At 70.5% G+C, this 113454-nt stretch carries 101 protein-coding genes, 1 other RNA gene and 3 pseudogenes (2 of these 105 cut by a window edge); 54 read left to right on the top strand and 51 right to left on the bottom strand.

What is annotated here, in order from left to right:
* The 3 genes in view from ACWD1Z_RS20145 to ACWD1Z_RS20135 are tightly spaced (each overlapping or abutting the next) and all read right to left on the bottom strand, a layout consistent with a single transcriptional unit that may run on beyond the window.
* Window positions 1-1459, bottom strand: partial view of a TIGR02680 family protein gene (locus ACWD1Z_RS20145; protein WP_451120369.1) — the beginning only. It extends 2720 nt beyond the left edge of the window; the window shows 1459 of its 4179 coding nt (coding positions 1-1459); its start codon is at window positions 1457-1459; the stop codon falls past the left edge of the window.
* Window positions 1456-2865, bottom strand: coding sequence for a TIGR02678 family protein (locus tag ACWD1Z_RS20140; RefSeq protein WP_451120367.1), 1410 nt, complete (start codon window positions 2863-2865; stop codon window positions 1456-1458). The genes ACWD1Z_RS20145 and ACWD1Z_RS20140 overlap by 4 nt, the downstream gene beginning before the upstream one ends.
* Window positions 2865-4535 carry a TIGR02677 family protein gene (locus ACWD1Z_RS20135; protein ID WP_451120365.1) on the bottom strand — a complete coding sequence of 557 codons (1671 nt, stop codon included), beginning with the start codon at window positions 4533-4535 and terminating at the stop codon, window positions 2865-2867. Before ACWD1Z_RS20135 ends, ACWD1Z_RS20140 begins: the two co-directional genes overlap by 1 nt.
* A gap of 538 nt (window positions 4536-5073) precedes the next feature.
* On the opposite strand from ACWD1Z_RS20135, the gene ACWD1Z_RS20130 reads away from it, so the two are divergent.
* The gene (locus ACWD1Z_RS20130) at window positions 5074-5973 is read left to right on the top strand and encodes a replication-relaxation family protein (protein WP_451120363.1); all 900 of its coding nucleotides are present in this window, start codon (window positions 5074-5076) and stop codon (window positions 5971-5973) included.
* Between the two features lie 393 nt (window positions 5974-6366).
* Window positions 6367-6693 carry a hypothetical protein gene (locus ACWD1Z_RS20125; RefSeq protein ID WP_451120361.1) on the top strand — a complete coding sequence of 109 codons (327 nt, stop codon included), beginning with the start codon at window positions 6367-6369 and terminating at the stop codon, window positions 6691-6693.
* Here ACWD1Z_RS20125 and ACWD1Z_RS20120 read toward each other — a convergent pair.
* A pseudogene (locus ACWD1Z_RS20120) lies at window positions 6685-7451 on the bottom strand (winged helix-turn-helix domain-containing protein); the annotation flags it as partial. The gene ACWD1Z_RS20125 and the pseudogene ACWD1Z_RS20120 sit on opposite strands and share 9 nt — an antisense overlap.
* 126 nt (window positions 7452-7577) lie before the next feature.
* Between ACWD1Z_RS20120 and ACWD1Z_RS20115 the strand changes: the two are divergent.
* Window positions 7578-8636 carry a hypothetical protein gene (locus tag ACWD1Z_RS20115; RefSeq protein WP_451120359.1) on the top strand — a complete coding sequence of 353 codons (1059 nt, stop codon included), beginning with the start codon at window positions 7578-7580 and terminating at the stop codon, window positions 8634-8636.
* Window positions 8637-8668: 32 nt separating this feature from the next.
* Here the strand turns inward: ACWD1Z_RS20115 and ACWD1Z_RS20110 are convergent, their stop codons facing one another.
* The 5 genes from ACWD1Z_RS20110 to ACWD1Z_RS20090 all read right to left on the bottom strand — a co-directional run bounded on the left by ACWD1Z_RS20110 (window position 8669) and on the right by ACWD1Z_RS20090 (window position 27531).
* Window positions 8669-10981, bottom strand: coding sequence for a UvrD-helicase domain-containing protein (locus tag ACWD1Z_RS20110; RefSeq protein ID WP_451120357.1), 2313 nt, complete (start codon window positions 10979-10981; stop codon window positions 8669-8671).
* Window positions 10978-17721 (bottom strand): DEAD/DEAH box helicase, encoded by a 6744-nt coding sequence (locus ACWD1Z_RS20105; RefSeq protein ID WP_451120355.1) that lies wholly within the window; start codon window positions 17719-17721, stop codon window positions 10978-10980. Before ACWD1Z_RS20105 ends, ACWD1Z_RS20110 begins: the two co-directional genes overlap by 4 nt.
* Window positions 17718-23204, bottom strand: coding sequence for a hypothetical protein (locus ACWD1Z_RS20100; RefSeq protein ID WP_451120353.1), 5487 nt, complete (start codon window positions 23202-23204; stop codon window positions 17718-17720). Before ACWD1Z_RS20100 ends, ACWD1Z_RS20105 begins: the two co-directional genes overlap by 4 nt.
* Window positions 23201-26194: an SNF2-related protein gene (locus ACWD1Z_RS20095; RefSeq protein ID WP_451120351.1), complete on the bottom strand. Its 2994-nt coding sequence runs from the start codon at window positions 26192-26194 to the stop codon at window positions 23201-23203. The genes ACWD1Z_RS20100 and ACWD1Z_RS20095 overlap by 4 nt, the downstream gene beginning before the upstream one ends.
* A gap of 170 nt (window positions 26195-26364) precedes the next feature.
* Window positions 26365-27531, bottom strand: coding sequence for a protein kinase domain-containing protein (locus ACWD1Z_RS20090; protein ID WP_451120349.1), 1167 nt, complete (start codon window positions 27529-27531; stop codon window positions 26365-26367).
* Between the two features lie 300 nt (window positions 27532-27831).
* Here ACWD1Z_RS20090 and ACWD1Z_RS20085 point away from each other — a divergent pair, with 300 nt between their 5' ends.
* Window positions 27832-28704 carry a pyridoxamine 5'-phosphate oxidase family protein gene (locus tag ACWD1Z_RS20085; protein WP_451120348.1) on the top strand — a complete coding sequence of 291 codons (873 nt, stop codon included), beginning with the start codon at window positions 27832-27834 and terminating at the stop codon, window positions 28702-28704.
* Between the two features lie 68 nt (window positions 28705-28772).
* On the opposite strand, the gene ACWD1Z_RS20080 is transcribed toward ACWD1Z_RS20085, so the two are convergent.
* Window positions 28773-29261 (bottom strand): ATP-binding protein, encoded by a 489-nt coding sequence (locus tag ACWD1Z_RS20080; RefSeq protein ID WP_451120346.1) that lies wholly within the window; start codon window positions 29259-29261, stop codon window positions 28773-28775.
* 323 nt (window positions 29262-29584) lie between these two features.
* On the opposite strand from ACWD1Z_RS20080, the gene ACWD1Z_RS20075 reads away from it, so the two are divergent.
* Window positions 29585-30208 (top strand): nucleotidyltransferase domain-containing protein, encoded by a 624-nt coding sequence (locus ACWD1Z_RS20075; RefSeq protein WP_451120344.1) that lies wholly within the window; start codon window positions 29585-29587, stop codon window positions 30206-30208.
* On the opposite strand, the gene ACWD1Z_RS20070 is transcribed toward ACWD1Z_RS20075, so the two are convergent.
* The 3 genes from ACWD1Z_RS20070 to ACWD1Z_RS20060 are packed head-to-tail and all read right to left on the bottom strand — an operon-like array spanning window position 30195 to window position 33154.
* Window positions 30195-30653 (bottom strand): PPC domain-containing DNA-binding protein, encoded by a 459-nt coding sequence (locus tag ACWD1Z_RS20070; protein WP_030745675.1) that lies wholly within the window; start codon window positions 30651-30653, stop codon window positions 30195-30197. The two genes, ACWD1Z_RS20075 and ACWD1Z_RS20070, sit on opposite strands and share 14 nt — an antisense overlap.
* A gap of 27 nt (window positions 30654-30680) precedes the next feature.
* Window positions 30681-31682 carry an asparaginase gene (locus ACWD1Z_RS20065; RefSeq protein WP_451120341.1) on the bottom strand — a complete coding sequence of 334 codons (1002 nt, stop codon included), beginning with the start codon at window positions 31680-31682 and terminating at the stop codon, window positions 30681-30683.
* A gap of 59 nt (window positions 31683-31741) precedes the next feature.
* Window positions 31742-33154 (bottom strand): helix-turn-helix domain-containing protein, encoded by a 1413-nt coding sequence (locus ACWD1Z_RS20060; protein WP_451120340.1) that lies wholly within the window; start codon window positions 33152-33154, stop codon window positions 31742-31744.
* A gap of 307 nt (window positions 33155-33461) precedes the next feature.
* Here ACWD1Z_RS20060 and ACWD1Z_RS20055 point away from each other — a divergent pair, with 307 nt between their 5' ends.
* The 12 genes and pseudogenes from ACWD1Z_RS20055 to ACWD1Z_RS20000 all read left to right on the top strand — a co-directional run.
* A complete protein-coding gene (locus tag ACWD1Z_RS20055) occupies window positions 33462-34223 on the top strand; it encodes a hypothetical protein (protein ID WP_451120338.1) in 762 nt (253 codons plus the stop codon).
* The gene (locus ACWD1Z_RS20050; RefSeq protein ID WP_451120337.1) at window positions 34220-34906 is read left to right on the top strand and encodes a dTMP kinase; all 687 of its coding nucleotides are present in this window, start codon (window positions 34220-34222) and stop codon (window positions 34904-34906) included. The genes ACWD1Z_RS20055 and ACWD1Z_RS20050 overlap by 4 nt, the downstream gene beginning before the upstream one ends.
* Window positions 34899-35768 carry an isocitrate lyase/phosphoenolpyruvate mutase family protein gene (locus tag ACWD1Z_RS20045; RefSeq protein ID WP_451120336.1) on the top strand — a complete coding sequence of 290 codons (870 nt, stop codon included), beginning with the start codon at window positions 34899-34901 and terminating at the stop codon, window positions 35766-35768. Before ACWD1Z_RS20050 ends, ACWD1Z_RS20045 begins: the two co-directional genes overlap by 8 nt.
* The gene (locus tag ACWD1Z_RS20040) at window positions 35759-36229 is read left to right on the top strand and encodes an NUDIX domain-containing protein (protein ID WP_451120334.1); all 471 of its coding nucleotides are present in this window, start codon (window positions 35759-35761) and stop codon (window positions 36227-36229) included. Before ACWD1Z_RS20045 ends, ACWD1Z_RS20040 begins: the two co-directional genes overlap by 10 nt.
* Window positions 36230-36234: 5 nt before the next feature.
* The gene (locus tag ACWD1Z_RS20035; protein ID WP_451120332.1) at window positions 36235-36900 is read left to right on the top strand and encodes a TylF/MycF/NovP-related O-methyltransferase; all 666 of its coding nucleotides are present in this window, start codon (window positions 36235-36237) and stop codon (window positions 36898-36900) included.
* A complete protein-coding gene (locus ACWD1Z_RS20030) occupies window positions 36897-37820 on the top strand; it encodes an NAD(P)-dependent oxidoreductase (RefSeq protein WP_451120330.1) in 924 nt (307 codons plus the stop codon). The genes ACWD1Z_RS20035 and ACWD1Z_RS20030 overlap by 4 nt, the downstream gene beginning before the upstream one ends.
* Complete coding sequence (locus tag ACWD1Z_RS20025) at window positions 37817-38683, top strand: hypothetical protein (RefSeq protein ID WP_451120328.1); 867 nt, start codon at window positions 37817-37819, stop codon at window positions 38681-38683. The genes ACWD1Z_RS20030 and ACWD1Z_RS20025 overlap by 4 nt, the downstream gene beginning before the upstream one ends.
* A 30-nt stretch (window positions 38684-38713) precedes the next feature.
* Window positions 38714-40573, top strand: a complete 1860-nt coding sequence (locus tag ACWD1Z_RS20020) for a radical SAM protein (RefSeq protein WP_451120326.1) — start codon at window positions 38714-38716, stop codon at window positions 40571-40573.
* Complete coding sequence (locus tag ACWD1Z_RS20015; protein WP_451120325.1) at window positions 40570-41289, top strand: 2OG-Fe(II) oxygenase; 720 nt, start codon at window positions 40570-40572, stop codon at window positions 41287-41289. Before ACWD1Z_RS20020 ends, ACWD1Z_RS20015 begins: the two co-directional genes overlap by 4 nt.
* 89 nt (window positions 41290-41378) lie before the next feature.
* Window positions 41379-41540, top strand: a complete 162-nt coding sequence (locus ACWD1Z_RS20010; RefSeq protein ID WP_451120323.1) for a hypothetical protein — start codon at window positions 41379-41381, stop codon at window positions 41538-41540.
* 57 nt (window positions 41541-41597) lie between these two features.
* Window positions 41598-42488 carry an aKG-HExxH-type peptide beta-hydroxylase gene (locus tag ACWD1Z_RS20005; protein ID WP_451120321.1) on the top strand — a complete coding sequence of 297 codons (891 nt, stop codon included), beginning with the start codon at window positions 41598-41600 and terminating at the stop codon, window positions 42486-42488.
* A gap of 136 nt (window positions 42489-42624) precedes the next feature.
* Window positions 42625-42911, top strand: a pseudogene (locus ACWD1Z_RS20000) (hypothetical protein); the annotation flags it as partial.
* A gap of 323 nt (window positions 42912-43234) precedes the next feature.
* Here the strand turns inward: ACWD1Z_RS20000 and rnpB are convergent.
* An RNA gene (gene rnpB, locus ACWD1Z_RS19995) (RNase P RNA component class A) lies at window positions 43235-43640 on the bottom strand.
* Between the two features lie 76 nt (window positions 43641-43716).
* Window positions 43717-44202: pseudogene (locus tag ACWD1Z_RS19990) on the bottom strand (Uma2 family endonuclease); the annotation flags it as partial.
* Window positions 44203-44354: 152 nt separating this feature from the next.
* Between ACWD1Z_RS19990 and ACWD1Z_RS19985 the strand changes: the two are divergent.
* Window positions 44355-45131, top strand: a complete 777-nt coding sequence (locus ACWD1Z_RS19985; RefSeq protein ID WP_451120319.1) for a MerR family transcriptional regulator — start codon at window positions 44355-44357, stop codon at window positions 45129-45131.
* Here ACWD1Z_RS19985 and ACWD1Z_RS19980 read toward each other — a convergent pair.
* Window positions 45082-46521, bottom strand: coding sequence for an RNB domain-containing ribonuclease (locus ACWD1Z_RS19980; RefSeq protein ID WP_451120317.1), 1440 nt, complete (start codon window positions 46519-46521; stop codon window positions 45082-45084). The genes ACWD1Z_RS19985 and ACWD1Z_RS19980 overlap by 50 nt on opposite strands.
* 75 nt (window positions 46522-46596) lie before the next feature.
* Between ACWD1Z_RS19980 and yaaA the strand changes: the two genes are divergently transcribed.
* Together yaaA and ACWD1Z_RS19970 are read left to right on the top strand one after the other, a co-directional pair.
* Window positions 46597-47379, top strand: a complete 783-nt coding sequence (gene yaaA, locus ACWD1Z_RS19975; protein WP_451120315.1) for a peroxide stress protein YaaA — start codon at window positions 46597-46599, stop codon at window positions 47377-47379.
* A gap of 65 nt (window positions 47380-47444) precedes the next feature.
* The gene (locus ACWD1Z_RS19970) at window positions 47445-48077 is read left to right on the top strand and encodes a bifunctional 4-hydroxy-2-oxoglutarate aldolase/2-dehydro-3-deoxy-phosphogluconate aldolase (RefSeq protein WP_451120313.1); all 633 of its coding nucleotides are present in this window, start codon (window positions 47445-47447) and stop codon (window positions 48075-48077) included.
* Here ACWD1Z_RS19970 and ACWD1Z_RS19965 read toward each other — a convergent pair.
* From ACWD1Z_RS19965 to ACWD1Z_RS19955, 3 genes are read right to left on the bottom strand one after another with little or no spacing between them, the layout of a single operon-like run.
* Window positions 48052-49269 (bottom strand): bifunctional RNase H/acid phosphatase, encoded by a 1218-nt coding sequence (locus tag ACWD1Z_RS19965; RefSeq protein ID WP_451120311.1) that lies wholly within the window; start codon window positions 49267-49269, stop codon window positions 48052-48054. The two genes, ACWD1Z_RS19970 and ACWD1Z_RS19965, sit on opposite strands and share 26 nt — an antisense overlap.
* Window positions 49270-49299: 30 nt before the next feature.
* Window positions 49300-50043, bottom strand: coding sequence for a zinc ribbon domain-containing protein (locus tag ACWD1Z_RS19960; protein WP_451120385.1), 744 nt, complete (start codon window positions 50041-50043; stop codon window positions 49300-49302).
* The gene (locus ACWD1Z_RS19955) at window positions 50040-50879 is read right to left on the bottom strand and encodes a Nif3-like dinuclear metal center hexameric protein (protein ID WP_451120309.1); all 840 of its coding nucleotides are present in this window, start codon (window positions 50877-50879) and stop codon (window positions 50040-50042) included. Before ACWD1Z_RS19955 ends, ACWD1Z_RS19960 begins: the two co-directional genes overlap by 4 nt.
* A gap of 278 nt (window positions 50880-51157) precedes the next feature.
* Between ACWD1Z_RS19955 and ACWD1Z_RS19950 the strand changes: the two genes are divergently transcribed.
* Together ACWD1Z_RS19950 and ACWD1Z_RS19945 are read left to right on the top strand one after the other, a co-directional pair.
* Entirely contained in the window at window positions 51158-52336 is a 1179-nt protein-coding gene (locus tag ACWD1Z_RS19950) for a hypothetical protein (RefSeq protein WP_451120307.1), read from the top strand.
* Between the two features lie 95 nt (window positions 52337-52431).
* Window positions 52432-52584: a hypothetical protein gene (locus tag ACWD1Z_RS19945; protein WP_389416331.1), complete on the top strand. Its 153-nt coding sequence runs from the start codon at window positions 52432-52434 to the stop codon at window positions 52582-52584.
* 103 nt (window positions 52585-52687) lie between these two features.
* Here the strand turns inward: ACWD1Z_RS19945 and ACWD1Z_RS19940 are convergent, their stop codons facing one another.
* The 3 genes from ACWD1Z_RS19940 to ACWD1Z_RS19930 all read right to left on the bottom strand — a co-directional run bounded on the left by ACWD1Z_RS19940 (window position 52688) and on the right by ACWD1Z_RS19930 (window position 55655).
* Window positions 52688-53659, bottom strand: a complete 972-nt coding sequence (locus tag ACWD1Z_RS19940; RefSeq protein WP_451120305.1) for a 3-oxoacyl-ACP reductase — start codon at window positions 53657-53659, stop codon at window positions 52688-52690.
* Entirely contained in the window at window positions 53659-54735 is a 1077-nt protein-coding gene (locus ACWD1Z_RS19935) for a Zn-dependent alcohol dehydrogenase (RefSeq protein ID WP_451120303.1), read from the bottom strand. Before ACWD1Z_RS19935 ends, ACWD1Z_RS19940 begins: the two co-directional genes overlap by 1 nt.
* A 62-nt stretch (window positions 54736-54797) precedes the next feature.
* Complete coding sequence (locus tag ACWD1Z_RS19930) at window positions 54798-55655, bottom strand: MaoC/PaaZ C-terminal domain-containing protein (RefSeq protein WP_451120301.1); 858 nt, start codon at window positions 55653-55655, stop codon at window positions 54798-54800.
* 304 nt (window positions 55656-55959) lie between these two features.
* Between ACWD1Z_RS19930 and ACWD1Z_RS19925 the strand changes: the two genes are divergently transcribed.
* Window positions 55960-56592: a response regulator gene (locus ACWD1Z_RS19925; protein ID WP_451120383.1), complete on the top strand. Its 633-nt coding sequence runs from the start codon at window positions 55960-55962 to the stop codon at window positions 56590-56592.
* 58 nt (window positions 56593-56650) lie between these two features.
* On the opposite strand, the gene ACWD1Z_RS19920 is transcribed toward ACWD1Z_RS19925, so the two are convergent.
* The gene (locus ACWD1Z_RS19920; RefSeq protein ID WP_451120299.1) at window positions 56651-58141 is read right to left on the bottom strand and encodes an MFS transporter; all 1491 of its coding nucleotides are present in this window, start codon (window positions 58139-58141) and stop codon (window positions 56651-56653) included.
* 147 nt (window positions 58142-58288) lie between these two features.
* Here ACWD1Z_RS19920 and ACWD1Z_RS19915 point away from each other — a divergent pair, with 147 nt between their 5' ends.
* The 6 genes from ACWD1Z_RS19915 to ACWD1Z_RS19890 all read left to right on the top strand — a co-directional run bounded on the left by ACWD1Z_RS19915 (window position 58289) and on the right by ACWD1Z_RS19890 (window position 64484).
* Window positions 58289-60007, top strand: a complete 1719-nt coding sequence (locus tag ACWD1Z_RS19915; protein WP_451120297.1) for an MFS transporter — start codon at window positions 58289-58291, stop codon at window positions 60005-60007.
* Window positions 60008-60438: 431 nt separating this feature from the next.
* Entirely contained in the window at window positions 60439-61125 is a 687-nt protein-coding gene (locus ACWD1Z_RS19910; protein WP_451120295.1) for a class I SAM-dependent methyltransferase, read from the top strand.
* Window positions 61126-61147: 22 nt separating this feature from the next.
* A complete protein-coding gene (locus ACWD1Z_RS19905; RefSeq protein ID WP_451120293.1) occupies window positions 61148-62071 on the top strand; it encodes an N-acetylmuramoyl-L-alanine amidase in 924 nt (307 codons plus the stop codon).
* A gap of 121 nt (window positions 62072-62192) precedes the next feature.
* On the top strand, window positions 62193-63050 hold the full coding sequence (locus ACWD1Z_RS19900; protein ID WP_451120291.1) for a hypothetical protein: 858 nt from the start codon (window positions 62193-62195) through the stop codon (window positions 63048-63050).
* Between the two features lie 93 nt (window positions 63051-63143).
* Window positions 63144-64151 carry an LLM class F420-dependent oxidoreductase gene (locus ACWD1Z_RS19895; protein ID WP_451120289.1) on the top strand — a complete coding sequence of 336 codons (1008 nt, stop codon included), beginning with the start codon at window positions 63144-63146 and terminating at the stop codon, window positions 64149-64151.
* 42 nt (window positions 64152-64193) lie between these two features.
* Window positions 64194-64484 (top strand): hypothetical protein, encoded by a 291-nt coding sequence (locus ACWD1Z_RS19890; protein ID WP_389416321.1) that lies wholly within the window; start codon window positions 64194-64196, stop codon window positions 64482-64484.
* 1 nt (window position 64485) lies between these two features.
* On the opposite strand, the gene ACWD1Z_RS19885 is transcribed toward ACWD1Z_RS19890, so the two are convergent.
* Genes ACWD1Z_RS19885 through ACWD1Z_RS19875 form a run of 3 tightly spaced genes read right to left on the bottom strand, consistent with a single transcriptional unit; the run spans window position 64486 to window position 67708 of the window.
* Window positions 64486-65556 carry a prenyltransferase gene (locus ACWD1Z_RS19885; protein ID WP_451120287.1) on the bottom strand — a complete coding sequence of 357 codons (1071 nt, stop codon included), beginning with the start codon at window positions 65554-65556 and terminating at the stop codon, window positions 64486-64488.
* Window positions 65553-66287 carry a class I SAM-dependent methyltransferase gene (locus tag ACWD1Z_RS19880; protein WP_250070156.1) on the bottom strand — a complete coding sequence of 245 codons (735 nt, stop codon included), beginning with the start codon at window positions 66285-66287 and terminating at the stop codon, window positions 65553-65555. Before ACWD1Z_RS19880 ends, ACWD1Z_RS19885 begins: the two co-directional genes overlap by 4 nt.
* On the bottom strand, window positions 66281-67708 hold the full coding sequence (locus ACWD1Z_RS19875) for a glycosyltransferase family 4 protein (protein ID WP_451120285.1): 1428 nt from the start codon (window positions 67706-67708) through the stop codon (window positions 66281-66283). Before ACWD1Z_RS19875 ends, ACWD1Z_RS19880 begins: the two co-directional genes overlap by 7 nt.
* 172 nt (window positions 67709-67880) lie before the next feature.
* Here ACWD1Z_RS19875 and ACWD1Z_RS19870 point away from each other — a divergent pair, with 172 nt between their 5' ends.
* A complete protein-coding gene (locus ACWD1Z_RS19870) occupies window positions 67881-68501 on the top strand; it encodes a TetR family transcriptional regulator (RefSeq protein ID WP_451120283.1) in 621 nt (206 codons plus the stop codon).
* A 22-nt stretch (window positions 68502-68523) separates the two neighbouring features.
* Here the strand turns inward: ACWD1Z_RS19870 and ACWD1Z_RS19865 are convergent, their stop codons facing one another.
* The 14 genes from ACWD1Z_RS19865 to ACWD1Z_RS19800 all read right to left on the bottom strand — a co-directional run bounded on the left by ACWD1Z_RS19865 (window position 68524) and on the right by ACWD1Z_RS19800 (window position 77156).
* Entirely contained in the window at window positions 68524-68805 is a 282-nt protein-coding gene (locus ACWD1Z_RS19865; protein WP_451120281.1) for a ferredoxin, read from the bottom strand.
* A 2-nt stretch (window positions 68806-68807) separates the two neighbouring features.
* Window positions 68808-70265, bottom strand: a complete 1458-nt coding sequence (locus tag ACWD1Z_RS19860; protein WP_451120279.1) for an aldehyde dehydrogenase — start codon at window positions 70263-70265, stop codon at window positions 68808-68810.
* Between the two features lie 167 nt (window positions 70266-70432).
* On the bottom strand, window positions 70433-71680 hold the full coding sequence (locus ACWD1Z_RS19855; protein WP_451120277.1) for a tyrosine-type recombinase/integrase: 1248 nt from the start codon (window positions 71678-71680) through the stop codon (window positions 70433-70435).
* On the bottom strand, window positions 71680-71877 hold the full coding sequence (locus ACWD1Z_RS19850; protein ID WP_451120275.1) for a helix-turn-helix transcriptional regulator: 198 nt from the start codon (window positions 71875-71877) through the stop codon (window positions 71680-71682). The genes ACWD1Z_RS19855 and ACWD1Z_RS19850 overlap by 1 nt, the downstream gene beginning before the upstream one ends.
* A complete protein-coding gene (gene repSA / locus ACWD1Z_RS19845) occupies window positions 71874-73271 on the bottom strand; it encodes a replication initiator protein RepSA (RefSeq protein WP_451120273.1) in 1398 nt (465 codons plus the stop codon). The genes ACWD1Z_RS19850 and repSA overlap by 4 nt, the downstream gene beginning before the upstream one ends.
* 4 nt (window positions 73272-73275) lie before the next feature.
* Complete coding sequence (locus tag ACWD1Z_RS19840; protein ID WP_451120271.1) at window positions 73276-73470, bottom strand: hypothetical protein; 195 nt, start codon at window positions 73468-73470, stop codon at window positions 73276-73278.
* A gap of 5 nt (window positions 73471-73475) precedes the next feature.
* The gene (locus tag ACWD1Z_RS19835; protein WP_451120269.1) at window positions 73476-73655 is read right to left on the bottom strand and encodes a hypothetical protein; all 180 of its coding nucleotides are present in this window, start codon (window positions 73653-73655) and stop codon (window positions 73476-73478) included.
* Between the two features lie 92 nt (window positions 73656-73747).
* Window positions 73748-74053: a hypothetical protein gene (locus ACWD1Z_RS19830; RefSeq protein ID WP_451120267.1), complete on the bottom strand. Its 306-nt coding sequence runs from the start codon at window positions 74051-74053 to the stop codon at window positions 73748-73750.
* An 18-nt stretch (window positions 74054-74071) separates the two neighbouring features.
* Window positions 74072-74257, bottom strand: a complete 186-nt coding sequence (locus ACWD1Z_RS19825; RefSeq protein WP_451120266.1) for a mobile element transfer protein — start codon at window positions 74255-74257, stop codon at window positions 74072-74074.
* 19 nt (window positions 74258-74276) lie between these two features.
* Window positions 74277-74906 carry a DUF2637 domain-containing protein gene (locus ACWD1Z_RS19820; RefSeq protein WP_451120264.1) on the bottom strand — a complete coding sequence of 210 codons (630 nt, stop codon included), beginning with the start codon at window positions 74904-74906 and terminating at the stop codon, window positions 74277-74279.
* 81 nt (window positions 74907-74987) lie between these two features.
* Window positions 74988-75173: a hypothetical protein gene (locus ACWD1Z_RS19815; RefSeq protein ID WP_451120262.1), complete on the bottom strand. Its 186-nt coding sequence runs from the start codon at window positions 75171-75173 to the stop codon at window positions 74988-74990.
* 5 nt (window positions 75174-75178) lie between these two features.
* Window positions 75179-75397: a hypothetical protein gene (locus tag ACWD1Z_RS19810; protein WP_451120260.1), complete on the bottom strand. Its 219-nt coding sequence runs from the start codon at window positions 75395-75397 to the stop codon at window positions 75179-75181.
* A gap of 80 nt (window positions 75398-75477) precedes the next feature.
* Complete coding sequence (locus ACWD1Z_RS19805) at window positions 75478-76821, bottom strand: FtsK/SpoIIIE domain-containing protein (protein WP_451120258.1); 1344 nt, start codon at window positions 76819-76821, stop codon at window positions 75478-75480.
* 2 nt (window positions 76822-76823) lie between these two features.
* Window positions 76824-77156: an SCO3933 family regulatory protein gene (locus ACWD1Z_RS19800; RefSeq protein ID WP_451120256.1), complete on the bottom strand. Its 333-nt coding sequence runs from the start codon at window positions 77154-77156 to the stop codon at window positions 76824-76826.
* Window positions 77157-77316: 160 nt separating this feature from the next.
* Between ACWD1Z_RS19800 and ACWD1Z_RS19795 the strand changes: the two genes are divergently transcribed.
* The 9 genes from ACWD1Z_RS19795 to ACWD1Z_RS19755 all read left to right on the top strand — a co-directional run bounded on the left by ACWD1Z_RS19795 (window position 77317) and on the right by ACWD1Z_RS19755 (window position 86980).
* Entirely contained in the window at window positions 77317-77637 is a 321-nt protein-coding gene (locus ACWD1Z_RS19795) for a putative quinol monooxygenase (protein WP_451120254.1), read from the top strand.
* Window positions 77634-78872, top strand: coding sequence for a helix-turn-helix domain-containing protein (locus tag ACWD1Z_RS19790; RefSeq protein ID WP_451120253.1), 1239 nt, complete (start codon window positions 77634-77636; stop codon window positions 78870-78872). Before ACWD1Z_RS19795 ends, ACWD1Z_RS19790 begins: the two co-directional genes overlap by 4 nt.
* A gap of 536 nt (window positions 78873-79408) precedes the next feature.
* The gene (locus ACWD1Z_RS19785; protein WP_451120251.1) at window positions 79409-80434 is read left to right on the top strand and encodes an MBL fold metallo-hydrolase; all 1026 of its coding nucleotides are present in this window, start codon (window positions 79409-79411) and stop codon (window positions 80432-80434) included.
* A gap of 299 nt (window positions 80435-80733) precedes the next feature.
* The gene (locus ACWD1Z_RS19780; protein WP_451120250.1) at window positions 80734-81939 is read left to right on the top strand and encodes a prenyltransferase/squalene oxidase repeat-containing protein; all 1206 of its coding nucleotides are present in this window, start codon (window positions 80734-80736) and stop codon (window positions 81937-81939) included.
* A complete protein-coding gene (locus ACWD1Z_RS19775; RefSeq protein ID WP_451120248.1) occupies window positions 81936-82556 on the top strand; it encodes an SCO2322 family protein in 621 nt (206 codons plus the stop codon). The genes ACWD1Z_RS19780 and ACWD1Z_RS19775 overlap by 4 nt, the downstream gene beginning before the upstream one ends.
* The gene (locus ACWD1Z_RS19770) at window positions 82549-83697 is read left to right on the top strand and encodes a CbiQ family ECF transporter T component (protein WP_451120246.1); all 1149 of its coding nucleotides are present in this window, start codon (window positions 82549-82551) and stop codon (window positions 83695-83697) included. Before ACWD1Z_RS19775 ends, ACWD1Z_RS19770 begins: the two co-directional genes overlap by 8 nt.
* Window positions 83694-85394 carry an ABC transporter ATP-binding protein gene (locus ACWD1Z_RS19765; RefSeq protein ID WP_451120245.1) on the top strand — a complete coding sequence of 567 codons (1701 nt, stop codon included), beginning with the start codon at window positions 83694-83696 and terminating at the stop codon, window positions 85392-85394. The genes ACWD1Z_RS19770 and ACWD1Z_RS19765 overlap by 4 nt, the downstream gene beginning before the upstream one ends.
* The gene (locus tag ACWD1Z_RS19760; protein WP_451120243.1) at window positions 85391-86233 is read left to right on the top strand and encodes an ECF transporter S component; all 843 of its coding nucleotides are present in this window, start codon (window positions 85391-85393) and stop codon (window positions 86231-86233) included. Before ACWD1Z_RS19765 ends, ACWD1Z_RS19760 begins: the two co-directional genes overlap by 4 nt.
* 333 nt (window positions 86234-86566) lie before the next feature.
* A complete protein-coding gene (locus ACWD1Z_RS19755) occupies window positions 86567-86980 on the top strand; it encodes an aggregation-promoting factor C-terminal-like domain-containing protein (RefSeq protein WP_451120241.1) in 414 nt (137 codons plus the stop codon).
* A gap of 99 nt (window positions 86981-87079) precedes the next feature.
* Here the strand turns inward: ACWD1Z_RS19755 and ACWD1Z_RS19750 are convergent, their stop codons facing one another.
* A complete protein-coding gene (locus tag ACWD1Z_RS19750; RefSeq protein ID WP_389416306.1) occupies window positions 87080-87466 on the bottom strand; it encodes an ATP-binding protein in 387 nt (128 codons plus the stop codon).
* Window positions 87467-87540: 74 nt separating this feature from the next.
* Between ACWD1Z_RS19750 and ACWD1Z_RS19745 the strand changes: the two genes are divergently transcribed.
* Together ACWD1Z_RS19745 and ACWD1Z_RS19740 are read left to right on the top strand one after the other, a co-directional pair.
* Window positions 87541-88368, top strand: a complete 828-nt coding sequence (locus ACWD1Z_RS19745) for a helix-turn-helix domain-containing protein (protein ID WP_451120240.1) — start codon at window positions 87541-87543, stop codon at window positions 88366-88368.
* Window positions 88349-88606: a DUF397 domain-containing protein gene (locus tag ACWD1Z_RS19740; protein WP_451120238.1), complete on the top strand. Its 258-nt coding sequence runs from the start codon at window positions 88349-88351 to the stop codon at window positions 88604-88606. The genes ACWD1Z_RS19745 and ACWD1Z_RS19740 overlap by 20 nt, the downstream gene beginning before the upstream one ends.
* Here ACWD1Z_RS19740 and ACWD1Z_RS19735 read toward each other — a convergent pair.
* Window positions 88590-89759, bottom strand: a complete 1170-nt coding sequence (locus ACWD1Z_RS19735) for a steroid 3-ketoacyl-CoA thiolase (RefSeq protein WP_451120237.1) — start codon at window positions 89757-89759, stop codon at window positions 88590-88592. The two genes, ACWD1Z_RS19740 and ACWD1Z_RS19735, sit on opposite strands and share 17 nt — an antisense overlap.
* A gap of 195 nt (window positions 89760-89954) precedes the next feature.
* On the opposite strand from ACWD1Z_RS19735, the gene ACWD1Z_RS19730 reads away from it, so the two are divergent.
* Window positions 89955-91187 carry a cytochrome P450 gene (locus tag ACWD1Z_RS19730; RefSeq protein WP_451120235.1) on the top strand — a complete coding sequence of 411 codons (1233 nt, stop codon included), beginning with the start codon at window positions 89955-89957 and terminating at the stop codon, window positions 91185-91187.
* A gap of 181 nt (window positions 91188-91368) precedes the next feature.
* The gene (locus tag ACWD1Z_RS19725) at window positions 91369-92970 is read left to right on the top strand and encodes a hypothetical protein (RefSeq protein WP_451120381.1); all 1602 of its coding nucleotides are present in this window, start codon (window positions 91369-91371) and stop codon (window positions 92968-92970) included.
* Here ACWD1Z_RS19725 and ACWD1Z_RS19720 read toward each other — a convergent pair.
* Complete coding sequence (locus ACWD1Z_RS19720) at window positions 92933-94972, bottom strand: phosphatase PAP2 family protein (protein WP_451120234.1); 2040 nt, start codon at window positions 94970-94972, stop codon at window positions 92933-92935. The two genes, ACWD1Z_RS19725 and ACWD1Z_RS19720, sit on opposite strands and share 38 nt — an antisense overlap.
* Before the next feature lie 253 nt (window positions 94973-95225).
* Between ACWD1Z_RS19720 and ACWD1Z_RS19715 the strand changes: the two genes are divergently transcribed.
* Window positions 95226-95897 carry an O-methyltransferase gene (locus tag ACWD1Z_RS19715; RefSeq protein ID WP_451120233.1) on the top strand — a complete coding sequence of 224 codons (672 nt, stop codon included), beginning with the start codon at window positions 95226-95228 and terminating at the stop codon, window positions 95895-95897.
* Window positions 95898-95916: 19 nt separating this feature from the next.
* On the opposite strand, the gene ACWD1Z_RS19710 is transcribed toward ACWD1Z_RS19715, so the two are convergent.
* Window positions 95917-96309, bottom strand: coding sequence for a hypothetical protein (locus ACWD1Z_RS19710; protein ID WP_451120231.1), 393 nt, complete (start codon window positions 96307-96309; stop codon window positions 95917-95919).
* Between the two features lie 79 nt (window positions 96310-96388).
* Here ACWD1Z_RS19710 and ACWD1Z_RS19705 point away from each other — a divergent pair, with 79 nt between their 5' ends.
* Window positions 96389-96808, top strand: a complete 420-nt coding sequence (locus ACWD1Z_RS19705) for a DnaJ family domain-containing protein (RefSeq protein ID WP_451120230.1) — start codon at window positions 96389-96391, stop codon at window positions 96806-96808.
* Between the two features lie 30 nt (window positions 96809-96838).
* On the opposite strand, the gene ACWD1Z_RS19700 is transcribed toward ACWD1Z_RS19705, so the two are convergent.
* On the bottom strand, window positions 96839-97324 hold the full coding sequence (locus ACWD1Z_RS19700) for a hypothetical protein (RefSeq protein WP_451120229.1): 486 nt from the start codon (window positions 97322-97324) through the stop codon (window positions 96839-96841).
* Window positions 97325-97329: 5 nt separating this feature from the next.
* Window positions 97330-98013, bottom strand: a complete 684-nt coding sequence (locus ACWD1Z_RS19695; RefSeq protein WP_451120228.1) for a hypothetical protein — start codon at window positions 98011-98013, stop codon at window positions 97330-97332.
* Between the two features lie 109 nt (window positions 98014-98122).
* Between ACWD1Z_RS19695 and ACWD1Z_RS19690 the strand changes: the two genes are divergently transcribed.
* On the top strand, window positions 98123-98614 hold the full coding sequence (locus ACWD1Z_RS19690; RefSeq protein ID WP_451120226.1) for a GNAT family N-acetyltransferase: 492 nt from the start codon (window positions 98123-98125) through the stop codon (window positions 98612-98614).
* Here the strand turns inward: ACWD1Z_RS19690 and ACWD1Z_RS19685 are convergent.
* A complete protein-coding gene (locus tag ACWD1Z_RS19685) occupies window positions 98598-100643 on the bottom strand; it encodes a DHA2 family efflux MFS transporter permease subunit (protein WP_451120224.1) in 2046 nt (681 codons plus the stop codon). The two genes, ACWD1Z_RS19690 and ACWD1Z_RS19685, sit on opposite strands and share 17 nt — an antisense overlap.
* 181 nt (window positions 100644-100824) lie before the next feature.
* On the opposite strand from ACWD1Z_RS19685, the gene ACWD1Z_RS19680 reads away from it, so the two are divergent.
* Window positions 100825-101742 carry a peptidoglycan-binding protein gene (locus tag ACWD1Z_RS19680; RefSeq protein WP_451120222.1) on the top strand — a complete coding sequence of 306 codons (918 nt, stop codon included), beginning with the start codon at window positions 100825-100827 and terminating at the stop codon, window positions 101740-101742.
* 161 nt (window positions 101743-101903) lie between these two features.
* Here the strand turns inward: ACWD1Z_RS19680 and ACWD1Z_RS19675 are convergent, their stop codons facing one another.
* Both ACWD1Z_RS19675 and ACWD1Z_RS19670 read right to left on the bottom strand, forming a co-directional pair.
* A complete protein-coding gene (locus ACWD1Z_RS19675; protein ID WP_451120220.1) occupies window positions 101904-102569 on the bottom strand; it encodes an HAD family hydrolase in 666 nt (221 codons plus the stop codon).
* A 207-nt stretch (window positions 102570-102776) separates the two neighbouring features.
* Window positions 102777-103358: a TMEM165/GDT1 family protein gene (locus ACWD1Z_RS19670; RefSeq protein ID WP_451120218.1), complete on the bottom strand. Its 582-nt coding sequence runs from the start codon at window positions 103356-103358 to the stop codon at window positions 102777-102779.
* A gap of 358 nt (window positions 103359-103716) precedes the next feature.
* Between ACWD1Z_RS19670 and ACWD1Z_RS19665 the strand changes: the two genes are divergently transcribed.
* The 3 genes from ACWD1Z_RS19665 (at window position 103717) to ACWD1Z_RS19655 (ending at window position 108155) form a co-directional block, all read left to right on the top strand.
* Window positions 103717-104361: an HNH endonuclease family protein gene (locus ACWD1Z_RS19665; protein ID WP_451120216.1), complete on the top strand. Its 645-nt coding sequence runs from the start codon at window positions 103717-103719 to the stop codon at window positions 104359-104361.
* A gap of 75 nt (window positions 104362-104436) precedes the next feature.
* Window positions 104437-106077 (top strand): alkaline phosphatase D family protein, encoded by a 1641-nt coding sequence (locus ACWD1Z_RS19660; protein WP_451120214.1) that lies wholly within the window; start codon window positions 104437-104439, stop codon window positions 106075-106077.
* Between the two features lie 188 nt (window positions 106078-106265).
* The gene (locus ACWD1Z_RS19655) at window positions 106266-108155 is read left to right on the top strand and encodes an FAD/NAD(P)-binding protein (RefSeq protein ID WP_451120210.1); all 1890 of its coding nucleotides are present in this window, start codon (window positions 106266-106268) and stop codon (window positions 108153-108155) included.
* Between the two features lie 404 nt (window positions 108156-108559).
* Here the strand turns inward: ACWD1Z_RS19655 and ACWD1Z_RS19650 are convergent, their stop codons facing one another.
* A complete protein-coding gene (locus ACWD1Z_RS19650; protein WP_451120208.1) occupies window positions 108560-109093 on the bottom strand; it encodes a superoxide dismutase family protein in 534 nt (177 codons plus the stop codon).
* 183 nt (window positions 109094-109276) lie between these two features.
* Here ACWD1Z_RS19650 and ACWD1Z_RS19645 point away from each other — a divergent pair, with 183 nt between their 5' ends.
* Entirely contained in the window at window positions 109277-109876 is a 600-nt protein-coding gene (locus ACWD1Z_RS19645) for a DedA family protein (protein WP_451120206.1), read from the top strand.
* A gap of 151 nt (window positions 109877-110027) precedes the next feature.
* Window positions 110028-112196 (top strand): RNA polymerase recycling motor ATPase HelR, encoded by a 2169-nt coding sequence (gene helR, locus ACWD1Z_RS19640; RefSeq protein ID WP_451120204.1) that lies wholly within the window; start codon window positions 110028-110030, stop codon window positions 112194-112196.
* 63 nt (window positions 112197-112259) lie between these two features.
* On the opposite strand, the gene ACWD1Z_RS19635 is transcribed toward helR, so the two are convergent.
* The gene (locus ACWD1Z_RS19635) at window positions 112260-112589 is read right to left on the bottom strand and encodes a hypothetical protein (protein WP_389416284.1); all 330 of its coding nucleotides are present in this window, start codon (window positions 112587-112589) and stop codon (window positions 112260-112262) included.
* Between the two features lie 140 nt (window positions 112590-112729).
* Here ACWD1Z_RS19635 and ACWD1Z_RS19630 point away from each other — a divergent pair, with 140 nt between their 5' ends.
* Both ACWD1Z_RS19630 and ACWD1Z_RS19625 read left to right on the top strand, forming a co-directional pair.
* Complete coding sequence (locus tag ACWD1Z_RS19630) at window positions 112730-113236, top strand: GNAT family N-acetyltransferase (RefSeq protein ID WP_451120202.1); 507 nt, start codon at window positions 112730-112732, stop codon at window positions 113234-113236.
* Window positions 113237-113421: 185 nt separating this feature from the next.
* Window positions 113422-113454, top strand: the 5' portion of a protein-coding gene (locus tag ACWD1Z_RS19625; protein ID WP_451120200.1) for a hypothetical protein. Its footprint extends 639 nt past the window's final position; only the first 33 of its 672 coding nucleotides appear in the window; the start codon lies at window positions 113422-113424; its stop codon lies beyond the right edge, outside the window.

Here is a 113454-nt window from a genome sequence, read left to right as displayed (position 1 = left end):
CCTGGTGTGCCTGGTCGATGAGAGCGGTCACTTCGGTCACGGCTCGGGCACGGTTCCTGACCACTGGGCCGGCGGCGTCCAGTTGCGTGTCCCAAGCTTCCAGGGCTCCGGCGCAGGACTCCGTGTCGACGGCAAGCACCTCGCTGTGCCGTACGAGATGGAAGTCGGCGGCCGGGGAGGTCAGTTCGGTTGCCGCCGCTGCCGCGACCGAGGTCACCCTGACCGCCCCGGGTTCGCCCAGGTGCACGGCGTCGAGCCCGGACCGCTCCGCCTCGCGCAGCAGCTCGCCGTGTGTCGTGCCGAGGTCGGCCAGTTCTCCGCCGAGCCTCCCGGCTTCTTCGGTGAGCCGCCGTCCGGTCTCTTCCTGAGTGCTGTGAGCCTGGCGCAGCGCCTTGAAGGCGGCCTCCGCCGCGCTGTGCAGGGCGGTTACCGTGGCGCGCTTCTCCCCCAGCTCCTGCAAGCTGCGGTAGGCGGCGCTGGCGTGCAGGGCGACGAGGTCGGTCTCGGCCGCGTCCGTCTCCGCTTTGAGGACGTCGAGGCGGGCGGTGAGTTCCTCCTCGCTGGTGCTGAGCTTCGCCAACTGCTTCACTGCCTCGTCCGCCAGACGCCGCTGCTCCGCCAGCCGTCCCAGTTCCCCGTCCAGCTCGTCGGCCCGGCGGCGCAACGCCCCGTGCAGGTAGCCGCGGTAGCCGGTCAGGAAGGTGCGCAGTGCCTCGTCGGTCCCTTCCAGGCGCGCGAGGTGGGTGCGTACGGTGTCCAGGTCGTCGAGGTTGCGAGCCACCTTCTCCACGACATCGTCGTCGAGCGCGGGCAGCGTTTCCGCGAGGACGGAGACCAGCCCGCCGGAGTCGATGCGGTCGCCGATGGTGGGACGGCGCAGGCGGTGCAGCAAGTGGAGCAGGTTCCGATAGCGGGCGGGATCGGTGAGGCCGAACAGGCGGCGGGCGACCCGGGCCCGGTGCTCCACGGCTCGGTCGGTGACGTTCTCCGGGCCGACGAGTGCCTTGAGTTGGTCGAGCGGCAGCGGCTGGCCGGCGGGGGCCAGGTGCAGGTCGTGACCCACCCGCAGCGGGGTGATGAAGAAGAACGGCTTGGCCGTCCTGGTCGACTGGGAGGCGCGGACGGCGGCTCCGAGGGTGAGGTGGTGGTCGTTGCCGTCCTCGTCGGTGTACGCGAACTCCACCCAGAGGTAGCCCAGCCGGTTGGTCTGCTCGAATCCGTCCAGCATCAGCCACAAGAGTGTGGTCCGGCCGGTTCCCGTGGCATCCAGAGCGCGGGCGTCGCCGTCCAGGAGGTAGGGCAGCAGCATCTCCAGCGCCTTGGACTTTCCGGCGCCGTTCTTGCCGCGCAGCAGCAGGCGCCCGTCACCGAAGGCGAACTCCTGCCGGTCGTACTGCCAGACGTTCAGGATGCCGGCGCGGTGCAGGCGATAGCGGGGCGGGGAAGAGGGGCGGTTCACCGGGTCGGCTCCTCGACTGCCTGGGCGGCGTCGTCTGCTGGTGGCTGTTCGGCACGGGACGTGACGGCAACGGTGGTGGCGAATGCCTGGGCGACGTCGTCTGCTTGCGGCTGTCCGGTACGGGACGTGACGGCCACAGTGGTGGCGAACCGGGCGGCAACGGCGAGCAGCACCCAGCCGTCCGCGCCATCCTGGCCGCGAGCGCCCGAGACGTCGGTGACGGACCGGCCGTCCAGCGCTGCGTCCTCGTATCCGTCGGGCAGACCGTGGCCATCGGCGCGCACCGGACCTGCGGGCGCCATGAGGCGCATGCGGACCAAATGATCGAGGACGGCGGCGAGCAGTCCCTCCCGATCCTCCAGGAGTCCGCGCTGCCAGTTGCTGCGTCGGCCGTACTCCTCGACGAGCCCGTCAAGCAGCTCAGGCAGCAACCCGTCCGGCACGGGAACGCCGATAATCAACTTCCCGCCGACCGCCGGGTGGCCGGGATCCTCGGGGCGCAGCCGGTCGACCAGCCGTCCCACCAGGAGCAGTGCCGCCTGTGCGACGGTGCCGGTGCCGGGCAGGTGCAGGTCGGTGAGATCGCCGTCGGGGTCGATGAGGGCGATGCCCTCGGCTCGGATCTCCGCCTCCAGGCCGAGCAGTTCGGAGAAGGCCTGCGACTCACGCCGCTGCCGGGTCCGCAGCCACTCCCGTTCGGCGCTGGTGAGGTCGTCGAGGTGGACGGCGGGTGTCTCCACGAGGCGTCTGCGCACGTACGTACGCGGGCCGCCGAAGCCGGGGTCGGCGGCTCGGCGTACGAGGTCGGCTCCGTCGCGGCTCTGCGCGAGCGGTCCGGCGACGACCGCGCGGGCGATCTCGCGGTCCACGGTCAGCAGCGCCTCGCCGCCCCGCTCCTCGGCGAGGGCCGAGACATGGCCTTCGGTCTCCGTCAGCACTCCCCAGTCCACGAGTTGGCGCAACGCCGCGGCGAGCGTACGTCGCTCCGCCTGACGCCCGATGTCGTCGACCTCAATCCCGGCGTCCACGGCCGCGACCCTCAGATCGGCAACGAGCTGGGACAGCAGAACCTGCTCGGGGGCGGTGACGAGAACCGAGAGGGCAAGGGCCAGGTAGGTGTACGTCCGCGGCGTGAACGGCGTACCGGTGGACGGCCGCTCCAGGCGGCGCCCGGAGCCGGGACCGAGACCTGCCTTGAACAGGCGGGCGTAGGAGGCTTCGACGAGGAGTCGGTAGCCGAACACCTGCTGGAAGCGCTGGGCAAGCCAGTCGGCGTGGCGGCGGATCAGCGGGAACGTGTCGCTGTGCGGTCCGTTGCTGGTGACCAGAGGGTGGGCCAGCAGCAGACGGGCGGCGGCACGGCGTTCGGCGGCGAGTGCGACGTCGTGGGCGGAGGGCAGGGGCATCAGGCGCTCGCTTCCTCGGCCGTGGCAGCCGGGGCGGTGTTGGTGACGCCCTCGGGGATGCTGCCAGCAATGCCGCCGGTGACGCTGCCGGTGATGCTTTCGACGGCCAGGGTGAGGTCGTCCGCCGTCAGGTCGCCGTCCGCGGAACGCAGGAGGGTGTGCCGGCCCGGGGTACGCCAGGCCGTCAGCCGGATGCCCAAGTCCACATCACCTGCCTGAGCGGTACCGAGCTGAAAGTCATCGCCCTCCTTGTGCAGTTGGGCATTGCCGAGGGCGGTGGTGAGGAGTTCCAGCAGGAGCCGCATGGCGGCGGACCCGAGCCGCACCTGGTCGAACCGACCTGACGCGCTGCGCAGTTCGGCGGCCGCGGCGTGACGCGCGGCGGCCTGCTCACGCGCCTGCTCCATGAGCCGGCGCTTCTGCTCAGCATGGTCCTCGATTGCCGCGGATCGCCCGCGCGGGGCCCGGCTGCCACGCTCACGCAAGGCCACCGGCACATCCACGACGGGCCCGGTCCACCAGCTCACATACGCCGGTACGGACAGATCGGGATCCGGCGCCACCCCCAGATGCCGAGCCCCGTACAGCCCGAACGCAGCGACCGCTATGTCGTGCGCCTCGTCGGGCTCGGCGGCGTCGAACCAGGCGGCAAGCCTGAGCAGGTCCTTGCGGCGGGACATCTCCCCCGACGCCGAACGCAGCATCCGCTTGGCGTTGGCGAGCAGGGACTGCAGGGCGCGCATGGTTGCGTCCCGGAGCTGGTCCACCTGGCTGCCGTGGCCGTCACTGTCGGCGAACCAGTCGCGCATTCCCTCCCAATCGGCCAGTTCCCGCCCCCTGCTGCGCTGCACCCGCGTCTCTGGCAGCGCGTCGGAGAGCGCATTGAGGCCCGACGCATGAGCGTCGATGCGGCTGAGCAAGGCGGGCAGGTGCGGCCAGATGGCTCGCAGATGGGCGGCGATGCGCGGGGCGCGGAAGGAAACATCCTCAGTGATCGCTTGCACGTAGTCGAGCAGCAGCTCCTTGAAGCCCTGGTACTCAGCACCGTCGAGGTCGTAGCGGGCCAGGACCTGCCCGAGGTAGGCATAGAAATCCCGCACCGACTCGGCGAATTCGGCGAACTGCGCGAAGAGGGTGCTGATCTTCTCCAGGGCATGCTGCGGCTCCGTACCGCCCGGCGCGGCGGCCAAGGCAGCAATCTCCTTGAGCCCTCGGTCGACGAGGGTGAGGAGCTCACTGCTGACCTCACGCGCGGCATCCGCTCCCGCCAGCACCTCGTCGGCGTCACGCTGCACCCGCTCACCCAGCTTGGACAGCTGATAACGGGACCGTGAGCGCTGGTACTCGGCGATGCTGGTCGCGGTGACCGTGTGCGTACTGCGCAGCAGATTGCCCCAGCGCACGAGCTGTTCGAGCCGAGCGGTCAGCGTCTCCGCGCCGAGCGCAGCCGCCGGGTGCCCGGCCTGCTCCAGCTTGGCGAGCACGTCGGGTACGGCGAGGTCCGCGAGCAGGGTGCCGCAGAAGACCCGCATCACTGCGACGTACTCCAGGCGCTCGGGTGCGCTGAGGTAGGCGTAGGCGCTGAGCCGCTGCCAGGTCTCGCTGTCGCTCTCGCTCTCCTCGCCGGACGGCTCGTCATGTGGTTCTTGGCGTAGTTCGTCCCCCACCATGCTCTCGAGCGTACGGAGTGGCACTGACAGTACGGAGAGGGTTCGGGGAATCCGGCTGGTCTGGGCGGTCCGGTTCGGACGTCGATGGCCAAGGCGAACGTGCCTGGCACCGGGACTTTGCTCGTGCTGTTGACGTGCGCCGGGTTCGGCGCGTGCGCGCGTCGGCGGTCGCCGGCGCGCAGCATGGGAGACGGCGCCCCGATCCCCCGGCGGCACGCGCCCACCCGTTCTCCCGCCGTCCCCTGTTCTTCTTTTGCTTCGGGGCGGGTGTGGGGTGTGCAGAGGGGGATGTCGGGCTGGCGACCAAGCCGGGGATGGCACGCTGACCTGCGAATACGCCAGTCGGACCCGGAAGGGCGCGGACGGCTGTCCCCAGGGACATGGGCGGGGCTATCGGCCCGGTTGTCAGGGGAGTTGTCGCATCGTGACCGTGGTCGGGCCTTCGCGGTCGCAGGTGTGGTCGGGGTGGCCTGCTGCGGTGGCCGTACACGTGGAGCCGGACAGGACGGCGCCACCTGTACCGAAGGGCAGGCCGACGATGACGGACGTGGATACGGGCGGCGGGGATCGCCTGGCGCTCGCGGTGCTGACGCAGTACCGGATGACCACCACCGAGCAGATGCACCGGCTGATCGCGCCGGGAGTGCGCATCGAGCAGACGCGGCGCCGAATGGCAAAGCTGCGGTCGGAAAGACTGGTCGACCGCATTACCCTCCCCCAAGCAGGACGCCTGCGTGCATGGTTCCCGACCTCGTACGGCGCGCAGATAGCCTCGGAGTGGCCGGAGTTACGGGGCCGGCGGCTGCCGAAGATGGTGTCCGACCCAACCGCCGCGAGACTGCGGTCAGGCCACACCTTGACGGTGACCGAGACAGCGCTCACCTTCATCGAAGACGCCCGCCGAATCGGCGACTTGTGCCGCCCGCTGGACTGGATCCCCGAGGTGTACCACCCTCTCGGGGGCGGCGAGGCGGTCATACCGGACGCCCTCATGTACTACGCACGGGGCACCACCGCGGGCGACGGGACGATGCTGCGAGCGTTCGTCGAGGTCGACCGGGCCACCATGGGTCCCGAGCGCCTGAGCGCGAAACTGGGCGCCTACTCCCGCCTCCACAGCTACACCCCCACACCCTTCGCAGGCCACCGGCGGACTGTCACCCAAGGCCCGGTGCAGGAGGAATGGCGGCGGCACTATCCGCTGTTCCCCCGCCTGCTGTTCGTCCTGGACGGCACGGGCTCCGTCGGCATCAAGACACGCCTAGACGCCCTGCAAGGAGCCGCCGAGGCCTCGGAGCAGCCCCTCTTCTTTCGTACGGTTCCCATCCTGACCGCGGCACTGGCAGACCTGCGCAACAACGGCCCCTCCGCCCCGGTGTGGCACCCCGTCCTGGATCCCGACCGCGCAGTCCCGATGATCTGGTCACCGCAGGGGTAGGCGGATTGCGCAGTCGTGCGCAATAGCTGCGGCGGCTGCGCAAAGTCCGACCACGGGCCGACCACGGGCCGACCACGGTCGCGCCCGACTACTGCGCTGCGCATCCAACCGCACACCATGCGCAATGCGCAGCACTCGTGTACGACTGCGCAGCTGCGTATGAGGAGGGAAGGAGCACCTGCGTACTGCGCATCTACCTGCGACAGTCGCTCATGGTCGCCCCAACCAAGGGACCCACCACGTGAGTGCGCAGACGCCGGCTCACCAAATGCGCATCGTTGAATGGAGCGTGGAGGGAGTGTGGACCAGCGCACGCACTGCGCAGTCCGGTTGCGGATGGCATCTGCGCACCACGCCGCTGGCCCCCGAGACCGTGCGGACATCGTCGGAGCCATGGACACCACCAGCCCGAGCCCTGCGCCGGCTTCCAGCAGCGGTAGCGACCTGTCATTGCTCGCCGACTTTGACGGCAATTTCAGCCCAGACTCGCTTGCCCCAGGGAAGAAGATCGGTTCCCCAACTGTCGGAGAGAGTCTCGACCAGGAGGAGGCCACGGCCGCCGCTGGCATCCGGCCCAATCCTCTGCAGTTCCGGCATGCGATTGGACATGTCGACCACGGCGATACGCAGCCGGTCAGGGCGCGGCCGTTCGGCGATCACCCGAACACAGTGGTCATGCCCGTGGTGGACGGCGTTACTGACTTCGGCTCGTCAGGGTGACTTTGGATCGTCGAGGGCCAGGCCGGTGCCGGCTATGAAGCCGTCGAGGGTGTCTGGCCGGTACTGAAGGCGCTTGAGCCTGTTGCGTACGAGGGTCTCGAGTCGGTCGAGGGCGACGACGGCGAGGTTGGCCAGGCTGTGTTTGACGTGCGCCCATACCCACTCGACGGGGTTGAGGTCGGGCGAGTAGGCGGGCAGCAGGAAGACCATCAGCCAGTCATGCTCGGTGATCAGCTCACGCATGGCGTGGGAGACGTGGGTGTTCAGCCGGTCCCACATCAGCACGATCGGCGCCTTGACGAGCTGGTGGACGCCGTCGATCAGCGCGATGAAGTCCCGCTCGCCCATGCTGCGGCGCTTGCCTTTGCCTGCGGAGTGGACGTGCAGACGATGGCACAGCCGGGTCCGGGAACCAGGCCGCATAGCGATCAGCCCGGCCACCGACAGGCGCCCCGAGCGGCGGCCGCTGACGGTCACGGCTGGGGTGTGACCGCGCCGGCCCCAGGTTCGTCCTTTGGGCGGCCGCCGGGTGAACCCGGCTTCGTCCTCGAAGCAGATGTAACCCCTGCAGGCCGCCCGAGCCCTTTTACCTCAGCCCGCGTCGCCTCCCTCCACGCGGTCACGGCCTACTCGTCGCGTTCGGCGACCCGCCGCGCGGGGACCTGGGGGCTGAAGCCAAGCCGGAGCATCAGTCTCGTTGCACCCGAGACGCTGTAGGAGACGTGGAACTTCCTGCCGAGCAGCGTGGCCACCCTCGCGCGCAAAAGAGGGCCCCCGCCGACCTGTTCGCCAATCTGCAGTGACTCGTCACATGGCCGCTCACCGCCCGAATGAGATGATCACGTTGCCTGTGCATGTTCAGCTCAGCGGGAAGGACCACAAGAGTGCTCAAGGATTCGTCGTTGCGGGGCTACTTACTGGAAGAGTCGTTGGCCTGGCTGCTGCGCTTCAGCGGCTACCGGCTTCTCGTCCACGAAGATCAGGATCCGGTCGAGTTGGTGACGGAGGGCCAGACTCTCCGGGTCCGAGGGCGGGGCGCGCTCCACCAGGTCGACGTTCTCGGGGAGTTCGCCTTCACTCCGGCCTTCTCCATGCCGGTGCGGCTGTTTCTGGAAGCCAAGTACTACCAGACACGCTGCGAGTTGGAGGTCGTCCGGAACGCCCACGGTGTCGTCCACGACGTGAACGAGAACTTCATGACGGGCGCCGGGACACGGCCCCGGCAGCGGTACAAATACTCATACGCATTGTTCTCCGCGAGCGGGTTCACCCCTGACGCCCAGAAGTACGCGCTCGCCCACCAGATCTCTCTCGTGGACCTGTCCGGCGCCTCCTTCACCTGGCTGCTTGGCCACATCGGAGCTACGGCGACGAGTCTGTGCTCGGCACAGCAGCATCTGCCGAAGTCAGCCCCCTTTCCGCTGAATTGGATGCGCTCGGAGCTACGGAAGGCGCTGGGGACATCCCCGCTGGAGCTGCCACCTGTCTCCATTCCCGATGGGAAGTTCAAGCAGGCCGCCGGCACCGTGATTCAGGACTTCGCCACGGCGCTCCGGCAGCACAGCGACGCAGAGCTACTCCTCGGTTTCCCGGCTGCGCCATTCATCCTGCCGCTCGCCGCCGATGATCACGGAGGGTTCCTGGAGTACGCCGAGGCAAAGCCCGACCATACGGTGCGGATCAGGCGACGGGGCACGGGAGCCGCGGCAGAGTGGACGCTTTCACCGGCAGACGCGGTCGGCGCCTATGAGTTGGCCTTCAAGCTCCCAGAGCACATCGAGGAATGGATCAGCGGCATTGGGGAGAAGGAACGCCATCGCACCGTTCAGGTCAAGGAGCAGTTCCTGTCCGCGATCACGCTCTACCGCATGAATGGCGCAGGCGTACGTTCCTACCAACTCCGCTACGAACCGAGTTCCCTCTCCCGGGCCGGAGTTCCATAAACGGCTACCGGCCCAAGCGCGTCACCGGCCCCTCACATCGGCAGGAAGGGGCTGGGCTTGTCGTGCCAGCTGATGTTGAGGGCGTCTCGGGCGCGGGTGGCAGCGACGAACAGTAGAGAGCGGGCCTTGCGCTGTTCGCGCTCGTAGCGGGGTGGGTCCTCGGTGCGGTAGCGCTCGATGGCACTGGTGCGCGGGATGATGCCGTCGCTGGCGCCGACGATGGCGAGGCGCTGGTATTCCAGGCCCTTGAAGCGGTGCATGGTTCCCACGTGGATCTCACCGTCACCCTTGGGGCCTTCCTTGGTGAGCTCGGCGCAGGTGATGCCTCCCTTCGTCTCCAGGTAGTACATGGTCTGGCTGACCATGTCGCGGTCGGCGACGCACACGGCGATCCGGCCGCTGGGGTCGAGAGGCGCTCCGTTCTCGTCGGTTGACAGCTCTGCACGCCAGGCCGTCAAGGTGGCCGCGAGGCCGGCGAGTTCGTCCTCCCAGGTCGCATACGGAACGAAGCCCGGCTTCGGGCCGTGGAGCACGGAACGGTATCCAGCGAGGTTGTCGGTGCCGTCGTCGAGATCGTCGTAGGTGATCTTCCCGCTGTTCTCCTTGGGCTCCACAATGCGGAGGGCCTCGGTGAGGATCTCCTTGGTCGTGCGGTAGCTGAGGGTCAGGCGGGAGGCTCGGCCGCGGATGTTGATGCCGAGGGCGCCGAGGGCGACTTGGTGGTCGTAGATGCGCTGGTGGGTGTCGCCAGCGATGAACAGGTCGTTGGCCAGGTCGGGGTCGGCCATGGCGCGCAGCATCTTCCAGTGCGCGGGGCGCAGGTCCTGGGCCTCGTCGACGACGATGTGCCGGTAGCGGTAACCGAGGTAGCGCATGCCGGAGCTGTTGTCGCGGTGGATGAGGTCCTTGCCGCCGATCTCTTCTTTGTACTCGCGGCGGGCCCTGATCTTCGCGGCACGCTCGATCTCGTGTCGGGCGGCGCGCTCGGCGGCCTGGCCCCAGGTTTCTACGCCCAGCTTGTCGAGGCGGGCGGTGAACTGCTCGATGAGCTTCCAGACGTGGTTGCGCTCGGGGCGGGTCAGCGCCCGGCCGCGACCGGCCCGGCGGGCGTTGAAGTAGTCGGAGCGGGTGGCGACGGCCTGGCCGAGGATGACCTGTTCCCACTCCTCCAGGAGGAACTCCGGCTCGAAGCGCCGGTCGTCGAGTTCGGCGAGCAGTTGGCGCATCTCGTTGAGGGCCACGTGGTCGTACACGCGCTGCTTGCCGCGGCCGGGGGCGGTGTTCTCGCCGAGGACGCGCGCGGCGAGCTGGTCGATGTGGGCGATGTCGACGCGGGCCAGGAGCTCGGGTTCGATCAGGGATGCGAGCCTGAGCCGTAGGTCGGTGGTGAGGTTTTTAGTGAAGGTGGTCAGCAGGATCGGCTTGCTGTGGCCGGGAGGCAGCTGCTCGGCGAGGTGCTTGACGCGGTGCAGGGCGACGATGGTCTTGCCGGTGCCGGGGCCGCCGGATACCCGGGCGGGGCCTTTGTAGTGGCGGTGGACCAGGCGTTCCTGGGTCGGGTGGAGGAAGACCTTCCAGGCGCGGAAGTCGCCTTCTTCGATGGCGTCACGTACATCGTCGTCGACCGTGGTCACCTTCGTGCGCGACAGGGCGGCGGCAAAGTCGTCGAGGTCGGGGCGCTCGTCGAGCTCGACGGGGGCGGTGATCTCGCGGCGTACGTCGTCGATGTCCATGCCCGCGGCGAGGCCGTACAGGACGTCCTTCGACAGCAGCGGGGCACCCTCCAGGAGCTGGTCGAGCTCCTCGCTGGTGGTCACGATCAGCGCCAGCTCGATGAGCTGGTCCGCGACGCCGAGCTCGCGCAGCTGTCCGGCGTCGTACGCGGACAGCAGGGCCGGTGCCGCGGGTACCGGCTCGGGGGCAGGCTCCACGGCCTGCGGCTTCGTCTCAGGCTCGGGCTCCGCCGGGGTCAGCGTGATGCCGGCCCTGCGCAGAGCACTCTGACCGACGACCGACAGGTCGACGAACTCGATCTCACCGGTGACACGGTTGACGGCGACCTGGAGCTCTTCGTAGACGTCCTTGCGGTGACGGACGGCGATGAGCAGCCAGCTCTCGATACCGTCCGCGTCGACGCCGGTGGGGGTCAGGAGAGCACGGTAGTCCTTGCTGACGCGGGCGGACCAGATGCGTGAGTCGCCCTTGAGCTGCTTCTTGCGCAGGCCCGGCAGCTCGGGGTTGTCCCGGAAGTGATGGCAGAAGTTGTAGAAGTCCGACTTCACCGAGCGGTCGAGCTTGTACAGCTCCTGTTCGGCCTTGCGGTACAGGCGGAGCCGGGCGGTCATCGGGAGGTGCCTTCTTCCGTATCGGGGAGCTGGGCGATCAGCTCGTCGAGGTGGTCGAGCCATGCGGCCGCGGTCCGTACGGTCCAGCCGTCCGCGGCGTAGGCGGCGTCGCGCCGGTGTGCCTCGTCGTCGTCCTCGCTCGCGGGAGCGGGGACCACGGCGATCTTCACGCCGGAGATGTGCCATGCGAAGTCGGCCGGCCAGCGGCTGGTGCTGCCCAGTTCGTAGCCGAAGACGGGCGCCCGCTTGCCCCGGTCGGCGAGCAGCTCGGCGAGGCGGAGCAGGTCGGGCGCCTCTACGGGCTCCTCGCGCAGGATCTCCAGAATCTCCTCGTCCCAGGCCGCGTCACGCAGGAGCCGGGCGACGGCCTGCTCGGCCGCCGAGTCCTCGTCCGGGCTCGGGTCTGCCGGCTTGACCGTGACGGCTGGTCCGCCGATGAGCGAGTCGAGCTCACCGAGTCCGCCGCAGACGGCAAGGACCTCGACCTCGAATTCGGCGGCTTTGCTGGTGGCGAGCTGCACACCGTCGCCACCAGCCAACGAGAGGAACTGGGTGAGGTTGCTCCAGTACAGCCAGGACCGCCAGCGTTCCTTGTGCTCGTCGGTGTCCAGTACGGCGTCGCTGTCGTCGAGGACGGTGAGCGCGGTCCACTTCAGGTTCTCAGGGTCGGCACCGTCCACCGCGAACACGATCGGCAGACCGGTGTCGTCCTGGGAGCGGAAGACATGCACGGGTCCGATGCCGGCGGCGTCCGGGACGACCGGCTGATCGTGGCGGTCGGCGGTGGAGAGCGTGGCTAGCTGGCTGCGCAGGGCGGCGACGAGTTCACTGCGCCGTCCGGTCGCGGCGACCGGGGCCGTGCCGGGCTGGGCCGTCAGCCCGGTGACGAGCGCGCGGGCCCGGCGGGTCCAGCGCTCGGGGTCCGGGTCGCGCAGGTAGGCGATCAGCGTGTCGATGGGGTTGGTGAAGACGGCTCCGGCGAAGTGGGCGCGCTGGCCGCCGTACTGTTCGTACGCCGTCTTGGCGCCCTCCTGCGCGGTGCCTCGATAAGGCGGCCAGACGGGCTTCGTGCGGGTGGGCCGGTTCTCGAACAGGTCGATGTCGGCCCAGGTGACCTGGAAGACGATCTCACCGTCGGCGCGCAGGCGGGTGCGCTTGGCCGCGTCGGCGGCGATCTGGTTGTGGTCGCGGCTGGCGTGGAAGCGGAAACCTTCGAGGTAGACCTTGACGCTCTGGGCCGGTCCGTCGACGCGGGTGAAGGTGAAGTCGCTGACAGTGCCCCGGAGTTGCTGCTGGGCGGTGAGCCGCCAGTGCACCACACTGGAGCCGCTGGATTCGCCGGCACTACTGGTGAAGCGGAGGTGGCCGCTGGCGTGGCCGTCCTCGTCCAGGGAGGCGTCGTCGGTGACCTTCACCCAGTCGCGCAGGGCGGCCAGGAAGCGGGCCTCCAGGTCGGACTCCACCTGGGCGTCCAGGCCGACGAGCCCGGTGTGCTCGACGTCGTCGATCTCCCAGCCGTTCTCGCCGTCCTTCGTGAACAGCAGGGACTCCAACATGGTCAGCGCGGACTGGCGCGAGACGATGTCCTGGAAGGGTTCCGGCGTGTAGCGGTGCAGGCAGCGGTGGCAAGCGCGGCGCTGTTCCTCGGCGCACGGGCAGTCCTTCAGCGTCTCGTACGCCGCCAGGAGGGTGTCGCGGAACGCGTCCCGGTCGGTGAGCCGGTCCAAGTAGCCGGTGCCGCCGGGCAGGGAGTCGAAGAGCACCAGGAACCAGCGTCGCTCCCCGCTGCCGGTGTCCGGCATGGAGGCGACCGTGGTGGCCAGGTGCTGCGGGTCGCCCCCGAAGTGCAGGTCCACGCCGAGCCGCAGTGCGGCCCGGAAGGAGTGCACCTTGGCGTCGACGTCCGCGGTGGCGGCCGGGATCAGCACACGCAGTGCCTCGGTCTGCAACTGGTGGGCGAGCAGCACCGGCTCCTCGCGGGCGCCAGTCTTCTTGCCGCGGCGCAGTGGGCACCACGGGCGGTGGTGCTTGAGGCGACCACTGCGGGCGGCGAGGGAGTCCAGTTCGTCGGTGTCGTGGTCGAAGACGGGCTGTCCGTCGGCGCTGGCCGCGCCGCACGCCGTGCACACATGGAACGGGTTGAGCCGCACCAGGTGTCCGGCGAAGTCGTCACGGGACTGGGCGTCGTAGCGGACCGGCCCGACGTTGATCCGCCGGATCATGGCGCGGCGGCAGTAGTCGACCCCGAACGTCTGGTGCTTGTGCCGCCACGAGCCGGGCTCGATGTCGGTCTCCGGGATGTCCACCGCGTCCACGACGGCGTAGGAACGGCGGTCGCGGTCGTCCTTGTCGTCGCGGATCCGGGCGTCCTCTCGCTTGTCGCGCGAGGTGACGGTGGCGGGTTCGACGATCTGGAACAGGCACGAGCCGTCGTCGGCAATGTGCGCTGTCTTGCATCGCGGGCACGGCGAGCGGTCCTCGGCGGCGTTCTCGGTACGGACGTAGCCGCAGCCGGGGCACACCCGCCAGGTACGCCACTCCTGCTTACCACCCGTAGCGATCTCCAGGCCGCTGATCTGGTGCTTGTAGCCGTTGACGTAGAAGGTGTTACCGGGTGCCAGTTCCTCCAGCGCGATACGCCGGGGCCGCTCATAGGCGTAGGTGTCAGAGGTGTACTTCGTCTTCTTCGTCTCGGGGTCTACGCCGTCCTCGCCGTACAGGGTCGCCGACAGGACGGTCGTGGAGTCGATCAGCGCGTAGTTCGGCAGCAGCCCCAGGTCGCACAGCGCGGTCTGCGCCGGGGTCTCGCCCAGGTTCATCAGACGCCGCCCGACACCGCGCCGTTCGGCGTCGAGTTCGGCCTTCTGCCGTGCCTGGTCCGGGTCGGAGTCGTGCAGCTCGTCGTGGGCCTCGTCGATTTCCTTCAGCCGGGCCCGCAGGGCGCGTTCGCCCCGGAACCACTCCCGTTCGGCCTCCTCGACCTTGCCGCGCAGTTCGTGCGTGGCATACCTGATCAGGTCCTCCTTGGCCTGGTCGCTGACACCGGTGGGGAACAACTCCAGGAATTGCTTGGCGAGTTCTTCACCCTGGGCGATGGCCAGTTCCACCAGGTCGACGAGATACCCCGACGGGCCGAACAGGCGCGGCGCCTTGTGCGGCAGGGCCCGCAGCACGATCCCGTCCGCGCGCACCAGCCGCCCGGCGGCGGCATGGTCGAGCAGATGGGCCAGGTACTGACGGCGCAGGATCTCGATGGCCGACAAGTAGCAGCCTGGGGGCACGATCGTGCCCGCGATCAGGTCCTTAGGACGCTCCAGGAAGTACAGGTCCCGGCGCCTGCGGTCCGGGATGGTCAGCAGGAACGCGTTGCCCGTACGGCGTCCGGCTCGCCCGACCTGTTGGGCGTACGAGGCCGGGCGGCGCGGCAGCGCGGCCAGCACCACCGCCGACAGGTCACCGATGTCGATGCCCATCTCCAGCGTCGGCGTGCAGGACAGCACGTTGGGGTCCTTGAATCCCTCACGCCGTTTGAAGGCCTGCTCGACCTGTTCGCGCTGCGGGCGGGTGAGCATGCCGGTGTGCTCGGCGGTGACCACCTGATAGGTACCGGCCCCGCGGTAGAGGCTCCGGTAGTAGTCGCGGGTGTAGTCCCGGTCGCGGTGGTGGACTCCGAGTCCCTCGGGCCGGTCGCCGGCGACCAGACGGCCCCGGCGGCAGCGGTACGAGGGACAGGGTTGCTCGTGCCACTGGTCGAGCAGCGACGGATGCACCGTCTGCTCCCAGAAGCACACCGGGCAGCGCACATAGGCGTGCCGCACCTGTTCGTCGTCCAGCAGCCGGGCCTCAATGTTGCCCGGCTTGAGCCCGTAGACCCGTAGAGATGTGTCCTGCGGGGTGCGTACCGACAGCAGTCCGACGGCGGCCAGTTCGGGCAGCAGCTTCGACCAGAACTCCGGTGCCAGCTCACGCGGTAGCTCCAGGCAGCGGCCGGCCCATCGCTCGTACCAGGAGAGCCGACCGGTCGCGAAGTCGAACTCACTGCCGTTCTTGGGCTGGTTGAGCAGGAACACGGGGGCCGCCACCCGCTTGGGGAACGCCTTCATCCCCGGCGCGCGCCCACCCCAGACGAAGTACCGGCTGGTACCCGCCTCGTCCATGTACTTGTTCAGCCACTTGTGCGCGACCGCCCCACGGGTCCGCAAGCGCTCCAGGAAGATCCGTACGAACGCCAAGTAGCGGGCGTCGTCTTGAGCGACCAACGGCACCCCGTCGCGCACGGACTCCTCATGGATCCGCCGGACCAGCGCCACTACGGCCGCCGTGTCGTCGATGCGCACCTGCGCTGCGGCGGTACGGGTCAGCTCCAGCGTACGGCCGTTGCGGGACCGGAACCCGAACTCCATCAGCGCCTCGAAGGCGAGCCGTTGCCCAATCAACCGCCACACCGGCATGCCACCACCACGCCCCTGACCGGACAGCAGCCGGTCAACTCCCTTGTAGACGTGCAGGTCGGGTGGCACGACGGCGGCAAGGGTGTCCTTGTCCGTGGTGGCCTCGACGACGTTCGCGATCAGATCGTTGAGCGCGGTCGGCTCGTCGTGGCTCAGGTGTTTGGCCAGCAGCGCGCGCAGCGAGAAGGTGTACGACCGGTTCGCCACGAACCCGGCCCGGTGCGCGGCGTCCTGCACCGAGTCGTTGAACATCAGCGTCTTGCTCTCGTGCAGCTCCTTATCGAGCTCCCCGCCCGTGAACAGCTGCGTGATCGACGCTGCGGCCATCGCCGCCGAGCCAGTACCCAGGAAGCGGATCGCGTTGCGCTCACCGCAGGCCGGGCACCAGTCCTCGCGGGCTGCGGTGTTGGCGACCGTACCGCCGAAGTGGACGAGCACGAAGGCCGAGTCGCGGGCCGTAAGGCGCGGCTCCTTGGTGTCCTTGTCGTAGTCGTTGAGGGGGTCTGGCAGCCGCAGCCGCTTACGCGCGCCGTCGAGCACCATGAGCAGCCCGCCGGCACCCTGCCCTGCCGAGGCACCGTTCGTACCCCTGCCCCCACCGGCCATGGGCGCCGCGCCGGACCCTTCCCGCGCCTCCCGCTCGGTCGCCGCGATCAGGTTCCGCACACGCGCCTTGTCCTGGCCGAGCGAGGCGCGCCGGATCTTGAAGGTGTCGAACTGAACGTCGTGGTCGTCGCTCTCCGGCGAGAACACCGCCCAGCCCGACCGCCCGCAATCACGGCAGTAAACGGCCGGCAGGAACAGGTTGGCGTTCTGCCCCGAGGTCGCCGTCGTCACGGGAGCCGGACGTCCGCTGTCACTCGCGCTCGCGTCGGCCAGCCCTGCGGCGTCCCAGCGGAACTCCGCCTTCGGCCACGGCAGTACGCCACGCAGCAGCCTCGACACCGACCGGGCCCACTGGTGCACCTCGACATGCACGAACGGCCGCGGCTCCCCCGGCGGCGACTTCGGATCCCGCGCGTACGACAACAACGCCACGAACCTGGCCAGCGCCTCGGCCGCCTTCTCCGGCTGCCGGGCCACTGCCTCCGCCCAACCAGCCGCACCGGCCCGCCACATGACGTCCAGCACCTCGGCGCTGTTCTTCACCTCACCGTCCAGCGCCTGCATCACGGCTCGGGTGAACAGGTGTCGCTTCAGGTTCTCGCCAAGGAGGAGCGGATCCTTGTCGCGGATGCCGGTCACGGACTCGATGAGGTCGAGCAGAGCCTCTTCGCCGGAGGCGGGATCGGGCAGCGCCAGCATCTCGTCCGGCGTGGGAAGCCCCTGCATCTTGACGTCAGTGAGCGGAACGAACTCCTCGACCGACAGCCGGTTCTCCCCAACGATGGACTCCGCCGTGAACTCGGTCCCGAACACGTCGGTGGCCACGTCGAGCAACCGCGCCATGCCGTCGTCGTCCGTCCCCGACGCGAGCGTCGCGGAAGTCGCCACCGGGCAAATGGACCCGAGAGGGCGCCCCTTCTCGGACGCCCCGACGGCGGAGGCGAGCCGCCGCAGCAACATGGCCACGTCGGTGCCTTGCGCACCGTCATAGGTGTGGAACTCGTCCACCACCACGTATCGGATGTCTGCCCCCTGCCACAGCGGGGCGTCGTCCTCCCGCTGCAGCAGCAGGTCCAGCATCTTGTAGTTGGTGATCAGGATGTCCGGCGGCGACAGCTGCATGTCGGATCGCCGGGTGCGTACCTTCTCGTACCGGGTCACGGCCCGGTCCCCGATGTACAGGCCCGCCCACAGCTTGCCGAGCCCGGCCTCTTTCTGCGTGAGCAGGTCGTTTATGCGCTGCGCCTGGTCGGTGGCGAGCGCGTTCATCGGGTACAGGAAGACCGCCTTGACCCCGGTCTTCCCGGCCTCGCGCTCCCGGCGGCAGTGGTCGAGTACCGGGTAGAGGAAGGACTCCGTCTTGCCCGAGCCCGTGCCGGTGGTGACCAGGGTCGGCTGCGGGGTGTGCCCGTTGGCGGAGGTCAACCGGGCGAAGGCGAGGGCCTGGTGGGCGTACGGCGTGAATCCCTCGCGCTGCCATTCGAGGTGTTCACGCCAGTTGTCGTCGGCCGTGGTGAAGGGCGTACGGATGCGGAGGTACGGGCCCCGGAACATCCCCGACGTCTCGTCCCCGAGGAACCGATGCAGAGCTTCTCGGGCGCCCTCGTCGGTGAGTGCGTACGTCGTCGACAGGTACTGCAGCAGGCTCTCCTTGAGCCCGCGCGCCTGGAGAGTGGGCCTCACGGGTTCGGTACCTCCTGCTTCACCGGGTCCCACTTGCCGTCGGCGACTGCTTTGTCGAGCCGCCGCTTGAAGTAGGTGTGCGCCTCACGCATCTCTTGCTCGCGGTCCGCCCTGTGGAAGGGGAGGGTGTAGCCGTCGGGGACGGGGGCGGTGTCCGGGGCGGCCTGGTACGCCTCGAACTGCTTCCAGGTCTCCTTCGTCTGACGCTGGCCGATCGTGCGGGCGTTACCTGCGAGCTTCCATCCGTTGGCGTCGAACCAAGTGACGGCTTCGTACTTCTGGAGCACGGGGAAGCGGCCTCGGTACGCGGCGATGAGGGCGTCGGCGTCCATGCCCAGCCATACGGCTACGAGGGCGTCGATCTCGACCAGGGCGGAGCGGCGGGCGCGTTCGGTACGGAGAGGGGTGTCGGGGGTCCAGTCAGGGGCTACGTCGTTGAGGGGCGGGAGGCCTGGCCAGGTGCAGGCCCAGGGTTCCTGGGTGGGCCAGGTGGAGTCGTGAAGGTCTCGCCAGAGGTCAGCGTAGGCGCGGGTTAGGCAGTTGAGGCGGAGGGTGCGGAGGAGGAGCGCGGGGGCCAAGGGGTGATCGGGAGTGGGGGCGGGCATGGCTTTGGCGCCCTTGACCTGCAGGTCGGCTCGGCCCGTTGCACGGAGGAAATAGTCAAGCGGCAGCGCGGCCCAGAACCCAGCCACAAGCGCGGTGAGGCGGGGAAAGGGCATCGCCAGGCTGTGTACGGCGTGAATGTGCGCTGTGCCCGGCGGCACCAGGGCCGCGTACAAGGCACGCTCGGTGTTAGGAGCGATCTGGCGACGCCACGCAAGTCGAGGAAAGACGGCGTAACGCCGCCGAGCCCGCTCCTCCAGCCCAGCGTCGATCTGCTCGCCCGTCACCTGCGCTTCGGAAATGCCGAGATCGTGCGCGATCTTGCGCCGAGTGCGAGCGATCTCCTTCTTACTCCCCTTCAGCCACGTGAGAGCCCCGTGGTCAATCCACCGGTCCTGCTCGCGCAAGTACGCCTGGTTCCTCCCCGGTACTCGGACGTACTCCGTGTCGGGCACGAAGTCCGCCGGAAGCGCAACAAGATCTGCACCGTACGGATCATTGCTGTTGGCATCGTGCCGCTTGAACACCGGCGTGGCGACGCTGATCTGGGTGCCCTTGAGAATGACCCGGCGCCACCGATCCGGCTGGTACTCCTGCCCCGTGTTGGGGTCAGGCCTGTTGTAGTCGATCAGGTTGTCCCTCTTGGCGCCACTCTCCTCGTAACCACGTGTGACCTGCGGCCCCAACGGCCCAAGCCGCATCGGATATCCCGCCAATGCCTCAATCGCCGCCGCCTCCGCCGTGGTCACCGGAAACAGCAGCCGCGCCTGTTCGACGGGCTGGTCGGCCTCGCCCAACAACTGCTGCCAAACCGCCAGTTGCCCAGTGTCCACCCGCACAACCCGCGTCAGATGCGGCCGCTCATCGAACTCCCCGTTGCGATAACGAATCCCCGGCACTTCACCGGACCCGTCGTCCTTACCGGAGTTTCGCAGGGCATCCGCCGAAACCAGCCAGGACAGGTGATCGAAGCCGATCTCCCCCGGCCGCCCGTAGACATGCACGCCGAAGTGGGCAGTGTCGCCCACCGGCCGCGGAAAGAAACGCTGCCCGGAGTTGACGAAGTCTCCGTGAATCCGAAGTCGCCGATACGTCGCCTCCCGCAACGCCCCTTCCTTGTCCCCCGTGAAGTGCGTATCCGGATGCACCATCCCAGCCGTGCCGTCGGCCGACATATGCGCCCACACCTGCGACATGAACGCCCGATACAGATCCGGCTGCGTCCCCGTCAGCAAGGGATACATCTGCGGCGACCCGAACACGGCAACCTGAGCACTGGTGTTGGTCAGCTCGCCCAGCACATACCGCCGAGCGCCCTCCTTCCCGAGCACCTCAATCCGCCGACGCTCCTTGTCCGCCGTAGAAGCCTTCGCCTCCAGCTCGAACCACGGCTCATGCTCCGCGAGCACCGCCGATTCGTTCCACCGCGGCCGCACCCAAGGAGGATTCCCCACCTGAAGGTCGAAGCCCCCGCCCCGAGCGAACACGAGGGCGAACTCCAACTCCCAGTGCAGAAACCCTTGTTCCTTCGCGATGTCCCGCACCGTCCGCAACCACGGAAACCGATCCTCCGGGTTGCCGACATCCATGCCCATGAACCGAGGCAGCGTCTCCTCAAAACCCTTCAGCGCCTCAAGGCTCGTGAAGCTGTCGAGCAGCGTCCCCTCGGGCACATCCGCCGTACCCAGCATCGCTTCCAGGAACTCGATCCAGTCGTCGAGACCCCTCAGCGGCACGACCAGCCGACGTTCCGGCGCGTTCGTGCCCGCTTTGAAGGTGCCCGGCTTGGACCTCGATGCCCCGACCCGCTTCAGCTCGACGACCCCTTCGTCGTCCGCGCTCAGCTCGAGGTCTTCGAAACTGGTCTGCTCGGGCCCCATCGCGAACAACGCCGTAGCCTCGACGAATCGCGGTTCCACAGCCGCGGGAACGGCCTCAGCCCGCTCCCCCGTCAACGGCACCCCGCCGAGCACCTCGCTCAGCCCCTCCGCGTCACCGATGTCAGCCGCATCGGCCCCCACCGCGTACTCACCATCGGCCCCGTTCAGCAGCCCGGCCTTCTCCACCGGCCAGAACCACAGCGCACACCACGCGTCCATGACGGTCTTCAGCCGCCAGTACGGCGTATCGACGGCGTTGAAGAGGTCCTCCAGCACCTTCTCCTTCGGCACCGCCTGCTTAGGACGTTGCAGGAAGGCGTACTCGGGATCGGCCGGGTCGGCCTGCCATACGTCGATCCGACGAGCGATCTCCTTCTCGGACAGCTCCATGCGCTTGACGACGGCAGACCACAGGAACTCGACCCGCCGGGCGGCATCCCGCAACTTCGTGAACTGCGAGGACGCCTCCGCCCTGGGCTTCCCGGTCTTGCTGTCGATCTTGCGGCTGCCGTCCTTGTTGAGGTGCGCGGTGCTGCGCTTGGGGCGTTGGAGAATCCCCTTCTTCCAAGCGGCGAGCTGCTCGACGCCCGTCTTCGCGAGTTCCTTGGCCTCCTTGGACCCGGCGACCGCCGCCCACCCCGGACACGGCAGCAGGAAGTGGTGAACGGCGTCCTCCGGCAGCGGCTGAGCCTCGCCGTCCTTGAGGAAGGGCAGCGGCGTAGGAGCGAGCGCTCCCTTCGCCTTCAGCCACGCCTTCTCCGCGCCCGAGACGTCGTCACCCTCGTACACGGCCCGTCGCCCGCCGATGAGCGAGTTGCCGCGACGCAGGTGCAGGCCGAACCAGGGGGCTCGCATGCCGGGGTGCATGGTGTTGAGCCACAGCGACACCTCCGCCAGCTCGACACCCGTGGCGTTCAGGTCGACGCCGTACGCATTGTGCAGCGCGATGTACGCCTTGGCCTTCTGCTTCTCGGTGATCGCGTCGGCGGTCGGGATGGTGATGCCGAGTTCCTCCTGGCGGCGGCGGAGGTATTCGTCGGCGACCTGGTCGATGGCCTCGTTGAGAAACGCGCCTGAGCCGAGGGCCGGTTCGCAGATCTTGTACTTCAGCAGTTCTGCGGCCCGCGTCTTGATGACCTGGCCGTGCTCGTCCCGTTCCTGGTCGAGGCGATGCTTGAGGGTGAGCTCGACCGTGACCTGTCGCAAGGACTTGGGGGTGTAGTACGAGGCGGAGGTCTCCCGGTCGCGGCCGGCGAGCCGGTAGACGAAAGAGCCCTTCTCATACTTCTTCACGCCGCGCAGGCCCTTGCGGGCGTCCTGCTCGCCGTACTGGACGAGGGTCCTGTCAGGGTACTGATCCCGCTTGCGCGCGGGGATGAGCCAGGAGCCCTGTTCCGGGTCGCCGCCGCGGGCCACCTCGCACAGCTCCTCCTCGGCGATGATGCCGCTGTAGGACATCAACCCCTCGTAGACAGCGCCAAGTTGGTCGATCCCGAGGTTGCGGTACGAGATGAAGCCGCCTCGTTCTCCGCGCCTGCCCTTCTTCATGGTGAGCAGGCGCAGCACCTCGTGCAGGACCTCGTTACGCAGGCGCAGGTCGAGCCAGCGCGGCGCCTCATCCTCGTCGCTGCGCGGGTCGATGACTCCCCGGCCGATGAGGCGGATGGCGTCCGGTTCGAAGAGTTCGCTGCGCAGGGGCTCGAAGCGCAGGCCCCGGCCCTCGATACGGCGGGCCGCCTTGGCCTTGCGGGTCTCCTCGTCGTCACCGGGCAGGTCGTCGTCGGCTTCGGTGCCATATGCGCGATGGCCGTAGTTGACCTTGTTGAACAGGACGTCGAGGGATTCATAGAGGTGGAAGCCGTTCTTGGCCTCCTCCTCCACCAACTCCTCGTCGCGTTCGACTAGGTCGCGCAGCCGGGCCATGGAGTAGCCGGCCTCGTACGAGCCGTCGTCGGCGGGAAGGATGCCCAACTCGGGACGGGCCTCGGCGTACAGCAGGAACAGGATGCGGTAGAGGTAGCGCAGCGACTCTCGGGTGAGCTCCTTGGTGAAGGGAATCTTGGGGTCTTCGATGTCGGCCGGAGTGACGTCGTTGTCCGGCTCGGCCATCCGACGCAGGACCTCGTTGGCGATGAGCTCCACCGAGTGCTGCAGACCGTAGCGGAGTTCGCTGGAGACGCCGACCGCGTTGTCGCCGGAGGACTTGAGGAGGGCGTCGATCGCCCGGCTCTGGTCGTTCTCGCCGGGGCGGAGCATGTCCAGGCAGAACAGAGCTGCGATGGTGGCGAGTTCGCCCTGCTGGGTGCGGTCGTTGCGTTCCAGCGCGGCGTCGAGGTTGGCGGCGAGGTAGCGGCCCTCGTTCCAGGACCGGCGGTCGGCGAGGATGATCACGCCGCCGCACAGCAGCAGGACGAAGCGAGGGTGCGGGCCGCCCGCCTCGCCGAGTTCGCTCTGGAAGAGCCAGGAGGCCAACGCCGCCCCCGTCTCGTACGACTCGCCCGAACCGGCCCGGAAGGGTGTGAGCAGGCGTCCTGCACCGTCGGCATCCAGGGCCGCGTCGTTGTCGGCGGACCAGCCGCAGTCGAGGGCGATGACGCCGTGGCCGTGGTAGGCGACGGGCAGGGTGTGGTCGCGTCCGGCGCGGTGCACGGTGAGGTCGGCCGGCGCGGAGTCGTAACCAAGGCCCCGCAGAACCGTCTGGTGCCACTCGGCGAGCCGCTTGGCCCACTCCGGGTTGTTGTGCGTGTTGAGGCGGGCCTCGTCATCGGCGTCGGCCTGGGTGGTCTGGGCGAAGTATCCGCGCACCTCCTCGGCAAGGTAGGGCGTGCGCAGGGTGCGCAGCAGTTCACGCGCGGTCTTGCGCGGGTCGTTCTGGTCGCCCTCGCGCAGGGCCCAGGTGGCGAACAGGCCCTTCTTTAGGTCCGTACCGAGCTGATCGGCGAAGTAGTGCGCGGAGAAGTATTCGCCGCGGTTGGCGAAGGAGTCGAAGTCGGTGCTCATCCGTGGGTGCCTCCTTCGGCGGCGGTGTGCGGTTCGAGGACAGCCAGCAGGCGCAGCATGGGTTCGCCCGCCGTCTCCAGGGAGTTGACCAGCTTCAGCCGCCGCTGGGCCGTCCGGTCGAGCTCCGCCTCCTTCGGCCGTGCGCTGGCGAAGAGCGCTTCCTGCCGCCATTCGGCAACCCGCTCGCGGTAGGGAGCGAGGGTGCCTTCGATCTGCTTGCGGTACTCGGCTTCGAGAGCGGCGAGATGGTTTCGCGCCGCGTCGATCGCGTCGGGCACAAGTGCGCTGAGGGCGGGCAGGTCACGGGGAGTGGCGCGGCCGGGCATGCTCGGTCCGACGCCGTGGCATTCCAGCGCCTCCGCGGTCAACCTCTCGACGACGGGACTGCCGGGCAGGCCGGATACGGCCATCCACTCGACGACCGTAGGCTTGCCGAGTGCGTTGGAGTAGATGCCCTGCACCAGGTACGTCGGGCCGTCCACGGTGGCGGCGAGCACAGGTGCCTTGTGGCGGCCGATCTCGATCAGCACCTTGTCCGTGAGCCAGTCCAGGACGGGGTGGACGTCGGTGACGTACGAGACGTTGGGCCACTGCGACTCGGTGGTCTCCCGTGCCGCTTTCAGTCGGGTGCCGGCAAGATTCTTGGAGAAGGTGACGCGGATGCGTCCCGGTTCGTTCTTGCGCGGCAGGATCTGCTGCTCGTCCAGGTACGACTTGGGAAGCGCCTTGAGCCGGTACAGCAGGTCTTGCGGGGGTTCGAAGGCGATCGTGCCGTCGTCGTCGCGGCGCAGGGACAGCATGTCCTCGGGGTTGGGGCGGCAGACCTGCCGCAGCGCCTCCTCGAAGTAGTCGGCCGTGGACCGGAAGAGCTTCGGCACCACCGCACGGGCCACCTCGGGGTGTTCGTGCACCGCACCCACCTGGCCGAGCAGGCCAGCAAGGAAGGCGGCGCCGCCCTGCTGGGACTGCTTGATGGACTCCTCGACCGTGTGGCCGGCGATCAGGTCCTGGGTGAGGCGGCTCTCCTCCTCCTTGGCCCGGTAGAGACCGGTGACGGCCTCCGCCGACCCCTCGATCCGGTGCGCCTCCTCCTCACGCTTGAGGAGCTTCTCCCCCACCAGGCGGTCGTCCAAAGTGCGCGGCTGCGCAGTCTCCTCGTCGAGGCGCCACGGGATGTCGCTGGTCAGGACAAGGGCACGGAACTCGGGCCGGTGTTCCTGGCCGTAGCGGTCGATACGGCCGTTGCGCTGCTCAATGCGGATCAGGGACCAGGGAAGGTCGTAGTGGATCAGCAGATGGCACTGCTGGTGGAGGTTGACACCCTCGGAGGCGACATCGCCCGTGAACAAGATGCGCACCGGGTCGTCGCGCAGGCCGAACCTCTCGACGATGTCCTGCTGGTCCTGGTCCGTGGTGGCTTCGCCGTGCATGACTTGCACGGCTCCGCCGTAGCCCAGCCAGGGCTTCTTCTCGTCCGGGCTGGTGGCGAGCCGGAAGCCGAGTTGGGCCGGCACGGTCTCCGCCAGCCACTTCAAGGTGGGGATGCTCTCCGAGAACACCACGACCCGGGTGTCGGAGCCCGGTCCGATACCCATGGCGCGCAGTTCGTCGACCAGCGCCGCCAACTTGGCGGAGTCCTGGTCCTCGATCTGCTCGGCGACATCCCTCAGGTCGACGAGCGCGGCCCGCTCCGCTTTCCGCGCCGCTTCACGGACCGCAGGATCCTCGGTCCGGGTCTGCCGCTTGGTGCTGTTCGGCTTGTCGGGTGGGTTGTCGAGGTTCCCGATCCGGGTCTTGATCGTCTCCAGCAGGGCCTTGTGCGACGACAGGAACGATTTCAGCAGCCGGTACGGCACGAGCTGATGCCTGCTGGCCGACGGCGCCGACGGGTCGGCGGGGATCCAGCGCGTGGCCAGCTCCTTGAAGACCGCCAGTTCCTTGTCGGTGGCGGCGGCGTGGAGCGGCTTGGACGGGCCGCGGTCGGCCCACGCGCCCTTGAGTGACTCGCGGACCTCGGGCGAAGTCTTCGTACGCCGGATGTAGAGGTGGTCGAGGTTCTCCACCTTGTACTGGCGCGGATTGGCGATCGCCGCCTCGTCCAGCATCCTGACCAGCTCGGCAAACGACTCGGCGTCACCGTTGTGCGGCGTGGCCGAGGCCAGCACCAGGGCGTCGGTCCGGCGGGCCAGCAGACGGGCCAACGCGTTGTTCTTCGTGCCGCGGTTGACGAGGTTGTGGGATTCGTCGATGACGACGGCGTCCCAGTCGGTGTGCTCCAGGTGGTGCGCGTACACATCGCTCTTCAGCGTGTCCACGGAGATGATCACGCGCTTGAAGTACGCGAACGGATTACGGCCCGCCGGGATGTCCTGCTGAACCCGCTGAATGCCGGTCGAGTCGAGCCGCACCAACGGAATCCCGAACCGCGTCCACAACTCCCGCTGGAACTGCTCCAGGACATGCTGCGGCGTCACCACCAAAATCCGCTCACCGCGCCCACGCCGGATCAGCTCCGCCAGGAGCACGCCGATCTCCAGGGTCTTGCCGAGCCCCACCACGTCCGCGATCAGGATCCGCGGCTGCGGATTCTTCATGGAGAGCGCCAGCTCCGCCGGCCGCAGCTGGTGGACCTGCTGGTCCATGAGGAAGTTGTCCGCCAGCGCCAGTCCGTGCTCGGTCTGCGGCAGGAACGTCTTCCGCATGATCGCCTCAAGGAAGAGCCGCGAGCGGCGGTGGTTCGGCGAGTCGTCGGCGACCAGCTCGGTCTCGCGCGGATCCAGCTCCTGGACGGCGTCGAGCCGGTCGTAGAACGTGGCGTCCATGCCGCGGACGAACGACGAGATGCCGGTGACCTCGATCATCCAGCCGTCACGAGTCCACGTGCAGTGGCGCACGAGCCACAGCTCGTCGCGGATCAGGACCTGCGCTCCCGGCGCGTACCCGGACGAGCCCAGCGGCCGCGTTCCTTCCGCGGACTCGTCAGACTCCACCGCATCGCTCCGACCGCTCACAGCCCCCGCCTCGACGCCCACGCTCGCTCCGATCCCTCAACCTACGGCGCACCCCACGCCGTTCGCCGGTCACGCGACGTATGGACAGCCCCAGGCCACTCCACACGCGTGCCCGCCAAGCTTCTCACCAGCCACGGACGGTTCGACCGTCACAGTGCGGTATCAACCGCGTACTCCGCCCGCAGCTCGTCCGCGACCCGTTTCGAGGCAGGCGGCCGCCCGGCCTTAGACCGAGGCTTCGGCTCCGCAGGTGCATCCGAGACCGGCCCGGCGGGCTCCCCTGGAGTGACGCTCTGCTCCGCATCCGCCTCAACAGCATCAGCATTTGCAGCCGTCCTCAGACCGTCGAGGGGCGAGTCGGGACCAGAGATCTCCACGATCCTGCCCTGCGCTTCAAGCAGCTTCTCGAAAGACGGAGACAACGGCTCCTTGGCCGCGTCAGGGGTGCCACCCGCGGTCGTACGCGCGATCAACCGAAGCCGCGCGTCAGCCGGGGGCAGCCCGGCTGACTTCAGCAGCTGCCCACACCCGTCGGCCACGGCCGCGAGCGTCGGCCGCTCCTCCGGGGCATGGGCCAGCATCGATGCGATCAACGGCTTGATCGCATCCGGTACACCACTCAGATCCGGCCCGATGGCAGGGTTCGCCACCTGCACGGCGACGGCTTCCCACGCCGCGCCATCGTACGGATAGTGCCGGGCCGCCGCGTACAACAGCACCGTGCCCAGCGCGTACACGTCCGCGGCAGGCGTCACCTTCGGCTGCCCGCTCGCCTGCTCCGGCGGCATACAACGCACGGTCCCGATGATCATCCCGCTGTGCGACAGCGACTCCGTCGCGGCGTCCATGAACGCGCCGAGCCCGAAGTCGATGATCACGGGGCCGTCCTTGCCCATGACAACGTTCTGGGGCTTCAGATCCCGGTGCAGCAGTCCAGCAGAATGCACAGCACTCAGCCCCTCGGCAAGCAGCGCACCAAGACTGGCGACCAGCGACGTGGGAAGGACGCCGTCGTCGTCGACACACGCAAGAAGCGTGCGCCCGGCCACGTATTCCATGGCCAGCCACGGCCGGTCGGCGAACGGATCGGCGTCCAGGAACCGCGCCACCCTGTTCGTACCGATCACGGTCCGCGCGATCAGCGCTTCCTTCTCGAATCGCGCCCGCATGAGGGGATCCAGCTTGTCGCTCCGGATCCGCTTCACCGCGACCGGATCACCACCGGGGGTGTACGCGAGATACACCTCTCCCATGCCGCCCGAGCCCAGCTCCTTGGCCACGGTGTACCGACCGATCCGCTCGGGCATCCCCACCATTTGCTACTCAGCACTCCTTGCCCCCGCGCCGACCATTGGCGACAGGGCGCCGATCAAGAGTAATCGAGCGTAGTCGTTGTCTGTCCGATGTACAGGGGATCCCTTGTTTCCACGCGCGGCGCTACGCGCTGGGCTTCGCTCACCCTGGACAGTCCGCTCGTAGCCGCGCACCCGTGCGGGTCGTGTGGCACGCTCAAACGAGGGGCCGACCGGCGTGAGGAGCCGTCATGGAGTGAACCGCTCCGGGGCAGATGGAGGCTCGAGTCCCTGAGAGGATCGAGTCATGAACGGGTCGACCTGGTGCGCTACCGCGTCTTCGATGGAGGGCTGCTGTGCCTGCTGCTGATCGAGTCCGCATCTGGGTCTCTCAGCCCCGTTCCGGCTCGGCGGCAGAGTCTGCCGAGGGAGGCGGCGGCCGGTGCCGGCGTCGGTTCGGTCCAGGCACTCCCGGGCGCGGCTCCGGCTTGTATGCAGGACCTGTACGCCGAGCTGGACGAGGCCCTGACCGCCTGCGGCGAGGTCGAGGTGGCTCAGCTTCGGCACTACATCGCCTACCGCCGGATGGTGACCGTCGCCTCCGTCATCTTCCGCCCGAAGCACGAGGTGATCCTGGTCTACCTCAAGGTCGACCCGGAGACGGTTGAACTCAAGGAGGGCTTCTCGCGCGACATGCGCGGTATCGGCCACCTCGGGGCTGGTGACCTGGAGCTCCGTATCGCCTCGGCAGCCGACCTGGACATGCATGCCGAGATACGCCGCAAGGGAACCGACTACCTGGAGTTGTGGAATGAGTACCACCTGTGCACTCCGCTCCGGCCAGACGCCCGCCCACATGTCGTGCCCGTCGGGGTCACTGTGGACGCCGATGCCGGTATCGCTCGGGTTACCACTCGCAAATCGAGCAGAAAAGTCGCCAACATGCAGGCAGCGCTCCCCGGTACAGCGCGGGTCGGCGTATGCCAAGTGGACGGAGGACACTGGGCGACGCTGGAGGGCACGGCCGAAGTGCGCACAGACGCGGTCACGGTGGACGACGCTGTGAGGCGTTACGGAAAGCGGTACGGGCGAACGCCGGCTCCGGACCCGGAACGTGTGGTCATCGAGATCACGATCGACCGAGCCCTGGGCCATGTCGATGTGCCCAAGCCCAAGGTCGCGAACGCCGCAGCGTAGGGGACAAGCTGCTTTCTAAACCGTAGTAGCCGTTGGCGGCGCGGATGTGGCCAGGGCAGCTCGCTCCATCAGGTCTGGCTGCCACTGCCACGAGTTGCCACTGACCCAGAAGCCGTGGCCAGCACGACCCATGCGGCTTTGGTCCCGCGGTCCGTCACGTGGAACCCCCACTGTCCCTGAGCCAACTCGTTCACGATGCGCAGGCCCCGTCCGCTCTCAGTGAGCAGTCCACTTCCGTTCTCCGGCGTGGCGGCTTCCCGCGAGGGCGCGGCAGCCGGGTAGAAGTCAGCGGGGACGACAGGATCCCCGTCGTGGATCTCACAGATGTACCTCCCGGCAGCCCGGCGCAGGTACACCTCGTACGGGCCGCGCGCGTGCTCGTGCGCGTTCGCCACGAGCTCCGAGACGGCCAGGACTCCGTCGCTGATGACGTCTCCTGGCAGGCCCAGGTCCTTAAGGACACGTCGCAGAACCGCGCGGGCTTCGCCGGTCGGGTTAGTGGTGTGGTCGGTCCAGCGGTACACGAGGCCGAGAGCGACGGACGACGCGCTGATCATCGGGCGGCGGACCTCCTATGGGTGACGTCGGTGACCGTCTCCCGGGGCTGCGACGTGGTCGCGGAAGCGCGGCAGGTACACCGCTGAGAGGCGTACGGCCGCAAGAAACACCCGGCTCCGGGCGTGCGGCCCCGGGAGGACCGTGGCTCAAGCACCGGCCACGAGGTCGGTCGCGAGTCACGCGCTCAACGATGGCCGCCGGTGCCCCTGATGCTCATGGGCGTTTATGAGCGCAGGGGGCGAGCGGCAGGGCGCTCCAGCGAGACCGGCGACCCGCCGCCGGCCTTCGTTTCCGCCCGCCCAGTCACTGGGAGTATGGGCGGGTGAGTGCTGACGTGGTGGGACGCTGGGTACCGGAACGTCCCGAGGATGTGGCCGAAGTCTTCGCCAAGGCGGACTTCCCGTGGTGGATCGCCGGTGGCTACGCGATCGAACTCGCGGTCGGCCGCGAGCTGCGCGCACACGGCGATCTCGACGTCCTCGTCCTCCGGCGCGACCAGGCCCTCATACGTGAACTGCTGGCCGACTGGGACCTGTACGTGGCGGACCCGCCCGGCCAGGGACAGCTTCGACCGTGGCGTCGTGGAGAGGTCCTTCATCCGCCGCTCCACGACATCTGGTGCCGCCGCACACCCAAGGCACCCTGGTCGGTGCAGCTCATGCTGGACGAGGCCGAGGGAACCCAGTGGGTCTCGCGGCGCGACCCGGCGATCCGCCTCCCGATCGACCAGCTCGGACGCACGACCGAGACGGGCATCCCGTATCTCGCGCCCGAGGTCCAGCTCTTCTACAAGGCCAAGGCGACCCGGGACAAGGACGAGACCGACTTCGAAGCTGTGCTGCCGCTGCTCGACGCTCCGGCACGCGCCTGGCTGGCGAACGCGATCACCGTGATCGCGCCCACCCATCACTGGCTCCGCCGACTCCTGCCGGTCAGCCGAACGTGAGCAGCGGAACGTCGTAGAGGTCGGGGTTCCGGGGCCGGGTCATCGTGGGCGACGTGACCTCCACGACCATCAGCTCGCTGAGGAACTGGACCTTGGCACTGAGGAGGTGGCTCGTCCTGCCGTCGGCAGACTGGGCCTTAAGGCCGGCGGAAACATGGATGTGCGGGAGTATCCCGCCGGTGGCCGGGTCATGGGCCAGGGTGCCGGCGCCGAACGCCTCGACATTGGTGACGTACGTCTTCGCCCAGACCGGTGCATCCGGGTCCGCGAGCTTCTCGCAGGCACCCACGATCTCGGCCTCCGCGAAGGCTCCGATGAACGAGGGGATGTAACCCTGCCGTACGCCGTTGTCCCGGCAGAAGGTGGACAGCGCCTCGAAGAAGTCCTCCCCGTGGTCGAAGGTGACGCCGAAAGTACGGCCGACGGTCAGCTCGTGAGCACGCATGTGCGGGTGTCTCCTGATGACGTGGGATCAGCGGGCGGAAGCGGTGGTGAAGGTCTCGCGAACCGTCGCCCCGTCGGCGCCCTGGGCAAGCAGAGCGTGTAGGAGGAGCCGCGCCTGGTACGGGCTGAGGTCTCCGGCGCCGATGAGTCCTCGTCCGAGGAGGTCCTTCTCGGAGCCGGGGAAGCCGTAAGTGTCGGACAGGACGGGGCCGTTCCCGATGCGGGAGGCAAGAACCACGGGGATGCGGGACGCGAGCTTGGTGAGTCCCTCGACGAGGCGCTCCGGGACGTGGCCGACGCCGAAGGCCGCGACCACGAGTCCGTCGCAGTTGCCGTCCCACAGGTCGAGCAGGGTGCCGTCGTCGCCGAGGGTGACGGTGTAGAGCCCGACGCGCGCCTCGCGGTCAGGGGCGTCGACCACTGGTCCGCGGCGCGGCAGCCCGCCCACCATCCGCACCCGGTTCTCGGCGATTCGCGCGATAGGGCCGCACGCCGGTGAGGTGAAGGCGGCGGGGCTGGTGGTGTGGGACTTGCGGACCGTCCGTGCCGAGTGGATCTCGTCGCCGAGTACGACGAGGCAGCCAGCGCCGGCGAGTCCGGGGTCGGCTGCGGTCAGGACGGCGGCGTGGAGGTTGGCCGGACCGTCGGCGCCGGGCAGCGTGGGGTTGCGCATCGCGCCGGTGACGACGACCGGCTGCTCGTGGCCGTGGTGGAGGTCGAGGAGGAAGGCGGTCTCCTCGATGGTGTCGGTGCCCTGGGTGACGACGACGCCGTCGACGTCTCCGGTCTCCAGCTCCGCCGCGATCGCGGCCGACAGTGCGGTGAGGTCCTCGAAGGTCAGGGAGGCGCCGGGCAGACGTCGGAAGTCCCGCACCTTGAGGCCGATGCCGCTCGTGGCCAGGGCGGGCACCGCGGCGAGGAGTTCGTGGGCCGAGAGCGCGGGTACGACGCCGCCGGTGGTGGGATCCGTGGTCATGGCGATCGTGCCGCCGAGGGAGAAGACCGCCACGTTCCTAACCGACTCCGTCATATCCCCTGCTCCCCTGTCCGGATGCCGCCGAGCCCGGCCTCACGAGTGGTTTACGCAGGCTATCGGGTCGGCGCCGTCCGGGTACGCGGAATGATCACCAGCTGCTCGGCCACGAACCGGCAGGCGGCCTCCAACCCTTCTAGGCCGAGCAACCGGCTGCGCGGCCGGGCCAGCCGCACCGTACCGGCCGCCGACAACTGGGCGCATCGTCGCCCGAGCCAGGCGGCGTCAAGGCCGAGGTATTTTGCGGTCGCCGCCAGGCGCTGTCCGGCCTGTTCGGCCGCCGTGGCCGAGTGGTGGCTGACATGGCCCGTCACATCGGCGAAAGTCCGCAGGGCTCCCGGCCGCGCGGTGACCGCGAGGTGGGAGGCCCCCTCGGTCCGTACCCAAGAGGCGATGACAGCCCGGCGCCCCGGGGAGAGGGCAAAGCCGTCGGTGTGAGCGAAGCCTCCGTCGTCGGTCACCCATGTGCGGATGCCGAAGGACTCCATGAGCGCGATGGCGAGGAGGAGCAGAACGCGCTCGTACGCGGGCGAGGATGCGACAGCGGTCTCGGGGACGCAGAACCCCCGGCCGCTGGTACCACCCGGACGTCTGGGCGCCATTCGTTCCAAGTACTGGTACTTGTGCCGGAAGAACAGCCAGGTGGCGGCTTCCTCACCGCGCTGTTCCCTGGTCCAGAAGACGGGCGCGTCGCCCAGGTGGTCACGGTAACCCAAGATGTACCGGGCCGCAGTCTCCGAGCCGATCAGCATCCGGGAGACTTCGGTCAGGCCGCGGTCGGGGGCGAGAGGCGAGTCTGGGGAAGCGGTGAGCGACGCCAGCGAGTTGTACAGGACTTGGTCATCGCCGAGGAGTGCCGCCTCGAACCCAGACACGGCCCACAGGATGCCGTAGGTCAGATCGTCCAGTTCGTACGCGGCGGGGATGTCGACCGGGTCGGAGGCGGTGGCGCGTACGCCGCTCGGTCGGGCGTCCGTGACGAACTGCCGGACCGCCCCGTCCACCGTGCGGTTCGCGACGACGAGCGCGCGCATCGGCATGCTGCGCCAGGCATCCAGCTCCGGGCGGGAGTCGAGTCTCAAGCTATCCCCGAGAAAGGAGGCCGCGGGAAGCGTCAGCACGGGAAGCGCCGTCGTCGAGACGGACCGGCCGGCGGGTAACAGAAGCTGGCCCGGCCCCTCGGGCAGCGCCGCGTACTCACGGGCTCCGGTGTCCCCCGTTCCCTGTCGTCCCGTGGAGTCCGGGGTGTGCAGATCGGCCGTGGGCAGGAGTCCGAGCAGTTCCTCCGGGACTCCCAGCGCATCGGTCCACTGGACGAACTGCCGTCGGTCGCGGATCTGTTTGAGCCCTCGCTCCAGTCTGCTGACCTCGGCCTGGTCGATGCTAACCATCCGCGCCACGCCGGCCTGGGAGAGGCCCGTGTGCTTCCTGAACAGCTTGACCACGGTACCGAGTTCCCATGCGGCCACGGCTCGCCGGACCGTCGGATCACGCCAGAAGGCAGGGTCGGCCCGTCGCGCGGACGGCCCGCCCTGGCACGAGGCGCATCGGGTACCGGCGTTGAAGCGACTGAGAAGGGCACCGCAGCGCGGGCACCGCCGCTGTCCGCTGTCGACCATGGTCGGCATTCTCCCTCGCTCTGCGATCACCCGGACACGTTCCGCTGATGGGACTCATAAACACTCATAGGCGTGGGCCTTCGTGGCGGCCATCGTGGTGGAGCAACACCGACCGGAGCCGCGTGCCGCGACTCCCCCGGACGTGAGGATCCGACCTGTGACCTCCTTGAGCCTGCCACCCCGGCCCCCTGGTTCGCCGCCTCTCGCCCATGCCTGGCAGACGCTGGCGGACGGGCTACTGACCCAGCGTCTTCATCTTCATCTCGACGAATGGCGGGCTGCGGTCGCCGAGGAGAAGGCGCTGCCGGACGTGCCGGGCGCCGATGTCTCCGTGCTGGCCCAACGCCCGTCTCCGCTGCCGGCAGGCGACGAGTCCGCGATGGCGCTGCTGGAGGACGCCGGGCTCGGCTTTTGGTGGGACCTGCCCCAGCGGCACGGGGCTGAGTTGCAGAACCGGCGCGGGGCGCTTCACCGCGCCGCCGACACCGCTGCCCAGAGCCTCCTCGCGGAGCAGCCCGGGGCGGCCTGGTCCGACGCCGTGACCGCCGTCAGCGCCGCCACCGCGTGGTGGGTGGGCTTCTTCGCGGTCATCCGCCACCGCGGGGTGCACCACATCACGCTGGAGCCGCACCCGGGCCCGCTCCATGAGCATGCCCTGGGCACCGCGGTCAGCGTCGTGGCCCACGGCATGGCCACGCGGGTGCTGGAGGCAGCGCTGCGTAACTCCGTCGACGACCCGGCCCTCCGCGCCACGTACTGCTGGGCCATCGAGGCCGGCATCTGCGACGAGCCCGACCTACCCCGCCTCATCGACGAGTTGGCGGAGCTGCGGCTGGTGGACCTGGTGTCCACCACGGCCCGCTGGCGGGGTCGCTTCACCAAGTACGACGGCGGCACGGGGGCGGGGCAGGTCGAATGAACCACCGTTATCCGTTCATCGTCATCGAGGGGCTCGACGGCACCGGCAAGACGACGCTGCGCAAGGGCCTGTTCCGGCTCTGGGAGGGGCTCTACGGGGTCACCCCGCTGTGCGTGCTCACCACCAACTTCCTCGCGGCCGACCAGGCCGGTGCCATCGTCAGCGGCAAGTACCAGCCGAACGCCGGGAACCGTGACGCCTACCTGTCCGCGATCGCGGCGGACAAGCGGGCCACGCTGGATCGCCTCGTGCTCATGCAGCGACCGGCCCGGCCCGTGATCGCGGATCGCTGGCTGCTCAGCGAGCTGGCCTTCTTCGCCGTGAAGCACGGCATGAGGGCGTCGGAGACCTACGAGACGCTGGCCGCGCACCTCACCGTGGCCCCCGATCTCACGCTCGTCCTGGACCTGGAGACCGACGCCTCGATGAACCGGGCGCAGGCCCGCCAGGGTGACGCCGTCCGGGCCGACTGGGACGTGCACGCCGTCCAGAGCCGGGTTCGCGAGACCTACGAGGCCGTGGTCACGAAGCCCGACGCGTTCCCGCTCCTCGGCGACGTGGTCCGCCTGGACGCCCGCCGGCCCCGCTCCGAGGTGCTGCTCGCCGCCTGGGACGTACTGCGCGAACGGCAGCTGGTGCCGTCGCTCGCCGCCCACGCGGAAGGAGGAGAGACCCATGGCTGACGACACGAAGGCGACGCGTCTGCGTGAGACCCTCGACGACAGTGAGCGGAAGCACCCGCTCCTGGCAATCGGTGCGGTGAACGCACTCGCCGCGCACGTCGCGGCGGAAGCGGGCTTCGACGCCCTGTGGGTGAGCGGTCTGGAGGTGTCCGCGGCCTCCGGGCTACCGGACGCCAACGTCCTGGGCCCCCGGGACCTGTCCGACGTGGTCGCCTCGCTCGGCCGTGTCACCGAACTGCCCGTCATCGTGGACATCGACAACGCGGGCGGCTCGGGGCGCACGGCGGAGCGGTTCGCGTACGACCTGATGCGCGCCGGAGCCGCGGCAGTGTGTGTCGAGGACAGCGCCTACCCGAAGTGCAACAGCTTCGCGGCCCACCGTGCCCAGAGCCTCGCCGACCGGGACCTGCTGTGCGAGCAGGTGGGACGCATACGGAAGCTCGCCGGTGACGGCCTCGTGGTCGTGGCCCGCACCGAGGCCCTGATCGCCGGCGAGGACATGGCCACGGCGATCGCCCGCGCCGAGGCGTACGCCGAGGCCGGAGCGGATGCGATCCTCATCCACTCCAAGGACGCGACCGGTAATCAGGCTCGGGCCATCGGACGTGCGTGGAACCACGGCGTGCCGCTGGTCAGCGTGCCCACGGCGTTCCCCGACCTGAGCGCCGCCGAACTCGGCGAGGCCGGCTTCAGCCTCTGCATCTACGCGAACCATCTCAGCCGTGCCGCCCTCGCGGGCATGCGCACCGCCGCCCGTCAGTTCCGGCGCGGAGGGAGTTTCCGCTCCACCGTCGCGGGATCCCTCGCCGAAGTCGGCGACCTGATGCGCGTCGGCGAACCGGAGGCGCTGTCGTGCCTCTGACGCCCGAACTGCCTCGGATCAGTGTCTCCGTGAAGGCGGCGATCGTGCGCGACGGCGCCGTCCTGCTGCTGTCGTACGACGACGAGGCCGGGTTCCACTACAACCTCCCCGGCGGCAAGGCCCAGGTCGGCGAGGACCTGCGCCAGGCCGTGAACCGCAAGGTCGCGCAGGAGACCGGCCTCCAGGTCGCGGCCCGGCGTCTGCTGTGCGTCGTCGAGTACGTCCCCGAGTCGTGGCAGGGCGAGTTCGGGGACGTACAGAAGGTTCAGTTCAACTTCCTCGCCGAGCAGGTGGACGACGCCGAGCCGCGCATGCCGGAACCTCCCGACGCCATCCAGGTGGGCTTCGAGTGGGTTCCGCTGGAACGTCTGGGCGACGTGTACCTGTTGCCCCGGATCAACCGCCCGCTGTCGGCGGCGTTGAACGGGGAACTCGCCGACCCCTTCGTGGACAGGTGGTGACCTTCATGGATCCGACGTTGAAGGATCTGCGGGAGTGGCTGCTGCGGGAGCACTCCGGAACGGTCTGTGCCGACCGGCTCCGCGTGATCGCCGACGAGCTCGCCAACCTGACCGCCCGCGGCGTGCCGGGCGCCGTAGTGGAACTCGGCTGCTACAGGGGCGCGATGGCCCTCTGGATCCGTAGCGTGCTCGACTCGCTGGGCGACCGCGACCGCGAGATCCACGTCTACGACTCCTTCCAGGGCATGCCCGCGCCCGGCGCCGAGGACTCGGACCATCTGGCAGCGGGCGAGCTCCGGTCATCCCCGGACGACGTGCGAGCCACGCACGCGGCCTGGCGCAGGCCGGCGCCGGTCATCCACCCGGGATGGTTCGAAGAGACCCTTCCCAAGGAGCTGCCCGACGAGATCGCGTTCGCCTACCTGGACGGCGACTTCTACGACTCGACCCTCACGGGACTCACGCACTGCGTCACCCGCCTGATGCCGACGGGCGTGCTGCTCGTCGACGACTACGCGGACACGGCGGTCAATCCACGGGCCTGGGACGGGCTCCCGGGGGTGAAGCGCGCCTGCGACGCGTACTTCGGCGCGCCGTCGCCCGTGACCGTCGTCGTCGGCGAGGGCGATCTCGCCTTCGGCCGGTACAAGAAGCCGGAGACCCTCGGATGAGCGCAGTCCTCGTGGTGCGCGGAGCGGCGGATGCGGGTGCGATCCGCCGCGCGCTGCCCGACATCCTCGTGCACGATTTACTGGATCTGAACTGGCCTCTGCCAGCCGACACGGCCGTGGTCGTCCTGCGTTCCGGTGTCCGACTCGGCGAGCGGGAGCTCGACGCACTGCCCCGCCTGCGGCACGTCGTACGGACCGGCTCCGGCATCGACCACATCGACGTAAGCGCCCTCCAACGCCGTGGCATCACGCTGCACCGCAACGCCGAGGCCGGCGCAGGCGCCGTGGGAGAGTGGGTCCTTGCCGCTGCCCTCGCCCTGGCCCGGCGGATCCCCTTGGGGCAGCACGCGCTGCTGCTCGGCCAGCACGAGAAGCATGCGTGCATGGGAACATCACTCGGCACCCTGGCCGCAGGTATCTGGGGCGCGGGCCCGGTGGGGCTGGCCGCCGAGTCGGCCCTCGCTCCCTACGTGGACCGCACGGCCTTCGCCGCGTGGCCCTCGAACCCTCCCGGTTTGCGTGAGCTGCCGCAGACAGCGCTCATGGAGCAGTCGCAGGTGCACGTGATCGCTCTGCCGCTGCGCCCCACGACCGCACATCTCATCGGCGAGGACTTCCTCGCACGCGTCGCTCCGCAGCGCCCTCTGCTGATCTGCGCAGGGCGTCTGGAGACCCTCGACGTCGCCGCCTGCCTGCGGGCACTGGCGGACGGGAGGCTCTCGGGCCTCGCCCTCGATCCGGTCGAGCGGGAGCACCTGCCGCTCCTCACCGGCTCCAAGACGCCGCTCAACCTCCTGGCCTCGCCCCACATCGGCGCCCAGCGCTCCGACGTGCGCGGCGCGCTCGACCGATGGGCCATCACTCTCCTCAAGGAGATCACCGCTGACGACAAGATCCTGATCGAAGGAGGCCACCGGTGAACCCATCGGCACGACTGCGCCGGGAGATCGCCGACAGAGTCGCCCACGAGCTGATCGCGTCCGGCGAGGCCCGCGAAGTCTGGGTGGAGGGAGCCCTCGCCTGCGGCTTCGCCCACGCTGCGAGCGACATCGACCTGCGCGGCATCGTGGACGGCGCCCTTCCGGCGTGGGAGTCGCGCATCGTGGACGGCGTCCGTGTCGACCTCCAGGCGGCGGGGCCGCAGCGGGCGGAGGAACTCCGTCACCTGCTCCGCTCCTTCGACGTCCGCCGCGAGGACCTCGGATCGTTCCGCCGGGTACGCGCCTCGATGCACGACCTCATGTGTCTGCGCACCGCTCTCTCGTACGGCTCCGGACGCTGGGATCCGGTGCTCAATCCCGGGGAGCGCCAGGGTTACCGACGCTGGGCGGTCGCCGACCAGGCCGAGGTCGCGGCGAGTTTCGCGGAGGACCTGACCGGCCTCGTCGAGGACGGCCTGGCCGAATCGGCCGACGTCGTGTGCCGGAAGCTGGAGATCTGCCTCACCGCGCTCGAGTGCGCGGCGGCCGGTCATCCGGTCCTGGGCGACAAGTGGCTGCCGCTGCTTGCCGGCGCTCCGTTCGGTCCGCCGATCCACCCGGCCCCCGCGGAGACGTGGGAGTGGTTCCGTCCGGTTCAGCGACGCGTGGCCAGAGCGCTCCTGGACTGCTGGCCCGTCGACGACCCGCTGCAGAAGCCTCCCACCCTGACTGCCCCCGACGCCGGCTGGCTACCCCAGCGGTACGCCGACGGGTGGTTCCTTCGCCGCGGCGACGTCCGCATCCCCATCACCGGCGGACAGCTTCTCGGGTGGCTGTCCACAGTCTCCACCGATGGCGCGTAGACCGCGCCTCTCCTCCTCGGGAGTCCTCTGATGCCCGTCACCCGCACCGCCCCGACCGACCTGGAGAGGCTCTACGCCCCGCTGCCGAGCACCGGTCCGAACACCGCGGTCTCCGTCATCCTCAAGCTCCGCGGGGAGACCTGCGACATCGACTGCCTGTACTGCTTCGAGAAGCGCAAGGAGTCGCCGGGCGGCGCCCGGATCAGCGCCGCACAGGTCCACCGCCTCAGCTCGATCTTCCCCAGACGTCCGCTCAGCGTCGAACTCCACGGTGGGGAGCCACTGACCGCCGGCCCGGAGCGGATTGCGGAGATCCTGGACGCGCTCGCCGCGCAGCCGAACGTAATCCGCGTGAGCCTCCAGACCAACGGCCTCCAGCTCGACGACACCTGGCTGGACCTGTTCGAGCGGCACTGCCCGGAGCTGGAGATCGGCATATCCCTCGACGGGGACGCGCTCGGGAACTCCTGGCGCGTCGGATACGACGGCCGCCCCACGTACCCCCGAGTGATCGAAGCCCTGGAGCTCCTCGGCCGTCGGGAACGCCGCGTCGGTGTCATCTGCGCCGTCACCCCATACGTCCTCGGCCGGGCCTCAGAGGTCATGGAGCACCTCGCTTCCTTTCCCGCTGTGACGACGGTCAGCCTGGTGCCGTGCTTCGACGGGGCGGTCACCCGGTCGACCACGGTGGTCGGATCCCGTGCGCCGACCAGCCGGGCACTCCAGCGACGGGCCATCGGCCCCACCGGTCCGGCCTGGGCCGTCACGCCTCGTCAGTACGCCGACTTCGTGTTGGAGGCCGCCCACCACTGGGTCGCTGACGGCCTGTTCCACCGCGTCAAGCTGGAGCCCGTCGTCTCCGTCATCCGCCGCCTGAGGGGTCTACAAACCCGTTCCTGCCACTTCTCCGACTTGAAGTGCGACCACGTCCTCACCCTCTATCCCGATGAGCGCCTGGGAAGCTGTGACGAGTTGCCCTGGCCGCAGGCTGGCCTCGCCGCGCTCGGCGACGTACACGCCGAGGCGGACGTGGCCAGGGCCCAGGGCGGCTCTCCCTTGCTTCAGCAGGCACGCTCCCTGGTCACGAAGTGCACGACCTGCGACTACCGCGACACCTGCGGCGCGGGCTGCCCGGCGGTCCGCCTACGCTTCGCCGCCGCGGGGGACGAAGACGCGTACTGCGACCACCGCATGCGCCTGATCGACGGCGTCGCCGCCCTCCTCGCCCAGCCAGACCTCCCGCCCGGTGCCTCATGTTCCCGGTTGCGCTGGCGTCCCATCCGCCCCAACAACATGCACCACGTCTCCACCTTCCTGGCCCGCTGGGACGACCCCACTGTTCCCCGCTCGCCCGCGCGCCTCCAGGTCAGCGCCAACGGGAACATCAACACGGTCGGCCTCCCCGGCGTGCAAGAGGCAGACGATCTCGACCCCCGCCATCCCCAGTGGCACGAGGGAATCGAGCCCGGCATCCGCCCGGTCGTCGACGCGCTCACCTCAGGCTGGAACACCGTCACCTATGACAGCTGCCAGGGCCACGCCTACGCCGACCTCCCCGGAGACGAGCCCCGGTTCCTCTCGGTCGGCATCCTGCCGCGCGACCGCGCCGAGTACGCGCGTACAGCGGTGCGCCTGTGCAGTGCCGCCAGCCGAGCCGAGTCCTCCCTGCCCGGGGCGTGTTCGCTGGTCCTCGGTCGCAGCGAACTCACGTGCCGCACCACCGGCCGGATCTATCCGACGCTCGACCTCCATCTCGTGCCCGCTGCCGGCACCACGTCAGCCGAGTACTTCGAGGACCTCGCCCAAGCGGTGCACGTACTCACGGTGGCCCTGGCCGAAGCCGCCTCTGTCCCGCCCTCCACCCCCTGCGCGTGCGGAGGCGAGCAATGATCCACATCGCCGAGACTCTGTCCATCCGTACTGTGGAGGGCTTCCTCAAGCCGGACGAGATCGAGCGACTCAACCTCGTCATGGACGACACGCTCGGCCCCCTCGGGCGCGACCGGTACGGCACGGCCCGCCGCACCACCATCCACGAGATCCCCGGTCGCTCCCCCGCCGAGGCGCAGGACGTCTACGAGCCGGCCGGCCGGATCGAGATGACCGACATCCCATACGACGCGACCACCCTCCTCGACCAGGCCCTGAAGCTCCACATGGCCGCGATCACGCGCACGCTGCCGTCGGTCACCGGCCACCGGCCGTGGATCTACCTCGAATACGGCGCTGGCCAGTACATCACCGCACATACCGACGGTATCGCCCCCGATCCCCTCACCCGTCCCCGCCAGATCGCCGCCGCGACGGTCACGCTCACGGACATCCAGGACACCGGCGGGGAATTCTACGTGGAGACCACTGGCAGCGACGCTGTCTGGTCCGCCGACGAGGCACCGGCCGGAGCGGGTTACGCCCCGGGGATGCGCTTCGCACACGACGGGACGGACATGTCCTCCCCTTGGTTCCGCACCATGCCCCGCACTCGATGGAGCGTGGCACCCGCTCCCGGCACGCTCGTGGTCTTCGGCAGTCAACTCGTCCATGGCACCAAACCTGTCCGCGCCGGCCGTGTTCGCAAGTTCCTCACGCTCTTCGTCTCCGAGTAGGAGGCTTCGCCGCCATGACCGGCCCCCGCGGCCCGCCCCGCAGCCACCCTCCCCCAACCCACGGCCCCGATCAGAGGAGAGAGCGAGCAGTGGCAGAAGACACGACGTTCGACGAGTTCCTGGAGGCAGTCGCGACCCTGCGCGACAGCGACCCCGTGCGCACCACCGCGCACACCTCCAACGCGGCCACCGAGACCTGGCTGGCCACCACGGTGCAGCACGACGCCGCTGAGCCCACCACCGAGTCCTGACCCGCCACGGGGCCGGGCCCGTTCCGGTCCGGCCCCGTTCCACCCCCGGAGCCCCAGATGAGCGCTCTCTCCCCGGAAGCCCTGGTCGCCCTTGATGGCATCGCCGAACACCAGCGTCTACGGACCAGCCGTATCGCATCCGTACTCGGCAACCGCCTCGGCTCGTCCGCCCTCGACTACGCCGTGGCCCACCACCTGCTCGAAGGCGCCGAACACGCGGCGCACGCCCAGGACGCGGACCGCCTCGCCTGGTACCGCCGTACGACGGTGCGAGACCTGACCCACCTGTCGGCCGGCCCGCACATCGTGCTCAACCCGCGCACCCCGGACCTGCTCCGCTCGGAGATCTCTGAAACCGCGTACTACCTCGTCGGCCCCGACACCAGCCCCGCCCCGCCCGAGGCCCTTGGCCTCGTTCATGCCGCCATCGCCTCCGCGACCGAGCACGGCTTCGGGACCCTGCTCACCCAGCACGCCCCCGTCATCTGCCTGCTCAACCGTCGCCGCCTCGACGAGACCCTCCACAGCTGGGCCCTCACCCGCCTCCCGGACACCGTCTTCACCGACTACACCGGCCACCCCGAGGTCCTGGCCCGCGACCTGATCCACGAGGCCGCCCACAGCTGGCTCAACGACGCCCTGGCCGCGTACGACGTGAGCCTCCCCGCCGACGTCACCTTCTTCTCCCCCTGGCGGGGAACTCCTCGTCCCGTATACGGCTTCCTGCACGCCTGCTGGGCCTTCTCCCTCACCGTGCTGTACGCACGGCAGGCCTGCCGCGACGCCACGGGTGCTGTGGTCCCCTTCCTCGACGCGCATCTGCGACAGCAGGAGAGCCAGTTCGCCTCCACACTCGAATCGCTGGGTGAGGCACTCTCATACATCTCCGCTGACGCCCTCCGTGATCGCGTCAGCCATGCCGTAAGCAAGGCCGTCGAATCAGCGTAACCCGGGGCTATCCGAGCACTCCCACCCCTGACGGCGCCGTAACACGGATGCGAACGGAGTTCCTGATCAATAGAATCGCCCCTTCAAATCCCATACGTATTAGACCAGTTGTCCGACGCGGGAGCGTATAGGCGCCGTGAGCCGTTCGAGCAAGTCCGTCACCCGTGTCATGCACATCCTCGATGCAGCGGATCTGGGCCAGGAGCAGGCCGCCCTGGTCGAGGGACGCGCGAATCACCTGATCCCCTCGGCATCGGTGACCCGTCGGGACGCTCCTCGGAGCGACCGCCCCTCGCCGACGAGGACATCGCCCGCAACCTGAGCGGCTACCTGCAGCAGGTCACTCCGTTCATCGACTTCGAGCGTGCCGACCTGCGTTTCAACGGCGAGCGGCTGAACAAGGTCACCCTCCCGGAGCTCGTCTTCGAATTCGGACCGTCGTTGCAGGTCGTCCATCACATGAACGCTGCGGCTATCCATGCGTGACCAGGCCGCCCCGGATCGTGCCACCTGTGCGAGCCAGGTACCCGCAAGTTCGGCGTTCTCCAGAGTCCCGGTAGTCGGCACACTGTTCGCCGTTTCAAGATCAACGGCGAGAGGCAGAGCAACCAGTTCTGGGATTTGTCAGGGACTTTCAGCGCTGTCCGAGGGACTTTCCGCCGCCTCACGCGGCAAGCCCCCGAAAGACCGGAAAGGGCCTCCGACGCAGGTCAGAGGCCTTTCCCCGGCAAAGCCGCAGGTGGCGGCAGACGAGTCGGGCTGTACGCCGGGTTCTGTTCCGGGGGTTCCTCGCGGAGCCCCCGGCGACGGCCATCCATCTAGGGCCGGCGTTGCCGCCGGCCTCGTGCGGTCTACCCGCGGACTCGGGCGGGCAGCCCTCGAACGTCCGCGCAGGGTCACCTCGAAAGGCGGCCCCTCTTGACCTTGCTCCGGGTGGGGTTTACCTAGCCGCCTGAGTCGCCTCAGGCGCTGGTGGTCTCTTACACCACCGTTTCACCCTTACCGAGGGCCTTGCGGTCCCCGGCGGTTTGCTTTCTGTGGCACTGTCCCGCGGGTCACCCCGGGTGGCCGTTAGCCACCACCCTGCCCTGTGGAGCCCGGACGTTCCTCGGGGAGGTCCAAGAACCTCCACGCGGCCGCCCGCCCGGCTCGTCTGCCGTGTCGACCATGGTACTAGGCGCTCAGAGGAAGTCCGACGTCTCCAGGTCGAAGGCGAACGGGCGGGGAGGGGGAGCGGTTTGCCGAAAGCGGCAGCGCGGAGCTCTTCGTAGTCGTCCGCCTTCGGGGACTCGAACAGCGTGGTCCACCTGGTCTCGCGGTCGACCAGCACGTAGAGGGGGATACCGCCCCGGGCGTAGCAGCGGCGCTTGAGCTCGCGGTCTGTCCGCGGCCTTCCCAACGTCACTTCCAACACCATCGCAACTCCCTCGCAGGGCATCCAAGGGTCGGCTCCCCGATACAGCCGTTGTTCCTTGGGGGCGAACGTCCCGTCCGGGATCACGTGATCCTGTGGGCAGCCATCCGCGCTTCGCAGCTTTAGGCCTTTGTCCCCGGAGAACTGCGTCTCGGTTGAGGAGTGCTCATGCACTTGACGCGCTATTTCACTGGTGCAGTGCTCGTGGTGGCCGTCCGGCACCGGGGCCACGACAACGTCACCCTCGATAAGCTCCACCCGTAGGCCCTCGAGGGCGTCCAGCTCGACGAACCAGTCCATCAGAAGCTTCTGAGTGATCGGGTCCAGTGCCATGGCACCCATACAAGGCTCCCGCGAGCGCCGAGGGAGACGGAACTGAGGACGATCACCTGCACGGGGGCCGTCGGCCTCCCCCTTGACCCTGCCGTCGCGTCAAGGTTTCTACTGGTCGTATGCGTATCGGAGAGCTGGCCGATGCCGTTGGGGTCACCACCCGGGCCATTCGGCACTACCACCATCTCGGGCTGCTCCCGGAGCCCGAGCGGCTGAGTAATGGGTACCGGGACTACACCCTTCGGCATGCCGTCCTGCTCGCTCGCATACGGCGGCTCACCGAGTTGGGGCTCGGGCTCGGGGAGGTGCGGGATGTGCTCGCGGATGATGTCGGGAAGGATCTCGTCGAGGTGTTGAGCGAGCTCGACGAGGATCTTGCTCGGCAAGAGGCCGCCCTACGCGAGCGGCGGGCTCGGTTGCGGGCGCTCATGGAGGACGGGGTCTCCGTCGAGGGGCCCGTTTCTCCCGAGCTTGCCTCCCTTTTCCGCCGTACCGCCCATCTCTCCGACTCCCCCATGGCCGCCAAGGACCGGGAGATCCTCGCGCTCATGGAGAGCAGCGCCCCACCAGAAGAGCGAGGCCGGCTGACCTCCCTGCTCAACGACAGCCTCGCCAATCCCGAAGGCATCGAGCGCGCCCGTGCCGCCTACGCCCTCCTCGACGACCTCGCCGACGCCGAACCCGACGATCCCCGGGTGGAGCAGGCTGCCCGGGCCCTCGTCGACTGTCTCCCCAGCGACCTCATGCCCGCCCCACCCATCGACCACGACAACAGCTTCCTCCGCGCCCTCTACGCCGAATTCGCCCCCGCCCAGGCCGAGGCCATCCGGCGGACCGTCCAGATCGTCACGCGGGAGCGAAACGTACCTTCGCCGCCACCGGATCCGCCTGTGTGAGGCGTACGCGCAACCGCTCCCCCAGTGGCAGGGCCCCGTCGCCGCTCTCCACCCGCCCTATCACCGCCGGGCTCTCCAACTGCACCGTCCCGATCCCCGACCGACGCTCGTCCACGTCCACCACCCACGCGTCGAACACCTCCCCCACCCGGCCCTCCAGCAGTGCCGCCTCCACGATGTCCACGCACGACCGCTCCACCGTCCCGGCCCGCCGCGAACCGTCCGTCATCTCCTTGGGCAGCGCGTCCATGGCCGAGAGGACCCACTCGGGCGGGGGCGCGCCCGCTGCCGCCGCCAGGCACAGCTCGGACGCGAAGCGGTCCGTCAGGCGGCGCAAGGGGGCCGTGCAGTGGGCGTACGGCGCCGCTACCGCCGAGTGCGTCACGATGTCCGGGAGGTCGCCGTCCCGGAAGACCGTGTAACCCGCGCCCCGCAGCAGCGTCGTGCACTCCTGCAGGAACGCCGCGTGGTGCGGGAGCGAGGGGTCAAGGGAGCGCACCAGTTGCGCGTACGACACGTGGTGCGGCCAGTCGATGTGCAGGGCGTGCGCGGTACGGCGCAGGCGGCCCACCGCTCCGTCCGGGGCGGTCGGGAGCGTGCGCAGCACACCCGTGCCGGACGACAGCATCAGATCCGCCGCCGCCATGCCGGTCAGGAGGGAGATCTGCGCGTTCCAGCCCTCCGCCGGGAGCGGGGCCCGGAAGCTCAGTTCGTAGCCGCCGTTGCGCTGCACGATCTCCTGCTCGGGGACGTTCAGGGAGATGCCTCCCCTGTCCACCTCCAGGGCCTCCCTCAGCCGGCCGATCTCCGCCAGCAGCGCCAGTGGTTCCTCCGCCGTTCCGTCCTCGATCTCCTTCTGTACGGCCGCGTAGTCCAGCTTCGCCCTGCTGCGGACCAGTGAGCGGCGGACGTCCACGGTCAGTGGGCGGCCTTCCGCGTCGAGGTCGATCGTCCACAGCGCCGCCGGGCGGGTCTGGCCCGGCAGCAGGCTCGCCGCGCCCTCGCTGAGGACCGCCGGGTGCAGGGGGATGCGGGTGTCCGGGAAGTAGAGGGTCATGACGCGGCGGTGGGTCTCGGCGTCGAGCGCCGTGCCGGGTTCGACGAAGGCGGCCACGTCCGCGATGGCGTACCGCACGCGGTAGCCGGTGCCCTGGCGGGACAGGTGCATCGCCTGGTCGAGGTCGGTGGATGTGGGTGGGTCGATCGTGAAGAGGGGGACGTCCGTGGCGTCCTCCACCGGCAGCGCGGGGTCTCGCGCGGCCCTCTCGGCTTCCGCCAGTACCTCCGGCGGGAAGGTCTCGTCGATGTCGAGCTCGGTTCGCAACGCGGTGAGGGCGGCCCGAAGCGGGGCTTCTGGGGCGCCGGAAACGCGGATGTGACGGCGAGGCATACAGCGAGCGTAGGGCGGAGGCCGCCCGGAGGCACACCGTACGCTTGGCCGAGTTCTACAGAAGGAGATCCACCCGTGCTTGTCCTGCTGCCGCCCTCCGAAGGCAAGGCGTCTTCCGGCCGTGGTGCCCCGCTGAAGCTGGAGTCGCTGTCGCTGCCGGGGCTCGCCGTGGCCCGTGCGGCCGTACTCGACGAACTCGTCGAGCTGTGCGCGGCGGACGAGGAGAAGGCGCGGGAGGTTCTCGGGCTGAGTGCAGGGCTGCGGGGCGAGGTCGCCAAGAATGCCGAGCTGCGGACCGCTGGGGCTCGGCCCGCCGGGGAGATCTACACCGGTGTCCTCTACGACGCCCTCGACCTCGCCTCCCTCGACACCGCCGCGAAGAAGCGGGCGGGGCGCTCGTTGCTCGTGTTCTCGGGGCTGTGGGGTGCGGTCCGGGTGACCGACAGGATCCCCTCCTACCGGTGCTCGATGGGCGTGAAGCTGCCCGGGCTCGGGGCGCTGGGCACTCATTGGCGTACGGCCATGGCGGCGGCGCTTCCCGACGCCGCGGGGGACGGGCTCGTACTGGATCTGCGGTCCGCTGCGTACGCGGCGGCCTGGAAGCCCAAGGGTGAGATCGCCGGGCGGACGGCGAGCGTACGGGTGCTGCATGCGCCGACCCGTAAGGTCGTCAGCCACTTCAACAAGGCGACGAAGGGGCGGATCGTGCGCAGTCTGCTCACGTCCGGCACGAAGCCCGGCGGTCCGGCCGAGCTGGTCGAGGCGCTGCGGGATCTCGGGTACGAGGTGGAGGCCACGGTGCCGAGCAAAGCCGGTGTCTCTTGGTCGCTGGATGTGCTGGTGGACGAGATTCACTGAGCCGCTTATTGCAGTATGCGCAACGAGCTTTGCGCATACTGCACGGCGGCGGCAGGATGTCCGGCATGACCTCCGTGCTGGATCTCGCCCCTGTCCTCCCTGTCGTCGTGATCGAGGACGCGTCCGACGCCGTGCCGCTCGCGCGGGCGCTCGTGGCCGGGGGGCTGCCCGTCATCGAGGTGACCCTGCGGACGGCGGGGGCGCTGGATGCGATACGGGCCATTGCGGCCGACGTGCCGGATGCCGTCGTCGGGGCGGGGACCGTCATCACGCCGGAGCAGGTGACGGCGGCCGTCGACGCCGGGGCGCGTTTCCTTGTCAGCCCGGGCTGGACGGACGTACTGCTGGAGGCCATGCGGTCGTCGGGGGTGCCGTTCCTGCCTGGGGTGTCGACGGCTTCCGAGGTCGTCGCGCTGTTGGAGCGCGGGGTGCGGGAGATGAAGTTCTTTCCGGCGCAGGCCGCCGGGGGGACGGCGTATCTGAAGTCTCTGGCCGGGCCGTTGCCGCAGGCGCGGTTCTGTCCTACCGGGGGGATCGGGGTCGAGTCCGCGCCTGAGTATCTGGCGCTGCCCAATGTGGGTTGTGTGGGCGGGAGTTGGATGATCCCCGGCGATGCCGTCGCCGCTCGGGACTGGGCGCGGATCGAGGCGCTGGCCCGGGCCGCGGCGGGGCTCAGCGCAGGTGGGACGTGTCGTTGAAGAGCCGTACGCTCGCGTTGCCGTCGGCGTAGTACGCCACCGCCGACAGGGAGGCCGCCGAGAGTTCCATCCGGAACAGGGACTCGGGCGGGGCGCCCAGGGCCAGCCGTACGAAGGTCTTGATCGGCGTGACATGGCTGACGAGGAGGACCGTGCGGCCGGCGTAGGCGGCGATCAGCTTGTCGCGGGTCGCGGCGATGCGGGTGGCGGTCTCGGTGAAGCTCTCGCCGTTGCCGGTGGGGCGGGCCTCGGGGTCGGCGAGCCAGGCGTTGAGGTCGTCCGGGTAGCGGTCGCGGACCTCGCCGAAGGTCAGGCCCTCCCAGGCGCCGAAGTCCGTCTCACGCAGGCCCTCGTCGACGGCCACCTCAAGGCCGAGCCGCCTGGCTACGGCGGCGGCGGTCTCGCGGGTACGGGCGAGGGGGGACGCCACGATGGCCTGGATCGTCCCGCGCCGGGCCAGCGCGGCACCGACCCGCTCGGCCTGGTCCCGGCCGATCTCCGACAGCACGGGGTCGCTGCCGCCGCTTCCGGAGAACCGCTTCTGCGGAGTCAGCGCGGTCTCGCCGTGACGCAGGAGTACGAAGGTCGCGGGCGCGCCCATGTCGGGGGGTCCCCAGCCGGGGCTCGCGACGGTCTTCGCGGCACGGATATCGGCGTCGGCCTTGGCGGGGTCGGCCGCGGCGGCGTCAGCCCTGGCGGCGTCAGCCCTGGCTGCGTCCGCTCCAGCGGCTGCGGCACCTCCGGCGACCGGGGCCACCGAGTCCGCAGAGACCTCCGCCGCTCCAGCAACCCCCGCATCCATCGCCCCGTTGGCCAACCGATCCGCCACCTTGTTCCGCTCCCGTGGAATCCACTCGTACGTCACCCGCTCCGGTGGGAACACTCGTGACGCCTCCATGGCCAGCGGCTTCATGTCGGGGTGCTTGATCTTCCAGCGGCCCGACATCTGCTCCACGACGAGCTTGGAGTCCATGCGAACATGCACCCTCGCGGTCGGGTCCAGGTCGAAGGCGGCTCGCAGGCCGGCCAGCAGGCCCCGGTACTCGGCGACGTTGTTCGTGACCACGCCGAGGTACTCGGACCGCTCCGCCAGCGTCTGTCCCGTAGCGGCGTCGAAGACCACCGCGCCGTAGCCCGCGGGCCCCGGGTTGCCCCGTGACCCGCCGTCCGCCTCGACGATGAACTCCCTCACGAACCAAGCCCCTTACCGGCCGGCCAAGGTCTACAGACCCGATTCCGCCGTACGCACCAGGATGCGGCGGCAGTTCTCGCAGCGCACCACCGTGTCGGGCGCCGCCGCGCGGATCTCGTTGATGTCGGTGATCGACAGCTCCTGGCGGCAGCCCTGGCAGGTGCGCGCCTGCAGCTTGGCCGCGCCGACCCCGCCCTGCTGCTCGCGCAGCTTCTCGTAGAGCTTGAGGAGGTCGGCCGGGATCGCGCCCGCGATGACCTCGCGCTCCTTGGTCACGGTCGCCGCCTCGCCGTCCAGCGACTCGAACGCGGCGTCGCGGCGGCTGGTCGCGTCGTCGATCTTCGACTCCACGGAGCCGACCCGCTCGGTCAGCTCGGCGACCCGCTCCTGCGCGGACTCGCGGCGCTCCATGACCTCCAGGACCACGTCCTCCAGGTCGGCCTGGCGCTTGGCGAGGGAGGCGATCTCGCGCTGGAGGTTCTCCAGGTCCTTCGAGGAGCTGACCGCGCCGGAGTCCAGGCGCTGCTGGTCGCGGACGGCGCGCTGGCGGACCTGGTCGACGTCCTGCTCGGCCTTGATCTGCTCGCGGGCGGTGTCGCTCTCCTCGGTCTGGGCGGCCACGAGCAGGTCGCGCAGCTGGGTGAGGTCCTTGGTCAGCGACTCGATCTCGGCGTGCTCGGGCAGCGACCGGCGCTTGTGCGCGAGCTGCTGGAGGCGGACGTCGAGGGCCTGGACCTCGAGAAGGCGGATCTGGTCGGCGGGCGCGGCGTTCAGTTGGGGGCTCCAGGTGAAGGGGAGTGACTGGTCCAGGGGTCTGTGACCGTCTTCGAGACATGGACGCGGAGGTTCCAGCCATGGCGGTCGGAGATCTCGTCGAGCTGGGCGGCGGCCTGTTCGCACCAGGGCCACTCGGTGGCCCAGTGCGCCGCGTCGAGCAGCGCGAGAGGAGTGTGGGACACCGCTTCGGACGCCGGGTGGTGGCGCAGGTCCGCGGTGAGGAAGGCGTCGACGCCCGAGGCTCGTACGGCGTCGAAGAGGCTGTCGCCCGAGCCGCCGCTCACCGCGATCGTCCGGACGGTCGTCTCGGGGTCGCCGGCGACCCGGATGCCCTGCGCGGTGGCGGGCAGCCGGGCGGCGGCGCGGGCGGCGAGCTCGCGGACGGTGACCGGATGGTCCAGTTCGCAGATACGGCCGAGGCCGCGGCGTCCGGACGGGTCGGCCGGGTCCGGCACCAGGGGCCGTACGACCCGCAGGTCCAGGGCGCCGGCCAGCGCGTCGCTCACTCCGGGGTCCGCCGTGTCGGCGTTGGTGTGCGCCACGTGCAGCGCGATGTCGTTCTTGATCAGGGTGTGGACGACCCGGCCCTTGAAGTGCGAGGCCGCCACCGTCGTCGTACCGCGCAGGTAGAGCGGGTGGTGGGTGACGAGCAGGTCGGCGTCCAGCTTGACCGCCTCGTCGACGATCTCCTGGACCGGGTCGACGGCGAACAGGACCCGGCTGACCTCCTGCTCGGGGTCGCCCACGACGGTGCCGACCGCGTCCCAGGACTCGGCCCGCTCGGCGGGCCACAGGTTCTCCAGCGCGGCGATGACTTCAGACAGACGGGGCACGGGAAAAGGCTACCTGGCCGTTCTGTGCCGCAGAACCGCCGTACGACCATCGCACCGCCGTCGCACCGCCGTCGCACCACCGTCGGGCCCCCGTCACAGGGTCCCGGAGGAGCCACCCCCCTACGGCCCCGCGGGCGCCCCGCGCCCCCTCGCAGCACACCCGCCCCCATTCCCTCAGGCGAATCGTTCCTGGAACACCCTTATGTGTGAAGCGGCAGCCTGCCGGTCCCACGTCTGTGCGTGCGAAAACTAGCTTCGTCGCCGGAGGTGACCAGACGATGACGGCCTGTGCCATCGAACCCACGGCTGCCGGGTCCGAGGCGCCGCAAGCGGGGTGCGTGATCACCGCGGACGGCGCCTACGCCGCGCGCCTCGCGCTGGACGGCGACTGCTGGTTCCCGGAGCGCTGGACCCTGGACGGACCCGAGCCGTACGCCGTGCCGCTGCCCGGCAACCAGCCGGAGGAGCCCGGCACCGAGGTGCAGCCGATGGGCGACGGACGCGTCCTGATCCGCCGGCCCACCGACGGACGGCATGTCTTCACGCTGCTCTATCCGACCGGGCCCGGCACCGGCGAGCTGCTGGTCGGCGCGGTCGAGTGCCCCGACGCCGACACCCGGCTGCGGCTGCTGCCCCCGGCGCCGTGCGGGCGCAGGGCGTACGCCCTCGCCGTGGGCCGGTACACCAGCACGGTGTGGCTGGTGGCGGGCGGCGCCTTCGGGCCGGAGCACCTGGCCGAGGTCCCGGGGCGCTGCTCGGGCGGGGTGTGGCTGGACCGCACGGGGCGGATGCTGGCGCTGGACCGGGAGGTCGGGGGCCGCACCAAGACGGTCGTGGTGGACCTGGAGCGCGGCGGCGAGGTGTCGCCGCTGCTGCAGATCGCGGCGGAGAGCGACGACCGGCTGCTGTTCGCGGACGCGGACAGCGGGCTGCTGCTGATCGGCTCGGACGCGCCGGAGCCGGGGCAGCCGCCGCGGCTGGGGTGGGGCGTGCTGGGCAGCACCCTGCCGGTGCGGTTCCCGGAGTGTCTGCGGGTGCCGGACTGTGCGGTGACGCCGTTCGCGGTTCAGCCGGGGCAGGTGCTGATGCCGGAGAACTGCTCGGTGGCGCTGCGGGTGGACGGTCCGCTCGGCAGCTGGGTCGGGGTGTGGCGGCCCGCCGGGAAGCAGATGCGTCATCTTCCGGCGCCCGAGGGGTGGTTGGCGGGAGCGGGCTGGTGGACGCGGGAGGGGGCGCTCCGGCTGCCGTACGCGACGCGGGCGGTACCGTGCGGAGTGGCGTGCTGGGAAACCCCGGTCCCGGAAGCCCCCGTGAGGGGCGCGGGGAACTGCGCGACCGACCACGACGGCGCCGCACCGGACCCGCAACAGGACGAGCCACCCACCCCCTCGGCCCCGGCCCCGGCACGGCCCGTGCCGTTGCAGCAGGCCCCGTTGGGGCGTCTTGTAACGAAGTAGCGGCGGTTGGCGTGTGCGGCTGGATTCGGCCCGAGGCGTGCCGGTTAAACTCGCTCGGCTGTCTGAAAGATCATGTTGACGGGGTGAATTTTCCGATGAGCGACGCCACGATGACCCAGCCGCCCGCCCACGACCAGGAGAACTCAGGTCACGGCAGGCACCGCGGTCCGGTCTCGTCCCACGACGGCGAGGCGGCCCCCCGCGGCCGTCACCGCAAGCCGGCCGAGCAGAACGAGTCGGCGGCCTGAACGACGGAACGGCCCCCGCACTTCGATGAGAAGTGCGGGGGCCGTTCCGTGTCCAAGCCCAAGTCCAAGCCCAATCCCAAGTCCCAGGCCAAGCCCCGCGCGTCTACGCCCGCTTCAGCCCCAGCACTTCCGTCGCCGCGAACGTCTCCCCCGGCGGCCGATCCGCGTAGTGCGCGGTGAGTACGGCGTCCAGCTCGTCGTAGGAGAAGGTGTTCTGCTTGCTGTCGAACTGGGCCCGCACCCGCGGCCGTTCGACGACCGCGACCATGCCGCCGTGCACGACGAGCAGCTGGCCGTTGACGCGGGCGGCGGCGGGTGACGCCAAGTAGCCGACGAGCGGCGCGACATGCTCGGGGGCGAGCGGGTCGAGGCCGCCCTCGGCGGGCTCGCCGAACACGTCCTCGGTCATCCGGGTGCGCGCCCGCGGGCAGATGGCGTTGACCGTCACCCCGTACTTGGCGAGCGCCAGTGCCGTGGAGGTGGTCAGGCCGACGATTCCGCCCTTCGCGGCGGCGTAGTTGGGCTGTCCGGCGGATCCGGCGAGGAACGCCTCCGAGGAGGTGTTCACGATCCTCCCGTACACCGGCTTGCCGTCCGCCTTGGACCGCTCGCGCCAGTGCGCGGCCGCGAAGCGGGTGGTGTTGAAGTGGCCCTTGAGGTGGACGCGGATCACCGAGTCCCACTCGTCCTCGGTCATCGAGAAGACCATACGGTCACGCAGGATGCCCGCGTTGTTGACGAGGATGTCCAGCTTGCCGAACTCCTCCACCGCCAACTGAACGAGCTGACCGGCCTGTTGGAAGTCGGCGACGTCCCCGGTGTGCGCGAGGGCGTGGCCGCCCGCCGCGCGGATCTCGGCGGCCGTCTCCTCCGCGGGCCCGGCGGAGGACTCGCCGGAGCCGTCCCGGCCGGGCTGCCCGTAGTCGTTGACGACGACGGCCGCGCCGAGCCGGGCGAGCTCCAGCGCCTCGGCGCGGCCGAGGCCCCTGCCCGCGCCGGTGACGATCGCCGTGAGCCCTGCCAGCGGGGCCCCCGAGGGGGTCCCTTCCAGCGGGGCCCCCGAGGGGGTGGCCATCACAGCTCGATGCACGTACGCAGCGCGCTGCCGGTACGCATCTGGTCGAGGGCCTCGTTGATCTCCGCCAGGGGTACCCGGTGGGTGATCAGCCCGGCCAGGTCGACGCGGCCGGCCCGCCACAGGTCGATGGTCCGCTCGTAGGAGCGCAGCACGTCGCCGCCGCCGTACAGGGACGGCAGGATGCGCTTCTCGTCGAAGAACAGCTCGAACATGTTCAGCTGGAGGAAGTCGTCCATGGCGCCCGCGCCGACGATCACCAGGGTGCCGCCGCGCCGGGTGCTGTCGTAGGCGGTGCGGGCGGTGGCGGACCTGCCGACGACCTCGAAGACGTAGTCGAAGCCCTCGCCGGCGGTGATCTCCTGTTTGGCGCCAGGCAGTTCGTCGGGCGAGACGGCCTTGGTGGCGCCGAAGGCGAGTGCGGCCTCGCGGCGGCTCGGGACGGGGTCCACGGCGACGATCTCGGCGGCGCCCTTGAGCCGGGCGCCCTGGATCGCGGAGATGCCGACCCCGCCGCAGCCGATGACGGCGACCGACGAACCGGCCCGCACGTCGGCGGTGTTGATCGCGGCGCCGAGTCCGGTGGTGACCCCGCAGCCGATGAGGGCGGCTATGTCGAAGGGCACGTCCTCGGGGACCGGCACCGCGCAGCCTGCGTCCACAACGACCTCCTCGGCGAAGGTGCCGGTGCCGGCGAAGCCGAAGACATCGCCGCCGGGGCGCTTGAAGTTGGGGGTGCCGGCGTTCATGAACCCGGCCAGGCACAGTTCGGTCTGGCCGCGCTTGCAGGCGGGACAGGCACCGCAGGCGGGCAGCCAGCACACGACGACCCGGTCCCCGGGCTTCAAGTGGGTGACGCCTTCCCCGACTTCGAGGATCTCCCCCGCGCCCTCGTGGCCGGGCACGAAGGGGGCCGGCTGGGGCAGTACGCCGTTCATCGCGGACAGGTCCGAGTGGCACAGGCCGGTGGCCCGCACCCGGATCCTCACCCGGCCGGGGCCGAATCCCACCGCCTCGACGTCGTCGAGGACCTCCAGTTTGTCCTGGCCGGTCTCGTGCAGTACGGCTGCGCGCATGGTGCGGCTCCCCTCGACGGTGACTCAGGAGTGGTGGCTCGGGAGGTGGCTCGGGAGGTGGCTCAGGAGTGGTGGACGACGGTGTCGGTGAGGGCGGGCGCGTCGTCCCGTTCGACGACGCCGACGGCGACCCGGACGGTGTCACCCCGGTCCCACATGCGGATGCGCAGGGTCTCCCCCGGGTACACGACCCCGGCGAACCGGGTGGCGTACGCGCGCACCCGGCCCGCCTCGCCGCCCAGCAGGGTGTCGACGACCGCCTTGAGGGCGATGCCATAGGTGCACAGGCCGTGCAGGATGGGCCGGTCGAAGCCCGCTTCGGCGGCGAAGTCGGGGTCGGCGTGCAGGGGGTTCCAGTCGCCGGAGAGGCGGTAGAGCAGCGCCTGGTCCTCGCGGATCGTCCGTTCGACGATCTTGTCGGGCTCACCGGTGGGCGGCTCGGGGCGGGCCGAGGGGCCCCGGTCGCCGCCCCATCCCCCTTCGCCCCGGATGAAGATCTGCGAGTCGTTGGTCCACAACGGCCCGTCGGCGTCGCCGACTTCGGTGCGCAGGACCAGGACGGCGGCCTTGCCCTTGTCGTACACGGCGGCGATGCGCGAGGTGGTGGTCGCGGTGCCCTCGACGGGGAGCGGGCGGTGGATCTCCAGGCTCTGTCCGCCGTGCAGGACGCGGGCCAGCTCGACCTCGACGCCGGGCATGGACAGGCCGCTGATCACTCCGGGGGCGCCGGAGCCGGCGACGGTGGCGAAGCTGGGCAGCACCTGCAGCCGGGACTCCAGGGTGTAGCGCAGCTCGTCGGGGTCGGTGGCCGGGCGTCCGGCGCCGATGCCGAGGTGGTAGAGCTGGACGTCCTTGGCGGTCCAGGAGATCTCGCCGGACCGGGGTTCGGCGGCTACGGCCTTCGATGCGTCGATGGGCATGGGGCTCCTGAGGGTCTGAGACCTCGGCGCGGTCGTCCGCACCGTCGGCCGCACCGAGGTCGCGTAGGGGCGGGCCCGGAACGCGTCGGCGGACCGAGGCCCTTCCGTCCGGATCGTCCCGGCGTCGCGCCTCACGACCCGGCCGACTCACACGACAGGACCTAGAACGCGTTCCAGTCCGGCGCCCTCGTTATAGCCGAGCGCCCGGCACTTGTGAAGGCTCCTGACATGGCGTCAGCTCTCCCCGTGGCTCTCCCGCGTCGCCTGCCTCCCCCTCCCGCCCTACGCTTGGCCCGTGAACGAGATGCCCCGAGATCACCGTCCCGCCAGGTCCATCAGAGTGCTGCTCGCCGAGGACCAGGGCACGCGGCGCGGCGCGCTGGCGGTGCTGCTGGGGATGGAGCCGGACCTGAAGGTCGTGGCACAGGTCGGCAGGGGCGACGAACTCGTCGACGCGGCCCTCGTCCACCGCCCCGACGTGGCCCTGCTCGACGTCGAGCTGCCTGGCCGCGGCGGCCTCGACGCCGCGGCCGACCTGCGCGACCAGGCCCCCGACTGCCGGGTGCTGCTGCTGACGACGTCGGCCCGGCCCGGCTACCTGCGGCGGGCCATGGCCGCGGGCGCCGCGGGCATCCTGGTGAAGGACGGCCCCGTGGAGGAGCTGGCCGGGGCGATCCGCCGGGTGCTGACCGGGGAGACGGTGATCGACCCGGCGCTCGCGGAGGCGTCCCGGGGCGCCGCGCCGAACCCCCTCACCGCCGACGAGTGCGAGGTGCTGCGCGCCTCCACGCACGGTGCGACGGTCGCCGCTGTCGCCGCGGCCCTCCACCTCCCCGAGTCCACGGTCCGCGCCCACCTCGCCACGGCCCTCACCAAGACGGCCACCCACACCCCGACGGAGGCCCTGCGGACGGCCCGGGAGCAGGGGTGGGTATAGGGCCTCGGGGCCCCGGGCGGCAAGGGTCCAGGGCTTCGCAGGCATCACGTGCCAGACATCACCTGGCAGACACATCCGCGGACGCCTCCGCCAGAACCACCCCCGGCACCTCCCCCGACACCTTCCGCGGCAGCCACATCACCATCAGCACCGTCCCCGCCAGCAGCACCCCGGCCCCCGTACGGAACACCAGCGCGTACCCCTCCGTCAGCGCCCGCGCCGTACCGCCGGAGCTGCTCTCGGTCCGGGCCGCCGCGATCGTCGACATCACCGCGAGCCCCAGCGAACCGCCCATCACCCGGGACGTGTTCACCAGCCCCGACACCAGGCCCGCCTCCTGCGGCGGCGCCCCGGCGGTGGCGAGCGCGGCCAGGGGCGTCGCCGCGAGCCCCGCGCCGAGCATCATCAGGATCCCGGGGAACATGATCGCCGTGAGGTAGGAGCCGTCCACGGTCATCAGGGACTGCCAGCCGAAACCGGCCACCGCGACGACGTTGCCGAGCACGGCCAGGCCGCGCGCGCCGAGCCGGTGCATCAGCCGGGGCGCGAGCTTGGAGCCGACGATCACCGCCAGTGAGCTGGGCACCAGCGCCAGACCGGCCTCCAGCGGGGTGTAACCGAGGACGTTCTGCGCGTACAGCGTCATGAAGAACCACATGCAGAACATGGAGGAGCCGCACAGGAACATCGACACGTTCGCCGAGGACACCGGCCGACGCGCGAGCAGGCCGAGCGGCATCAGCGGCGCCGCCGTCCGCGCCTCCACCGCGACAAACAGCCCGATCATGGCGAGCCCGGCGGCCAGCGGCACCAGCGTGACCGTGGCCGTCCAGCCCGCCGCCTCGGTCTGCGAGATCCCGTACGCCAGGGTCGCGAGCCCCGCCGTCACCAGCACCGCGCCCGGCAGGTCGAGCCGGCGTCCGTCCCCCGCGCGGCTCTCGGCCAGGTAGCGGGCGGCCCCGAACAGCACCACCGCGCCGATGGGCACGTTGATCAACAGGACCCAGCGCCAGGTCAGGACCTCCACCAGCAGCCCGCCGACCAGTCCGCCCGCCGCGCCGCCGCCCGCGCCCACCGCGGTCCAGGTCGCTATGGCCCGCGCCCGGGCCGCGCCCTCCGGCACCGCCGAGGTGACGATCGTCAGCGTGGCCGGTGCCAGGACGGCCGCGCCGAGCCCCTGCACCCCCCGCGCGAGCAGCAGCTGCCAGTCGTCCTGGGCGAGCCCGCCGCCGAGGGAGGCCAGGGTGAACAGGCCGAGGCCGACCAGGAACATCCGCTTGCGGCCGTAGAGGTCACCGGCCCGGCCACCGAGCAGCATGAACCCGGCGAAGGCGATGGCGTAGGCGTTCACCACCCACTGCAGCCCCTGCTCGCTCAGCCCGAGGCCGGTGCGCATGGACGGCAGCGCGGTGTTCACCACGGACACGTCGAGCACGACGAGGAACTGGCCCGCGCAGGCGAGGGCCACCACCACCCAGGCCGGCGGGGCGGTACGGCGAGGCAGGCGGGAGACGTCGGTGGCATCGGGGGCGTCGGGCATGCCTGTCATGTTCTCAACCGGCCGACGCTCCTGGCATCGGCATTTCGGACTAGGTCCGACCTGGTCGTCATGGGGATTCCCAAGAGAAGGTCAAGATTTCGTTAGTGAGCCAAAGCATCGGAATAGTTGCTCGGGCACACCGAGTTCAAGCTACACATGACACGTACGCCCCACGACCGGCCCGCTGTCGTCCCCGTCCTCGCCTTCGCGGGCATCGTGGTCGCGGTGATGCAGACCCTGCTCGTCCCGGTCATCAAGGACCTGCCGCTGCTGCTGGACACCTCCCCGTCCAACGCCACCTGGGTCCTCACCTCCACCCTTCTCTCCGGCGCCGTAGCCACCCCGATCATGGGCCGTCTCGGCGACCTGTACGGCAAGCGGCGCATGCTGGTGCTGAGCCTCGCCGTGATGGTCGTCGGCGCCCTGGTCAGCGCCGTCACCAGCGCCCTGCTGCCGATGATCGTCGGCCGTACCCTCCAGGGCTTCGCGATGGGCGCCATCCCGCTCGGCATCGGCCTGATGCGCGACATGCTGCCCCGCGAGCGGCTCGGCTCGGCGATGGCCCTGATGAGCTCCTCGATCGGCGTCGGCGGCGGACTCGCGCTGCCCGCCGCCGCGCTGGTCGCCCAGCACAGCGACTGGCACGCCCTCTTCTACGGCGCCGCGGGGCTCGGTGTCCTCGCCATCGCCCTCACCTTCCTCGTCGTACCGGAGTCCCCGATGCGCGCGGAGGGCACCTTCGACCTGCCGGGCGCCCTCGGTCTCTCCACCGGCCTGGTCCTCTTCCTGCTCCCCATCACCAAGGGCAGCGACTGGGGCTGGACCGCCGCCCTCACCCTCGGCCTGTTCGCCGCGTCCGTCGTCGTGCTGCTCCTGTGGGGCGTCTACGAGCTGCGCAGCAAGGCCCCGCTGGTCGACCTGCGCACCACCGCCCGCCCGGCCGTGCTCTTCACCAACCTCGCCTCGATCATGGTCGGCGTCTCCTTCTACGTCGTCTCCCTCGTCCTCCCCCAGCTCCTCCAACTGCCCGCCTCCACCGGCTACGGCCTCGGCCAGTCGATGGTCGTCGCGGGCCTGCTGGTCGCGCCGCTGGGCCTGACGATGATGTTCACGGCCCCCGTCTACGCCCGTCTCTCGGCGCGGTACGGCCCCAAGTTCACCCTGATCCTCGGCCTGTCGATCATCGCCGTCGGCTACGGCGCCGGCCTCGGCCTGATGAGTGCCGCCTGGCAGTCCCTGGTCATCGCCGTCCTCCTCGGCGCGGGCATCGGCCTGGCCTACTCCTCGCTGCCCGCGCTGATCGTCGGCGCGGTCCCGGCGTCGGAGACGGGCGCGGCGAACGGCCTGAACACGCTGATGCGTTCCATCGGTACGTCCGTCTCCAGCGCCGTCATCGGCATGGTGCTGGCCAACACGGCGAACACCGTGAACGGCGTGGAGGTCCCCACGATGCACGGCTTCCGCCTCTCCTTCCTGATCGCGACCGGCGCGGTGGCGATCGGCCTGCTGCTCGCCCTGTTCCTCCCGAAGCCGAACCGCGCGCCCCAGCTGCGCGCCAGCAGCGAGGAGGAGGCCAACCTCGCCCGCGCCGAAGCGGCCCTGCGCGGCTTCCGCGGCCGGGTCCTGGACGCCACCGGCACCCCGGTGCCCCGCGCCAAGGTCACCCTGATCGACCCCCGGGGCCGCCAGGCGGGCGCCACGCTCTCGGCAGCGGACGGCACTTACACCCTCCCGGTCCCGACGAAGGGCGCCTACGTCCTGGCCGCGAAGGCCGACGGCCACGCCCCGCACGCCTCCGCGGCGACCCACACGGGCGACGACAGCACGGTGGACGTGGACCTGGCCCTACCGAGCGGCCCGGTACCGGCGACGTAGGCCATGGGGGACGCCGGGTGGGCCAGCCCCTGGACGTACCGGGCCGACCGGGCGGACGGGCGCACGGGCGGACGCCAGGGTCTCCGCGGAGGACGGCAGTTACGCCGTCGCCCCCGGCGCGGAGGGAGCGTACGCCCTGGCCGCGAAGGCCGACCGCCACGGTCCGCCCGCTGGAGCGGGGCCGGGACGACCGGCGCCCCCTGGATGCTCCGCAGGGTCCGCCCCCGCCCTCCAGGGAGACGGCCCTACCTCGGCACCCCCGCGAACAGGCTGGGCATCTCGCGCTCACCCCGACCCGAGTGATCCTCCCCCGACCCGAATGATCCCCCCTGCCCCACCCCCGGTCACCCCCGCTCACCCCCGCTCACCCCCCGACCAGCGCATACGGCAGCATGGGGCGCCCAGACGCTCGTACGACCGAAAGGCTCCCCATGGCCCCGGCACCCGCGCCCGAGCCCTCGCCCTCGCCCTCGCCCTCGCCCTCGCCCGAGATCCTGGCCGCGTTCGAGGCGGCGAAAGGGTTCATGCCCGTGGGAGAAGGGCTGGCCCTCTACGCGGCGGCCGTGGAGGCCGGTCGGCTCGGGCTTCCGCTCCTGGAGGTCGGCACCTACTGCGGGCGCTCCACCGTGCTGCTCGCCGACGCGGCCCGCGCGGCCGGGGTGAGCGCCCTCACGGTCGACCACCACCGCGGCAGCGAGGAGCAGCAGCCGGGCTGGGAGTACCACGACCCCGAGACGGTCGACCCCGAGATCGGCCTGATGGACACGTTGCCCACCTTCCGGCGCACGCTGCACCGGGCGGGGCTGGAGGAGCACGTGATCGCCCTGGTGGGGCGTTCCCCGCAGGTGGCCCGTGTCTGGGGCGCCCCCCTCGGCCTGGTCTTCATCGACGGCGGCCACACCGACGAGCACGCCGGCGCCGACTACGAGGGCTGGGCCCCCCATGTGGCCGAAGGCGGCCTGCTCGCCATCCATGACGTCTTCCCCGACCCGGAGGACGAGTTCACCGGCCAGGCCCCGTACCGCGTCTACCTGCGGGCGCTGGAGTCGGGCGCGTTCACGGAGATCTCCGTCACGGACTCGCTGCGCGTGCTGCGGCGAACGGGGGCGGGGATCTGAGGCCGAGGTTAGAGTCGCTGACGTGTCCTACGCAGGCCCTGAATTCGAACCGCCCCGCCGCCCCCGGCGCCGCCCCCTGACCGTGGCCCTCGCCGCGCTCGTGCCGGGCGCGCTGCTCGGCTGGGTGGTGTACGAGGGACTCGGCGGCGCGAGTGACGACGGCGGCGGTCCGGAGTCGGCGGTGGTACGGACGCCAGAAGCCACCGGCGACGCCAAGGAACCGCACCCCAGCCCGACGAAATCCGCCAGCTCCGCTCCCGCCGCCGGTTCCGGTCCCCTGAAGGGCAAGGTCGTCGTCATCGACCCCGGCCACAACCCCGCCAACTTCCAGCACACCGCCGAGATCAACGCCAAGGTGAACATCGGCACCGGGTACAAGGAGTGCGACACCACCGGCACGGCCACGAACTCCGGTTACACCGAGGCCGAGTTCACCCTGGACGTCGCCCACCGCATGCGCACGCTGCTGGAGAAGCAGGGCGCCACGGTGAAACTGACCCAGGACGGCGACCGTTCGTACGGCCCCTGCATCGACGAGCGGGCGCGCATCGGCAATCAGGCCGAGGCCGACGCGGTGGTCTCCGTCCACGCCGACGGCTCCGGATCCGGCAACCGCGGCTTCCACGTCATCCTCCCCGGCGCGGTGAACTCCGGTGCCGCGGACACCCGCCCGATCGTCGGCGTCTCCCGCGATCTCGGCGAACGCATCGCGGGCAAGTTCGTCCGCGCCACCGGCAGCGCCCCCTCCAACTACGTCGGCGACGGCACCGGTCTCGTCACGCGTAAGGATCTCGGCGGTCTCAATCTGTCAACGGTTCCCAAGGTGTTCATCGAGTGCGGCAACATGCGCGATACCAAGGACGCGGCACAGCTGACCAGCGGTGCGTGGCGGCAGAAGGCGGCGCAGGGGATCTCTGAGGGAATCGTGAGTTTCCTGCGCGGGTAGTGATCAGCGCGCTGATCCCGGCGGACAGCCTGATCGTGCGGACGATAGGGTCGTCCGTACGATAAGGGGCCACCCCCGCGACGCCTCTACCGATGACGAGACGACTGACGAAGGACCTGAAGTGAATATCCGCTCCCTCACTCGAGGCGACGGCGTGGTGATCGGAGCAGCGGTGTTGCTGTTCGTCGCGTCGTTCCTCGACACCTACGGTGGCGAAAGCAGCAACATTCCCAATGCCTGGGACAACCTCGGCCTGCTGATGGGCATGTACATCGGCGGCATCGCAGGCGCGGTCCTGATCGTCGTCGCCCGCGCGCTGCCGCAGCCGCGCAAGGTCGTCGGTCTCGACCTGGGCCAGTTCGGTGTCGCGCTGTGTGTCATCGCCGCGTGGATCGCGTTCTGGACGATCATCGACCCGGCCGGGGCGATCGACACGGACGGCTTCGACGTCGAGGTGGGCGCCGGCCTGATCCTCGGTCTGATCGCCGCCCTCCTCCTGGCCGGTGCCGCCGTCGCCTCCCCGCTCGTCCCCGCCCTCCAGGCCCCCCTGATGCCGGCTTCCCGTCCCGCGGCCCCGCTGCCGTACGGCGGTCAGCCGCAGGGTGGTTACGGTTACCCGGGCGCTCCCCAGCCGGGGCAGCCGCAGCCGCAGGCCGGTCAGCCCTTCGGCGGTCAGCCGCAGGGTGCGCAGCCGTTCGGCGGTCAGCCGCAGGGTGCGCAGCCGTTCGGCGGTCAGCCGCAGCAGGGGCAGCCGCAGGCGCCCGCGGCGCAGCCCGGCGGGGACTTCTCCCCGTTCTGGTTCGCCGTTCCGGTACCGCGTCCGCTGTTCGCGGAGGACGGTTCGCCGACGCCGATCGCCGAACTGGCGCCCGGCACCTGGTACCTGGCCGTGGAGCAGCGCGGCCCGAGCCTGATCGCGCAGACGCAGGACGGTCGTCGCGGTGTCCTCCAGGACACCAGCGGCATCCAGCGCGGCTGACACCGCTCACGGTCACGGTCCCTCACCCTTCCCGGTGAGGGGCCGTTGTCGTACAGTCCCCCTCCTCGGCTGACACACCGTCAGGAGGCAGGCATGCGGCTCGGTCTCGCGCTCGGTTACTGGGGGCGCGGCCCCTCGCCCGACCATGTGCCGCTGGCCCGGGAGGCCGAGCGGCTCGGCTACGACTCCGTGTGGACCGCGGAGAGTTGGGGTTCCGACGCCTTCACCCCGCTGACCTGGATCGCCGCGCGGACGTCAAGGATCAAGCTGGGGACGGCGGTTGCGCAGATGGCCGCCCGGTCGCCGACCACCACCGCGATGCACGCCCTCACCCTCGACCATCTCTCCGGCGGCCGCATGATGCTCGGCCTCGGACTGTCCGGGCCGCAGGTGGTGGAGGGCTGGTACGGCCGCCCGTTCCCGAAGTCACCGCTCACCGCGACCCGGGAGTACGTCGACGTCGTACGGCAAGTCCTCGGGCGGGAAGCCCCCGTCACGCTCGACGGCCGCTTCCATCCCCTCCCCTACCGGGGCGCGGACGCCACCGGCCTCGGCAAGCCCCTCAAGCCCATCACCCACCCCCTCCGCCCCGACCTCCCCGTCCTCCTCGGCGCAGAGGGCCCGAAGAACGTCGCCCAGACCACGCGGATCGCCGACGGCTGGCTCCCGCTGTACTGGTCCCCGGCCCGCGCCGAGGCGTACGCCCTCCCCGAGACCCTGCCGGAGGGCTTCCTGGTGGCTCCGCTGGCCCAGGTCCGGGTCTGCGACGACGTGGCCGAGGGCCTGCTGCCGGTGAAGACCATGCTCGGCTTCTACATCGGCGGCATGGGCCACGCGGCCCGCAACTTCCACGCCGACCTGATGGCCCGCATGGGGTACGAGGAGCAAGCCCGCCGCATCCAGCGGCTGTTCCTCGAAGGGCACCGCCAAGAGGCGGTCCTCGCCGTCCCCGACGCCTTCGCCGACGAGATCTCCCTGGTCGGCCCGCGTGAACGCATCGCCGAGCGGCTGGAGTTGTGGCGCGAGGGACCGGTGACGGACCTGCTGGCGCTGGCGCCGGACGAGCGGTCGCTGCGGGTGCTCGCCGAGCTCAACGGCTGAACCGGGGGGTTTCGTCGACGGTTCAGCGGCAACCCGGGGGGCATGTCCCCTCGATATAGCAACGGTGCCAGTTCGGCGGGCAGGGTCATCGCGATCGTCGCCGACATCATGGCGTTCATTCTGGGCCTGTGGATCCTGATGTACCTGCTGGACGCGAACCGCACGAACGACTTCGTGCAGTTCATCCATGACGCGGCCCGCTGGCTGGCGGGCTGGTCCCATGACCTGTTCACCTTCGACGAGGCATGGGCCAGGGTCGTGGCGGGGTACGGGCTCGCCGCCGTGGTGTACCTGTTCGTCGGGCACGCCATCGCGAACCGCGTCCGCCACTGAGTCAGTCGCAGCAGTCCGGGTCCAGGCCGGTGGGCAGTTGCTCGCCGCCGAAGACCCGGCAGGTGGCCTCATGGCCGCCCAGGGCCGCGACGGCGAGCAGCAGCGAGCCCGCCGTCCAGGTCGTCAGTTCCCTCGGCCAGATCGCCGCGTCGTCGAAGACGTAGCCCGTCCAGTACAGGCCGGTCCGCTCGTCGCGCAGGTGCTGGATCCACTGGAGGATGTCCAGCGCCCGGTCGGACTCGCCCATCGCCCACAGGGCCAGGGCGAGTTCGGCCGATTCACCGCCCGTCACCCAGGGGTTGGGAATCACGCACCGCACTCCGAGCCCGGGTACCACGAAGCGGTCCCAGGACTCCTCGATGCGGGCCTTGGCCTCCGCGCCGGTGAGCGCGCCGCCCAGCACGGGGTAGTACCAGTCCATCGAGTAGCGGTCCTTGTCCAGGAACCGCTCGGGGTGCCGTCGGATCGCGTGCCTGAGCGCACCCGCCGCCAACTCCCAGTCCGGTTGCGGCTCCTCGCGCTGTTCGGCGATGGCGAGCGCGCAGCGCAGGGCGTGGTGGACCGAGGACGAGCCGGTCAGCAGCGCGTCCTCGGTCGCCGTGCCGTCGTCGTCCCGCCGCCAGCCGATCTGCCCGCCGGGCTGCTGCAGCCGCAGGACGAACTCCGTCGCCGCGTACACCGTGGGCCACATGCGGTCCAGGAAGGCGTCGTCGCCGGTGGAGAGGTGGTGGTGCCACACTCCGACCGCTATGTAGGCGACGAAGTTGGTCTCGCGTCCGCGGTCGGTGACGTCGTCGAATGCGCCGTCCTGGTAGGCCGCGTACCAGGAGCCGTCCTCGTTCTGGTGCCGGGCGAGCCACTCGTAGGCGCGCTCGGCGGCGTCGTGCTCGCCTGCGGCGTCCAGGCCCATGGCCGCCTCGACGTGGTCCCAGGGGTCGAGATGGTGTCCCCGGAACCACGGTATGGCGCCGTCCTCCCGCTGCACGGCGAGCAGTCCGGCGACGGTCGCGGCGGCCTGCTCGGCGGTGAGGACCCCGGGCAGGACGAGGTGTTCCGTCCGGGGAGTGGTCACTTGGCGTCCACCCGGGGCAGGTGCGGCTTGGTCGCGTAGGCCACGAAGCTCTTGCCGATGAGGGGGTTGAGGGCCTGCTCGGCGACCCGCGTCGCCAGTGGCTTCTTCATGATGTCCCAGACCAGCAGCTTGTGGTACGCCCGCACCGGCAGCGCCTTGTCGTTGTCGACGCCGAACGCGCACTTGAGCCACCAGTACGGGGAGTGCAGCGCGTGCGCGTGATGGGTGCCGTACGGCTTCAGGCCCGCCTCGCGGATCCTGGCGAGGAGTTCGTCGGCCTTGTAGATGCGGATGTGGCCGCCCTCGACCTCGTGGTAGGCGTCGGACAGCGTCCAGCAGACCTTCTCGGGGCCGTAGCGCGGGACGGTGATGGCGATGCGGCCGCCGGGCTTGAGCACCCGGACCATCTCGGCGAGGACGCCCTTGTCGTCCGGGATGTGCTCCATGACCTCGGAGATGATGACGACGTCGAAGGACTCGTCGGGGAACGGCAGCGCCAGGGCGTCGCCCTCCATCGCGGTGGCGGTGGCGCCCTCGGGGGCCTCGCCGGCCTCCTTCATCGCCGCGAACCACTTCGCGACCTCGCGGATCTCCTCGCCGTTCTGGTCCAGCGCGACGACCTGGGCGCCGCGCCGGTAGCACTCGAACGCGTGCCGCCCGGCACCGCAGCCGAGGTCCAGGACACGGTCGCCCGGGGCGAGCGGGAACCGGGAGAAGTCGACGGTCAGCACGTGGCCCTGCTTTCGGGATAGACGCCGGTGGTACTCGCGGAGGTCAGGGGGGCGGCACCGGCCGAGGGCGCGGGCGCGCCGCCGTCCGGGGGCGTGGCGCGGGCGATGGCCTCGCGGTAGTGCGCCACCGTGCCCTCCGCCGCTCGCGCCCAGGTGAACCGCGCCAGCACCCGCTCCCGTCCGGCCCGGCCGAGCCGCGCCCGCAGTGCGGGGTCGCCGAGGAGCCGGCTCAGCCCGGCGGCCAGCGCGCCCGCCTCGCCGGGCGGCACCGCCAGACACGTCTCGCCGTCCGCGCCGGCCACCTCCGGGATCGCCCCGCCGGTCGTGGCGAGCAGGGGCGTGCCGGTGGCCATGGCCTCGGCGGCCGGCAGGGAGAAGCCCTCGTACAGGGACGGCACGCAGGCGACCTGCGCCGAGCGGACCAGGTCGACCAGTTCGGCGTCCGAGATGCCCTTGACGAACTCGACGGCGCCTTCGAGGCCGTACCGCTCGACGGCCTGCGCGACCGGGCCCTCGGCGGGCTTCTTGCCGACGACGACGAGGTGGGCGTCGGGGTGTTCGGCGCGCACCTTCGCGAGCGCCTCGACGAGGAAGACCAGCCCCTTGAGGGGGACGTCCGCGCTGGAGGTCGTCACGATCCGGCCGGGGACCTGCGGGACGGACGGATCCGGCGAGAACAGGTCGGTGTCGGCGCCGATGTGCACGACGTGGATCCGGTCCTCGCGCACCCCGAGGTGGTCGACGATCTCGGCGCGGGAGGTGCCGGAGACGGTGAGCACGGAGGGCAGGCGGCGGGCGACGCGCTTCTGCATCCGGGTGAAGGCGTACCAGCGGCGGACCGAGTACCGGCGGCGGCGGTTCTCGGCGGCGTCCAGCTCCAACTGCCGGTCCACGGTGATGGGATGGTGGATGGTGGTGACGAGGGGGGCGCCCACGTCGCCCAGCAGGCCGTAGCCGAGCGTCTGGTTGTCGTGGACGACGTCGAACTCGCCGCGGCGGGCGCGCAGATGGCGGCGGGCGCGCAGCGAGAAGGTCAGCGGCTCGGGGAAGCCGCCGGTCCACATGGTGGCCACTTCCAGCGCGTCGATCCAGTCGCGGTACTCGCCGCGCCCCGGGGTGCGGAAGGGGTCGGGCTGGCGGTACAGGTCGAGGCTGGCCAGCTCGGTGAGCGTGACGCCCTCGTCGAGGACCGGGTACGGCTGGGCGCCGATGACCTCGACCCGGTGGCCGAGGCGGGCCAGTTCGCGGGAGAGGTGGCGGACGTACACGCCCTGGCCGCCGCAGAACGGGTTCCCTTTATAGGTGAGAAGCGCGATGTCGAGAGGTCGCTCTCCCCCACGCTCGAATCCGCTCGCGCGGGAGGGGCCCCCACCCGCGGCGGGCTCCTTGCGGGAACCCGTCCGACTGGCCTCAGCGGTCACTCCGGGCCCCCTTCTCCCTGCACTGTCCCGCGAGATTACGCCGGGACGCTAATCTAGAACAAGTTACAGACTTGATCGTTCAAGAAGCTCCGAATCTACCGGCAGGTAGAGGCGGCGTGAGCAGTGGATCAGGTGATTCACGCCACGGTCGCGCCACGGCGAGGAGAACAAGGTGGACAAGGTGGCAGCCAGTACCGCGAGACCCGTCACCCCACCCCTGACCGAGCGGCAGGAGGCGCGTCGGCGCCGCATCCTGCACGCGAGCGCGCAGTTGGCCAGCCGGGGCGGTTTCGACGCCGTGCAGATGCGGGAGGTCGCGGAGTCGTCGCAGGTGGCGCTCGGCACGCTCTACCGCTACTTCCCGTCCAAGATCCATCTGCTGGTCGCCACCATGCAGGACCAGCTGGAGCACATGCACGGCACCCTCCGCAAGAAGCCGCCCGCAGGGGACACGGCGGCGGAGCGGGTGGCGGAGACACTGATGCGCGCCTTCCGCGCCCTGCAGCGCGAGCCGCATCTGGCCGACGCCATGGTCCGTGCGCTGACCTTCGCGGACCGCAGTGTGTCGCCCGAGGTGGACCAGGTGTCCCGGCAGACGACCGTGATCATCCTGGACGCGATGGGCCAGGAGCACCCGACGCCGGAGCAGTTGTCCGCGGTCCGGGTCATCGAGCACACCTGGCACTCGGCGCTGATCACGTGGCTGTCGGGCCGCGCCTCCATCGCCCAGGTGAAGATCGACATCGAGACGGTGTGCCGCCTGATCGACCTGACGGCCCCCGCGGACAGGTAAGAGACCCGCGGGACACGTTCCCCTACCCCCCTTGGTCCTCCGGCGGGAAGACCGGCTCCCCGCTGCCCAGCAGAGTGATCACGATCGCCTCCACCGGGCACATCTCCGCCGCCGCCAGCACCTCCTCGTGGGCGTCCGTCTCCGGCTCGCGCGGGTGGGACTGGCGGGCGGTGTCGAGCCGGAACGCGTCGGGGGCGCGGTGGACGCACTGGGCCGAGCCGATGCACACGGACCGGTCGACCTCCACGTGCCAGCGGTCTCCCGCCCCCACGTTCGGCTTCGCTCGCGCGGGAGGTGCCCCCATCCCTACGCCTCCCAGCCCGCGGGGAGGTGGATCATCTTGTGCTCCAGGTACTCGCCGTATCCCTCGGGCCCGAACTCCCGCCCCAGCCCGGAGTTCTTGTAGCCGCCGAACGGGCCGAGCATGTCGAGGCTGAAGGTGTTGACGGAGTAGGTGCCGGTACGGACCCGGCGGGCGACGTCGATGCCGCGCTCGACGTCGGCCGTCCAGACGCTGCCGCTGAGCCCGTACTCGGAGTCGTTGGCGATCTTCACCGCCTCCGACTCGTCGCCGTAGGGCAGCAGGCAGATCACCGGCCCGAAGATCTCCTCCCGCGCGATCCGCATGGAGTTGTCGACGTCGCCGAAGAGCGTCGGCTCGACGTACCAGCCCCGGTCCAGGCCCGGCGGGCGCCCGCCGCCGGTGAGGATCTTGGCGCCCTCCTCCTGGCCGATGCGGATGTAGTCGAGGTTGCGGCGCTGCTGGCGCTTGGCGACGAGCGGGCCGACCTGGGTCGCCGGGTCGAGGGGGTCGCCGACGACGAGGGCGTTCGCGGCGGCGGCGAGGGCCTCGGCGAACTCGTCGTAGCGGGAGCGGGGCAGCAGGATGCGGGTCTGGGCGACGCAGGCCTGGCCGTTGTTCATCCAGGCCGCCGGGACGATGCCGGCCACCGCGGTGTCGACGTCCGCGTCCGGCAGCACGACCGCCGCCGACTTGCCGCCGAGTTCCAGGGTCACCCGCGTCAGGTTCCGCGCGGCGACCTCCATCACGCGCTTGCCCGCGGCGACCGAGCCGGTGAAGGAGACCTTGTCGACGCCGGGGTGCCCGACGAGGTACTCACTGACCTCGCGGTCGGCGGGGAGGATGGACAGGACCCCCTCCGGCAGCCCGGCCTCCTTGGTGATCTCGGCGAGCAGATAGGCGTCGAGCGGCGACTCGGGCGACGGCTTGAGCACCACCGTGCAGCCGGTGAGCAGGGCGGGGCCGAGCTTGGCGGCGGCGACGAACTGCGGGACGTTCCAGGGCACTACGGCCGCCACGACCCCGACCGGCTCGCGCCGCACGAGGATCTTGCCGAGGACGCCGTCGCGGTGTTCCTCGTAGGTGAAGTTCCGCGCGACGGTGATGGCGGAGTCCCACACCATCATCGCGCCGAGCGCCTGCGCGAGGACGCTCCAGGAGTAAGGGGAGCCGTTCTCCGAGGAGATGACCCGGGCGATCTCCTCGTGCCGCACGGCGAAGGCGTCCTTGATCCGGGTGACGACCTCGATCCGCTCCGCCAGGGACATCCGCGGCCAGGGCCCTTCGTCGAAGGCCCTGCGGGCGACGGCGACGGCCCGGTCCACGTCGGCGGTGGACGCGTGCGGCACCCGCCCGATGACCTCTTCCGTGTGCGGTGAGACGACTTCGATGAAGTCCTTGCCGAGGGGGTCGGTCAACTCCCCGCCGATGAACAGCTGTCCGTGTTCCACGAGCTCGGTCATGGCCGACGCCTCCTGCGGAGCTGAGCACTGTTTCTGACGCTGCACTGTTTCTGACGCTGCCTCAGAACTGATACCAGTTCTAGTTAAAGTAGTCCACGGATGGGACGAGAATGCCCCTGACCAGCGGTTTCCCGGCGATCAGGGGCAGACTCGGAACCCGTGGGCCGTCAGGGGGCCGTCGGGGACTTTCGGGCCGTGCGATACATCGAGTCGACAGCCTTCCGCGTACGGGTCTCGCTGCTCGGCATGAGGTGGGTGTAGGTGCGGAGCGTGAATCCGGCGTCCGCGTGACCGAGGTACGCACTCAGGGCTTTGATGCTCTCCCCCGCGTCGAGGAGCACCGAAGCGTAGAAGTGCCGCAGCGCGTGCATACCGTCCTCGCGGGCTTCCTTGTACCGCTCCCCCGGTCCGGGCTTGGGGATCACTCCAGCGGCGGCAAGAGCAGGCTTCCAGGCGTGCGCGTTGAAGGCGTTGCGCCAGACTGCCCCGCCCTCAACACCCGTGAAGTACAACAACTTGGTGACCGGCTCTCCGTCGGGGCGCAGCCAAGGAAGCGTGACTTCTACCGGCGGGAAGGCCGTCATGTGCTCGGCGAGCGCGAAAGCAACCGCGTCCGGCAGTGGCACGTCACGGAGCTTGCCGTTCTTCGGCGGAGCAAAGACCAGCTTCCGTTCCACGACCTTGACCTGTTGGGTGACGTGCAGCACCCCGGATAGTGCGTCCACCTCGTCAACGGGCAGCCCGAAGATTTCTCCCTGTCGAAGCCCGCAACCGGCTCCAACGTCGACCATGGCCCGGAACCGGTCAGGCAGTCCACACCGGACAGAGAACACGCGATCGGCAGACCACGGCGCAACACGGCCGGGAGCAGGCTTCGGGCGACGGACCGAGCCCGCTCGGCAGGGGTTGCGCGCGAGGCGACCGTCATCAACAGCGGCAGATAGCACCGCCGATACGTTTCCGAAGATCACGCGGCGGGATGATCCGGCGCTTCCTGCGTCCTCCAGCTTGCGCACCCAGGCTCGAATGTCGGACGGCTGGAGCGAGGAGAGCGGACGATTTCCGAGGTACGGGAAGGCATGCAGCCGAAGACGACGCTCTGTGTTCTCACGAGTCGTCGGGTCGGTGGTCTGCCCAGTCAGCCACTCGGTCGCGTACTGCTGAAAGGTGACCTTCCCAGCCACGGGATCGATGTACTGACCGCGCGACATGTCGGACTCGATGTTGGTGAGCCACGTCTCGGCAAGCCGCTTCTTGCCGTCGGGGAAGCTCTTGGACTTCTCGCTACCGTCGGGGGCAACGTAACGAGCCCGATAGCGCAGACCTGCCCCGTAACGGTCGCTCTTGACGCGAACGGTCTTGCCATTAACGTCTTTCACCGTCTTGTACCAGCGGTCTTGGATGTGTCCAGCCATCAGGCAGCCCCCTGCATCCGGGACTCGACCCAGGCCCGCACGACCTCGGGGTCGAAGCGGACGTAGCGGCCCACCCGGAAACTGCGGGGGCCGACCCCCTTGCGGCGCCACTGATAGACGGTCTCGACACTCGGCAGACGGAACATGATCACCAGATCCTCGGGAGTGAGGTACTGGTCGGGAAGGGGCTGCTTCACGCGCACACCTCCCAGTCCTCCAGGCCAGCCATATCAGCCAGCGCTTCACGAGCGGTCTCACGGTTGCGCTGGATGTCGCGGTGGATGTTGGCGGCGAGCCAGGACTCGCCGGGGGTGTGGCCGTGTCCGGCGTAAGTCCAGTGCGCGAGGGTGAGCGTGGTTGCCTCCGTGTCGTCGGGGTGGGGCAGGCCGAGAGCCTGGCGCTGCTGTGCGGCGCGATAGTCGGCGCGGGTCTGACGGAGGGCGCCGAGGGTGGTCGAGTAGCGGCGGGATTTCGTGCTGAAGTGGCCGCGGAAGCCGAGCATGTGAGCCCAGTCCCGCAACTTCCGATCCGGGTACAGCGCGTGCAGGTCGAGGCATGCCGCGATCAGCCGGGCGGGGTGATCGGGCACATCAAGCAGGACCAGGGCTTCCTTGTTGCCGATCCGACGATCAACCGTGCCGGTGGTCTCGGCTGCCTTGGTGGCGTACTTGGCGACGTAGGACGCCACGGCCTGTTCGGTGATCTCTTCGCCATTGCCGAAGGCGCCGATCGGCTGCACGTCGAGTTGTGTGCCCCACCGCAGTGAGCGAGCCGGTTGGTCTCCCGCCGGGGCCACGTCGACGGTGACGCGGGCGGCAGCGGCACGGATGGAGTCGGTGAGGAGATCGAGGGTGGCCCAGGCCGGGGGCGGATCGTCGGGCCCTTCGGCACCGTCGAAGCGGATCACTGCATGAAAGTGGACGGCTCCGCGCTTCTGGTACTCAGCGACCTTGCCGAATGAGAGGCGGGACTGTTCGCGGGCAGCCTTCTGAGTGAGTCCGGCGCGCTTGGCGATCTCACGGCGAAGGTAGATCGTGAAGTAGCGCCACAGTTCGGAGGCGTGGTTGTTCCACAGCACGGCGCCCGCGTAGTCGTATGACTCGGGATCGAGCGGCGTGCCGAGTTCAGGCGCGTCTTCGGCATGGCGCGCACCGCAGCGGCAGCGGCCGGTGTCGGGCCGGTTGTGGACCCGGCCGAACGAGGGTGCGGTGAGGGTGGCGAAGACGCGGGGGTGGTCGCGGATCGTGTGCGGGGTGCCCTTGGCCGGGTCGCCAACGAGTCCGGCGCGGATGAGGTGGTAGGTGTCTCCGGCGTAGGTCCAGGCGCAGGCCGGGCAGCGCGAGGCACGGCGGTTGCCGCAGGCCACCCGGAGCATGCCGCCCGGCTCGTGGTCGGTGGTGTACGCGTGCAGGACCGTCCCGGTTGCCCGGTCGATCAGCTTCGTTGCGCCCATGAGGCGGACCGGGTCGGAGCAGCCGCCCGTGCGCTTGATCTGCTCTTGCCAGCGGTCGAAGCCGGGAGACCCGGCCACCCTCAGCACGTCGGTGAGGGTGGTCGGGTCCAGACCCGCCATGGTGGCGGTGTCGGTCACGTGATCACCGGCCCTGTCGGTTGTGGGCCGGGCCGTGGTTGGCGGTGTAGCCCTCCACCAGGGCGCGCACCTGGTCGTCACCGGACGCGGTGGCGCTCGCGCCGCAGTGGCAGACCGCCGATCCGGTGGCCGGGGCGGACGGAGACGGCTTGCTGACGTGCAGGCCCGGGCGGTCCGTCGTCGGGGTCAGGTCAGCCACGGCGGTCACCTCCCGGCCCGGACGCGGGCGACGGAGAGGGCGTTGCCGGTGCCCTGGCAGGCGTGGCAGACGACACGGAGGAGGACGCGGGAACCGTCACGGTGGCGGTCGCCGGTCGTGATCGAGACGACCGGGAAGCCGTTGCAGTTACGGCAGACCGGACTGTTCGAGGCGGAAGCGGGCATGATGGGATTTCCCTTTCGGGTCCGTTGGATCTGGAAGAGGTGGAGCCGTCCGGGGCGGCGGATCTTTGGCGAGAGAGCCGCCCCGGAAGGCGTTACTTGCGCAGCGCGGACGGTGCCTTCTTGCGCTTGGCGGTGCGGCTGATCGTGTAGCCGACTCCGCAGGTGGCCGACAGCACGGAGACGATCGACGCAGCCACGGCCTGAACGACGAGAGCGATCACCAGCAGCACCACGACAGAGCCCGTGGTGATCAGCAGGGTCAGGATGATCGGGCCGGTGTAGGAGCGCGGGGCTTCCTGGACGATTACGACCTTGCGCAAGTCCGAGCCGGGCGGGATTTGCTGGTAGAGGTCGGCGGGGATGTGCCCGGCGCGGAGCTGGGCCTGGGGCAGGTGCACGGGTTGTCTCCCTTCGGGTCAGGCCGTGCAGCGGTGGGTGCGAGCGGCGAGTTCGGCCGCCGACCGGTCGCGGTGCTCGGTGGAGAAGCCGCACCGGGGGGCGGTGCAGGCGGCGGTGTGCTTGGTCTGGCCCCGGCCGTTGTGGAACGTGCCGACCTTGACGGGGCCGATGCGGATCACGTCGTAGAAGCGGTTCGGGCGCACGGGGTGAACCTCCTTGTCTTTAGGCGAGTTGGGCGGCGATGGCCCCGGCTAGGTCTTCAGGGATGCCGAGCCGGGCGCGCAGAGTGGCGGTGTCGATGTCGGCACCGGTGCGGGCGCGGTGGTCGGCGGCGACCTTGCGAGCGTGGTCGACGAGCGCCGGAGGCACAGCCGGGGTCTCGGGCAGCGCCGCGACTGGTTCGGCCGGGGCGATCGGCGCAGGCTCAGGTTCGTGAGCCGGGGCGGGGTCGGGGGCGGGCGCCGGCGGAACCGGCACCCGGTCCGCGGGCGGAGCGGGGGAGTGCACGAGCAGCGTCCCGCCGAGGAAGGCGAGCGCGGGCCAGGCGGCGACGATGATGCAAAGCCAGGCCGGAACGTCGTTCAGGTCGAGGAGTCCGGCGGTGGCGACGTTGGCACCGAGCGAGGCCACCAGGGCGATCAGGAACCAGCACCAGGCCAGCCACGAAGGGCCGTCAGCGCGCAGCCGACGCCACGCGGCGACCAGCAGCAGGTCAACGCTGACCGGGTAGGCCCAAGCCTTCCAACCGGTCTGTCCGGCCGCGGCGGCAAGGTCGTGCAGGTGGGCGAAGGACAGCGCCCCGGCGATCACGGCCTGAACAAGTACGGCATCCGGGCGCAGCGAGTGGGTCACGGGTCTTCACCTCCTTCGCGGGGATCGAGCCGGGGCAGAGCAGCGGGTCAGGTATCCGGCCGCCCGGCCCCGGACGGGGGTTCAGTCGTCGGCAGGGATCTCGCAGGCGCCCAGGCAGTTCAGGCAGATGCCGGTCTGGTCACCGACGGCACGGCGCTTGCGACCGACGCGGACGGTGCGGGAGACCTCACCGGTGCCCTCGCAGGTCGGACACTTCGCGGGCTTCGGATCGGCGGTCACCGGGGCGGGGGTCTTCCGTGTGGCCACGGCGATCACGACTCCAGACGCGGGTAGTCGTGTCCGGCGGGCGGGTATGCACCGTCAGCGCGGGCGGCGAACTCGGAGTCCAGGGCGTCACTCACGACCATGACGAAGTGGTCCGTGTCCAGGCCGAGGTGCATGTCGTTCTGCAAGGTCTCGAACAGGAAGCCGAGGCGGTTGGCGTCGTCCCGCTCCTGCGGGGTGTAGTCGAACCAGGGTTTGCCGAGCATTGCTGTCCTCCTGTTTTCGGCATGGCGGGGGTAGGGACCTGGCGCGAAGCGATCGCGCCGACCGGGGAAGAGCAGGGGTGTTACTTGCCGAGGGACCGCGCCGGTACGAGCGGCGGCACGGTGGGCATCGGCGGGACGATCTGACCGACCGGACGGAACGGGGCCAGGAACGGCAACTCCGGGGTCAGGTACGCGAATTCACGGCACACGGCCGCCGCCTGAACCGGGGTGATCTCGGGGGTGCGGATACGGGACCAGTAGCCGGAGGCGTCACCGGCCACCGCGACACCGGGGTGGTCGGCGCGGATCCCGGTCACGGAGACCACAGCGTCCGGGGCGATGTCACCCAGGCCCATTTCCGCTGTCTGCTTGTCGTTGACGCGGTGCACCACACGGCCGGTGAGCTGGGCGCGCAGGGCGGTCGCCCCCTTGCCCAGGTCGGAGCCGAAACGCTGCCCGCACACCTCCAGGAAGATGCCGACCGCGCGCGCCATCTGCCCGAGCCGGACCAGTTGCATGACCGTGTGATCACGGACCGGTTCGTCCTTCCTGGACATCACCAGGAACAGTTCCGCCACCTCATCGATCAGCACGACCAGCGGCACCGGCCGGAGGTGGTCGGGCAGTTCCCACACATCCGATACGCCGTACAGGGCGAGGAGGTCGAAGCGGTCTTCCATCTCCGTGACCAGCGCATCGATCAAACGCCCGGCGCTCTCCTGATCGGTCGCGAGCGCCGACAGACGCGACGCATACCGGGACTGCTCAACACCCCGCTTGCAGTCGATCCCGACCAGACCCACCGGCAGCCTCGCCAGCCCTTTGATCAGGTTGCGCTGATACATCGACTTGCCGGAGCCGTTGGCCCCCAGTGTCAGCGCCATGGGAATCTGGCGGTAGTCCCGCTCGAAGACCGTGCCGTCCTCCCGCAGCGCGACCGGGACGACCAGGTCACGAGGTTGAGCCTTGCGCGGCATCTTCACCCGCGCGAGCACGTCGTAGCCGGTCATCCGCAGCTCGACATAGCCCGGCCGGGTCTCCATCACGGCCACCGACTGAACACCCCAGGCGTGCCGGAGGCGTTCGGCGGACGCGGCGACGTCGGCCGGTTCAAGGCCAGCGGGGAGCCGGAGTGAGACCCGCAGCCCGGTCGAGGTCGGACGCACGCGGCGAACCTTCGGCGGCACCGGCCGAACCTCACGACGGGCGACGTTGCGCGTCACGAACGCGCGGAAGCCGGACGGTCGTACCGTCAGCCCGCACACGTCCATGGTCGAGCTGTAGGAGCAAGTGAACCGGCCCCAAGTGATCGGCAGACCGACCAGCGACCAGTACACCCGCGGGGCGCGCACCTTCGCGTAACCGAGCCCACCGGCACCGGCCGCAGCTCCACCCAGCTCTAACCAGGTAGCCAGGTCCGCCATGGTCAGGCCCCCAGCGGCGTGATCGCGACCGCGCGGAACGAGATCCCGTGCCGCTTCTGGCCGTTGAACTCGTTCTCCCAGTCGCGGGCCTTCAGACCGGTCACCGCCACCGGCGTACCCGGCACGAGACTGGCGGGAACACCGGTCTCCGGCACGGTCACCTGGTAGAGGTTGCCCTCTCCCTCATCCGAGACCAACAGACCCACCGTCGCCAGGTCGGCACCGGTCTCCCGGTCCACGGCCCGCTCACCGGTCTTCTTGTTGACCATCTTCGGCTCGGGCGCGGTCGCCACGAACACCACAGCGGTCGAAAGGTCGATCTTGAAGGACGGCATGAACGCGTCTCCTCCACATAGCAGTTGAGCCACCCGATGACTCCGAGTAGCACCTTCACTACGACCGTACTCGCAGAAAAACTGCGAGTCAACAGAAAAGCTGCGACTAGTAGCAGATCTCTGGGTCTGCGACACTGAACGGGACGAGAGGGAGGCAGAAATGGCCAACTACGGGCTTTTTGTTCGTTTCACGCTGCGCGATGGTGCAGGCGAGGCGTTCGACGCGCTGATGCAGGAGACGACCGCGGGGATCCGGGCGCATGAGCCCGGGACGCTCATCTATGCGTGCCACGAGGTCGAGGGCGCTCCCAATGAGCGGATCTTCTTCGAGCTCTACGCAGACCGCGAGGCGTTCGAGGAGCACGAGCGTCAGCCGCACACCAGGCATTTCCTGAGCGAGCGCGACAAGTACGTCGAGAAGACCGAGGTAGATCGCCTTCAGCCGTACACCGGCAAGTACCCGACCGGGGCGGAGAAGTGACGGCTTACGACTCCAAGGCCACGGGCCAGAGGGTCAAGGAACTGCGTCGCGCCGCGGGCATGGCACAGAGTGACCTTGCCACGGCTATGGGCCGCTCAGAGAGCTGGGTGTCCCAGGTCGAGAGAGGCGTGCAGCCCGTCGAGCGACTGTCAGTCCTTCAGGCTCTTGCTGACGCGCTCAAAGTATCCGTACGAGAGCTTCGTCCCGATGCTGCCGCTCCGGCGGAAGAGGCCGAGGAGGCAGCTCTACCGCCAAGCAATGACCTTGACGGTCTTCGCGTCGCCCTTACCGGACACCCAGCGCTGAGCAGCCTCTTTGACCAGCCACCGGCAGATCCAGCTCCGTCACTTCCCGAACTCCGGCGAAGCATCGACAAGGCATGGACGCTCGCCCACGCATCGAGCTACGCGGCGCTAAGCGATCACCTCGTGAAGTTGCTTCCCACCATCGAAGCCGCAGTACGTCACGCACCGGCAAGTGATCGGGCGGAACTTCACTCGCTGAGAGCCAAGGCGTACCAGGTGGCCGCAGCCAGCTTCACTCGGCAAGATCAAGCGGATGCAGCATGGATCGCGGCCGATCGAGCGTTGCAGGCAGCCGAGCTAGCAGGTCAACCACTGGAAGTGGTCGCAAGCCTGTTCCGCATGTCCCACGCCTTCATGCGACAGCAGCACATGGAACAGGCCGAACAGGCGGCAAAATCCGCTGTAGCCGTCATGGCTCCAAGGGCAGAGTCACCCGCATGCCCGCCGGAAGAGCTGTCGCTTCTAGGCGCCATGAACCTAGTCCTTGCGGTGATCAACGCAAGAGAGGGCAATCGAGGGCAGACGCATACGCACATCGACCGGGCACGGGAGATCGCAGCGCGGTTGGGTGAGGACCGGAACGACTTCGATACGGAGTTCGGGCCGACCAACGTAGAGATCCACGCCGTAAGCACGGCCGTGGAGTTGGGGGACGCCGGACTTGCCCTCGAAGTGGCAGAGCAGGTTGCCCCGTCGGGCCTTTCCCCCGAGCGACAGGCACGTTTCCTGCTTGACGTGGCGCGAGCACACGCGCAGCGGCGACACGTAGGTGAGGCCACAGCCGCGCTCTTGGAAGCCGAGGCTCTGACGCCCGAACAGATCCACGATCACCACTTGGCCCGCGCAGTCATCCGCGACTTGATCCAACTGTCGGAACCACGCGTCCCTGAGTCACTGCGTGATCTAGCCGAGCGGAGCGCGGTCGGCTAGTCGCCCTGTTACAGGTTTCTCTACATCATCAAGCCCCGGCTGCGCTCCGCTCCGCCGGGCGCGCTCCTGGCTCCGCTCCGCCGCCGCTCCTGCCTTCGGCCCGCTCCGGCGGGCTGCGCCAACGCGCGCCCACGAGGAGAAGGCCAAGGCCTGAGGAATCTCCCGTACAGACGCCGACGGGGCCGGTCGGCTCCGAAACTTTAGGCAGCCACCATGGGGCGAGCCTCGAAGATCATGGCCCCAACGTCGTGCTTTAACGGGCAGGTCCACAGACTGCCCGACTCGCCGGAAGCTTACGGGGCCATGATCACTCGCCCCATGGCAGCTCCCGCCCAAAGTCTCGGAGCCGACCTCTCACCGTTGTCAGCGCTGGGCCGTCTCTGGGCCGTCCGACAGCAGTCGACGACGACAAACAACGACAGGTGCCGAATACTCCGTAGCTGGTCACTGCGAGGTCAAGTGACGTTGTCTCAGCTCCCCCCGATGTGAAACCAGTTCTAGTTATAGTGGGCAATGACCGCGACGCGGAGGGGCAGATGACGAGAACCTACGATCACGGCGGGGGCGTTCGCTCCCTCCGGGTCCCCATCCCGGACAACCCCCTCGGCCACACCCTCGTCTACGTCGTCGACACGGACCGCGGGCCCGTGCTGATCGACACCGGCTGGGACGACCCGGCCTCCTGGGACACCCTCACCGAGGGACTGACGGCCTGCGGTACGTCCGTCGGTGAGGTCCACGGCGTGGTCGTCACCCACCACCACCCCGACCACCACGGCCTGTCCGGCGCCGTGCGCGAGGCCTCCGGCGCCTGGATCGCGATGCACGAGGCGGACACGGCGATCGTGCGCCGCACCCGCTCGGCCGAACCGGAGCGCTGGTTCACGTACATGGCGGCGAAGCTCACCGCGGCCGGCGCCCCCGAGGAGCACGTCGCCCCGCTGCGCGGCGCCCGCCGCCGTGCCCTGCCCGGCCTCTCCCCCGCCCTCCCGGACCGCGAGATCGTCCCGGGCGAACTCCTCGACCTCCCCGGCCGCCGGCTGCGCGCGATCTGGACCCCGGGCCACACCCCGGGCCACGTCTGCCTGCACCTGGAGGAGGAGCACCCCGCGCAACTCCCCGGCCACGGGCGCCTGTTCTCCGGCGACCACGTCCTGCCGGAGATCACCCCGCACATCGGCCTGTACGAGGACCCCGACGACACCACCGTCACCGACCCCCTCGGCGACTACCTGGACTCCCTGGAACGCGTCGCCCGGCTGGCCCCCGCCGAGATCCTCCCGGCCCACCAGCACGCCTTCACCGGCGCGAGGGAGCGCGTCCGGGAACTGCTCGCCCACCACGAGACGCGCCTCACCGGCCTCATCGCCCTCCTCCGGGAACCCCTCACCGCCTGGCAGCTCGCCGAGCGCATGGAATGGAACCGCCCCTGGGAGCAGATCCCCTACGGCTCACGCACCATCGCGGTGTCGGAGGCCGAGTCCCACCTGCGCCGACTGGTGAAGCTGGGCCGGGCGGAGACGGTGCCGGGGAGCGAGCCGGTGACGTACCGGGCCGTGTGAGGGTTCCGTAAGAGCCGGAATTACGGGCCGGTAGAGTGGCCGCGTCGTCATCACACCCGTACGGGGGGAAGCCGGTGCAATTCCGGCGCTGACCCTCCCCCAGTGCCTTAAGGGCCTGGGAGGTGCCCCCACCGTGACCAGCTGCAAGCTGCGAGCCGGACTGCCCCGCACGGGTACGTGAAACGGCTCACGTGCGTCGGCAGCCCGCCGCCGTACGGCACCGTCGAGGTCTGCGGAGCCGAGCCGCCCGGGGTCGTCCCGTGCTGCCCGGCTCCCCCAGGGAGAGGCACCCGCCGATCATGAACGTCCGCCGCAGCGCCGCGGTCCTGGCCGCCACCGCCGTGATCGGCACGGCCACGCCCGTCATGGCCGCGTCCCCGTCACCGTCGCCGTCCGTGGCGATCCCCTCCGGTCTGTACGGCACCGCCGATCCGACGTACGACGGCGTCTGGCGCCAGTCGCTGGCCCTGATCGCGCAGCACAAGTCGGATGTGCGGCCCGCCACCAAGGCCGTCGACTGGCTGGTCGGGCAGCAGTGCGGCAACGGCTCCTTCGCCGCCTTCCGCGCCGAGCCCGCCAAGCCCTGCGACGCCAAGGTCATGGTCGACACCAACAGCACGGCCGCCGCGGCCCAGGCCCTGGCCGGTGACGGCGACCACATGGACGTCGCCCTCAAGTCGGTCCAGTGGCTGAAGAGCGTGCAGAACAAGGACGGCGGCTGGGGCTACACCCCCGGCGGCCCGAGCGACGCCAACTCCACGTCTGTCGTCATCGGCGCCCTCAACGCCGTGGGCCAGGACCCCGACACCGCGGTCAAGGGCGGCACGTCCCCCTACGACGCCCTGCGCGAGCTGGCGCTGCCCTGCGAGGACGGCGGCGCCTTCGCCTACCAGCCCGACAAGAAGGGCAAGCTCACCGCCAACGCGGACGCGACCGCGGCGGCCGTGCTCGGCCTGAAGGGCATGAGCATGGGGTCGGCGAAGGCGGCCGGCGACACCGACCTGCGCTGCGCCGACGCCACCGAGCCCGACCAGGTCGCCGCCAACGGCGCGTCCTACCTCGCCGAGGCGATGAAGAAGGACAGCCACCTGATGTCCGCCCTCGCCGGCGCCGAGGACCAGCCCGACTACGGCAACACGGCCGACGCGGTCGTCGCGCTCGCCGTGACGGCCGGTCCGAAGGCGGCGGAGAAGCCGCTGACCTGGCTGGAGAAGAACTCCGCGGACTGGGCGAAGCAGAACGGCCCCGCCGCCTACGCCCAGCTGATCCTCGCGGCCGAGGCGGCCGGGGCGGACCCGCGCAACTTCGGCGGCACGGACCTGGTGAAGCAGCTCAACGCCACCGGCCCGGAGCCGCGGAGGCAGGCCACCGCCACGGCGAAGGCCGCCGAGAAGGAGGACGACGAGGACGGCGTCAGCGTCTGGTGGATCATCGGCGTGGGCCTGGTCGCGGGCATCGGCGTCGGCTTCCTGTTCACCGGCCGCAACAAGGGGCAGCAGCTGTGACACGCCGGGCCTGCGCACTGCTGCTGGCCGTGCTCGCCCTGTGGGCCGCGGCCCCCTCGGCGCAGGCCGCCGGCTACCGCTACTGGTCCTTCTGGGACCGCGACGGCTCGTCCTGGACGTACGCCACCCTGGGCCCGTCCACGACGGTCCCCTCGGACGGCGACGTCCAGGGGTTCCGCTTCACCCTGAGCGAGGACTCGTCGGACGCGGCGACCCCGCGCGGCACGGCGTCCTTCGGCGCGATCTGCGCGCGGACACCGGCACGGGACGGCGAGAAGCGGGTGGCCCTGGTGATCGACTTCGGCACCAAGGCGGAGTCCCCCTCGGGGCAGACCCCGCCGAAGCTCCGCACGGCCTGCGCCCGGGTCGGCGAGGACGCCACCACGGCGGATGCGCTGGCCTCGGTCGCCAAGCCGCTCCGCTACGACTCCAACGCCCTGCTGTGCGCCATCGCGGGCTACCCGGGCGCGGGCTGCGGCGAGAAGGTGGTGAAGTCGGCGCCTAAGAGCACGGAGAAGACGGGCGGCCCGTCCGTGGGCCTGTGGGCAGGCGTAGCGGGCGTGGCGACCCTGGGAGCGGCGGCAATCTGGCAGGCACGCCGACGCGGGCATGGGTAAGGCGCCCAGCCGTTCGGGGCGCAGCGGCACCCGGCAAGCGCCGGTGAGCGAACCCACCCCGCCCGGGCCCACGCCCCGCGTCCCCCTCCACCCCGGCGCCTGGTGGCTCTGGTCCCTCGCCCTCGGCACCGCGGCGACCCGTACCACCAACCCCCTCCTCCTCACCCTCCTCATAGCCACGTCCGCCTACGTCGTCGTGACCTGCCGCCAGAACACCCCCTGGTCCCGCTCCTACGACGCCTTCGTCAAGCTCGCCCTCGCCGTCATCCTCATCCGCCTCGCCTTCGCCGTCGTCCTCGGCTCCCCCATCCCCGGCACCCACACCCTGGTCACCCTCCCCGAGATCCCCCTGCCCGACTGGGCGCAGGGCATCCGCCTGGGCGGCCGGGTCCACGCGGAGGGCATCGTCTTCGCCCTCTACGACGCCCTGCGGCTGGCCACCCTCCTGATCTGCGTGGGCGCGGCGAACGCCCTCGCCAACCCCACCCGCCTCCTCAAATGCCTCCCGGGCGCCCTGTACGAGATGGGCGTCGCGGTGGTCGTGGCGCTCACCTTCGCCCCGAACCTCATCGCGGACGTCCAGCGCCTACGGGCCGCCCGCCGCCTGAGAGGCCGCCAGGACAAGGGAGTCCGGGGCCTGCTCCAAGTGGGCCTGCCCGTCCTGGAGGGCGCCCTGGAACGCTCGGTCGCCCTCGCCGCCGCGATGGACGCCCGCGGACACGGCCGTACCGCCGACGTCCCGCCCGCCGTACGCCGTACCACCACCGCCCTCACCCTCGGCGGCCTGCTCGGCGTCTGCGCCGGGACCTACGGCGTCCTGACGCCGGAGGGCGGCACCTACGGCCTCCCCGTCCTCCTCGCCGGGCTCACCACCGCCCTCGTCGGCCTGCGCCTGGGCGGCCGCCGAGCCACCCGCACCCGCTACCGCCCCGACCCCTGGGACGCGCGGGCCTGGCTGGTGACGGCGTCCGGGACGGCGGTCGCCGCGCTCATGTTCCTGGCCGAGGCCCAGGACCCCGCGGCCCTGGAGCCCGGCGTGATCCCCCTGACCGCCCCCACCCTGCCCCTCTGGCCCGCCGCGGCGATCCTCCTCGGCCTGCTCCCCGCCGTCCTCGCCCCCACCCCGAAGGAGCCGTCGTGATCCGCTTCGAGAACGTCTCCGTGACGTACGACGGACAGCGCGAACCCACGGTGCGGCACATCGACTTCGAGGTGCCGGAGGGCGAACTCGTCCTGCTCGTGGGCCCGTCGGGCGTGGGCAAGTCCACGGTCCTGGGCGCCGTGAGCGGCCTCGTCCCGCACTTCACCGGGGGCACCCTGCGCGGCCGGGTGACCGTCGCCGGCCGTGACACCCGCACCCACAAGCCGCGCGAACTCGCCGACGTGGTCGGCACGGTGGGCCAGGACCCCCGCGCCCACTTCGTGACGGACACGGTCGAGGACGAACTCGCCTACGGCATGGAGTCGTTGGGCCTGGCCCCGGACGTCATGCGCCGCCGGGTCGAGGAGACCCTCGACCTGCTGGGCCTGGCCGATCTGCGCGACCGTCCGATCGCGACCCTCTCCGGCGGCCAGCAGCAGCGCGTGGCGATCGGCTCGGTCCTCACCCCCCACCCCCAGGTCCTGGTCCTCGACGAACCGACCTCCGCCCTGGACCCGGCGGCGGCGGAGGAGGTCCTGGCGGTCCTCCAGCGCCTCGTCCACGACCTGGGTACGACGGTCCTGATGGCCGAGCACCGCCTGGAACGGGTCATCCAGTACGCCGACCACGTGGTCCTGCTCCCCTCCCCGGGAGCGGCCCCCGTCCTCGGCCCCCCGGCGGAGGTCATGGCGATCTCCCCGGTCACCCCACCGGTCGTGGCCCTGGGCCGCCTGGCGGGCTGGACGCCTCTGCCCTTGACGGTCCGGGACGCCCGCAGAAGGGCAGCCGACCTACGGGAACAGCTACAGGAACGGGACACCGACTCCCCCAAGGGGCGCGGGGAACTGCGCGACCAGCCACAACGAACCCGCAGCTGCCCTCAAACCACAGCCCCCCACCCCCGCCGCTGGTTCCGCCGCACCCCCAGCACCCCACCCTCCCCTCACACCGCCGAAGTACGCGACCTGACCGTCACCCGCGGCAACCGCATCCGCAGCCTCCGCAAGATCGACCTCACCGTCACCCCCGGGGAGACCATCGCCCTCATGGGCCGCAACGGCGCCGGAAAGTCCACCCTGCTCAACACCCTCGTCGGCCTGGTGGAACCCTCCTCCGGCGAGGTCCGCGTCGGCGGAGTCACCCCCCACCGCACCGCACCCCCCGACCTGATCCGCCACGTGGGCCTCGTCCCGCAGGAACCCCTCGACCTCCTCTACGCCGACACGGTCGCCGCCGAATGCGCTGCGGCCGACGCCGACGCGGACGCCACCCCCGGCACCTGCCGCGCCCTGGTCACCGAGCTGCTGCCCGGGGTGAGCGACGACACCCACCCCCGGGACCTCTCCGAGGGCCAGCGCCTGGCGCTCGCGCTCGCCGTCGTACTGACCGCCCGCCCGCCCCTGCTCCTGCTCGACGAACCGACCCGGGGCCTGGACTACGCGGCGAAGGCCCGCCTGGTCACGCTCCTGCGCGGGCTCGCGGCCGAGGGCCACGCGATCGTCCTGGCCACGCACGACGTGGAGCTGGCCGCCGAGCTGGCCCACCGCGTGCTGCTTCTCGCGGAGGGAGAGGTGATCGCCGACGGCCCCACGGCGGAGGTGGTGGTGTCGTCCCCCTCCTTCGCCCCGCAGGTCACCAAGATCCTCGCCCCGCAGCAGTGGCTCACGGTCGCCCAGGTCGAGCGGGCCCTCTCATGACCCCGAACAGCACTCCACCCCCCACCCCGCAGGCCCGCCCCATCCGCCTCGGCCCCCGCTCGATCGCCGCCCTCACCCTGGTCAGCGCGGTCGGCCTGGCCGCCATCGGCTGGCCCCTCTTCGCCCCGCCCGGCTCCCGGACCAGCGCCCACTCCGAGGACGCCCCCTGGCTGTTCGCGGGACTGCTGATCCTCCTGGTCGCGGTCGTCGCGGCGACGATCTCCGAGTCCGGCCTGGGCCCGAAGGCGGTCGCCATGCTGGGCGTACTCGCGGCCACCGGAGCGGCCCTGCGCCCGATCGGCGCGGGGACGGCCGGCCTGGAGCCCATGTTCTTCCTGATGCTGCTCAGCGGGCGGGTCCTCGGCCCCGGCTTCGGGTTCGTTCTCGGCGCGCTGAGCATGTTCGCGTCCGCGCTGCTCACGGGCGGGGTGGGACCGTGGATGCCGTTCCAGATGCTGGCGATGGGCTGGTTCACCATGGGCGCGGGGCTGCTCCCGGGCCCGGACAGGATCCGCGGGCGGGCGGAGCTGCTGCTGATCGCCGCGTACGGCTTCGTCGCCGCCTTCGCCTACGGGGCGATGACGAACCTCGCGGGCTGGCCCTTCCTGAAGGAACAGGCCTCGAACATCGCCTTCGACCCGGACGCGGGCGTCCCCGCCAACCTGGCCCGGTTCGTCGTGTACTGCCTGGCCACCTCCCTCGGGTGGGACCTGGGCCGGGCCCTGATGACGGTCGTGCTGACCCTGACCCTCGGCCCGGCGATCCTCAAGGCGCTGCGCCGGGCCACGCGCAGGGCGGCTTTCGAGGCGCCGGTCACATTCGACGGACCCGGCGCGTAAGCCCCCGTACGCACACGGTCAGCGCCACGGTGAACCACCCCACATGACCCACATCACCTACGACCCGACCTAGTGGACAAATTGGACGCCATGTCCACACCAAAAGGGCTCCTGACCTGCTCATTGAGAGCCACGTCACACGAGAAGCATGTACCCCACATACGGCCACAACTAGCAAATGGGGTCATTGCGGACCCCCTCCCGGCCTGCTTATCTGGATGACGTCGCACGGCGCCGACGAGCCCACGGGCCTCGGCGCCGACGCATGTCCCCCACGCCCCGCGTGGTGACGGCATGCCGCGGCCATACCGTCCCCGACGAAAGGTCACCGCCTTGTCCGCCGCTTCTTTCCTCCGCACCATCGCCACCCCGAAGAAGGCCCTCGCCGGTACCGCCGTGGCCGCTGCCGCCGCCGGTGCGATCTTCACCGCGGCGCCCGCGCAGGCCGCCGTCTCCGAGGCGTCGGCCCAGGCGACCGCGAAGAAGATGATCGGCAACTCGGCCCAGTACCAGTGCTTCTCCAACATCGTCGAGCACGAGAGCGGCTGGGACGCGAACGCCACCAACGCCTCCTCCGGCGCGTACGGCCTCGTCCAGGCCCTGCCCGGCTCGAAGATGGCCTCCGCCGGTTCCGACTGGAAGACCAACCCCGCCACCCAGATCGAGTGGGGCGTCGACTACATGAAGGACCGCTACGGCAGCGCCTGCGGCGCCTGGAACTTCTGGCAGGCCAACGGCTGGTACTAAGCCGAGCCGATCCCCCGACGCAACGAAACCGCACCCGTGTCCGCACGGGTGCGGTTTCGTTCGTGCGGCGGAGCTTGATTCCGCCAGGCGGATGCGGGGTCAGGCCTCGAACCACACCGTCTTCCCACCCCCGTCCCGCCGGTCGACCCCCCACTTCTCCGCCACCTCACTGAGCAGCACCAGCCCCCGCCCACCCTCCGAGTCCAACGGCAACCGGCTCTCCATGCACGGGACTTCGGGACACCCGTCCGCCACCTCCACCCGCACCCCGGCCTCCCGCCGCAGCACCAGCAGCCGGCATCGCCGGTCCGGGACATGGCGTACGACATTGGCGACCAGCTCGGTCACTCCCAGCGCGACGGCGTCGTACAGCTCCGGCATCTCCCAGTCGGCCAGCAGCGAGCGGACGATCCGGCGGATGTGCCGCGCCGAGTGCTCACCGACCGTGAGGTGCATGGAGTACCCAGGGGGAATGTGTTCGTTCACGGTACGAGCCTGACCTCGCGGAACTACTCTGGGCTACAGGTCGAACACAACATGCTCTGGAGTGGGGGCACTTCGTGACGCACGTCAACGTTCTGGATCCGGGCGCCTCGCCTCTCGACTACTACGGCTTCGAGCTGCGCCGGTACCGCGAGGCCGCCGGTCTCACCCAGCGCCAGTTGGGCGAGATCCTCAACTACACCGGGTCACTTGTCGGTCAGATCGAGACGGCCCGGAAACTTCCGACGCTGGAGTTCAGCCAACGCGCCGACGCGGCCCTGAACACGGGCGGGTTACTGTCCCGCCTCGTCGCGCTGGTGATGCGCAGTCAACTTCCGGCGTGGTTTCAGCAGGTCGCGGAGCTGGAAGTCCGGGCTATGGAAATCTGCACCTTCCAGACGCACATGGTGCACGGTCTCCTCCAGACCAAGGAGTACGTCCGCGCAGTCCTCGGCGTGCTCGACGAGACCAACCTCGACGACCGCACCGCCGTCCGACTGGCCCGGCAGTGCATCTTCGAGAAGGAGGAGCCGCCGGTCTTCTGGATGATCCTCAGCGAGGCGGCACTCCACCAGCAGGTCGGCGGCCCGGAGGTCATGCGGCAGCAACTCGCCCACCTGCTGTCCTTCGAGAGCAATCCCCGAATCAACGTCCAGGTGCTGCCGTTCGCGGCGGGTGCGCACGCGGGGCTGCAAGGCTCGTTCACCGTCTTCCGTTTCGCCGGTGATCCGACCATCGTCTACACCGAGGGTTACGGCAGTGGGCATCCGACCGCCAACCCGGACACGGTCAAGGACTGCTCGCTCCGTTACGATCATCTGCAAGCCGCCGCTCTCTCCCTCAAGGACTCGGCGGAGCTGATCCGACGCGTGATGGAGGACCGCTATGGAGAGCAACTGGCGTAGGTCGACATACAGCGGTGACCAGGGCGGCGAGTGTGTCGAGTGCGCGCCGATGGGGCCCCTTGCCTGGCGCAAGTCCACTCACAGCGGTGACCAGGGTGGCCAGTGCGTCGAGGTCGCCGAAGGCACCACCGCCGTCGCCATCCGCGACTCCAAGACCCCGACGGGACCGATCCTCACCATCGACCCCGCCACCTTCACCACCTTCGTGAACTGGACGTCGACTACAGCCGCTGAATGATCGTGCCGGTGGCCAAGCCGCCCCCCGCGCACATCGTCACCAGCGCGAACTCCTTGTCCGTGCGCTCCAGTTCATGAAGTGCCGTGGTGATCAGCCGCGCCCCCGTGGCCCCCACCGGATGCCCGAGCGCGATTCCACCGCCGTTCACGTTGACCTTCTCCAGGCTCTGCTCGAAGACCTGGGCCCAGCTCAACACCACCGACGCGAAGGCCTCGTTGATCTCGACGAGGTCGATGTCCCGCAAGGACATCCCCGCCTTGCCCAGCACCGCCTTCGTCGCGTCGATCGGTCCGTCCAGATGGAAGTGCGGGTCGGAGCCGACCAGCGCCTGTGCCACGATCCGCGCCCTCGGCCGCAGCTTCAGCGCCCGCGCCATCCGCTTGGACGCCCACATGATCGCCGCCGCGCCGTCGCTGATCTGGGAGGAGTTGCCCGCCGTGTGCACCGCGGTGGGCATGACCGGCTTCAGGCGGGCCAGGGCCTCCATGGACGTGTCGCGCAGACCCTCGTCCCGGTCCACGAGCCGCCACATGCCCTGCCCGGCCCGCTGCTCGTCCTCGGTGGTCGGCACCTGGACCGCGAACGTCTCCCGCTTGAACCGCTCCTCGGCCCAGGCGACACCGGCCCGCTCCTGCGAGATCAAACCCAGCGAGTCCACGTTCTCGCGCGTCAACCCCCGATGCCGCGCGATCCGTTCCGCCGCCTCGAACTGGTTGGGGAGATCCACGTTCCACTCATCCGGGAACGGCTTGCCAGGCCCGTGCTTGGACCCCGACCCCAGCGGCACCCGGGACATCGCCTCGACGCCGCAGGAGATACCGACGTCGATGACGCCGGCCGCGATCATGTTCGCGGTCATGTGCGACGCCTGCTGGGAGGAACCGCACTGGCAGTCCACGGTGGTCGCGGCGGTCTCGTAGGGCAGGCCCATGGTGAGCCAGGCCGTACGCGCGGGGTTCATGGACTGCTCGCCGGCGTGGGTGACCGTACCGCCGACGATCTGCTCGACGCAGTCTGCGGGAATGCCGGTGCGGCCGAGGAGTTCGCGATAGGTCTCGCCCAGCAGATAGGCCGGGTGCAGGTTGGCGAGCGCGCCGCCGCGCTTGCCGATGGGGGTGCGGACGGCTTCGACGATCACGGGTTCGGCGGCCATGGGGGGTGGTCCTCTCATCCGGAACCAGCACAACCAGATCCACAACTAGTACGTGTTCTAGTTCTGTGTGCAGTCTGCTGACGTGACGCCCATCACCGCAAGGGTCTTGCAGTCTTCGGGGTGCGCCGTTATGTTGCGCGACAACTGATGGTCCGTCAGACAGCTGTCCTCAGTCGGCCAATGGCTGGAGCCGCCATGCCCTGTCCAGCGCTTCCCGACGGGTTCGACTTCACCGACCCCGACCTCCTCCGACACCGCGTCCCCCTCCCGGAGTACGCCGAGCTGCGGGCCGAGCCGGTGCGCTGGATCCCGCAGCCGGGCAATCTCGCCGGCTTCCAGGACGAGGGGTACTGGGCCGTCACACGGCACGCGGACGTCAAGTACGTCTCCACGCACCCGGAACTCTTCTCCTCCTGGGTCAACACCGCGATCATCCGGTTCAACGAGCACATCGAGCGCGACGCGATCGACGCCCAGCGGCTGATCCTGCTGAACATGGACCCGCCCGAGCACACCCGGGTCCGGGGGATCGTGCAGCGGGTCTTCACCCCGCGCGCGATACGGGCACTGGAGCAGCGCCTGCGCGACCGGGCGCACGCGATAGCCGAGGAGGCCCGCGCGCACACCGGCCCGTTCGACTTCGTCACCGAGGTCGCCTGCGAACTGCCCCTGCAGGCCATCGCCGAGCTGATCGGCATCCCACAGGACGACCGGGCCAAGATCTTCGACTGGTCCAACAAGATGATCTCGTACGACGATCCGGAGTACGCGATCACCGAGGCGGTCGGCCAGGAGTCGGCCACCGAGCTGATCGCCTACGCGATGAACATGGCCGCCGACCGCAAGCAGTGCCCGGCGAAGGACATCGTGACCACGCTGGTGACGGCGGCGGACGAAGGCAGCCTGGGCTCGGACGAGTTCGGCTTCTTCGTGCTGCTGCTGGCCGTGGCGGGCAACGAGACCACCCGCAACGCCATCACCCACGGCATGCACGCCTTCCTCACCCACCCCGAGCAGTGGGAGCTGTACCGGCGGGAGCGGACCGCGACGGCGGCCGAGGAGATCGTCCGCTGGGCGACCCCGGTCAACTCCTTCCAGCGCACCGCCACGCAGGACACGGAACTGGGCGGCAAGCCGATCAGGAAGGGAGACCGGGTGGGCCTGTTCTACGCCGCCGCCAACCGCGACCCCGAGGTCTTCGAGAACCCGGACGCCTTCGACATCACCCGCGACCCGAACCCGCACCTCGGCTTCGGCGGCGGGGGCCCGCACTTCTGCCTCGGCAAGTCCCTTGCGGTCCTGGAGATCGACCTCATCTTCAACGCCGTCGCCGACGCGATGCCCGGCCTGCGCCTGGCGGGCGACCCGGACCGGCTGCGCTCGGCCTGGATCAACGGCGTGAAGCACCTCCGGGTGAGCCTGGCCTGACAGACCCGGGGGAGGCAGGAGCACCTCATCCCCCGCCTCGCCCCTGCCTCCCCCGCGACCCGCAGATGAACTCCGCCGCCCCGCGACCCGCAGATGAACTCCGCCGCCCCGCGACCGGCGGATGAGCTCCGCCGTGACGCACAGATGAACGAAACCGCCCCCCACGGCGTCTTCGATCGTGATGCACCCGCCGGCCGAGCTCGCCACCCGCCCCGGCACCCGCACGGCCCCCCTGCGGAAGCACCCCTTCCGAATCCCCCTGCTCGCCACCCTCCCGCTGCTGCCCCTCTACGCCCTGTGGTGGTCCCTCCTCGCCACCGGCGGCGGCGACCTCGCGGCCCAGCTGGCCTGGGCGGACTTCGCCTCCCGGCACGGCGGTTCGGCCTACAACCTGGTCTGGTACGGCGGGATGCACACCGCCAACTACAGCCTGATCTCGCCGTACTTGATGGCGGCCCTCGGCGTGCGCACGGTCACCGTCGCCTCCGGGCTCGCCGCGTCCTGGCTGGCGGCCGTCCTCATCACCCGCACCGGCGTCCGACGCCCCCTCGCCCCGGCACTGCTCGCCTCCCTCGCCCTGTGGTGCAACGTGGCCTCGGGCCGCACCACCTTCGCCCTCGGCATCGCGTTCGGCCTGGCCGCCTGCCTTCTGCTCACCCGGGAGCGCCGGATCGCCCTGGCGGTGGCGTACGCGGTCCTCGCGACCATGGCGAGCCCGGTGGCGGGCCTGTTCCTGGTGGTCGTGGGCGCGGCGATGCTGCTCGTCCGGGACTGGGGGCGGGCGCTGGCCCTGCTGGTGCCGCCCGCCGTGGTCGTCGGCGTGACGACCCTGCTGTTCCCTTTCAGCGGCGAGCAGTTGATGCCCCCGGCCCGGGTCTGGCCGCCGGTCGTCCTCGGTCTCGCGGTCACCGTGCTGGCGCCGCGCGCCTGGCGGGTCGCCCGGTGGAGCGGCGCGGTCTACGCGGCCGGGACCGTGCTGACGTATCTGATCCCCTCCCCCGTCGGCACGAACGTCGAGCGGTTCGCGGAGCTGTTCGCGCCCGCCGTGCTGTCGGCCGCCCTGCTCGGCGCGCCCGGCCTGGCCAGGGTGCGGCGCACTCTGCTGGTGGCGGCGCTGGTCTTCTCGATCGCCTGGGTCGGCAAGAAGACCGCCGACGACCTGGTGGTCTCCACCACGGTGCCCGCCTGGGCGAAGGAGACCAGCGGAGTCGTCCGGGCCCTGGAGGTGCTCGGCGCCGACCGCACCCGGGTCGAGGTCGTCCCGGCCCGCAACCACCGCGAGGCCGTCCAGCTCGCCCCGCACATCACCATGGCCCGCGGCTGGAACCGCCAGCTCGACATGGAACGGGCCCGCCTGTTCTACGACGGCACCTTCGACGCCACCAACTACCGGGCCTGGCTGGACCGTTGGGCGGTCGGTCTGGTGGTCCTGCCGCTCGGCAAGCCCGACGGGTACGCCGAGGCCGAGGCGCGGCTCATCAGGGAGCGGCGGCCCGACTGGCTGGAGCCGGTGTGGCGGGACGCGCACTGGCGGATCTACCGGGTGCGGGACGCCGTACCCCTGGTGTCGGCGCCCGCGACCGTCGTGCGGTCCTCCGCCGCCGACCTCGTCGTCCGGCTGCCGCGCGCCGGTTCGGTGACCGTGCGGGTGGCGTACTCGCGCTGGCTGCGCGCGGAGGGCGGATGCCTGTCCCGGCAGGGCGAGTTCACCCGGCTGACGGTGAACTCGCCCGGCGTGTACCGGATCAGCTCGGAGTACGGTCCTTCAGCGGCTCGCTGCTGACCGCCGGCGCCGTCACCGGCCGGGCGCGCGGGCCCTGGAGCAGATACGTCAGGCCGAACCCGGCGCCGACCACCGCGGCGCCGCCCACCGCGTCCAGCACCCAGTGGTTGCCGGTGACGACGATCGCGGTGAGCGTGAAGAGGGGATGCAGGAGCCCGAGGGCCTTCATCCACGCCTTCGGCGCGACGATCGCGATGACCAGACCGCACCACAGCGACCAGCCGAAGTGCAGCGACGGCATCGCCGCGTACTGGTTGGTGAGCGCGGTGAGCGTGCCGTAGTCCGGCTTGGAGAAGTCCTGCACCCCGTGCACGGTGTCGATGATCCCCAGGCCCGGCATCAGCCGCGGCGGGGCCAGCGGGTAGAGCCAGAAGCCGACCAGGGCGAGCAGGGTGGCGAAGCCGAGGGCGGAGCGGGCCCAGCGATAGTCGACCGGGCGGCGCCAGTACAGCAGGCCGAGGACGGTCAGCGGGACCACGAAGTGGAACGAGGTGTAGTAGAAGTCGAAGAAGTTCCGCAGCACGTCGACCTTGACCACGGCGTGGTTGAGCGTGTGCTCGATGTCGAGGTGCAGGAGGCGTTCGAGGTCGAGGATCTGCTGGCCGTGTTCCTCGGCCCGCTCCCGGCCCGCGGAGTTGCTGCCCCCGGTCGCGGCGAGGCGGACCTTGGAGTAGGCGGCGTAGGTGACCCGGATCAGCAGCAGTTCCAGCAGCAGGTTCGGACGGGCCAGCACCCGGCGCAGGAACGGCACCAGCGGCACGTGCTTGAAGCGGGTGGGGACGGGATCGGCGTACGGCGTGGGCAGCGGCGCCTGGTAGTAGGGCGAGGTGCGGGACAGGAACGGCACGAAGGTGGCGGCGGCGAGCGCGGCCAGCAGGACGACGTTGTCCCGCAGGGGGTACAGGGCCGCCATGTTCGGCAGCATCATCTTCGCCGGGAGGGTCATCACCAGCACGACGGCGACCGGCCACACATACCGGTCGGAGGCCTTCTTGCCGACCCGGCCGACGACCGCGAGGAGCACCCACAGCAGCTGGTGCTGCCAGGCGGTGGGCGAGGCGACGATGGCCGCGCAGCCGGTGATGGCGACGGCGAGCAGCAGCTGTCCGTCCCGGGCGTAGCGCACGGCCCGGCGCACCCCGAGGGCGGCGACGGTCGCGGCGAGCACCAGGAACAGCGCGATCTCCAGCGGCCCGTCCAGGCCCAGCCGCAACAGGGCGCCGTGCAGCGACTGGTTGGCCAGGTCGTCGGCGCGTCCGCCGAGCCCGGTGCCGGCCATGTGGTGCACCCAGTAGGTGTACGAGTCGTGCGGCATCGCGGCCCAGGCGAGCAGGGTCGCCGCGGCGAAGGTCACGCCGGTGGCGGCGGCGGCCCGTCTGCGGCCGGTGAACCACAGCAGGGGCGCGAACAGCAGCAGCGTCGGCTGGAGCGCGCCGGCCACGCCGATCAGCACGCCGCCGGCCCGCCCGCCCCGTACGGCGAAGCAGCCCGCCAGCACCAGCAGCACCGGGATGATGCTGGTCTGACCGAGCCAGAAGCTGTTGCGCACCGGCAGCGACAGCATCAGCAGGCTGACCGCGAGGGGCGCGGCGAGCAGGGAGGTCCGGCGGCTGACGGGCTGCGGCAGGGCGCGTGCCGCCACCAGACCGAGGGCGACCACCAGGAGCAGGGTGCCGAAGGTCCAGCCCCAGCCGAGCGCCTGCTCGGCGGACTTGGTCAGCGGCTTCAGCACAAGTCCCCCGAAAGGGGTGCCGGTGAACCGCGTCGAGTCGTACAGGGAGCCGTTCACATGCAGGACACCGTCCGGACCGACCCAGGTCTCCAGATCCGTCAGCCGCTCCCCGCGGGGCGTGCTGAGGACGACGGCCACCTGCCGTACCGCGAGGACGGCGGCGATCAGCCACAGGCCGATACGGGCCACGCGCAGGCGTGCCCGGGCCGTGCCGACGGCCGTCGCTCCGAACCCTTCCACCGGTGGCCCGCTGTGCTCCGCATTCGCCACGCCTCGTCGGCCTCCCGCCCCGTCAGTCCCACGCGTCGCGTGCCACGCGAGATCCCGTCACGAACCCTATGGGGCCCGTACCACCCCCGGAAGAGACGCAGGCAACCCTCGCTTCACCTGACGTCCGCTCTGCTTTTGTCCGAATGACGATAGTCCCGAGCCGGACATGTCGCCCGCCAACGGCACAAGACGGCTATATTCCTTAGCGACGCTACTTAGCCGCTCTAACTAGCCCTAGGAAAGGCACAGGTACATGAGCGATTCGCAGCTCTGGGACGCCGTGGACGACTACTTCACCGCCCATCTCTCGCCGGACGACGAAGCGCTGCGGGCCGCCGTACGCGACAGCGAGGCCGCGGAGCTCCCGCACGCCGCCGTCACCGCCCCGCAGGGCAAGCTCCTCCACCTGCTGGCCCTGATCCAGGGCGCCCGGACCATCCTGGAGATCGGCACCCTCGGCGGCTACAGCACCATCTGGCTGGCCCGCGCGCTGCCCGCCGACGGGCGCCTGGTCTCCCTGGAGTACAGCCCGAAGCACGCCGAGGTGGCCTGCCGCAACATCGCCCGGGCGGGCCTGGAGAAGGTGGTCGACGTCCGCGTCGGCGCGGCCCTGGAGTCCCTGCCCCAGCTGGCCGACGAGAACCCGGCCCCCTTCGACCTGGTCTTCATCGACGCCGACAAGGCGAACAACGCCCACTACGTGGAGTGGGCGCTGCGGCTCACCAGCGCGGGCAGCCTGATCATCGTCGACAACGTGGTGCGCGACGGCCGGATCGCGGAGGCGGACAGCCCGGCGGCGGACGTCCAGGGCACGCGGGCGGCCGTCGAACTCATCGGCGACCACCCGCGGTTGAGCGGTACGGCGATCCAGACGGTGGGCAGCAAGGGCTACGACGGCTTCCTGCTGGCGCGGGTGCTGGCGTAGGGCACTTTTCGGCCGCGGGCTAAGCCTCGTGGTAGAAGCCGACGTTGACGCTGCGCGGCGCGGTGCGGTCCCGTACGACGATCTCGCCGCTGCCGCCGCGGGGCAACGGCAGGGTGCCGCCGTAGGCGAGGGCCTGGGCGTAGGCGCCGATGGCGATCCGGACGTCGGAGGACGGGTCGGGCTGGGAGCCGCGCAGCCAGGTCACCTGCCAGGTCCCGTCCGGCCCGCACAGGAACTCCAGGTGCACCCGGGACACGAACAGCCAGTCGTCGGGCGTGGCCAGCCGGCACACCGACTTGTCGCGGCCCACCCGGAGCACGGCGCCCGGCTCGCTGGGCGCGTCGGCCATGAGCATGCCGGCCGTGGCACCCTCCTCCGCCGCGGTGACGGCGGCCATGGTGAGTTCGAGCACGTGCGTCCTCCTGAAGTGTCCTTACACAGCGGCCGCATGATAAATCGCCCGGCCCTACCCTGTCCGGCACAATGGAGTCATGACCGAGCGAAAGCCACCGGGCGTCCCGTTCGAGTCCTGGGTGGACAAGCAGATCCGGGACGCCGAGAGACGCGGCGACTTCGCCCATCTCCCCGGCGCGGGGCGGCCGTTGCCGCCGGGCACGGACACGGCGTACGACGAACTGTGGTGGGTCAGGCAGAAGATGGCCCGCGAGGGGCTGTCGGTGCTGCCACCGACGCTCGCGCTGCGCAAGGAGGCGGAGGACGCGCTGGAGGCGGCGCTGAGGGCGCCCACCGAGCGGCTGGTCAGGAAGATCGTCACGGACATCAACGCGAAGATCCGCGACATGATGTTCAAACCGCCGCCGGGCCCCCCGCTCGGGAAGAAGCCGTACGACGTCGAGGACGTGGTACGACGGTGGCGGGAGGCCCGGTTCGCGGATCCGTCGGACGCCTGAGGGCGTCAATCCGTCGGACGCCTGAGGGCGTCAGACGCGCAGCAGCCGGTCGGCCAGCTCGCGGTAGTCGCGCAGCGCGAGACGGAGCTGCTCGGTGTCGGCGGAACGCTCGTCGTCCTGCCAGGAGCCGCGCAGGGTGCGCCGCCGCTGGGTGAGCGCGTCGGTGAGCCGGCCGGTGAGCTCCTCCAGCGCCTGGTCGGCTTCCTCGACGGAGGCCCGGGGCTCGTCGACGAACCCGGTCATGGCGTGCTGGAGCCGGGTCTCGAGCTTGTCGTACTCCTCACGGGGCAGCAGCGGGGTCGTCTGGCCCGCCTGGCCGGTGTGGTCCGCCTGGCCGGTCGTGCGGCCGGTCACCCCGCCCCCGCCGGTCGTGGCGGCCGTGGCGCGCGTGGGGTCGGCCGCGTGGCCGCCCACCGCCGCTTCTCCGCCCGGCGTGCGGCCGGTGCCCGTGCCGCCCATACCGGCGCCGGCGCCTATGCCCGCGCCCGTTCCTGTACCGCGTGTCGCATCCGTCATGTCACTCAGCTCCCCTTCGCGTGACGCCTGGTGATCGCCCACGGAGCGTGGTGACCGTCAGTGGGCTTGGCAGACTCCTCCCGAGCCGGCCGGTGACGCTTGTTGTCGGACTGCCCCACCAGCTCCTCGAAGAGCAGCCGGGCCTCGATCATGGCCTCGCGCATCTCCTCGGTGCCGGCGGTGCCACTCTGCCCGACCGCGGCCATCCCCGCGCCTCCGCCCGCTCCGGCGTGCGCGGCGCGGTGGACGCGCCGGTAGCCGTCGACGTGACGGGCGTGGTGGACGGAGAGCGCGGCGAGCTGCTCCTCGTACCGACCGCCGTCCGGGAAACCCTTGGCCCCTGCCAGCTCGGCGAGCAGCTGGTCGGCCTCGCTCACCGCCTGCTGCGGGGAGTCGACGAAGTGTTCCTGGGCAGCCGCCCAGCGCGCCTCGTACTGCTGCCGCTGCGCGGGCTCCAGCGGGCGCTCCTGCAGCGAACCGTGCCGCTGCACCCGCTCGGAGAGCTCGCGCTCCGCGGCCTTGGTGTCACCGTCATGCCGGGCAACGGCCCGGTCGTACTCGGGGCCGAAGCGCCCCTTGAGGCTCCGACCCCCCTGCCCGCCTCGTCGAGCGCGCAGGAACAGGACGGCCGCGACGATGAGAACGACCGCCACGATCACGATCAGAGCGATGATCAGACCTGTGGACATGTATGCCTTCCGGGGTTCTCGACCCAACCGGTCCTCCCTGCGAACCGGTACCACGCTCCGGGTTGCCCCTACTTACCTCCTCAAACGGCGGCGCCCGACAATGACGGCCATGACCTGGACCATCACCCCGGAAGCCCCAGACTCCCCCACCGCCACAGCCCTCTGGCGGACCTATTACACGGAGGTCAGCGACCGCTACTACCTCCTGCACGAGGGCCGCCGCACCGACCCGGCCGAGCTGGAGCGGGAGATCGCGGCCCCGACCTGGGACGAACTCCGGCCGCCGAAGGGGCGGCTGCTGGTGGCGCGGTTCGCCGGGGAGGCCGCCGGGACGGCCGGGGTGCGGCTGCTGTCCGGCGGGGCCGCCGAGCTGAAGCGGGTGTTCGTGACGGAGTCCCTGCGCGGCAAGGGCGGCGCCCCGCTGCTGGTCCGGGCCGCCGAGGAGGCCGCCCGCGCGATGGGCGCGGACCGCATGGTCCTCGACACCCGCAGCGATCTGACCGAGGCCCGGGCCCTGTACGCGCGCCTCGGCTACACCGAGACCGAGCCGCACAACGACGACCCCTACGCCGATCACTGGTTCACTAAGAGGCTCGGCTGATCCCGGGCGCCGGGCCGTTGCGGGGCTGTTCGCCGGCCGAGCCGCACAGCTCGGCGTTGAGTTCCTTCACCAGCTGCGTCAGATCGGTCGGCCGGTCCGGGCCCCACCAGTCGCCGAGGAGTGCGGCCAGGGAGTCCTCCCGGGCCTGCGAAAGCCGGTCGGCGACCTCGCGCCCCTGGTCGGTCAGGACGAGGTCCAGGCCCTCGCGCCTGGCCAGCCGCCGTTCCTCGACCTGGCGGGCGGCGGCGAGGATCACCGCCAGGGGGACGGTGCTGCGCTCGGCGAGCTGCCCTGGCTCCACCCACCCGTACCGCTTGATGCGCAGCAGCAGCCAGCTCGCCCCGGGGAGCAGGTCGTACCCGGCCCGTTCGGTGATGCTGCGGTAGATCTCGCGCCGCCCCTCCCGGGTGCCCAGCACCGACAGCGCGCGGCACACCTCGTCGTAGGACGACCGCTGCACCGGGTTGCTGGCCAGCGTCTCGGTGACGTCCGGGGCGGTGACCGAGCCGCGCAGCTTGTCCTCCTTGAGGAACCAGGCCAGCACGAAGCCGACGAGGGCGACGGGGGCGGCGTAGAGGAAGACGTCGGTGATGGAGGTGGCGTACGCCTCCACCGCGGCGGGCTGGAGCGCGGCGGGCAGTTCGGTGATGCCGCGCGGGTCGGCCTCCAGGGCGTCCACCGAGACGCCGGGGGGCAGTTCGGCGCTCCGGAAGACGTCGGCGAGCTTGTCGTCGAGGCGGCTCGCGAAGAGGGTGCCGAAGATGGCGACGCCGAAGGAGGCCCCGATGGACCGGAAGAAGGTCGCGCCGGAGGTGGCGACGCCGAGATCCTCGTAGGCCACGGCGTTCTGCACGATCAGCACGAGCACCTGCATGACGAGGCCGAGGCCGAGCCCGAAGACGAAGAAGAAGGTGCTCATCACGGCCGTGGAGCTGTCCACGTGGAGCTGGTGCAGGAGCAGCAGCCCGAGGGCGGTCACGCCGGTGCCGGCGATCGGGAAGACCTTCCAGCGCCCGGTACGGCTGACGATCTGCCCGGAGGCGGTGGACGCCAGCAGCAGCCCCAGCACCATCGGCAGCATGTGCACCCCGGACATGGTCGGGGTGACGCCCTGCACGACCTGGAGGAACGTCGGCAGGTAGGTCATCGCGCCGAACATGGCGAACCCGACGATGAAGCTGATGACGGCGGCGAGGGTGAAGGTGCGGATCCGGAACAGCTTCAGCGGCAGCACCGGTTCGGCGGCCCGGCGCTCGGCGGCCACGAAGGCGACGGCGAGGATCACCCCGAGCACGGCGAGCGAGACGATCTGCGGGGAACCCCAGCCCCAGGTGGTGCCGCCGAGCGAGGCGACGAGCACCAGGCAGGTGGCGACGGCGGCGATGAGGAAGGTGCCGAGATAGTCGATGACATGGCGCTCGGTGCGGCGCGGGATGTGCAGCGCGGCGGCGATGACGGCGAGGGCGACGACCCCGACGGGAAGGTTGATGTAGAACACCCACCGCCAGCTCAGATGCTGCGTGAACAGCCCGCCCAGAAGCGGTCCGAGCACACTGGTGGCGCCGAACACGGCCCCGAACAGCCCTTGGTAGCGCCCGCGTTCGCGCGGTGAGACGAGGTCCCCGACGATGGCCATGGACAGCACCATCAGCCCGCCGCCGCCCAGCCCCTGCAGTGCCCGGAAGGCGATGAGCTGCGGCATGTCCTGCGCCATGCCGCACAGCGCGGACCCGATGAGGAAGATCACGATGGCGGTCTGGAAGAGCCGCTTGCGCCCGTACTGGTCGCCGAGTTTGCCCCACAGCGGGGTGGCGGCGGTCGAGGCCAGCAGATAGGCGGTGACCACCCACGACAGGTGGTCCATGCCGCCCAGGTCGCTGACGATGGTCGGCAGCGCGGTGGAGACGATGGTCTGGTCGAGCGCGGCGAGCAGCATCCCGAGCAGCAGCGCGCCGATCGGGACGAGGACATTGCCCGGCACGTTCTCCTGGACCGCGGTTCCGTGCCGCGTGTGGGTATCCCCGGCCATACGGACCTCCCCAGGCCTCCCGAGGCTCGATGCACCTTCCATCGTGCTGGGTACGGCCGCGTATGGCCTGTTGAATCCGGAATGCGCATCCGGACCAGGGGCGCGTCGACGACGCCGTGAAGAAAATCTGCATAATCTCTGGAGTTCGCGAGGGGAGTCGCGAGGGGGAAGGGACGAACAGGTGACAGACCACGAGGACCACGGGTGCCCGGAGTGCGGGGCGGCCAGGGGGGCCGACCGCACGCCGTCCTGCACCTGCACGCAGCGCGCGTCCGAGGCCCTGCGCGACGCGCGCGAGGCTCAGGCAGCGGCGGCGGAGGACTTCGATCCGCTGCGGATACGGCCGTACGTCGAGCTGGACGGCACGGAGGCGGACCCGGGGGCGACGATGCCGCTGCGCACGCCCCTGGCGCCGTCGCCGGCGGAACCGAACGCGATGGACATCGGCCTGTTCGAGGCCCCGCCCGAGTCTCCGGCGCCCGCGCAGCAAGGGACGGGACGCCCGAGGGGCCGCCGCAGGACGGTGGCGTTGCTGGGGGCGGCGGCGGCGATGGTCGGGGTGGTGGCGGCGGCGGGCATGGCGAGCGGCCTGTTCAGCTACGAGTCCCCCACCCGGGACACGAGTCTCCCGGAGGCGGTACGGGCGAGCGTCCCGGACCCGACGGCGAGCGAGGCGGCCGAGCCGACCGCCAAGTCGGCGTCCCCGTCCCCCTCGTCCACGTCCGCGAGCCCGTCGGCGACGCGGAGCGCATCCCCCTCACCGTCCGCGACGAGCGCGTCCGCGACGCCGTCCACGTCACCGTCCCCGACGCCCACACCCACCCCGGCCAAGGCCTCGGAGGCCGCCCCCCGGGAGACCGCCCCCGACCCGGCCCCGCCGGTCCTCCGCCGAGGCGACAAGGGCGCTGAGGTGACGGAACTCCAGCTCCGCCTGCAGCAGCTCTGGCTCTACAACGACGACATCAACGGCAACTTCAACCACCAGCTGGAGAACGCCCTGAAGAACTACCAGTGGAGCCGGGGGGTGGGCAGGGAGAGCCTGGGCGTCTACACCGTGGAGACGAGGGCAAGCCTGGAATCGGAGACGCAGGAGCCGTAGGGGCTTTTCGTGACACGGTCGGCACCCTCAGCCCGTCCGGCGTTTGAGGACGAGGCCCTTCAGGGGCCGACAGCGGGGGTCTGGGGGCGGCAGCCCCCAGTGGGGGTCCCCCCTCTGGGGGAGGGACGGGTAGGGGCGGCGGGGGCGAGAACAACCAGGCCTCAGCCCACGTACAGCCGCACGCCTCCGCCGTCCACCGCCTCCACCCGCACCTCGTTCAGATCCCGCACCACCACATCAGGCCCATGGAACCCGGCCCGAGGCCCCACCCCCACCACCCGCATCCCAGCCGCCCGCCCCGCCTGAATCCCGGCCCCCGAGTCCTCGAAGACCACACACTCCCCCGGATCCACCCCCAACTCGGCGGCCCCCTTCAAAAACCCCTCCGGATCCGGCTTGCTCGCGCCCACCGACTCCGCGGTCACCCGCACATCCGGCAGCGCCAGCCCCGCCGCCCGCATCCGCGCCGTGGACAGCGCCACATCCGCCGACGTCACGAGCGCATGCGGCACGGACCCGTCCCGCAGCGCGGCCAGGAACTCCGCAGCCCCCGGTATCGCGACGACACCGTCCATGTCCGCCGTCTCCTCGGCGAGCATCCGCGCGTTCTCCGCGTGGTTCTGCGCCATGGGCCGCCCGGGCAGCAGCAACGCCATCGAGGCGTACCCCTGCCGCCCGTGGACGACCTTCATGACCTCGTCCCCGTTCAGCCCGTGCCGGTCGGCCCAGCGCCGCCAGATCCGCTCGACGACGGCATCCGAGTTGACGAGGGTGCCGTCCATGTCCAGCAGGAGGGCGCGGGCGGTGAGCACGGCGGTGGCCGTCATCGGCAGCTCCAAAGCACGAGGCGGGAAACAAGGTGGTCCCGCCCGCCGGTCAGGGAAAACGGGCGGGAGCCACTTTGTTTCTCTACGGTACAAAACCTTTCCATGATCCCGCCACCACCCCGGCAAAGGTTCACCGACCGTTCAGCTCAGGCGAAGACCGTCCGCGACCATCCGCGACCCTCCTCAGCCTGCGCCGGAGACCGAAGATCACCCCGCGATGGCCTCGTACAAGCTCCACACCCCGAGCCCCAGCATCAGCAGCGCCGCGATCTGAGTGATCAGCTTCAGCGGCACCCGCTTCATCAGCGCCTTGCCCCCGACGATCCCCAGCCCCGCGACGGCCCACAGCGCCAGCACCGCACCCAGGCCCACCGACAGCGGATCGTCGTACCGCGCGGCGAGATTCGCCGTCATGATCTGCGTCAGATCCCCGAACTCGGCGACGAGGATCAGCATGAACCCCGCCCCGGAGACCTTCCAGAAGGACTGGTTCTCGGGCCGGCGGACCTCCGCCTCGTCCTCGTCCTTCTTCAGCAGCAGCACCGCCGCGCCGCCCAGGAACAGCACACCGGTCAGGGCGTGCAGGATCTGCTGCGGCAGCAGCGTCAGCACGCTCCCCGCGGCCACGGCCAGGGCGACATGCAGCGCGAACGCGGCGGCCACCCCGACGAAGACGTACGAAGCCCGGTACCGGGTACCGAGCACGAGCCCCGCCAACGCCGTCTTGTCCGGCAGTTCCGCGAGAAAGACGACGCCGAAGACGAGCGCCATCACACTGAAGCTGATCAAGGTTCCTCAATCGGTCGGGGCCACCCCACCGAGAGTGCAGTACCTCTTGCACAAAGACACCTCGGCACGGCAGCACACGGAAGATGCACTGCGTTGCCGAAGGTCTCGCTGGCGGGACCCCTGTGACGAGGTCCGCCTCCGGGCGCCGGCTCAGACGAGCTGAGCAGTATGTCGACGGTCCGGCGAAGAGCTACTCCCCTTCTGCGCCGTCCATCTTACGTGATCGTTCGACCGTAAACCTTGTCATGTCATGCACGCGTCATTAGCTTCTCACGCAACGCACACCTCCCGGCAACACGGCGTCGCGAGCATTCCCTCGCCCGCACGCCCAACGCCCCCACTTCAAAAGGGAGTTCGCATGCCGAAGTTCTACGCGCGTCGACGCCTGAGCATACTCGCGGCGTTCACCGGTCTCATAGCCTCCGTCGGACTCGTCAACGGGCCGACCGCCTCCGCCGCCCTCCCCACCCCGGTGAGCGCCGCCACCGCCCGCAGCTACCTCGCCTCGCTCACCGTCACGGCCGAGGACCGCACCGGCTACAACCGCGACCTCTTCCCGCACTGGATCACCCAGTCCGGCACCTGCAACACCCGGGAGGTCGTCCTCAAGCGTGACGGCACGAACGTCGTCCAGGACTCCGCCTGCGCCGCCACCAGCGGCAGCTGGTACTCCCCCTACGACGGCGCCACCTGGAGCGCCGCCTCCGACGTCGACATCGACCACCTCGTCCCGCTGGCCGAGGCCTGGGACTCCGGCGCCGACAGCTGGACCACCTCCCGCCGCCAGGCGTTCGCCAACGACCTGACCCGCCCGCAGCTCATCGCCGTCACCGACAACGTCAACCAGGCCAAGGGCGACCAGGACCCGGCCACCTGGATGCCGTCCCGCACGGCCTACCGCTGCACCTACGTCCGCGCCTGGGTCCAGACGAAGTACTACTACGGCCTGTCCGTGGACTCCGCCGAGAAGAGCGCCCTCACCAGCCATCTGAACGCCTGCTGAGCCGGAAGATCCCGGAACCTACCCACACTCCTCCGTCGTTCCGTACCGTACGGGGCGACGGAGGAGTGTGATCGCGTGGCCGAACTGCGGCTGGGACCGCTGCTGAGACATGCCGGTGGTTCGTCCGCGACCGTCTGGGTCGAGACGAGCCGTCCGTGCGCCGCCGAGGTGCGCGGCGCGGACGGCGCGCACGGCGCGTCCCGCACCTTCCGGATCGCCGGGCACCACTACGCCCTCGTGGAGGTGACCGGCCTCGCACCGGGCACGACACAGTCGTACGAGGTGTTCCTGGACGGCACCCGGGTGTGGCCGCTGCCGGACTCCCGTTTCCCGCCCTCGGTGATCCGCACCCCGGCCGCGGACGACACGGTCCGCGTCGCCTTCGGCTCCTGCCGCTGGGCCTCCCCGCCGGACGGCGGGGACGACCCGGTCGGCCCGGACGCCCTGGACACCCTCGCGGCCCGGATCGCGGCGGACCCCGAGGGCGAGCGCCCGGACGTCCTGGTCCTGCTCGGCGACCAGGTGTACGCCGACGAGGTCTCCGAGGACACCCGCCGCTGGCTCGCCGGCCGCCGCGACCTGAGCGAACCCCCGGGCGCCGAGGTCGCGGACTACGAGGAGTACACCCACCTCTACTACGAGTCCTGGCTCGACCCCGAGGTGCGCTGGCTGCTCTCCACCGTCCCCAGCTGCATGATCTTCGACGACCACGACGTCATCGACGACTGGAACACCTCCGCCTCCTGGCTCGCCGACATGCGGGCCACCCCCTGGTGGCGCGAGCGCCTGCTGAGCGGCCTGATGTCGTACTGGGTCCACCAGCACCTGGGCAACCTCACCCCGGCCGAGCTGGCCGCCGACCCGCTCTACGCCGCCGTACGCGAGAGTTCCGACGGCACCGACGCGTTGCGCGACTTCGCCATCGCGGCCGACGCCGACCCCGCCTCGGTGCGCTGGAGCTACCGGCGCGACTTCGGCCGCGTACGCCTGCTGATGGTCGACACCCGCGCGGCCCGCGTCCTCGACGAGCAGCACCGCGCGATGCTCGACCCGGGCGAGGCCGACTGGCTGCGCGCGCAGGTCCACGACGGGCCCGGGAGCTACGACCATCTCCTCATCGGCACCTCGCTGCCCTGGCTGCTGCCGCATCTGGTGCACTACGCCGAGGCATGGGACGCCGCGCTGTGCCGGGGTGAACGGGGCGAGCGCTGGGCCCGGTTCGGGGAGCGGCTCAGGCGGGCCGCGGACCTGGAGCACTGGGCGGCCTTCCCGGCGTCCTTCGACGCGCTGGCGGAGGCGGTCCGGGAGGCCGGTTCGGGGCCCCAGGCGCCGGCGACGGTGTGCGTGCTGTCGGGGGACGTCCATCACGCGTACGTCGCCGAGCCGTCCTGGCCGGACGACGAGGGGCCCGGCGCCCGGGTCGTCCAGCTGACCTGCTCCCCCGTCCACAACTCCATCCCGCTGCACATCAGGCTCGGGTTCCGGTTCGGCTGGAGCGCGGTGGCGCGGGCGCTGGGGCGGCGGCTCGCCGGGCACGGCGGGGTGCCGCGGCCACGGATCGAGTGGCGGCGCACGGGCGGGCCCTGGTTCGGCAACCAGCTGATGACCCTGACCATGCGGGGGCGCTCGGCCTCCCTGCGGCTGGAGCAGGCACGCCCGCAGAAGGGCGGCGGGGCTCAGCTGCGGACGGTCACGGAGTCCGAACTCAGCCCCTGATCGTCCCTTTTCGGACGGTTGCCGTGGTCGTGGCACCCGATATCCCAGATGCCAGTGAGGCATCCCACAGTCGTCCCACCCCGGGCCCGGATCCACCCCCTCCCGACGGCATGATGAGGCGGACCGTCCGCTTCCAGTGGAGGCGGCGGCCGTCCGCCCATGCGCCCCACCGCCCGGGAGTCACCCTCTTGTCTGCACCGACCACGGACCCCCTGCCGCTCTCCGTCGCCGTGGTCGGCGCCGGCCCGCGCGGCACCAGCGTCCTGGAACGCCTGTGCGCCTCCGCCCCCGAACTCCTCCCCCCGGGCGCCCGGCTGACGGTCCACGTCGTCGACCCCGCCCCGCCGGGACCCGGACGCGTCTGGCGCACCGCCCAGTCGCCCGAGCTGCTGATGAACACCGTGGCGAGCCAGGTCACCCTGTTCACCGACGACAGCGTGGACTGCTCGGGCCCCCTGCGCCCGGGCCCCAGCCTGCACGAGTGGGCGGCCGGCGCCCTCGGCCCCGACGAGTACCCGACCCGCGCCCACTACGGCCGCTATCTGGAGTGGGTGTTCGCCCGCACGGTCCGCGAGGCGCCGCCCACGGTCCGCGTCGAGACCCACCCGGCACGGGCGACCCGTCTCGACGACGCCCCCGACGGCCGCCAGACCCTCACCCTCGACAACGGCCGCACCCTGACCGGCCTGTCGGCGGTCGTCCTCGCCCAGGGCCACCTCCCGACGGCACCGGACGCCGCCCAGCGCGCGACGACCGCGTACGCCGAGCAGCACGGCCTGCGCCACATCCCGCCCGCCAACCCGGCCGACGTCGACCTGTCGGCCGTACTGCCCGGCGAACCGGTGCTGTTGCGCGGCCTGGGTCTCAACTTCTTCGACCACATGGCCCTGTTGACCACCGGCCGGGGCGGGCGCTTCGTGCGCGCCGGGCAGGGCCTGCGGTACCTGCCCTCCGGCAACGAGCCGCGCCTGTACGCCGGTTCCCGGCGTGGCCTGCCCTACCAGGCGCGCGGCGACAACGCCAAGGGCCCCTACGGCCGCCATCTCCCCCTGGTCCTCACCCCCGAGGTCATCGCCGCCTTCCGCAAGCGCGCGGACTCCGGCGAGGCCCCGGACTTCCTCGCGGAGATATGGCCGCTGGTGGCGAAGGAGGTGGAGACGGTCTACTACCAGGCGCTGCTCTCCCCCGCCCCGGACTTCACCGACCGCTTCCTCGCCGCCCCGCACCGGAGTCCTCAAGAGCGGGATGTGTTGGACGAGTTCGGGGTTGCTGAGGAGAAGCGCTGGTCCTGGGACCGGATCTCCCGGCCGTACGAGGGACTGGACTTCGCCGGCCCCGACGCGTGGCGCGCCTGGCTGCTGGCGTACCTGCGGGAGGACGCCGCGCAGGCCGCCCTCGGCAATACGGCGGGCCCGCTCAAGGCCGCCCTGGACGTGCTGCGCGATCTGCGCAACGAGCTGCGGCAGATCGTGGACCACGGCGGACTGGCCGGCGCCTCCCGCCGGGACCACCTGGACCGCTGGTACACCCCGCTCAACGCCTTCCTCTCCATCGGCCCGCCCCGGCGCCGCATAGAGGAGCTGGCGGCCCTGACGGAGGCGGGCGTGGTGCAGGTCCTCGGGCCGCGCCTGGAGGTCCGGGAGGAGGACGGGGCGTGGGTCGCGCACTCCCCGGCCGTGCCGGGATCGGCGGTCCGGGTCACCACGCTGGTCGAGGCCCGGCTCCCGGAACCGGACCTGCGCCGCACGGCCGACGACCTCCTCGCCCGGCTGCTGAAGACCGGACAGTGCCGTCCGCACACGGTCGACGGCTACGAGACCGGCGGCCTGGACGTGACCGCGCGCCCCTACCACCTGATAGACCGTCAAGGCCACGCACACACACGCCGGTTCGCCTTCGGGGTACCGACCGAGGGGGTCCACTGGGTCACCGCGGCCGGCGCCAGACCGGGCGTGGACTCGATCACCCTCGCGGACGCGGACGCAGTGGCGAGGGCCACACTGCGCACTGCCGCCGCGGAGGCAGAACCCACAGCCAGTCCGAATACGACACTCGCCGCAACGAGGGGGTGCGCGTGAGACGGCGGCCCGGGTGGCGCTCGGCGCGGGCCCGCGTAATCCCGCCCGCCGGGGACAGGCGCCGCCGCCCGAGCGCGGCGGCAAGGGCCGCACTACCCGCCACGAGGGCGGAGCCGAATGCGCCACACGCCGACTCCGCGGGGCCTGCACAGCCCGCCCCAGCGGGGACGGCCGCTGTCCTCCAAACCACGCACCACAGGGCCGCGCAGGAGACGGCCCCCGCAGCCCGACCGAATCCGACACCCGGCGCCTGCGCCGCCCCGCCCCGCCCCGGCAGGGACGGTCGCTGTCGTCCGCGGGCCGGGTTCCGTAGGGCCGCGGAGGCGGTGGCGCGCCCGCGGACCGGCCCCATGCTGCACTCGCGAGCAGCATGGGGCACCCGTGACGCCCCCATCAGCGTGGGGTCAGGCGGCCCAGCCGAAGGGCACCGTGAAGCAGCCGACCCGGACGCCCTTGCTGCCCGGCTCCTGGTGCAGGACGACGGAGGATGCCTCGCCCTGCCGGAAGCCCCAGTTGTGCCGGGCCCGCGCCTCGCCCGCCCCGCGCTGGTCGGCCGTGAAGTCCAGCCAGACCTCGTTCTCGGCGGTCACATGGTGCGGCGCGGAGGAGACCTCGTGCTGGTAGTGCCCGCCGGCGGCGGCCGGATCGGCGCCGCACGGCTTCTGGTGCACATGGACGCCGTACCGGTGCCCCGGCTTCATGCCCGTGACCCGCAGCCGCACGCTCGTCGCGCCGCCGGTCGTCATCCGCTGCTCCACCTCGATCCACGAGGCGGCCGGGACCAGCTCCGCGTCGTACGTCAGCGCCGCCGAGCGGACGAAGGCGCCGGGCGGCGCGAACCGCGCGTCCGTCCGCATCGAGTAACCACCGGCGCCGTCACCGCCGCCGACGGCGAGCACGACCGCCGCGAGGGCGCCCGCGCATATGCCTGCCACCATGATCTTCCTAACGTCGCTGGGTTCAGGACCCCCTCTCCGTTGCTACGGGACACCCCGGTCCCCCGCCCGCCGGGGACCGGCAGCCGGGTGAACATCACGTGTTGAACACACGAGCCCCCTGTGAACCACCCGTCACTCCCTGCCGCGTACGCTGTACAACCACGGGGGAAACGGGGAGTCGGGGTGCTGGAGAGTTTCGAAAGTGTTGGATCATTGGCCGCCAGTCCATGGATCTACGGGGCGGTAGCCCTGTCGGTCCTGCTGGACGTGTTCGTGCCGGTCCTGCCCAGCGGCGTACTGGTGATCATGGCCGCCACCGCCGCGGCGGCCGGTACGGCGGCCCGGGTCCCGGACGTCCTGGCGCTCACCCTCTGCGCGGCGACCGCGTCCGTCCTCGGCGACCTGGTGGCCTACCGCCTCGCCTGGCACGGCGGCGCCCGCCTGGACCGCGCGATCGCCCGCTCCCGTCGGCTGAGGACCGCGCAGGAACGTCTCGGCGCGGCCCTGTCCCGCGGCGGCGGCACCCTGGTCGTCCTGGCCCGCTTCGCCCCGGCCGGCCGCTCGGTCGTCTCCTTCTGCGCCGGCGCCGCACACCGCCGCGCCCGCGACTTCCTGCCCTGGTCGGCGCTGGCCGGCCTGTCCTGGGCCACCTACAGCGTGGCGCTCGGCTACCTGGGCGCGCAGTGGATGGGCGCGGGCTGGCTGGCGGCGGGGGTGTCCCTGGGGGCGCTGACGGCGGCGGGCGCGGGAGCGACGTACCTGATGCGGCGCCGTCCTGCCTGATCCGCGTACCCTGGACAGAACAAAAGGCAAGGGATCGCGTCCCTTGCCACTCTTAACTTATAGCGCACGGGGGGCCTTGCGGCAAGGCCCCCCTCATGCCGCAGAATCGCTCCCTCAACGCCGGTAGCTGCGGAAATGAGTGATTCACGAAGTGAGTGCTTCTTTGTCGATCGACCTGTCCAGTGAGAGTGCGTTCGACCTTCCCGAGCGGCTGGCCGCCAAGGCCGACCCCGCGCTGATCGCCGCCGACGAGCGGCACTTCGCGGCCATCGCGGAGAGCCTGGAGCAGACGATCGCCGAGCTGTCCGACCAGCTCGCCACCGAGCTCAGGGCACCCGGCGGCGCGGGCCGCGCCGCCATGGACCGGGACGCGGAGGTCCACCGGCTCACCGCCCGGCTGCGCGCCCTGCGCCGCTTCGGGCTCGACCTCGTCCTCGGCCACATCGTCACCGCGGACGACCCGGAGCCGGTGTACATCGGCCGCTTCGGCCTCACCGACAGCACCGGCCGCCGCCTGCTGCTCGACTGGCGCTCCCCCGCGGCCGAACCCTTCTTCGCGGCCACCCACGGCAACCCGATGGGCCTCGCCAGCCGCCGCCGGTACCGCTGGAAAAGCGGCCGGATCAGCGACTACTGGGACGAGGTGTTCACCGCCGACGGCCGCGAGGGCCACGCCGCCCTCGACGACCAGTCCGCCTTCATCGCCAGCCTCGGCACCAACCGCTCGGACCGGATGCGCGACGTGCTCGCCACCATCCAGTCCGACCAGGACGCCATCGTCCGCGCCGGATCGCGCGGCGCCCTCGTCGTCGACGGCGGCCCCGGCACCGGCAAGACCGTCGTCGCCCTGCACCGCTCCGCCTACCTCCTCTACTCCGACCCCCGCCTCGGCCACCGGCGCGGCGGCCTGCTCTTCGTGGGCCCGCACCAGCCCTATCTGTCGTACGTCTCCGATGTGCTGCCCAGCCTCGGCGAGGAGGGCGTGCAGACCTGCACCGTGCGCGATCTCGTCGCCGAGGGCGCCAAGGCGCCGGAGGAGAGCGACCCGGAGGCCGCGCGCCTGAAGTCGTCCGCGGACATGGTGCGGGCCGTCGAGAAGGCCGTCCGCTTCTACGAGGACCCGCCCACCGAGGGCATGACGGTCAGCACCCCCTGGGCGGACGTCCGGCTCACCGCCACCGACTGGGCCGAGGCCTTCCAGGCCCCGGGGCCGGGCACCCCGCACAACGAGGGACGCGAGCTGGTCTGGGCCGAACTGGTCACCATCCTGCTCGACAAGCACGACGCCGACATCCCGCCCGAGCAGTTCCGCAGGGCGCTGCAGCACGACACGGAGCTGGTGGAGGCCCTGGACCGGGCCTGGCCGCTGCTGGCTGCCAGGGACCTCGTCGGCGACCTGTGGTCGGTCCCCGCGTATCTGCGGCTGTGCGCGCCCTGGCTCACCCCGGACGAGGTCCGGCTGCTGCAGCGCAAGGCGGCCCCGCACGCCTGGACGCTGTCCGACCTGCCGATCCTGGACGCGGCCCGGCAGCGGCTCGGCGACCCGAAGGCGGCACGCCGCAAGCGCCGGGCGCAGGCCGCCCTCGACGTCCAGCGCGACCGGATGACCCAGGTCGTCGAGAACCTGATCGCGGCCGATCACGACGGCGACGGCCTGATGACCCAGCTGCGCCGCGAGGACTTCCGGCGCAACCTCGTCGACGAGTCCGAACTGCCCACCGCCGACCCGGACCTGCTCGCGGGCCCGTTCGCGCACGTCGTGGTGGACGAGGCGCAGGAGCTGACCGACGCGGAGTGGCAGATGCTGCTGCTGCGCTGCCCGTCCCGCAGCTTCACGATCGTCGGCGACCGCGCCCAGGCCCGGCACGGCTTCACCGAGACCTGGCAGGAACGGCTCGAACGGATCGGCCTGGACCGGGTCGAGGTGGCGTCCCTCAGCGTCAACTACCGCACGCCGGAAGAGGTGATGACCGAGGCCGAGCCGGTGATCCGCGCGGCGCTGCCGGACGCCAACGTGCCGACCTCCATCCGCAGTTCGGGCATCCCGGTGGTCCACGGCCCGGTCGCGGACCGGGACCGGATCCTCACCGAGTGGCTGGACGCGAACGACGACGGGATCGCCTGCGTGATCGGCGACCCGTCGTTCGAGGCGACGCCCCGGGTCCGGTCGCTGACCCCGTCGCTGTCGAAGGGGCTGGAGTTCGACCTGGTGGTCCTGGTCGACCCGGAGCGCTTCGGCGAGGGCATCGAGGGAGCGGTGGACCGCTATGTGGCGATGACGAGGGCGACGCAGAAGCTGGTAGTCCTCACGAGCGCATGAGGTGCGGCGGGCGGGCCGGCCGGTGTTCCGTACGGGCCGGCCCGCACCCGCGTGGACAGGAGCTCATGAGGTGTCGTGGGCGTGCTTGGCCTTCATCCGCGCGTCCACCCGGTCCTCCGCGGCGACCTCGGCCCAGAACCGGTGCGTACTGACGAACACCGCGAGCTCGTGCTCGCGCTGCCGGAGCTTCTCCACGGCTGCCTGCTCATCCGCGGTCCAGCCGGGAGAGGCCGGGCGCTCGATCTTCCGCCAGCCGTGGTCGTCGCTGAATCCGTCCAGCGGCTCGACCGACCAGGGAAGCCGCTTGAGCAGGGCCGACAGCTCGGCCCGGACCTGATGCAGCTCCTCCTGACCGGCGAGGAGGTCACTCGGAAAGTCATAGGTCGTAGCCACGGCCGCAATGGTACGCCTGTTCGATTTTGGGTGGCGAGTTGCTTCCCGGGGTTCATTCGAACGGGTGCCTGACGGGTGCCTGATCGCCCGGAGGCGCTGGGCGTCGACGACCCCAAGTAGCGCTCACCGAGAATGGGCCCATGACCTCACCCTGGACCGCACGCCCGGAGACCCCCGCCGACATCGAGGCCGTCCGTGAGATCGTCCTCGGCGCGTTCGAGACGCCACTGGAGGCCGACCTGGTGGACGCCCTGCGAACCGACGACGCGTGGATCGACGGCCTCTCCTACGTCAGCACAGACACCGCCGACACCCCCATCGGCTACGCCCTGCTGACCCGCTGCCACATCGACGACGTACCGGCCCTGTGCCTGGCCCCCGTCGCCGTACACCCCGCCCACCAGCGCACCGGCGCGGGCGGCGCGGCGATCCGGGCGGTCCTGGACGCGGCGCGGGAGCGGGGCGAACGCTTCATCACCGTGCTCGGCCACCCCGACTACTACCCCCGCTTCGGCTTCGACCGGGCCTCGGCCCACGGCATCGGCGTCACCTTCGACGTCCCGGACGAGGCTTTGATGGCCCTCGCCCTGACCCCCGACCCACTGCCGGCCGGCACGATCCGCTACGCCAAGCCGTTCGGAATCTGACGACCCGTCGGCCGATAGCTTCCGCGAAGCGGCTGGGCCGGACGCGACCCCAAACGCGCGCGAGATTTGCACCAGAAATGTCCTGAACACCCACTCCAGTGAGGAGGTTCCGCCTGGCGAACCCACCAGCCCCACCGATACCGTCAGTGCTCTCACCTGCATCTGTATCTCACGGGGAGTCCACTGTGAAGCGCCGCTCTTTGCCCGTTGCTGCCGCG

It is taken from the genome of Streptomyces sp. NPDC002784 (assembly GCF_053592135.1).
The sequence above is the reverse complement of the archived record's forward strand: the minus strand, read 5'-3'. Positions and strand labels throughout refer to the sequence as shown.

Excerpts from the sequence above, each read along its gene's own strand:
- ACWD1Z_RS20140 (WP_451120367.1), bottom strand. The coding sequence starts at position 2,865 with ATGCCCCTGCCCTCCGCCCACGACGTCGCACTCGCCGCCGAACGCCGT.
- ACWD1Z_RS20135 (WP_451120365.1), bottom strand. The coding sequence starts at position 4,535 with ATGGTGGGGGACGAACTACGCCAAGAACCACATGACGAGCCGTCCGGC.
- ACWD1Z_RS20130 (WP_451120363.1), top strand. The coding sequence starts at position 5,074 with ATGACGGACGTGGATACGGGCGGCGGGGATCGCCTGGCGCTCGCGGTG.
- ACWD1Z_RS20125 (WP_451120361.1), top strand. The coding sequence starts at position 6,367 with ATGGACACCACCAGCCCGAGCCCTGCGCCGGCTTCCAGCAGCGGTAGC.
- ACWD1Z_RS20110 (WP_451120357.1), bottom strand. The coding sequence starts at position 10,981 with ATGACCGCCCGGCTCCGCCTGTACCGCAAGGCCGAACAGGAGCTGTAC.
- ACWD1Z_RS20100 (WP_451120353.1), bottom strand. The coding sequence starts at position 23,204 with ATGAGCACCGACTTCGACTCCTTCGCCAACCGCGGCGAATACTTCTCC.
- ACWD1Z_RS20090 (WP_451120349.1), bottom strand. The coding sequence starts at position 27,531 with ATGGTGGGGATGCCCGAGCGGATCGGTCGGTACACCGTGGCCAAGGAG.
- ACWD1Z_RS20080 (WP_451120346.1), bottom strand. The coding sequence starts at position 29,261 with ATGATCAGCGCGTCGTCCGTCGCTCTCGGCCTCGTGTACCGCTGGACC.
- ACWD1Z_RS20070 (WP_030745675.1), bottom strand. The coding sequence starts at position 30,653 with ATGCGTGCTCACGAGCTGACCGTCGGCCGTACTTTCGGCGTCACCTTC.
- ACWD1Z_RS20065 (WP_451120341.1), bottom strand. The coding sequence starts at position 31,682 with ATGACGGAGTCGGTTAGGAACGTGGCGGTCTTCTCCCTCGGCGGCACG.
- ACWD1Z_RS20050 (WP_451120337.1), top strand. The coding sequence starts at position 34,220 with ATGAACCACCGTTATCCGTTCATCGTCATCGAGGGGCTCGACGGCACC.
- ACWD1Z_RS20045 (WP_451120336.1), top strand. The coding sequence starts at position 34,899 with ATGGCTGACGACACGAAGGCGACGCGTCTGCGTGAGACCCTCGACGAC.
- ACWD1Z_RS20035 (WP_451120332.1), top strand. The coding sequence starts at position 36,235 with ATGGATCCGACGTTGAAGGATCTGCGGGAGTGGCTGCTGCGGGAGCAC.
- ACWD1Z_RS20030 (WP_451120330.1), top strand. The coding sequence starts at position 36,897 with ATGAGCGCAGTCCTCGTGGTGCGCGGAGCGGCGGATGCGGGTGCGATC.
- ACWD1Z_RS20020 (WP_451120326.1), top strand. The coding sequence starts at position 38,714 with ATGCCCGTCACCCGCACCGCCCCGACCGACCTGGAGAGGCTCTACGCC.
- ACWD1Z_RS20015 (WP_451120325.1), top strand. The coding sequence starts at position 40,570 with ATGATCCACATCGCCGAGACTCTGTCCATCCGTACTGTGGAGGGCTTC.
- ACWD1Z_RS20005 (WP_451120321.1), top strand. The coding sequence starts at position 41,598 with ATGAGCGCTCTCTCCCCGGAAGCCCTGGTCGCCCTTGATGGCATCGCC.
- ACWD1Z_RS19985 (WP_451120319.1), top strand. The coding sequence starts at position 44,355 with ATGCGTATCGGAGAGCTGGCCGATGCCGTTGGGGTCACCACCCGGGCC.
- ACWD1Z_RS19980 (WP_451120317.1), bottom strand. The coding sequence starts at position 46,521 with ATGCCTCGCCGTCACATCCGCGTTTCCGGCGCCCCAGAAGCCCCGCTT.
- ACWD1Z_RS19970 (WP_451120313.1), top strand. The coding sequence starts at position 47,445 with ATGACCTCCGTGCTGGATCTCGCCCCTGTCCTCCCTGTCGTCGTGATC.
- ACWD1Z_RS19950 (WP_451120307.1), top strand. The coding sequence starts at position 51,158 with ATGACGGCCTGTGCCATCGAACCCACGGCTGCCGGGTCCGAGGCGCCG.
- ACWD1Z_RS19945 (WP_389416331.1), top strand. The coding sequence starts at position 52,432 with ATGAGCGACGCCACGATGACCCAGCCGCCCGCCCACGACCAGGAGAAC.
- ACWD1Z_RS19940 (WP_451120305.1), bottom strand. The coding sequence starts at position 53,659 with ATGGCCACCCCCTCGGGGGCCCCGCTGGAAGGGACCCCCTCGGGGGCC.
- ACWD1Z_RS19935 (WP_451120303.1), bottom strand. The coding sequence starts at position 54,735 with ATGCGCGCAGCCGTACTGCACGAGACCGGCCAGGACAAACTGGAGGTC.
- ACWD1Z_RS19930 (WP_451120301.1), bottom strand. The coding sequence starts at position 55,655 with ATGCCCATCGACGCATCGAAGGCCGTAGCCGCCGAACCCCGGTCCGGC.
- ACWD1Z_RS19925 (WP_451120383.1), top strand. The coding sequence starts at position 55,960 with ATGCCCCGAGATCACCGTCCCGCCAGGTCCATCAGAGTGCTGCTCGCC.
- ACWD1Z_RS19920 (WP_451120299.1), bottom strand. The coding sequence starts at position 58,141 with ATGACAGGCATGCCCGACGCCCCCGATGCCACCGACGTCTCCCGCCTG.
- ACWD1Z_RS19915 (WP_451120297.1), top strand. The coding sequence starts at position 58,289 with ATGACACGTACGCCCCACGACCGGCCCGCTGTCGTCCCCGTCCTCGCC.
- ACWD1Z_RS19910 (WP_451120295.1), top strand. The coding sequence starts at position 60,439 with ATGGCCCCGGCACCCGCGCCCGAGCCCTCGCCCTCGCCCTCGCCCTCG.
- ACWD1Z_RS19895 (WP_451120289.1), top strand. The coding sequence starts at position 63,144 with ATGCGGCTCGGTCTCGCGCTCGGTTACTGGGGGCGCGGCCCCTCGCCC.
- ACWD1Z_RS19890 (WP_389416321.1), top strand. The coding sequence starts at position 64,194 with ATGTCCCCTCGATATAGCAACGGTGCCAGTTCGGCGGGCAGGGTCATC.
- ACWD1Z_RS19865 (WP_451120281.1), bottom strand. The coding sequence starts at position 68,805 with ATGGGGGCACCTCCCGCGCGAGCGAAGCCGAACGTGGGGGCGGGAGAC.
- ACWD1Z_RS19860 (WP_451120279.1), bottom strand. The coding sequence starts at position 70,265 with ATGACCGAGCTCGTGGAACACGGACAGCTGTTCATCGGCGGGGAGTTG.
- ACWD1Z_RS19855 (WP_451120277.1), bottom strand. The coding sequence starts at position 71,680 with ATGGCTGGACACATCCAAGACCGCTGGTACAAGACGGTGAAAGACGTT.
- ACWD1Z_RS19835 (WP_451120269.1), bottom strand. The coding sequence starts at position 73,655 with ATGCCCGCTTCCGCCTCGAACAGTCCGGTCTGCCGTAACTGCAACGGC.
- ACWD1Z_RS19810 (WP_451120260.1), bottom strand. The coding sequence starts at position 75,397 with ATGCTCGGCAAACCCTGGTTCGACTACACCCCGCAGGAGCGGGACGAC.
- ACWD1Z_RS19805 (WP_451120258.1), bottom strand. The coding sequence starts at position 76,821 with ATGGCGGACCTGGCTACCTGGTTAGAGCTGGGTGGAGCTGCGGCCGGT.
- ACWD1Z_RS19800 (WP_451120256.1), bottom strand. The coding sequence starts at position 77,156 with ATGCCGTCCTTCAAGATCGACCTTTCGACCGCTGTGGTGTTCGTGGCG.
- ACWD1Z_RS19795 (WP_451120254.1), top strand. The coding sequence starts at position 77,317 with ATGGCCAACTACGGGCTTTTTGTTCGTTTCACGCTGCGCGATGGTGCA.
- ACWD1Z_RS19785 (WP_451120251.1), top strand. The coding sequence starts at position 79,409 with ATGACGAGAACCTACGATCACGGCGGGGGCGTTCGCTCCCTCCGGGTC.
- ACWD1Z_RS19780 (WP_451120250.1), top strand. The coding sequence starts at position 80,734 with ATGAACGTCCGCCGCAGCGCCGCGGTCCTGGCCGCCACCGCCGTGATC.
- ACWD1Z_RS19770 (WP_451120246.1), top strand. The coding sequence starts at position 82,549 with ATGGGTAAGGCGCCCAGCCGTTCGGGGCGCAGCGGCACCCGGCAAGCG.
- ACWD1Z_RS19760 (WP_451120243.1), top strand. The coding sequence starts at position 85,391 with ATGACCCCGAACAGCACTCCACCCCCCACCCCGCAGGCCCGCCCCATC.
- ACWD1Z_RS19740 (WP_451120238.1), top strand. The coding sequence starts at position 88,349 with ATGGAGAGCAACTGGCGTAGGTCGACATACAGCGGTGACCAGGGCGGC.
- ACWD1Z_RS19735 (WP_451120237.1), bottom strand. The coding sequence starts at position 89,759 with ATGGCCGCCGAACCCGTGATCGTCGAAGCCGTCCGCACCCCCATCGGC.
- ACWD1Z_RS19730 (WP_451120235.1), top strand. The coding sequence starts at position 89,955 with ATGCCCTGTCCAGCGCTTCCCGACGGGTTCGACTTCACCGACCCCGAC.
- ACWD1Z_RS19725 (WP_451120381.1), top strand. The coding sequence starts at position 91,369 with ATGCACCCGCCGGCCGAGCTCGCCACCCGCCCCGGCACCCGCACGGCC.
- ACWD1Z_RS19715 (WP_451120233.1), top strand. The coding sequence starts at position 95,226 with ATGAGCGATTCGCAGCTCTGGGACGCCGTGGACGACTACTTCACCGCC.
- ACWD1Z_RS19705 (WP_451120230.1), top strand. The coding sequence starts at position 96,389 with ATGACCGAGCGAAAGCCACCGGGCGTCCCGTTCGAGTCCTGGGTGGAC.
- ACWD1Z_RS19700 (WP_451120229.1), bottom strand. The coding sequence starts at position 97,324 with ATGACGGATGCGACACGCGGTACAGGAACGGGCGCGGGCATAGGCGCC.
- ACWD1Z_RS19695 (WP_451120228.1), bottom strand. The coding sequence starts at position 98,013 with ATGTCCACAGGTCTGATCATCGCTCTGATCGTGATCGTGGCGGTCGTT.
- ACWD1Z_RS19690 (WP_451120226.1), top strand. The coding sequence starts at position 98,123 with ATGACCTGGACCATCACCCCGGAAGCCCCAGACTCCCCCACCGCCACA.
- ACWD1Z_RS19685 (WP_451120224.1), bottom strand. The coding sequence starts at position 100,643 with ATGGCCGGGGATACCCACACGCGGCACGGAACCGCGGTCCAGGAGAAC.
- ACWD1Z_RS19675 (WP_451120220.1), bottom strand. The coding sequence starts at position 102,569 with ATGACGGCCACCGCCGTGCTCACCGCCCGCGCCCTCCTGCTGGACATG.
- ACWD1Z_RS19665 (WP_451120216.1), top strand. The coding sequence starts at position 103,717 with ATGCCGAAGTTCTACGCGCGTCGACGCCTGAGCATACTCGCGGCGTTC.
- ACWD1Z_RS19650 (WP_451120208.1), bottom strand. The coding sequence starts at position 109,093 with ATGGTGGCAGGCATATGCGCGGGCGCCCTCGCGGCGGTCGTGCTCGCC.
- ACWD1Z_RS19630 (WP_451120202.1), top strand. The coding sequence starts at position 112,730 with ATGACCTCACCCTGGACCGCACGCCCGGAGACCCCCGCCGACATCGAG.